Below are 115,343 nucleotides of genomic sequence, written 5' to 3'. Positions count from 1 at the left end.
GCCTTCTTCAATTCGGTTCCTTTCATATCGAGCATTCCCAAAAGTTCAACGGCCCGATGTTCAATTTCTTCCTTGCTTTTTAGTTTCAATTTCAATGCAGGAAGCATAATGTTTTCTACTAACGAAAATTCTGGCAATAAGTAGTGGAACTGGAATACAAAGCCGATATGGGCGTTCCGAAAAGCAGCAAGTTCATTTTGAGATTTTCCGGTCACGGTAGTTCCATTGATGCTAATGGCACCTTCATAATCGGTATCCATTGTCGATAACAAATATAACAGCGTCGATTTTCCAGATCCTGATTTTCCGATAATCGATACAAACTCTCCTTGATTAATGTCAAAATTCACTTCTTTCAGCACTTGGAATTTTTGCGCCACATAAAAATATTTATTGATTTTATTTACTGATAATGCTTTCATTTTAATTTATTTAATATCCATAATAATAGTATTCGTAATAGTCGTAACAGTAATTATAGGCATAAGAAAACAGTATTAACATTGCAATTAATATTACTACTAACAGCTCATTAATAATGATCTTTTTAAATTTTCTCATATAAATGACAATTAACCTCTGATAATAGTCACAGGATCGACCTTAGAGGCCTTGGATGCCGGAAAGTAGCCCGCCAAAAAAGTAATAACTATACCAAATACAAATCCTAGCACGTAATCACTTGTGTTGAAATTAATGGGCAGCGTAGTGCTGGTTGCTATACGAAAAGGGATGTAACCGGTGCACACAGAGATTATGTAACCCAATACCAAGCCCAATATTCCGCCAACCAAACCGATCACAATAGATTGAGTAAGAAAAATAATAACAATATCCCTTCCGCTGTACCCCATTGCTTTTAAAATGGCAATCTCTTTGATTTTTTCGTTTACCGTCATATTCATAATGTTGTAAATACCAAATCCTGCCACAATAAGTATGGTAACGGAGATGACGAAAGACATAATGTAACGAAGTTTGTTCGCGGAATCGAGCTGGCTGTTTCCCAGTTGCCAGGGCTCAATTTTGTACGAAGTAATGCCCGCCATACTAGCCGCTACTTTTTGGGCTTTGTTGTAATCGGAAACGGCTATTTGGATATCTGTGACATAGGATTTATTTTTAGAGTTGAGCTGTCTCGCCGCCAGCAAAGAAACAATAGCTTTGCTGCGGTCCACACCTGTAGCTCCGGTTTCCAATAATCCAATTATGGTGAAATTTTTGCTTCCCCCGCTGGCGGAGGTTAGACTAATATTATCACCTACCTTTACACCCAATATTTGAGCCAGGCCTTTGCCCAGAATAATCCCATTCGGATGTTTTTGCAAATCGAAAAAATCTCCTTCTACTACATAATCTGCCGTATGAAAAACTTTATTTTCTTTCTGTACATCCACACCTGAAAGTGCTGCGCTAATCTGTGTGACGCCATTTTGAATGAACACATTAGTATTTATCTGGGGTGAAATACCTGTTATGGCTTTTTGCTTTTTTAAGGCCTTTAGAATAGGACCAGCGTCTTTTATTCCTTCCGTATAGCGAATATTTCGGGCATTGTTAACAACAGATAACGCATTGCCTGCTACCGTATCTGGAATCAACTTTGCTGGTTCTCTGGCCGACAAATCGTTGTAAATACGGATATGCGCCAGGGAGGTAAATGTGATGACTGTCTGTGCTTCATTGACTCCAGATATAAAACTATTCATAAAGATGAACATTGATATCCCAAAGGTGACACTGAGCGTTGCCACCGCTAATTGCCGAAATCTTGACGTGAGATGTACCCAGGCTATTCTATAGTTGGTTTTCATCTATTGATTATTATTTTTAATGATCACATCCTGCTCCGAAATACCTCCCAGAACTTGAACCCATTGGCTATCCTTTGTACCGACTTTGATTGTTTTAGTAGTCCCGTCTTCTAGTCTAACAGTATTGTTTGGCAATAGATAAGCAGTGGGAATCATCAAGGCTTCTTTTGCATCTGAAAGTTCTACGTTGGCTTGTAATTGTGTGCCCGAAAATAGTTTTTCAGGCATTTCTAAAAAGGCGGCTTCCACCGTGTAGGATTGCTGGTCTGTATTGAAACCGGGATAAATTTTGGTTACTCTGGCTTTAAATGTTCGGTCGGTATAGGTATTTAGGTGAATGTAAATCGTTTGTCCTTTGTCTACTTTTACAATATCTTCTTCAGCAACGAACAATTTGATATGAATGGTTCCGTTTCCAATCTCCGCAAGTGGCTCTCCCACCTTCAGGACTTCTCCGTTTTTGTGAAATAATTCGATGACCAATCCGGGTTTATCGCTCCAGATTTTATAATTTTTTACCACAGATTGCTGCGCTTGCCAGGCTTCTTTACTGGTGGTGAATTGCAGCACTAAATCTTTTCTAAGATTCTCATAGTCCTTCTGCTCTGCCACAAGTCGATGCTGTGCATTTTTATAGCGCATCTGCATTTCATCGAAATCAATTTTCGCCACGGAGTTTGTCTTCATCAAAGCAGCGTAACGTTCGTAATTGGTTTTCGCCTGTGCCAAATCTAATTTTGCCTGATCTACCTGCTGTTGGGCTTTGATAAGCTGCGGGGAGGAAGCGGAACTGTTCTGCAAAGCATTTTGATAAACGGAATAGGATTGTGACAAGGCTTCATCCTGCCCCACGTTTTGGATATATGCCAACAACTGCTTTGCCTGAACGCTATCTCCTTCTTTTATGGTGATCCCCTTTACAATCCCTGCTGCATTGGCGGCTACCGTATATTGGTTTTCGTATTCCAGGTAACCGTTGGCAAAAACGGCTTCCACCATTTTACGGCGAACAGGCGATGTTGTTTCCTGATGGCTACAACTGCCCAGAGCGGCGATGAGAATTAATAGTACCACAAAATGAATTAAACTTTGGTGGTAGCGATATAAAATGGTTTTCATTGATTAAAAATTTAAATTTCGGATGTAAATCTTGTAGGAAGTTAATTTGTAGTCTGCAAGGCTTTGCAGGTACTCATTTTGTGCTTGCAGTAACTGGTCATATTCGTTCAGCCTGGTATCCAGGCTAATAATGCCGGCCTCATATTGATGGGCATAGTGCACATCAGTTTGGATATTCAATTGGAGGATTTGCTGATTTTTTCGCAAAATGGAAGCATTCTGCCGGATCTGCCGAATCAAAATTTCATCCTGTATTTTTTCACTTTTTCTAAGGTCTTCTAAAGTATTTTGGGCTATTTGCCATTCTATCTTAGATTGCTTTACTTTTTCGCGGGAAGCAAAACCTGAAAAAACGGGCACGCTTAGTCTCATCGAAACATATTGTTGGGGCAGATGATTGAGATTATTGAAATTCAAAAAATCATCGCCTGTCCAACTATAATTATATTGATATGCGAAACTTAACTTAGGAAGGAATACCGCTTTCAGCTCCTCAATTCTTTTTTCTGCTATTTTCGTCTGATCTTCCTGATAAACTACACTGGGGTGCACCCCCCAAGTAGCAGATTCCCCAAGTTCCTTTTGTGCAATCGTGTTAGTACTGTCCGAAACCGTAATGGCCTCTTCCATCCCTAAATCCTGTTGCAATTGTCGAAGCAGGATTTCTTTGCTTTGAAGCGTTTTTTCCAAATCGCGTACGTTTTTGAGGTGCCTAGCCTCCATACGGTCTTTGTCAGCCTCACTGATCAATCCTTGCTCATATTTATTTTTGGCATTTGCTTCGATAATTTCCGTATTCTCAACATTTTTGAGGTTGATCTTTTCCGCTTCCTGAAGCAGGATAATGGAGTAATAGAGGGAAGCCAAATCATTATAGGTATTGAATTTGACAAGATTTTCTTGCGATTTCTGTGCTTTCACTTGCTCTTTTTGCACATTTGTAGCAAATTTCCGCTGAAAATCAAGTACATCCCATTGCGCCTGAATTCCCGCTGTGTACACGTATTGTCTACCGAACCGCATTTCGGTAAAAGCCTCTTCAGAAGCATCTGGATCGATCAACCGTTCCGGAACGAGTGTTTTTTGAATAGTGAGGTTATCATTGATATTGGAATAAGCATTTATTGTAGGATATAAATAGGCTTTCGATTCTGTCAGTCTTGATTGTGCTACTTCATTCTGCAAAGACGCATTCCTCAGGTTCACTTGGTGATTATCAGCTAAGGCAATCAATTCTTCCAAACTGCTAATAGAAACTTGAGATGAAGCACTGAATCCGACAAATAATGAACAGATTAACAAAATTTTTCTCATTTCTAGACTTTTGTTTTCAAACATCTTAAGGCAACTTTTTCCATATAGCAGATTTAGAGAAAAAACCAACCTTACCTACAATTTCTAAGGTCTTCAAATCTTTCAGTTCTGCAGAACATTTGCCGGTTTTGTTCCTTGAAAAAAGATGGATGGTGCCGCCGTCATATTTTTTGTTTCCGACTGCTTTCAGGTTTGTAATTTGTTTTTTGCCAATAACATCCTTATTTTCTGCTTTGTGAATAATGGCATCATAGGAACCAGCACTATTTTGAACCACCTCGAAAGTGCGATCGCTACTTCCATCTTTCCACAAGCCTATCATTGGATCTTGTACTTCCTGTGCAGAAGCGCTCAATCCTATCGCGAAAAGCATTGTCATAAGCAGGTTTTTCAGTTTCATCATTTTATAATTTTTAAATACCGTACAAAAGTGGGCAGATTAGATGCGTTGTACATTTAATCAATTGCTGAACTGAACATAATCGGTCTTGTATTGAACACTAGCCCAAAAATTTAATCCGTAAATTGCTCTTTGAAATGGAAAAAGATTGAAATGCTTAGTTTTAAAAGGAATAAGGAATTGATTATAGTTCTATGTTTGCTATTATTCACTCAATGCGGCACTGTAAAAAACATCGAACTATCCCCACCAAAAGCAACTATAGATGTTGCAGCTGTAGAGGAGGTTGTTTACAAAACCACTCTTGCGAAAGAGTCTCTAAAAATGGATATTTTTGCACCTAAAGAAACAGATCCTCTGCCAAGACCTGCCGTCCTTTTTATACACGGAGGGGGTTGGACGGCTGGAAGTAAAGAGGTCATCAAAACATTTTACCGCCAATACGTGCTTAAAGCATTATTGGAAAAAGGCTATGTGGTAGCCAGTGTGGACTACCGTGTCATTTCCGATTCTATACATTTTCCAGACCCGATTATTGACTGTAAGGATGCTGTTCGCTGGCTGCATAAGTATGGTGCAAAATATAATATAGATGAAAATGATATAGGCCTCTGGGGGGCATCGGCGGGTGGACATCTTGCCTTGATGACTGCCTATACGGATGATGAGGAATTTATTGGAGAACCTAATTTGGAGGGTGTACGTTCAGATGTAAAATACGTGATTGATAATTTCGGGCCAACAGATCTTTATAGGCTGTTTCGACCGGAGATAAATCCGATATTATCAAAGTCTTTGAAATGGTTTGCCAATGAAAAATACCAAAGCAGGAAAAAAAAGATAGAGCAGATAACCGGAGTAAGTTTAGGAGATAAGGATAAAACCACAGCTATACTGAAATATTATTCGCCAGAACAATTGGTAAATAAATATACAGTACCTACACTAGTGATGCACGGAAATAATGATAAGCGGGTACCTATAAAACAATCTATAATTTTATCCGATGCTCTAAAGAAAAATCAAGTATCTCATAGGTTATATACCTATAAAAAGGCGATACACGGTTTTAAAAATATGAATATGGAAGAGATTGAAAAAGTAACGGCTGATATGTTAATTTTTATAGAGGAACAGACGGAAAAAAGTAAGCGATAGATCTGCTCCACTTTCTTTATGCTTGTCTGAGTCTATAGCAGGTCTTATAAAGTTTTGCAGCAATAACTTCTGATTAATGACACTATTAGTATGATGAGGTTAAAAATATATCGTTTTCCAAGTAAGCCCAATCATACCTCTATTTTTTCCTGTTAACGATGTTTTCAATAAAAAAGGTAACTTTTAAGTAGCTACCTTTCTTAGTATCTTAAAATTTGAAAATAATCTTGTTTTTTATTTTCCGATTTTCAACCAGAGCCAAAGCTTCTTTAGCTTGATGAAGTTCAAAGATATCTGGGGATTTAAGTTGAATTTCATCCTTATCAAGCCATATGAATAGTTGATCAAATGCAGTTTTATCCATAGTTGTAAAGGTCATTTTCCCGTGTATAGAATACTTTGACAACATTTCGGTATCTGGAAATTGGGTAGTAGAAATAATAGATCCTCCTTTTTTTACCAGTGCGTATGCTTTCTTCAAGAATTCACCTCCTACAAGATCCAGCACGACATCAAATTTTTTTTTCAATGAGGCAATGTCCGTAGATTTATAGTCGATCACTTCATCGATTCTAAAGGTTTCTAATGTTATTATATCTTCACCTGTCGCTGTTCCTGTGACATTCAAGCCGTATTTTTTGGCAATTTGTACAGCCATCTTACCTACAGCTCCGCCAGCTCCTAATATAAGAATATTTTGTTGAGGTCGTATATTGATATCCTTTACCAAAGCCGTCCACGCCGTACTCCAGGCTACGGGAAGTGTAGCGGCATTTTCAAACTCAAGGTCTGCAGGTTTGCGGATAATTTCATCAGCATTCACCGCAACATATTCTGCATACGTGCCGCCTTGCAAAAAATTGGGCATCAAAATCACTTCATCTCCAATTTTATAATTTTTGATTTCAGTCCCTAAAGATGTAATAACTCCGGCGCCTTCCCAACCTAGAGTAAATGGAAAGTTTTTGGGAAGCTGGGCTTGCATAAACCCAGAACGTATTTTGTAATCTACTGGGTTCACTGCCGAAGCTTTTAGTTTTACCAAAACCTGATTGGGTTCAATGAATGGTATTTCAATTTCTGCTTCGTGTAACACAGAATTGTCTCCATATTGATTGATCTGTATTGCTTTCATTCTATAAATATTATTTAATTATTATAGCAAATTTAAAACTAAGAGTCTTAAATTTGGACTATGTAATATAGTTAGCTATACGTAAATATTTTAGACTAATGGAAAGAAAGCTTAAAGACTATAATCCCGAGTATTGTCCTGTGATTTATAGTCTAAATAAAATTGGTGATCGTTGGAAGTTGTTAGTGATTCACTACATCCGCAAGGGAAATTTACGCTTTGGCGCTTTGCAGAATGTAATACCTAATGTAAGTAGGCAGACTTTGACCAACAAATTACGAGAATTGGAGGCAGATGGCATTATAAACCGTACGGTTTATGCTGAAGTTCCCCCAAGAGTAGAATACAATCTTACTGAATTAGGCGTGAGTTTGCTACCGATCATCAATGAAATGAGTAAATGGGGATTGAAATATATGCGCCCATAGAGGTAAACTTTTAGTCACTTCACTTAAAAGGAACCAACAGGATAACTTAGAAGGACACAGGAGATGCTCTGTTTCTATTTAGTTCTTCTTTTCTACCTGGAATTGCTACTTTACTGGGAAAGAAAATTTAAGACTGTTTGTTGCAAAGCAAATATCTTAGAAAGATGAAAAAATGATATTAAAGTCCCGAATTAAAAGAGCAGGCAGTTGGGTTAAGCTATCAGCGAGAGAAGATAAAAGAATTAGCAGACGAACTGGGCATAGAAGTGCAATGGATCTGCAAATGACGCAAGGCAACCAATACCCGATGATACTTTTAGAGCTTAAAAGTTACGCAAAGCCCTTAAAGAAAAGAAACTTGAACTCGAAATATTAAAAAAGGCCGGGCACATCTTCTCCAAGAGCGATGGCAAATCTATGGATTGATAGCCAGTTACAAACATTTATACCCTATCGAGAGGATGGTTTTTAAAGTAAGTAGCAACAATTTTTATAGGTGTCACCCGACTGGCCCTTCAAATCAAGTAATGGAACATAGCCTGTTTAAAGATTTAATACAAAAGAAATTTGAGCTGAATAAACAGCGTTATGGCTCTACACGAATAGCGGAACAATTAAAGCGCAAAGGATACTGTATATCCAGATGCAGAGTAGCTAAAATTATGAAAGTGAACCATTGGGTAAGCAAACATAAAAGGAAGTTTAAGGCTACCACAGATTCCCATCACAACTATCCTGTTTGTAGAAATCTATTGAACAGAAACTTTACCCCAGGCAGATTAAATGCAGCTTGGATTAGCGATATTACCTGAAATACATTTTCTTCCACCCATTTAGTAAGATTTTATAAAACGGCTTTTTCCATTTCTTTTTTTCCTCTTGGAAAAAGATGGTACAATCTGGCTTTTTTTAGTCCAGTAGCATTTGCCAGATCCTGCAAAATCAAGGCCTTATATCCTTTAGACTGAAAAACCTCGGTTAATCCTGAAAATACATCTTTGTTCAGTGTTTTTTGTAGTCTCATACTATAAAGTTATAAAGAACAGTTATTTACCACAATTTCGGAAACTTTAAGTTTAAATTGCGTTCACCGATATATTCCTAATTTCAAAATACATTACACCTAACAAAAGGAAGCTTGAATAAACTTTAAAGATATTCTTAGTACAGTTTCTAAATACTGATACAATTATAGTGAATACTATTTGTTGCATTTAGTTTCCCTTCCTGAAGGTTACTGATTCTTCATTTCAGGTTTTTGATTCCCAACCACGCCGTACAGTTATTCTTTTTTTGGTCGCAAAACACCAACATTTTGGAGTTGAACCGGACTGCATAAGCCGCTCCCCTACTCGCTTTTATAAGTCCTTATCAATCCAAAATATTGAAATCGTGTAAGCATCAAAAAAAGATAACAGCTATACGGCTCTATGGGAAGTAAATCAAAACAACTCAATATGAAATCAACAGCGACATATCGATCCGGAAGGGAAACTAAAAAAATCAAAAAAAGAAAAACGCTACCGGATATAATAAGTAAATCAATTTTTTTAATCAATGTGTAACCGTCTGCTTAGAAGGCAGACCTCTAAAACTTTTAATTATGAGTAATCTAAGAAACAAAGTGCAGTTAATCGGAAATGTAGGGCAAGAACCTAGCACAACCAAGCTTGACAATGGCAAAAAAGTAGCCCGCTTATCATTGGCGACCAATGAAAACTACAAAAACAGTAAAGGCGAAAAGGTACAGGCTACCGACTGGCATACGGTCGTGGCTTGGGGCAAGACCGCTGAAATCATTGAAAATTATGTAAGCAAGGGCAAAGAGATTGCCGTGGAAGGAAAATTAACTTCCCGTTCCTATGAGGATAAGGAAGGGGTAAAACGATATGTTACCGAAGTGCTAGCTTCTGAAATCCTATTATTGGGTGGTAACGCCTAATTCTTAAAAACAAAGAGGGCGTCACCGTCGAAAATTGCGCCCTCTTTTAATTATTAACCCATTAAATAAGCTAATAATGAAAGACAAAGTTAATGAAATACAGATAAGCTACCGTGAAAAAATCGGAACATTAAAATCTGACCCGATCAAAGGTTCTAAGCACGCAGCGAAATTACTTTATAATAACTGGGATAAGGGAACCATAGGTTTACAGGAAAGCTTTAAAATCCTTTTATTGAATAATTCCAATAAAGTGAAAGGGGTTTATCCTTTATCCATTGGAGGTATTACAGGTACTTTGGTAGATATTCGCATCCTTTTTGCAATTGTATTAAAGACCTTATCCGTGGGAATCCTGCTTGCTCATAACCATCCAAGCTATAAACTTGTACCCAGTGAAGCAGACAAGCGATTGACCCGTAAAATTAAAGATGCGGCACAGCTTTTTGATGTGAAAGTCTTGGATCATATCATTATCGCTCCCAATGGGGACTATTATAGTTTCGCGGATAATGGATTGTTATAATTTGAAATTTCGATGATGGTCTATTTGAATTATACCAACCTCGATAGTGAAACACAGGAAGGTTTGCTTTCGATGTCTAAAAAAGAAGTAGAAAATCGTTTCGGAAAGCAGTTAAAGAGCTATGCCCAACATCACTACATCAATTACGATACCCTGTTGGAAGAGGAAGCGATACGAAATCTATACAATTATGATTTTGTATTCAATATGTAACTACTAAAAAACACCAAACAAGCCCTTATTAAATGAGGGCTTTTTCTATGGGGTATTTCTTTTAAATCGTATCTTTAGAAGGTTGACAAATAACACTTTTGGTCATTATTTAATCCCAATTATTGGGTGATTTGACTTTCCTTAAATGACCAATCCATAAAATAATAAAGGCGTTCCGCTTTAGTGGAATGTCTGGAAATTTGGGTCCCTGCGGGACGGAAATTGGAAGAGCAAGAGGGTGACACGCATAGCGGTGTCTCGGCTGCCAATTTCTATGTAAATCACTCATAATCAGTTGTTTAAATGTGTTTAAATTATACTGATTTTCAGGACTTTGCAGCAAAACCCCTGGAACCCATTGTAAACAGCCACTTTTTTGCAGCAAAAATGAAGAAATTTTCAACATACGGCTTTTCAGGGATCAATATCAAAAAAGATATTGCCGAGCGTTTTCGGGCATTTTCCAAAGACATTTCCAAGTCGCATTCGGAAACCCTGGAGGCAATGTTGAACTTCTTCAAATGGAACAATCTTGACCCTAATGACAATCTTGGCGTAAAAACGGATGCGACCAAAAAAAGGATTAATGCCCTAATTGCTATTGTACGGAATATTGAAAAGCAACAGACACTGCCGACCAAGGCAATGCTGGATACCTTATTTCAGGAAATGAACAAGGTAGACGAAGAAGAAAAGGAAGCGGAACAGTTTGATTTTGGGACACCGGAACCTTTCTCGCGCGATAGCGAACTGGAGCATTACAAAAACCGCTATGAACAGATGCAACAAAAGCTCAACACCTACCGAAATAACACAAAAAACCTACTGGAACATTTATCCTATGTGAAAGGAACTTTTGGGAAGGGATATTACAAACTGAATATGAATACAGAGGAATTGGAACACCTCAAAGAAGAACTCAATAAAAAAATTAATAATGTACATCACCATCACCGCTCAGAAAGTGCAGGGTAATTATGCGCAAAGTGCTGCCGATTTTGTGGATTACCTGGAAAAGGAAAATGAAGGGAAACCGCTTCCCGAACTGGAACATTTTTTTGATCAGCAGCACGATGAAATAACTGCCGAAGAAGTCATCCGGGAAATCGATGGCAATACGGCCAAACTTAAAAATAAAGAGCCCAAGTTCTATTCCATTACCCTAAATCCAAGCGGTCGGGAACTTAAAGCTATTCAGGATTCCCCGGAAGCCCTCAAGCGCTATACCCGGGAAGCAATGAAGGAATATGCCAGGGCTTTTCACCGGGAAATTGATGGTCGCCCAGTGGCTATTACGGATATTAAATATTACGCCAAAGTAGAACGTCAGCGTACCTTTAAAGGGACCGATAAGCAGGTTCGGGAAAATCAACCTTATGCAACGAAGATTTTAGAATTGAAAAATGATATCCGAAGTATCAACCGGGGGGAGCTCGTTGGGAATACTAAGACACTTCAAAAGGAAATTCAGCGTCTGGAAGCAGCAGCACCCTATCAATTGGACGGAAAACGCATAGTGCGGGGAATGGCCAAACCAGGATCGCAAAGCCATATCCATATCATTGTAAGCCGAAAGGATGCCTCCAACCGCTACAGCCTCTCCCCGGGAAGCAAGCACAAAGCCTCGGAAGTAGAAATGCACGGCAAGACCGTAAAAAGGGGTTTTGATCGTAATGCTTTTATCAAAAATTCAGAGAAAACCTTTGATCAACTATTCCGTTATAAGCGTAATTATGTGGAAAGCTATACCGCTCGAAAAACGTTTCTTAAAGATCCGAAACTGTATTTCTCTACGATTACCAAGCTCCCGGCCAATGAAAAGGCAATGGCGTTTAAATTATTACAGCAATCAGGAGTGAACACGGCGGTACTAAGCATTCCTACAAATAAGTTTCAGCTGGCGATAAAAGCCCTAAATCAATTGAAAAAAGGGGTTGGCAAAGCTATTGAATCAGGATCGATCGGGATATGAACTGGCAATGGGAACATATTGCCCTCTATATCATCGCCCCGGCTTTGTTCGTGGGTGCGGTGGTATACGGACTGTTTTTCGCGGAGCGCAAAGCACCAGGGGATAAAAAATACCAGGTGCGTTTTCAGTTGAGTAACGGAAATTTTAAAGCGGACAACATCCGCAGGGGTGCCTCCATCATTGGCTCGGCAGGAAGTGGAAAAACTGAAAGCGTAATCTATAACTTCTTGCAGCATTTTAGTGAATATGGTTTTTGTGGGGTGATCCACGATTACAAGGATTTCGAACTGACGGAAATGGCCTATCCCCTATTCAAAAATAAAAACTTGAACTTCTATACCATCGCTTTTGATCAGGTGCATTATCGGGTCAATCCTATTGCCCCAAAATACCTGCCCAATGAGGAAAGTGTGAATGAGGTATCCCGGGTCCTGATGGAAAACTTGTTGGAACAAAACCTATCGGCTAGCACTGGCGGTAATAAGTTTTTCTCCGATGCCGTCGAAGGCTTATTAAGCGGGATGATCTGGAAGATGAAAACCGCTTATCCTGATTGCTGCACCCTGCCACACATTATTGCCTTGTTTCAATTGGTCAGTACTAAAAAATTGGTCGCCTTTTTAAAATCAGATCTTACGGCGCGCAGTATGGCCAGCGCCTTTATCAATGGGATAGCATCGGAAAAACAGACCGCCGGAGTGAAAAGTACCCTGGCCAATGCCTTTAAAAAAATTAGCTCACAAAAACTGTTCTATGTGCTATCCAAAGATGAAGTGCCTTTGGATATCAACCACCCGGAACATCCGGCGGTAATTGCCTTAGTCAACCATCCAAAATACGATGGAGCTTACTCTCCCGTCATTGCAATGATAATGCATACCATTATCAAACAGATGAGTATCCGTCATAGGGAAACCTCTTTTTTGTTGATGGAGGAAGCACCGACCCTTAAACTGTCCAATATGCACCGCATTCCGGCTACGTTGCGGAGTTATGATATTTCTACCGTCTATGTGATGCAGGACAAGGTACAGAACGATATGCTATATGGGGATAAAGCCAGCAAAGCGATCCTAAGCAACCTCTCCTACCAGTTTTTTGGAAAAGTGAATGACCCCGATACGGCTAAATACTACGAACGCTTTTTTGAGATCATCAAAACACCAACAAAAAGTGTGAGTAAAAGTAGTGGTTTTAGTTACGAAAGCCGGATTACGAAAGGAGAAAAAGAAATCTCCAAACGAAGGGCTGATGCTTTTTTTCGGCTGCAACAAGGGGAATTCGTCGCTTTTGCTGATGGGAAGGATAAAAAAGTACGGTTTAAACTTCAAGATATTCAAAGAGAAATTCCTATTGCTAATACGAACATCACCCAAGAAGATTTGCAGTTCCATCAACAACAGATTTATAATGATATTAGAAGAATTTTGTAACTAAATTACTACAAAGTAGATTTATAATTTTCAGCAGTAGAATATGCTGTATAAACAACTTTATAAAGCATTAAATCAAAAGGAATTAAAGCTCAAGATAGATTTTAGTTTATAATACCACGATTAGCTTAGTCAAAATATTATAGCAAAAAAATGCCTCTTATAAATGTATAAAGAAGCATTCTCTGATATTATTGAAAAACAGTTTTTATGTTAAATCTTCTGTAGGCGCATCTGGAGCGTCACGTTTAACTGCTTCAATACCATTATCACGAGCCGAGGCTGTGGTATAGGTTTCACTTACACCAATGGTTTCCCCATTGGTAGCCTTCAGTACAAAATAGTATTGATTATTAGTGGCCAGCTTTCGCTCATAACGGGAATCATAAGGTGCGTTAGCTTTAACGGAAGCTATACCATTTTGACACCCTTGTTTACTTGTGTAGCCTTCACCGTGAAGGATAATTTCACCGTTTCTGGCACGTAAACGATAACGATATTCATTACCTGATTTATACAATTGGAATTTCGGATTTGTCATAGTCATTTGATTTTAAAGTTTACTCTTATTTTTTTGGTTAAAATTTAAGTTCAAATTTCAATCATCATACGCAGATACCCTTACGGTTTTCCGCAATCCTACTCTATTTTAGAAAATTTGTCATAATTATATCTATAACTTATCCCTCTGCTATTTTAATAACTACCAAAATGCTTAAATCTAAATCACAGTCTCTTTTAACATACTTCTGTGAAACCCTCTTGTAGTCCAATGCTACATAATATCAAATAAAAAACCGCTCATAGCGGCTTATTGAAATCAGGATTTTTTTGAGATTATGGGGTTGAGTTGGTAAGTATCTTAATTTGTATTCTATTAATATGTGACAAGTGTATAGTCATTGATTTTTCCATTCACCATTTTCGTTCATACAATGGTTGTTTTGTTTAGGAAATAAAATCCAAGTTTCAATTAGAGACCTTTCTTGGAACCTCTCGTTTCCCTTCTCTTTGAACTTGGCGGAATTCCCGCCAAGTTGATTCCCTATCAAACTCCCCTTCTTCGTAAATGTTCTGAATATGCTCCCCCGATTGTTCTTCTCGCTTTGCCAAACAACTCCATTATTTGTTGTTCGGTAGCCCAGACAGTATCGTGCTCAACAGCTAGCAATACTTCAAATTCAGTTTGCCCACCTTGAGTTCTAAAGACAATAACTTCACTATTTTTAATTTTAGGGTGGTTCATTTCTCAATTATTAGATTTTCTCAAATGTGCTATATATTCATATAGAAGGTACTTAAAAAATTAAAAATAAAATCTGGGTTGGGACAACTTTACATTGTTCAGAAGGGTTGTAGTAGGCTTCGCTTAAAACCGAACTGTTTAAAAATATAATATTATACTTTTTTTGACAGTAATGATGAAATAGCGTAAAATATTCATCGAAGCAAATCTCAATTTCGAAACAGCTACAATTATTCTTGTTAGTCTTTTTTTAAATTGCTTTTGTAAGCTTCTTTAGGTTCCTCCAGGTAATCAAATACGGTGAGAATATTAATTCGCTTAGGGATTATAGCGATAGTACAATTTGCTCTGTTTTTGAAATGACAACTTTCCTGTTCCATATTATCTATGATTTTGCATAAAAGTATAGTAATCTATTACTTCCCTATTTTTAATTTCTAGGGAAGCTTTTTCAATTTCTTTACGTTGCTCCACAGATAAGCTATCCCAAAAGTCTGGAGTTTGTTCTTTTTTAAAGATTTCTTTTATAGATTCAATTATTTTTGGATTTTCAGTTTCCAAAAGCATTTTTGTCAGGACTATTTTTTCAGCCTGAATATTCATCGCAATCTATTTATAACAAAAAATTTAAACTCGTATTGAAGCTTTAATAAATTACAAAAGTCAATTGCTATTTATTAGCTTTGGTACAAACCACATTTAGGATATATACAATCTCCTTTTGGTACTTATAAAGTAGTTTGTAATCCCTTACTATGATTCTGCGATAGTTTGGGAAAATTTCATCTTGCTGGTACTGCTCTGCAAATACAATTTTTTTGGAAGCCTCAATGATATCTTTTCTAACGATTTTTCTGGCATCGGGAAGATCTTTATATCTGTAATCTAAAATGCTTGTAAGCGATTCTCTAGCTTGTCTTGTCCAAACTACTTGAGTAATTTTGCCCAACACTAATTCTCTTCTTTTTCAAATTCTTCAGCGGTCATAAAATCTCCCTTTTCTATTTGACTTTCAGCAACATCTAAAGCCATTTTATAGTCTTGACGGGTCATAGGTGTGCCATCTGGATGGTAGGCAACCACTTCATTTTTAAAATAACCTTCATATAAGGCATCTACCATTTGTAGAAAACGTACATCTACCGTCTTAATAGATTTCTTCCATTTTTTCCTTAATTCTGCGGCTCCCATAATCTCAGCTTTTATTACAAATATAACAAATCTCTTGAATTTTGTATTCGACGTTTAGATACGCTTCGCTTTTATCTCTCACTAAAATTGGTTAATAATACCCATTCCATTACGGTTTTCCTTAAAATATATATGAAAATATTATTTATCAAATAGCTAAATACGCCAGTTTAAAAAAACGCTGCAAGCAGCTTAGTTATTTTATATATGAAATTTTTAGCTTTTAAAATGGTTTCTATTATTAGTCCAAGTTTTTCGATTTAATTCTACTATGTTGGTGCAATAAATATTTATCAGTCGAAAAAATATTCAGCCCCTTTTTATTCCAGTTTATTGCTTCCTTAAAGTTACCCTTCTCTAAATAAGCTTCTGCAATCCAAAAATACAAATAAGGTAAATCATATTCATACCGCTGAGTTTTCTTAGATGCTTTAAGCATTAATTCTAGCCCTTTATCAACCTTTCCAAAATATCTAAAAAGTGAAGAACCTTTACTAAAAAGAGTCTCCGGTTGATTTGGATTTAATAAAAGAGCTTTATCATAACATAACATTTCGAAACTATGAATTCCCAAATTCATATAAGCATTTCCTAAATTATTCCAAATTTGTGGTTTGTTCGGATTTAAAGAAAGGGCTTTTTCAAATTCAGGTATTGAATTTGAGTAATCTCCAATTTTGGTCAATGCCGAAGCATAATTATAAAAAAGCGTGGATGAATAGTGTTTGTTTTTAATTAGCTTTCTATAAATAATTAAAGCATTTTCAATTTTGCCTTTGTCGTTTTCAACCCCACCTTGTTCAGTCAATATTGATGCTTTAGTCAAATTGATGTCTTTATTATCTTCTTCTATCTCTAAAGCTCTATTAATACTTAAAAGTGCTTTTTGGTAATCAAATAATTCATATTGACAGATAGCTAAAGCATTCCAAATTAATGCGTTTTCACTATCCTTTCTTAGGATTTTTTTAAATATTGGCAGAGCTTGCTCTATTTCACCATCAAAATATAAATCCCAAGCCTTTTGATTTGCTTTTTCATTGGTTGGAAAATCGTAAATACGATATCGTTTGTTAAAAATTTTAGTTACATAGCTTTCTATTAAACTCCAATCAATAGTACTTAATTTGTTTTCTCTTGAGAGCTGAATTGTATATGTCTTATTATTAGAAGTGAGATCAACAGTATTATTTTCAAACCATTTCCAATATGATTCATTCTCATCAACAATATATACAATTAATAAAGTAGGTTCGAGTTTATTTAGCCAACGATTTATTGTTGATCGTTTAATATTAGAAACAGAAATATGATTTTTATTTTTTTCTGTTTCTTTTCCTTTTAATTGAACAGAGAATGTAATTCCAGTTACTGCTCTTTCTTTTACAATTTCGCAATTGAAATCTGTCCCATAGTCAACTTTAAACGAATTAGAAATCCATTCGATGGGAAACAGAGAAGTAAAATTCCTTTCTGATAGTTTTTCAATTTCGTGATTTCTATGTTTGTTTGGTAAGTCTTCGTTCAATTTTTAAATTCTTTTATCTTTTACAAGTCTCCAATAATGAAAACCTAATGCTGTCAATCTACAAGACTTAGAATTCATAGCTGCAAAATACATATGCTGTTCATCTACGGGTACAATTAATCCTACGCTCGCAAGTTTTTGAAGTTCTTTAAAAATTGCAACTTTTTCTTCTGAAGCATATGGCTCAATATAATTATGATCTATTTGTGGATCATTAGTAAACTCAAACGAAGGGTCAAGTTCATATTTACTTTCAGCAGTTTCAAAATACTTTGTAAGTTTTCTTAAAACATCGGAAGGAACTTGCGGATTCACAGTTCTTAATGATGTGAACCTTGTAATGTTTGTTTTAAATACTGGTCTTTGGTCCCAAGGACCTAAAGCTTGATCGATATATGAATATATGCTTCCAGGGGTAATATGACCCCGTAAGTCAGATGCCCCACCTTGTAATGCATCAAGTAGTAAATTAGTAAATACTCCGTGACCATTTATTTCTAAAGAAACTTCATCAGATTTGCTTGCGGTTAGAATTGAAACTCCCTCTCCAATTTGTGCATTTTTACCACCAGATATTTTAGGTGAACCAAATGAACCAGAGTGACAACAATCTAAGATTATTACGCGATTTTTTGATTTAGATTCATTTGCTATATTCAAAATTTCGTCCATAGAAACTCCTTCATCATTCAGCTTATAATCCGGTGTAACAATGAAACCACCACCTAAGTCATCAAAAAAACCGTGTCCTGAAAAATAAAATAAAGAGGTTTCTGAATCACCCGCAAACAATTCTCTAATTTTACCTTTTAATTCAGATTTAGTTTCAACATCTTTTATTAATCTTACGTCAAAATTTGGTGATCCATCCCCATTAACTTCAATTGTGTTTGCAAAAACCGAAGCATCGTTAATACATCCCCTCAAAGGTGCATTTGGATAATCATTTATTCCTACGACTAAAGCTTTTCTCATATTAAATTTTTCTAATGACTTCTTCTAAATTTTTCCAAGTCCAAGTTATTATTTCTTCTTCAATTAGCTCTGGAGGAATGGCGCCTTGATCCTTTTTTTTAATATGCATACCTATTATTGGAATATTTTCTTGTTTTGCACATTTAATTTCCCATCTTGTTCCACTTGAATGATACGTATTCTTACTTAATAGAACAATTACTCCATCACAAGATTTTATTTTACTTCTACATTTCTGTTTCCAAATTTGCTTATCCCAAGGTGTTTTAACTGACATATCATAAAATGAAAAGGGCGAATTATCTTTTTTTGCCTGTGATACAAAATGATCTCGATATTCAATATCCTCAATAGCAAAACTTATAAAAATCCTTTTGTTTGATTTAGGCTTATCCTCAAATAATTCATTAAAGAGCAATGCTGCTCCTGATAACAAAATTAACGGCCACATAAATATTAAAGTTTTATAAACTGTCAATAAAAACTCTAATGTTCTCCCAAGTCCAAACTTTAGTGTTTACACCAACAATATTAGTTCTATCATCTTTATAAGCATATATCCCTAATATCCGTTTCCCTTCTTCTCTAGCACATTGAATTTCCCATTTCTGACCGCTTGAGTTCAATGAATTTTTACTTACTAAAACAATAACACCATCTGATCTACGAATTCTGGTTCTCACTTTTGTTTGCCAGTCTGAACTATACGCCTCTTTTACAGACATATCAATATATTCGAATGGTGAATTTGTATTTAAAGATTGTCCTCTTAAAAAATCTCTTGAACGTTCATCTTCTATGGCAAATGCTATAAAAATTACTTTTTTATTCCTCATATCTTAAATTTTTCTTTTAGGTCTAATTTCTAATAAATTATGTAAAAACTTAATAATTGTTGTTTATACTAATTATAAAACTAACCAAAAATCTCTTAAACCAATTACGGTTTCCCCTAAAATCGCTTCAATAAGAAATTATATTCTAAACCTATTCGCTTTTTAAAAGAAAAGCTTGGTCAATTCGGGACTCACCTTTATAAAAGACACTTCTATATTTTTATAATTATTCGCATATTTTTTACTTTTTTCTTAGTGCCCTAATACTTAAAATTAAGGATATCATTATAAAGAGATACATCAGGAAAATATTCCAACTACTTAGACTAACAGCATTAAACAATTTTAATATGTTTTCAATATGTAAAGCATAACTTAACCTTGTTTTTGAAGCAAAATATATCAATATTATTAATGAATATATTGATACAACAATGATTGCCCTTTTAAAATATTCTTGAGCCATAGTCATATTATCCACTTTTTCATTAATAACTATTGAATTCTGATTGATTTTATTAGATATTTCGACTATTAATCTTTTAAAATAATCATCTTCTTTTTCACTAATTAAAAAATCATTTATAGATATAGAAAAATATGCTTTTCTCTCTAATGTTTTTAAAGCGAACCAAATTGTTCTCGACATATAGACAGATAGGAGAAATAGAATGAAAATCAATATAAGTAAGATAAAATTGAAATCGTTCACCTTTATTAAAACGGTTGTTACACCCAAAATAATAGCCGTTACAACACTAATAATACTAATGAATAATGAAGATTTACTCTCTATATTCTTCCTGCGTTCTTCTTCAGATTTATAATTTTCTATAGCATACTTAAGTGTCTCCTCAAGATGCCTATTATCAACATTAATATCATTTTTTTCTAATCTTGATCTTGGTTTGATTTCTTCTTTTTCCAGAAGAGGCCAGAAAAATTCACGAACTTGATTAAAAATTTTCATTCTTTAAAAGTTTTACTATTTCTGTAGATATTGGATAACCAGTTTGATTTTCTATCCAAGCCCATTGACCATTAGGATTAATTTCTAAAAAAATAAATTGATCTGATTTATCTAATATAAAATCTATTGCTCCATATCTTAAATTTAATTTTCTAAGCAGATTTATACATTTCTCTTCCAAACTTTTGGGTAATTCAATTCTATGATGGTTTAATGGCATCTCTCCTTTTCTCCAATCTGTTTTAGTTGAATTACCTGACTGAGAATCGATGAAGGTTGAGAAAATTTTACTTCCAACTGCAATTACTCTTATATCACCTTTTTTCTTTATTTCAGATTGTAGAAAATTTGGACTTATTTTTAATTTCTTATCAGAGCTCGGTAAGCTTTTAAGCTTATTAGTAAAAACAACTTTTGATTGTTTTCCATCGTCAATCAATCCTGATTTTATAGGTTTAATAATGCATTCTTGATTATTTTTCTTATAGAATGATCTTATATCGCTTGAAGAATTTGAAATAATACTTTTTGGAATATTGAAACCTAAAGATTCTGCTAAATGTAATTGATAAATTTTATTCTCAGCTTCTCTAATTGAATATAAAGGACTAACCCAATATGCATTTCTTAATAATTTATATGTACCCTCCAAACTGAAAATCAATTCATTTTGTATAAATTTCAATTCTCCATCAGATAAACCTACATTAGAAATTTTTGGTAATTCTGGTCTTCTATAATAAACCGACGAAAACGATGTTAAGTCGATAAGATCATTCTTGTTAGAATCAAAGATTGTATATTTATCTGAAGTGAAGTCTATTGTTAATTCTAAAGAGTGCGTTAATTCCTCCGTATTGAATCTATAAAATTTTAGATTTTCTTTTTTTAGATTTCGAATTATGAAATCTGAGGTTATATCTGATTTATTAGTTATAACTAAAACTTTCGTCATCCCTTTCCTGCTTAACCAAAGTCTTCGTTTGGAGTTCTAGAATTGTATTTGTCTCATCATCTCGCTCTTGTTTTACTTCAGTTTTGGTTTGAAGTTCCAAAATACTGTAGTTATTGTCATCACTCTCTTGTTTCACTTTTGTTTTCGTAAGCAAGGAAATATCACCCTTATTGGTTTCAATTAAAATTTTTTGTTTTCCATCTACTTTCACAATATTCAATGATTGGTTATAGTCATATTCGAAATATTTCGTGGTTTCACCTTTTCTGATTTCAGAATAATCTAATAGTAATGACTTCATAAAAGTTTGTTTAAAATATTTTTGTACTAAATATAATTCTATCCATCTAATATATACATTTTAAAAATAACTAAAAATGCCAACTGCCATCACTGTATGTCCCCTTAAAACAACACGAATATTAAAGAATGGTTAGATCAAAATTGCCTGGTTATTGGCTCATACAAAACTTACTTATTCTACCTATCTTTTTTTCGAATTTCATATTGTCTCCGAGCCATCTTTATAATATCAAAAAATTCCCATTCTTTAGTATCTGGATTTATTATTCCGTAGATATTAGATTTACCATTTTCAAGATCATTAAGCTTGGAGCTTAATATGTCATTTGGAAAATTAGTATAATTTTCTCGAATCAAATCCATAAATTTTTCTATAGAATTTTCCCAAACTTCATCTTCCAAAGTTAAGTCAAATAACAATTTTATATTCTTTCCATCAACAGTATTAAAATGTAAAGAAAATGCTTTTGACTGAGTATTTGATTTATCTATTTTTTCTACTGACCGGCTAGCAGTTAAAGTCTTTACTTTAATAGTTCTACTACGAATAGCATTTTCTTTAATCCATTTTTTTAAAACATCATAATGATCTTTTCCTAATTCGCTTAAAAAACCTCCAAAATAACTTTGAGCGATGAATATAGCAATAAGCCCAGGTATAGCCCACTCTATTGAGGCTAATGGTTGAGTTGGAACTTTATTAACTTTTAATAATAATTTCTCATCTGTAATATCCTCGGTAATTTTTTCAATAGCAATTTCCGGGAATCCTTCAGGGATATTTAAAATGATATGAGGCTTATCCATATTTTATATAAATGAGAGATGCTTTGTACATAAAAATAACGACTTATTTTATTTACTCATTAAAACTAACCAAAAATCCCCGGTCTCAATTACGGTTTTCATTAAAATATTGAACAATTGTTTTTAGGTTACTAACTCGTATATCGTTTACCGTTTCTGGAAATAGTTTAAATTTTCTTTAGCTGTTTTATTGTTACTTCTAATCTTCTCAATAAATCGTCATAGGTGAAAATATCTATTACGTTTTTATATTTTCTTTTTATTATTTCAAAATCTCCTAATTCGGAAGGTTCCATTGTTTTGTCCCTTCCCATTATTATCATTCCGATAGGATTGACTATTTTTATAGTTAATCCTTCTGGCAAATCCTTTTTATATTTCTTAGTTAGTTTTTTTTCACCCTTCTTACCCAGCTTATTTAAATAGTAAATATATTTTTCAATTTGCATTATTGCGCCAGACAAATCTTTATTAGGTACGTGATTATCTCTATATTTAATCTTCGAAACAATATTTTTATCAAATGGCTTTTTTATTTCTATTAAATCTAGATTGCCATTAAAATCAATTAATCCGTAATCTAATCTTCGAAATTTGGAGCTATAGATATCTTTGAAACGGACTTCGGTAAATACTGCAATATATTTTGGGAAGAGGAGAAGTATTATTTGAAGTATGTCTTCCTGCCACTGATTTTCTGAATAATTATTATCATTATTCAGCATATAATTCAATTTTTCTAATAAAGTTCGATATTTCGCAATTTCAGATTGTTTAAAGGTCTTTCTAAGGATATTTTTTCGAACAGCAGTCTTCTTATTAATATAATTATTAAACTTCTCTTCATAATCCGGAACTTCTGCAAAATAATCTCCCAAAATCGCAGTGATTTTAGCTTCTCTGTATAAATTTATTTCGTAAGAATTCGGGAAATTCTTTAATAGTTTTTCAAACACTTCTGAAGGTAGAATATCCTCTTTATCCCCTCCGATATAAATTGCCTGCTTTATCTTATTATCAATTTTCTTTAAAATCGATATTGGTCCCGGAAAAAGAAAATAATCTAAAGTTATATCTAAATCTTTAAAGAAGTAGAAGTCATTCTCTAAGCCCAAAACATCTTTATCTATTTTGTAATAGCCATCTTCAAGCTTGCCAATAACAAATTGAAATTCATCTTCATCTATATCTTCTTCGGAAATATGTTTTTCAAGTATTTCTTTATGAAGGTTGAAAACAGATTTAAAAGTAAATTCTTCTTCGTTTTCTAAATTGTCTTTCATCCAATCAGCAGGAGCATAGTCGGATACATATTTCAAAATTAATTTCTTTTCATTTTTTTGAATTGTAGTCAAATTCTCATTTTTAGATTATACCAACAGTTCCAGTTATTGCCAGTTGGCGGAGTAAGGGACACAGATTTGTCGGCTTAGTATATGTTCGTTAATCAAGTTAATTATTTTCTTACTAAAGTTGCCGCCTATTGGCGATGAACAGTTGTTGTGGTTAGTATTTATTTGAAAAGTTTGTTTAGATCATCTTTACCCTTGTATTCAAAAATTTGTTTGACCCAAGAATATTTTTGCCAATGTTCGAACATAGAATATTCTCGATCTCCTTTCAATAAAATTGGTTGAATCGTTATGGAAGGATTATGTGGAATTAGCTCACTGAGTTCTTGAGGAATACTTTTAGCATCAGTTAGATCTGCTATTATGAACTTGGACATTCTGCCAATCAACCCAATTGTTTCAGTCAAGTCTCTACTTTTTGGTTTCGAAAAATCAAAAAGTACGGGAACCAAATTTCTTGTCTTTAGAATATTTTTTATGTGATTCAAAATTTCCAATCTTTCTGGTGTAAATCGTCCTAAAATTAAAATTACTTTACTGGAAATTTTATCAATTGCACTGGAGATTTTATCGTTATTACTTATTAAATAAATAAAATTTGCAATTTCTAAATCGTCTAAGGTTATTACAGAATCATCCTGATCATTAGTAATCGTAAGATTTTCTTGAATACTTTCGTCTGTGGTTACATTCCAAACGGAAGTACCAAAGATTACAGTATTTCTAATTACCGATTTATTAAGGTTTGAGCTTGTTAAATTTGAGCCAGAAAGATAACAATTTTCAAACCTTGCTTTTTCAAGGTTACATTTAACCAAATTTGACATTATGATTTTCGCTCCGGTAAAATCTGTATTTCTCAAATCTGAACCAGACAAAAGAGTATGAGTGAAACTAGCATTCTTAAAGCTTGCTCTTATGCAAACAGTTTCAATTAAATTTGCTAATGCCATTTGAGAAGACTCTAAATTACAATCAATAAATGTTGCTTTTGTGAAGTTGGAAAATGCACAATTTGTATTAACTAATTTTGTCTGATTAAGATTTGTATCTATTAGATCACAATTGATCAAATTTGCGTTACTTAAATCTGACCCTTTTAGATTGGCACCATCTAAATTATATCTAAGTAATGATATATTTGAAAGATTAGAGTTTTGTAATTCTGGCATTGTAATGTTATTGTTTTTACGCCATTTATTCCATTTTACAAAACCATATTCTGCATCTTCATTGCATTTTAGAAGAAAGTCAAAATGTTCACTCATAATTTTCTTAAAAATTAACCACAACGCATTATATCCACTTAAATATAAGTTTGTATCGTTATTGATTCCCGGTTATCAACACTTTAAATATATCTAAATAATTTAAGGTAGAATTACGGTTTCCCTTAAAATACTTCCAGGAAGCTCTTCAACCTATCAAAAAATATACAAATATGAATAGCTACAACCACTTAATGTGGTTGTAGCTATTCATATTGTTTATAGGATGGAAATTATTAAAGTAAGGCTTAACAAAAATTAAATCTTAGAAGATAAATAGACTTACTTTATTAGATCCAATTTCAGTCTGTTATGTTCTTTAGGCTTTTCCATTTTCCATACAGAAACGTGTTTATTCTGTTTATTAGATTCCAGTATACTATCAATATATTCGTCACAACAATTATAACCACATATAATATTCCTCAAAGCATTTCTATTTACAGAATATTTCCCAAAGTTCTCTTTTACTAATCTCAATTCCTTTTCATAAGCCCAATTTTCTTGCTTCAGATAAAAAATTTCAAAGATATCGTTTTCATTCTCTAGCAGCTCAATTGGAATTTTCTTTAATTCCTCCTGATAGTTCATAAGTCTAATACCCTTAAAAAAATTTGGATCTAAATCCATATTATATTGCAGGTATAATCCTTTATGATTATTAGCATAATTCGCCAATAAAGGCATATTTATACCAGGAAGCATTGAAAAACAAGCTATTCCGTGTTTATTAATGAAATTAGGAATTGATTCTTTAATGGTTTCTTCTAACTGTGTTGAGCTTAATCTTTTTTGGATGTAGTTTATTTTTTGCTTTCCTACTTTTACTTCAATAGCATTGAATAATTTCTTTATATCAATATTTTTAAGATCTATTAAATCTGGTATAGAATCAAAGGGATCGTTTAACAGTTCACGTTTTTGAAAATAAATATATGATTCTTTTATTTCGTCTAAGGTAAAATCATTGTCAGGTCTATATCTAAAGACATAAGGTTTTCCTGACTTCTTAATTTCTTCAAGCATCTTATTATTTTTATAGAACCGGACTAGTGCTTTTCATAGGATACGCTGTTACCCACTGGCTTTATTCCCAATTTATTTCGTCATTTTCTAGGTTATATCCTATACTTTCTTTTATTTGCTCCTCGACAAATGTCTTATGTTTAACCTTTTTAAAGACCGATTTTCGAGCACCAACAAATTCTAATTTTTCATCAACGACTTCTGGCCAAAGTACAATATTAACTCCTTGATACTCTGATTTTACACTTGCGTACATAATCCCGTCAAGTTCTGGAAAACGTTCCTTTATGTACATTGAATACGCACAAGAAATCTTATAATTTGAATTATGCTTCTCAATATCGAGAGTATATTCGTTAGCCAAATATTCGAGTAAATTTTTCAAATCTTCAAATTCCGGACTTTTATCAAATTGATTGAAATGTTCTTTCATTTCATCAAATTCTTTGTTTATACCAATTGTTTCATTGCTCGGAAGAATAATTGCTAATCTTAAATTCTCTTTTACGTCCCAAGTGCCAATTGTTAAAACTTCATCTTCGCTTTCTTTATTTCCTCGAAATACGGATACAATTTCGGTAATACCTGTATTTTGATTTTTATTATCATTACAATAGAAAAGTCCTTGACCAGATTCGTTTGCACGTCCAAGCTTATTGATATTTAAAATATCAGTCCGATAGGATAATTCTTCTGAACTTTTGAAAAATTCATTTTTGTTAGTTTCGTTATGACTTCTATATCTTATAATTTTGAACGGCCTTATTTCATTGAAAACAACAGGAATCCTCTGATTTTTAATAATGTTCTTGATGTGAGGATAACTTGAGATAGAGTTATCAATTTTCAATTTTGAGAGTTTTGCTATAATTTCATCTGAAACTTTCATTTTTTCAGCTTGTAGGTAACGGTCTTATACAACAATCAGTTGCGGATTGGTTGAAAGCTAAGATAGCTAAAATTGCTAACTTTTATGCTAGCATTGATATTAGCAAACGTTTTTATCTTCAATTTTGTCTATAAGTTCATTCCAATTCAATAATTCATTTGATTGGAAGTATTTCGGATCAAATTGCCTTACGTTTGAATCATTTCTAATTTTACCGTTTTTTCCAGGTTTTGACAGCCAGCTTCTATGACCATTAAAAATGTGTTTAGCTAAGACTTTTGAATGTACGATAAAATATTCAGGTGAATCTTTTACGTCAATGGGAATATTTACAAATATATAATACTTTTTTTCTGAATATTGTTTTTCAACTTTTTTAGTTAAAATCCATTTTCGTTTATTTTGAGTACTTTTAACTTGAATTGAGAATAACTTATCACCATAAGTATTACTTACTAAAATATCCACTCCATCTGAATTTCTTAAAGTGATTGCCGCTAAGTATCCCCTTCTTGATAATTCAGCCGCAACATAATACTCTCCTGCTATTCCTGATAATTGTCTGGATATTTTCAAATCAATACTTTTTTAAATTTATTTACACTTTATTTCAAAGATACCTTCCGTGTTGATTTGTGTCCTTTAGGTGTCGGACTTGAAGGTAATGCTACAGGAATATCAAACTTTATTGTACTTACAGTTTGATTCGAATTATCAGATGTTGCTTGTGCGCCACCAGATAAAATTCCAGTAACAATTCCAATCCCGGCTTTTTCACCTTCTTTTTCTATTGCAGTTACTCCAACATTAATTTCAATGTTTTGTACATATCTCCAACCATCTGTCCGTAAATACTTATCTCCATTAGAATTTGTAGCTAAACCAGCTGGATTTACAATCATATCAGTTCCATCTATTTCCTCCTGGGCTTCAATTATTCCTTGTGAGATTTGAGTAATTGTAGTCTTAATAAATTCTTTTAATTCCATTTAAAATTGATTTTTGTCAATGAATGCTAACATATGGATAAAAGTACCGGTACGTTTATTTTTCTTCTAGAAATGACTAACGATTTTTAATTATTTTAAAAGTATTTGTTGTAACTAAATACTCTTAAAAAATTGCAATTTCAACATACCCCAAAATTACCCAAAAACCTCCATCACGCTTTACGGTTTCCCGTAAAATAAGAAATTAACTACTCTCTAAATAAGTCGTCATCAAAGAACTCTGTAAGAGTTATTCCTACTAGTTTACAGAAATCCTTTATTGAATAAATAGTTATTCCCCTACCCCTTTTTTCTCCTGTCTTTTCATTTAGCTTTATATGACTTTCCCACCGATTAATTGTTTGTTTTTCTACATTATATTTTCTTACAAAATCCATTTTTTTGGGACCAGTTTTCTGCTCGCGAAGATTTTTCATTCTAGTCGCTATCTTATTTGCAAGGATTATATTTTCTTGTGAAAGTTCTGCCATACCACAATTTCCAAAAAGGTCACAAAAAATAAGTAAGCCACTTGGTCTACTTTATAAAATTTTATTATATTTGGTTCGTATTGTTATATTTGCGATTACTTCTTAATATAAAATATTAGAAGCATCGCTTTGAATCTCGTATAGGAAAACTGGCGTTTTTAAATTACCACGAGATGATAAGTGCAGATGCTCACGCCTTTAAAAGGGTGTGGGCTCACTTATTTGTGGTAAGGGTACACGCCAGTGCCTCCTATACAAAAAGTTGAGTTCCACACCTATTTTTATACAAAAAATAAGTTGATACTCTTTCCTTAAATTCTTAGCAAGCTTCCTATTTAAAACTAGAATCGCAATTTTTCACAGTTATAATACCGTGAAAAGTTTTAATTAAAAATTATTAGGATACGCCATTCGGCTAGTCCGGGAAACCACGGCCAACCCTACGTTTTGCTGTGGTGAGGGGTGGGAATTTCCCCCTAACCCCAAAAGGGGGAATTCTATGGGGTGCGATTTAAGTGAGTAGAATATTAATTAAAATAAAATGCCAATGAAGGGAAGTTAGAAATTAGAAAATAGATGCTAGCCTGCTGCGCTGTTCGAAGCGAGAAAAGCTAACGGCTATAATACCGGGCACTTCGATACGATTTCTACGAAATCACTCAGTGACCTCAACTATCACGGCGGCTGAGTGATTTTTCAAAAGAAAAATGAATCGAAGCCAGAGTGGGGAATGAGAAGAAAATGCTGAAAAGATGCCCATCAGGATGAGATTCCGGGTCAGGCCCGGAATGACGAAATATTAACCTTAAAAATAAACGCTATAAGATTGGATAAACAAAACCACACACATTTGGATTAGTCTTAAACTAGGCTACAAGCTAAGAAGCCTTCCCGCTAGAGTAGGATCGGCAGGGAAGGCTATGGCTTGCTAAACTATTAAGTAACCACAAACCACAGTAAAATTATGAAAAATAATAACAAGCGCTGCCCTTGGGTAGTGCCCCTATTCCTATTGTCCTGTTTTTTAGGGCTCATACAGGTACAAGCCCGTACCGAAACAAAAGAAAATAAAGTTCAGCAGCTCATCACCGGGACGGTAAGCGATCACCAAGGCCTCCCCTTGCCCGGTGTAAATATTCTTATTAAAGGCAGCCACCAGGGAGCGATGACCAATTTAGAAGGAGAATACGGTATTAACGCCAGTATAGGCGATACCCTCTCCTACTCTTTTATCGGCTATACCACCAAAATACTGGTCGTGACCCAAAATTTTAAAGGCGATGTACAATTGCAACAAAACGCCGATGCGCTTTCTGAAGTCGTGATCAATGCCGGCTATTATAATACCACCGAGCGAGAACGTACCGGGAATATTGCCAAAGTTACTGCCGAGGAGATCGAACTACAACCTTTGGTAAGCCCGTTGCAAACATTGCAAGGACGTATGGCCGGAGTAGAAATTAGTCCGGGTAATGATCTGCCGGGTTCCGCCCCTACCATTCGTATTCGCGGACAAAACAGTTTACGGGCAGAAGGGAATTACCCCTTGTATATTATTGACGGAATGCCCCTTAATTCTTCGCCCCTAGAGAGCAATAGTAACCTCAGCTTTACAGGCATAGACCCCTTAAGCACCTTAAATGTTTCTAATATAGAAAGTATAGAAGTCTTAAAAGATGCCGATGCCACGGCTATCTACGGTTCTAGAGGAGCCAACGGCGTCATTCTTATAACCACCAAACAAGGACAATCTGAAAAGACAGAAGTTCAGGTACAAGTTTATTCTGGATTTTCTGAAGTACCTAACCGAATTGATTTATTACATACCGAACAATACCTTCAAATTAGGAGACGGGCTTTTGAAAATGATGGTACAGAACCTACCCAGTTTAACGCTTACGATCTTTTAGTATGGGATCAGGAGCGGGATACCGATTGGCAGGAAGAAATTTTAGGAGGTAATGCAGCAGTTACCAATCTTAATCTTACCGTCACCGGAGGAAACCAAACTACGCGCTATCGCTTAAATGGAGGGTTTCAAGAACAGGGAACCGTATATCCGGGAGATGCTAACTACCAAAAAGCTACCGGAGGGCTTAGTGTAAGCCATCATTCAAAAGATCAAAAATTCAAGTTACAAACTGCGATTAATTCCGGTTTGGATAACAATAAAATTGTTGGTAACCGAAGCCTTGTTTCCAGCATCTTCAGTTTAGCGCCCAATGCCCCGGCTATTTTTAACGAAGACGGAAGCCTTCATTGGGAAGAGTGGATAGAAACAGGAATAGATAATCCCTTCAACGGCTACTTTAATACCAGTAAGATTGAGGCTTCCAATTTAATTAGCAACTTATCCCTATCCTATGAATTATTGAAAGGGCTTCGCCTAAAAACCAATTTAGGGTATACTAATTATAACAGCGAAGAAATATTTAAAATTCCCAAACGCTCTTACAATCCGCTGTACTCGGAATTTTTGGAAGCACAATCTATCCATCTTTTGCAAAAACGCAATTCTTGGATTGTAGAACCACAACTTGAATATACGACACAACTAAATAAGCTTCAAATAGAAAGCCTTATTGGTAGCACCTTTCAGAAAAACCAAAGCCGCATTACTGAGTTTACCGCAACAGGTTACGTATCAGAATCCTTAATTGGTAATATTGCAGCCGCAGAAAGTCTGAGCGATGGTAGAAGACAGTCTACTACCTATAAATACAATGCCCTATTTGCGCGTATAGGCCTTAACTGGGATCATAAATACCTGCTTAACCTTACCGGCAGAAGAGATGGTTCTTCACGCTTTGGGCCGGGAAAACGCTTTGCCAATTTTGGAGCAATAGGTGCAGCCTGGATATTTACTGAAGAAGGGTTTATGGATCATCTTGATTTTCTATCCTTTGGGAAACTCAGGGCCAGTTATGGAAGTACAGGAAACGATCAAATTGGTGACTATGGTTATCTGGATGCTTACGAAGCTACTCCGGGAGCGGGAGGACTCTATCCTGTAGCCTTGGCCAATCCTGATTATTCGTGGGAAATTAATAAGAAATTGGAAGCCGCGCTTCAATTAGGTTTTTTAAAAGAAAGATTAAATTTAAATATCAGTTGGTACCGTAACCGTTCTTCCAACCAACTGGTGGGTTTGCCCTTGCCAGGGGTAACCGGTTTTAACAGCGTACAGGCCAACCTTCCGGCCACGGTAGAAAACCGCGGATGGGAACTGGAATTTACCAGCCTTAATTTTCAGAAAAAAGATTTCAGCTGGCGAACTTCGGTTAATCTAACTTTCCCCGAAAATGAATTGGTCAGTTATCCCAATCTGGAAGAATCGCCCTACGCCAATACGTATCGTATTGGAGAACCTCTCAATATTGCCCTACTCTATCAATATGAAGGTATTAATCCCGAAACGGGTTTCTATGAGGTTGCCGATATAAACGGCGATGGTCGATTTGACTATGAAGATCAGGTAGTGGTACAAAACCAAAACCGTCAATATTATGGGGGCATTCAAAACCAATTTACCTATAAAAATTTCTCCCTTCAGTTCTTATGGCAATTCGTTAAACAAGAAGGCAGGTTAACCTTATTTAATACAGGATCTTTGGGGAACTCGCGTGCGGTAGTGGCAGAAGCCTTAACCGATAATAGTACCTATCAAAGCATTTCTAATTCCTCTGAATCCAGAAGAGCTTATAATTATGCCAGTGCTTCGTCTTTGGGCTATACCGATGCTTCTTTTTTACGTTTAAAGACACTTGCTCTAAACTATAATCTTCCCAGCGCTCCATTACAAAAAATAGGAATGCGCGGTGCCAAACTATTTCTCACCGGCCAAAACCTCTTCACTTTTACCGATTACCAAGGGATGGATCCTGAAGTAACCAACGGCACGGGTGCCAGTTTTTCCGATCTAAGAACATACAGCCTTGGTATTCAACTTAACTTTTAAAATTAACATTATGAACCTCAATAAAATTTTTGCTCGTCCAATGATTTTTAGTCTTTGCATTCTGCTCTATGCCTGTGAAGACTTTGTAGAAGTCGATCCTCCTGCTCATAAACTGGTTAACCAACAGGTTTTTAATAATGATGAAATGGCAGAAAGCGCCTTGCAGGGAATTTATAACGAACTCTTTAGAATTGGTAATTTCAGTAACGGCGGGGCTAGCAGTGTAACTGCATTAGCGGGATTAAGTGCTCACCAAATTACAGCGTATGATCAAAGCGATCTGGAATATTTAGAATTTGAAGAAAATGAAATCCTTCCCAATAATCCTCCCAACCTAAGCCTTTGGAACAGTGCCTATAAAATTATTTACCAAGTAAATGCTTTACTGGAAGGAATGGAAAGTTCAACCCAAATCACAGCAAGCCTTCAAGAGAGGATTGAAGGGGAAGCAAGGTTTATTCGTGCTTTTACATATTTCTATTTGGTGAACCTATATGGGGAAGTTCCTTTGGCACTCACTACTGATTATCGTAAAAATGCCAGATTAACACGCGAGCCGATAGCTGATATTTATGATCAGGTATTACTTGATTTACAGTTGGCTGTGGAAGTTTTACCGGAAGAATACCGGGATGGCGAGCGCATTTATGTGAATAAATATGTAGCAATGGCATTCCTGGCAAGAGTACACATCTATTTAGAAAATTGGGAACAAGCTGAGTATTACAGTACTCAGGTGATTAACCAATCGGAAATTTACTCCCTACTTTCAGATTTAGATGCAGTATTTCTTAAAAATAGTACAGAAGCAATTTGGCAACTATCCCCTGCCGGACGAGGTTCTGCAACATCAAACACCAATGAAGGCTACCTGTTTATTTCCAGTTTTCCGGTATTTACTCTTACCGATAATGTTCCTGAAAACTTTACAACAAATGACCTTCGCTATATTCACTGGATAGGATATGATGAGGAACGGGAAGCTTACTATCCTTTTAAATATAAAGATTCCAATAGTTCAAATAACATCACCGAATATTCGATGGTACTACGATTGGCTGAACAATATTTTATCCGTGCAGAAGCCCACGTTAAAAGTCAAAACATTTCCGGGGCGATTGCTGATATCAACCATATCCGCTCAAGAGCCAGTATCGATTTAATAAATAGTAACTCCAATATTACAGAAGAAGAGCTTATCGATCTTTTAATGGAAGAGCGACAGCGTGAACTTTTTACGGAATGGGGACATCGTTGGTTTGATCTTATCCGCTTCAACAAAGCTTCTACGATACTGGGAGCTAATAATGCTAATTGGGAATCTACCGATATACGATTTCCCATTCCTGAACAAGAACGAATCAAAAATCCTAATCTGGGGCAAAACCCGGGATATTAAAACTCACAAATGATGAACTATTTATATTACCTACTAGTTTATATCTTACTGGCAGGGGCAAACAACCTTAATGCACGGGAGCCGGAAAATTTAAAAAAAGAAGATTCTACGCTTACGTCTGCGGTTTACAGCAATCAATTGACTAATGGCTTAAACTATTACCTAAAACCCATTAGAGGAACGAGTACTATTTCTTTAAACCTATGGCTACGTGTCGGCTTTAATGAAGAAGCTTCTGACCAACAGGATATTTCACACGCGGTTGAACATTTGGCTTTCAGGTCTAGTGTTCATTTTCCTGAAGGCCTCAGGGATAATAAAAAACTAGCAGGCTTAGGCATCAAGAAAAACGATGCTATGGCGGGGACCGCTTACCATTTTACACATTATACCATAAGTATCCCAAGTGAGAGCCAACGAGCATTGCATAATGGCCTACTTTGGTTTAAAGATATTCTAAATGGATTATTGTTAACTACGGAAGATATAAACATAGAACGAACAACATTACGGCAGGAATTTTTACATCGTGCCGGGAATGACCTTAGCAATCGCATCGTAAAGAGCCAAATCGATGCAAAACGTAATTCCTGTAAAAAATCACAAGAATTTTTTTTGGAAGATAACGCAAATTTTCCACCACAAGTAGTTAGGCAATTTTATAAAAAATGGTATCGTCCGGATTTAGCAGCGGTAAGCGTGATTGGAGATATCCCGAATTTAGAATTAATAAAAAAAGAAATCCATCAGCTCTTTTCAGACCTTCCTAAGCCTTCAACACCAATTCGTAAAATAAATTGTGATGTCCTTTATTACGAACAGGAACCACAATTCTATAAAGTGGAAAGACCATCCAGTCAACCGGAAGAAGAATTATCTCAGGAAGTCGAAATTCATCTTGATTATCGGGATTCCCTTATGTATAAAGAAATCCAGAATTTAAAAGGGCTGAAGAGGAGAATACTTTTCGAAACCATAAGCGCTATCCTCAATAAGCGATTTAAAGAAGAGCAATCCATCTATTGCCCCAAGTTTAATTTTTGGATGAAGTATAAAGAAAACCCGTTTTTTCTAACGAGTCAGATATCCGTAACACCAGGCTATGAACAATTAGCCCTGCAACGTTTTTTTGAATTGGTACATCAATTAAAAAAATATGGTGTTACGGAAAAAGAATGGAAAACTGAAAAAAATGATATACACAAGAATAAAGCTAAGCATACGAGGTATTGGGTGGAAGAAATTATAAAGTATGATGTTTATGGAGAAGTATTGCCTGATGATAAAATAGAGAAGCTCAATGAATGGTGGCAGCATTTATCGCGATCAGAATTCAATAGCTACTTGGAAGAGTTGATTCGGGAAATGCCGGAAGATATTGGAATTATTGCTCGTACAAATCAAAAGGCATTTAAGCTTAAAGAAAAAGAAGTACGCTCGTGGATTAAACAATTCTGGACAAGCGAGATTGCCCCCTATAACCCCCCAAAAATCCCTGAACATTTGATGGATGGTAGTCATCTTGATAAAAATATCTCCAATAAAAAGTTGGTGTATTCTTCTACTAAAATGGGAACAAAAGAGTTAACGCTGGAAAATGGTGTGAAAATTATCTTTTTACAGGACAGTAGTATTGCTCCGGTACAAAATCCCAATATTACGCTACACGGATTTGTACCTTACGGAGCGGCCAATTTTCCAAAGGAAGATTATCATTCGGTCATTAACGCTCCGTTTATTATTGAAAATTCGGGAGTGGGCAGCTTTGATAAGTTTCAGGTAAACCGATATCTTTCCCAGTCGGAAGATGCCATCAATCTTCATTCCTACATTAACTATGGGGAGTCAGGCTTTACGGGATATGCTAAGCTTCATTCCTTTAATAATCTTTTACAGATGGTTTACCTCTATACCACCCAACCGAGAAAAAATAAGTTGGCATTTGAAGATTGGAAAGAATGGAAACGAAAAGAATACAGTAATCCTCCTTATGGATTAGGTAATATAGATATGAAGAATAAAATTAAAACCATTTTAAAGGATAGTAGTTTTATAAATATGGGAACTTTTCAATACCAAGGATTATCCACCATAGATTTGAAGAAAACCTATACTTCCTATCAAAAAATCTTTGGCAATACCGAAGATTTTACTTTTATCCTATACGGAAATTATTCTATAGAGAAGCTATTGCCCGATATACAGAAATACTTAGGAAACCTTCCGAATAATAAGGAGGAGATATTGAAAAAGAGAAAAATTAGTGCACCTTCATTATTAATTGGTGGCCCTCTTTACAAAAAACTAAACCTAGGTTATCCAATGCAAAGTGATAATTATGAATTATATTTTCTAAGTCCCAAGCCCGAAGTTTTTACTTGGAAAAAGAAGTTACAGCTGGAAGTATTGGGCAAGATTTTGGATCAGATGTTATTTCTAGATCTTAGGTATAAAAAAGGATATGGCATATATTCCCCACACGCCAATACAGATTACAACATTAGTTTATCCCGTTTTATGACTTATTTGCGAATAGAATGTGAACCATTTGAAAGTACCGCTATTCAAGATGATATCGATAAAATTATAAAAGACATACAAACAGGGAAGATTAGTAGTAATCACTTTGAAAATGCCAAAGCCAATGTTAAGAACATTAATTCTTCAAGCCTATATAGACAGGAACAACGATTATTTGAATATTATAGATACCAGATCCCCTGGATATCTAAAACAGATATTGATAGGGTAATCGCTGAAACAACTTTAAAAGACATCGTGGCACTTGCAAAAGAAGTTTTTAAGCCTAAAAATCAATATGAATTTTTGATCCCTTCTAAAAACTCAGTTGTGAAGTAATAAAAATGATTTTTTGATTAAAATAAAGCCTCGGAATAGAAGCCCGAGGCTATTTTCAGGATGAAGTGATTGATTACAATTCAACCTCTCCTTCAGAATCACCGGTACCCGGTTTAGCATCTCCTAAACTTTGAGAATCATACACTGTATAATCCGTACCATCAGGATTAACCGTGATTTTACATTCGCTTGCTCCTGTAGTACACGTAATTTCAGGTATCATCTGCCAGTTTCCATTCCTAAATACATAGTCATTATTTGGATCTACAGCCGTTCTTGCTGTAGTAAAGGACATCGCGGTAGTAAAAATTACCGCTAACAACGGAATTAAAAATTTACTTTTCATAATTTAAAAATTTAAGATGAATAAATATGCCTACTATTTTTTACAGGTGTTCAGCTTTCTCCTGGTTTTGTCGCGCAACAAAACGATTTATCAATATTTTTAAATCTTTCGTAATCTTAGTAATAGTAAGAGTAGTGTTAGTACCAAACAGGATAAGGTAAAATATAGGTGACCATACCATCCTAAAAATGGTAAGACCGTTCTACAGGTACAGGGAATACCATCTCCAAAAAAAAGTAGAATAACTAAATAAGCGGTATAAAGTAGCATAAGTCCAAAGCTGATTAACACACCTATCAATCTTCGTGGAAATAGCAGTAAAAATACCCCTGTAAGGATTTCGACTACTGGAAAACCAATACTCCCCCACTCTGCAAAAACCTGACTTTCCAAATAAGGTGTACTTAGCAAAGTATGATAAAATAAGTCACCTTCCCATACCTTTTTTAATCCAGCATAGAGAAATATAATTCCAAGTATTACTTGTAAAATTTTTATAATATAATTCCTTGTCCCCATAACTCTTAATTTTTCATTGACCTGAAATGAAAAGAGCGAAATGGTAATTAGGATGTAAATGTAATTCTGAAGTTATTAGAATTATAAGAACGTTAGCGTTTCTATTTTTAGGCTTATCATCTCCCCTTCATCATTTACATTTTTCGAAGCTACATTCCACCTCTTCCAAATTCAAGCCATCGTTGTAAGCCATATATTAAATGACCTATAAAATTTGATTAAAGTTAAATGAACTATCTTAAAAATAAGAGGGTAAAAAGCACGTTTGTTGCGTGGGAAAACCACGTTTATAATTGAAGGTCGGTATTAGGAAAAGGTAGTTTATTTAAGTTATTTTAGATTCTCTAAGCTTAGCCTTTAGGAGATTTTCCAAGATTATAACTCACTCCTAAGTAAACCATTCGGGGAACGATTCCGTAGATATTTCTATCTATCTGAGTACTCGAAAATGTATCAAAAGAAAGTTGTTTAGTATTCAATAGGTTTCTTCCGGTAAGCTGAAAAGAAAAATTACTCTCTTCGGGTTCATAATTGATCTTAAAATCTATAAAATGAGAATTTAAGTTAGGCCAGAAAACCTGCTCATAAATTATTTCTGAGGAAAGCGTTTCTAAAGGATCCAATAATAAATTGAATTTGTTATTGTACACGGTGGTCTCAAAAGCAGTGTTGGTTAATTTATCTTTTAAGGTGGTAGTTCTAAAATTAGCTTCACATTTTAAATTCACAATTCCAGAGAAAGCTGTATAAATAAATAATCCTGCGCCGTGATTTACCACCGGATTTACCGCTATTACATTATTATCTTGAAATCTATTTATCTGTGTAGTTGATAAAGATCCTTTTATACCTATTCGGCTTCTTAAGGGATAGAAAAATTTATTAACCTCGGCATTTGAATTGAAAAAATTGTTCGATAAGGGAGAAGGAAGATAATTTATATAATTAAGTAATTCATCCACATTCAAATCAACAATATAAGGTGACTTTTGGTTTCTATAGGATACATATAGAACTGCTCTTAAATAATTAGATGATGTAAAATAGGAGTACCTTAAGTTGTATTGAAAACTTTTTATGGTGTTGAGTAAATTCGTTTTATTCACTACCGAGCGATAATCAGAAAAAATAGGATTTTGGTACAAATCAGTAGGTGATGGGTTTGTATGCGTAAGGGCGGCACCTACTCTTATGTGATTGGCTTTTTTGATTTTAAATGACGTGGATACCGATGGATTGACGAAAAAGGTATTTTTTGAATTATCAGAATTCAATAACAAGCTTTCATAAATCACAGGAACACTTAATTTAATATCAAATTTTTCGGCCAGTGAAAAATTATCCTGTAAATGCAGTGCTAGTAAGTTTTGGCGGTAGCTAATATCGTTATTGAAATTTTCACTATCATAATCATTCAAACTTGAGTTTAAATTTGAATTTAGAATTCTATAAGTACCAGATACTTCAAATCGATGTACTTTTTTAGCACCCAGTAATTTTATAGCTAAAGAGGTATTCTTTTGAGAAAGATCGAATCTTTGAAATAATTCATCTGAATTAAAATTTTCCATTCTTTCATATCTGGGCGAGGATAATAAAAGATGCTGTGCATTATTATTAGACGTATAATTTAAATTTGTTTGGAGTGCATAAGAAGAAGAAAACCGTTGAATGTGTGATAGGTTTAAATAACTTAAATCGCTTGTTTGGTTATCCTTGGATAAAACAGAGTCAGAAGCCATCGTATTAGTCCTTATCGTTTGATTTAGACTTCCCGACGGAGAATCCCTAAAAAGAATACCGGTAAAGGAAATCGCAGAAAGGCTGTCCAGATCATAATCGAGCTTTATCCTAGCCATTTTCTCCCGCTTTCTTTTTAATACTTTACCATCCTCGGTAATAGTCAGCTGTTGCTCTTCATTTAAAAATGTTCTTTCCGATAAAAAGGGCATTGAATTTCTGTCGGCAAAATAGTAGCCATACATATTCAACTTTAATTTATCTGAAACGGATGTATTTAATTGTAAAGCCTGAAGTTTAGCTTCATTTTGTAAATAACGCCGCTTATCTATGTTTGGAATATAAATCTCTCCATTGGTAATGGGAAGGCTTATATCCCGTGAACTATTAGTTGAAGTGGATTGATTATCCAACAAACCTATATTAGACTGAAAATCTGTATCATTAATTACATCATTACCAATATTGTTTAGATTAGTTATCGATCCTATTTTTAAACCATTTATAAAAGAAAAAAGAGTCGCGTTTGTCGTATAGCGTTCCTTCACTCCTGCCCCAGCTTCTATGTTCCCAAACAATGATGCCCGAAAATTCTTTTTAAAGTTAAGGTTAAGAACAACATCATCGGATTTTTCAATACCACGTAATAATTTTTCATCGTTATGATGTTCAATGGCTTCTACACTTTTAATAAGTTCAGGGGTAATATTTTTAGAAAGTAATTGGTAATTTTCAGAAAAAAAATCGTCCCCTTCCACCATTATTTTTTTTATTCCTTTACCATTGAATGAAATAGTCCCTTTATCAGATACTGTAATGCCTGGTAGTTTTTTTAAGACATCTTCAAGATTTCTTTCGTTTCCTTCTGCAAAACTTTCAATAGCATACGCGGTAGTATCTTTTTTTATTCTAATAGGGGGAGTATTTTTAATAACAACTTCCTGAAGCTCTAGGGCTTTATCATATAATTTCACAATTATTCCCGATTGAACGGAATCAGCACTAATAAACCGCTTTTTAAACCCCAACTGGTTGATTTCTAAAATCAATCCCCGATTCTTAAGGATTAATTCAAATTCACCTAATTCGTTGGTTTGTGCAAATGCAGAAATAAGAGAATCATTCTTTACGTCAATTGCAAGAATATTTGCATAAGGAATAGGATCATTTGACTTTGCTGAAATAACGCTACCGTTTACTGGAAATTCTTGCGACCAACACCCTATTGGAAAAGCACAAAAAAGTAATAAACAAAAAAGTAGATTTTGCTTGATGATCATTTACTTTCGTGCTACTTTTCTATTTCTGGATAAAATTTAATATTTACGCTACCATCATTTTCCCTAGCAACGGTTTCCATATATTTTAAGTATTTATCCTTTTTTTGCTGATTGGTTTTTAAATATTCCTCTAAGCTTAGCATATTCTCCTCTTCCACAGGAAATTCAAATTTCTCTGATGGAATTTCTGCTGGAATTTTAAGTTCTTTTAATTTGAACATAAAATCGAGGTTTTCGCTATAAGCTTCTAATATTGCTCCTGGCAAGCCATAAAGTTTCCAAGGGCCTACCTGAAAAGGAATTTTAGGGGTAAACCATACAACCCAATTCCTACCCTTGTATGTAGCAGTTGCTTTTGTGCAATTATAATCACCTATATTTTTTTTCTCATTGGTTATATTCCAAGAAATCTTTTCTAAATCTTCTTTTACATTAACGTAACTTGATCTATTAAAATAAGTAACCCTGCTTAAAATATAGTTATTTGATTTATCTTTAAGATAAACCCATCCAATGGGATCCCAGTTATCTCTTGGGACTTCTGTCTTTTCGTAATTACCATCAGAATCGGTTTGTACACGGGTAACGTATTTATTTTGTAATTGTTGATAAACAGAACTTTTTGGATTAAAATAGAGGGTTCCTTCTTGGATAATATACTCATAAGGATAGCCATTCTCATTAGGTGGTGAAGCTACAGAAGACTTCCCTGAATAGGCAGTATATTTTATATAACCTTCATTGTTTTGCGAAAACAATGAAAAATTCAAGCAAAATACAAGTAACGTGAGTACAAATCTAATATTCATTAGCTTTTGGATTTGATTTTATAAAAATAGTAAGGCATTTTTAAAATAAAAGGGCATCTTAAGAGAATGCCCTCTTATCGCTATTAAACTGATGGAGTTAGCTGGTAGCTGCATCACAACCAGCACCAGCTATTTCTGCTGCTTTCTGGAAAGTGTCGGCGGTTCCCGATGCCGATGTACCATTACCACAATCTAAGGTAACTGTCTTTTTTTGTAGAACTGTTACATCAACTTCTGGATTTTCGGCTTCAATACTTGAGAATCCAGCTGTACTAAATAACAATGCAAACGCTGATAGGTAAACTAATTTTTTCATAATTAAAATTTTAAAGATTAATAATTAGCGGATATTTTCTCCGCGATACTCAAATTCTTGGCCAAGAACTTAACTAAAACTATTAATATTAATCCATAATCACCTTGCAAAAGACCACGTTTAGTGCGTGGTAAAACCACGTTCTTCTTAAAAATGCCACCTAAGCATTGTATTACTATGTATATTGTTTTACATTTGTAAAATGAATAAAAGTTTTGTTCTTCGTTGGCAATCTCAAGTTAAGAAAGGGACGCTTACATTTATCGTTCTTAATATCCTTGATAAGAAAGGAGAGCTTTATGGATATGAATTAATTGAAAATGTAAAGGATAAGACTTCTATTATTATTGCAGAAGGGACATTATACCCACTAATGAACAGACTTAAAAAAGAAAAGCTGGTCACTTCAAAATGGGTAGAACAAGAATCAGGAATTCCTAGAAAATATTACTCACTTACAGCGACAGGACAAAATACCTTACTTGAAATGAAGGACTTTTGGAAGATGTTGGAGAAATCAATTAATACGATATCTAAATGAAAGAGATCACATTTAAAAATAAAAGTTCGACATTAATTTATCGAGATTATTTAAATCGTCTCAAGAAAAATTTAAAGCACTCTTCTGCTAAGGATCGTAAGAATATATTGATGGAATTTAATAGTCATATTTTTGAGGGAATTCAAAGATATGAGAACATTGAAGTTAATGAGACTGAAAATTTAATGGAGGTGTTGAATAAATTGGGGGATCCCCAAGATGTTTTAAAACCAATGATCGCTGAGAAAAAATTAGAAGAGGCTACAAGGACTTTCAATCCTATTCACGTTTTTAAAGCATTGGTCTTAAATATTACTAATGGGGTTAAGTATATTTTCTTTGCGTTTCTTTATTTAGTGCTCATTGGCTTCTTATTCGTCATTGGTGCCAAAATCAGCAATCCAAAAGAGGTTGGCTTATATTTTAAGGACGGAGGATTTTATTTATTAGGAAAAATGAAGCCTCAATTAATGGAATCGATAAACGCAAAAGAAGTCCTGGGAAATTGGTTTATTCCATTTTTTCTTTTGCTAACAATACTTTTATACATCATCGTAACTTTTTTAATGCGAATTACTGCTAGGAGAAAGTAGAATCAAATAATATAGTAATCGTATGATATTTTTTGCTCATATACATAGTAATACAATGTACTATTTTATAAAATGCTTTAAACTGAGTTTATCAATAACATTCCTTATGGTTTCTACTACAATATTTGCTCAATCCAATCAAATTGAAGGGACTGTAAAAAGCGAAAACAATCAGATTATAAACGGAGCTTCTATCGTACTATATGATGGAAATAAAAATATTGTTGATTACTCTATTACTGATCAAGATGGAAAATATTCTATCAGTGCAAAGATTCAAGCTGATAACTTTTTAGAAGTTTCTTACCTAGGCTATAAAAAGAAAATAGTTAAGCTTCTTTCAATTAATACTGATAAAGGTATCATCTCTATGGATATCACCTTAACCGAAGAAACAAATCACTTAGATGAAGTTGTATTACTTGTAAAAAAAGAAGAAAAGGATACTGTAAATTTTGATCTAGAAAAATTGAATCTTCAGGATAATGATAAGCTAAAGGAAATACTAGAGAAACTACCAAATTTACAGGTAGGAGAAGGTGGTGTTTTAATATATAAAGGAAATAATATCAATAAAATTCTGGTAAACAAAAAAGAGACTTTTGAAAATCAAAATAGTCTAGCCTTAGAAAATATTGAAAATAGATTTATTGAGGGCTTAAGTATAATTAATAATTACCAAGATCAATTTTCTGTTGATTTCGATTTACAAGAAGAAACCGTTTTGAATATCGAAACTAAAGAAGAATTTAAAAATGTTATTACAGGGGATTTACAGACAAAATATGGGCATAAAGATAAGTATGAATTCAAGGGTTCTGGTTTTCTATTTTCTGAATCGCTCAATGCTTTTTCTACAGCAAATTTCAATAACATAGGCAAGACAGTGGTGAACTATAGGGAATTAGGAGCCGTATTCAACGAAAAGCAAAATTTTTCAATCTATTCACAAAGATCATTGCAAGCCTTATTTTCTACTAACGAAAATCTTAGGAAAGATGAATACAATAGTATCAACCTCACCCTTAAAAAAAATTCATCCAAATTCAAATCAAGCTTGCTCCTCTACTATATATCTCCTAATAGGATAAACAGCACAACACAACAACTTTCATCTTTAGATGATACACCTCTATTGGAAGGAAATAGTGCTTTACAGGCAAAATCAAATTCCTACTTGGGCTATTTTAAAAGTCAATACAAAAAATCCAAAAATACCGTATTTACTATACAAGGTAATCTCAATTTCATTAACGCAGACGATAAAAATACAGAAAGAAATATTCTATATAACAATAATCAAACTACCGAAAATAACCTCTTTTCAACTTACAATTCGCAAATTTTTTCAGGATTTGCTCGGCTTGCAGTAACCAGTAAATTATCAGATAAGATCATATGGAATTCAGAAGGAAGTCTATTTATTGAAAAAAATAAGCTAGATGATGACATCTTCCTTAACGCTAATTTATATCAAACACAATATTTTGATTTTTCAAAATACAACCATAATATCCAATCCTCTTTATCATACAATCATAGTGATCAATTTACTCCATCCATAATAATTGAATATAATGGTCAAAAAAGCCAACTCGACAATGATGATTTACCATCAATATCACGGAATGTTCATACTACGGATATTATTACAAAAATAACAGGAAGAAATGTATTCGGTAAAATAAACTATTCTCTATCAACCGGAATCAGACTAAATCAGTTTGAATTAAACAACTCAAAATCAATTGAGAAGTTTTTAATCCCATTAAATATGGTTTCCGAATATGAAAGAGATGTATGGAGAATCGCTGCAAGTATAAAAAGAAGTTTTGAATTCAATGATCTTTATTATGGTCTAACAACCCTCCAACCCTTTAATCGGATCGTTCAGGGTGATATAGGCTTACTTGAAAATCTTCGTATTAAAAATAATTATCATTTAGGATACTATTATAACAACATATTTGACGCTGAATCCTATTCAATTTCAACGAATTATAGTGATATAAAAAACCCTATTGAACTTCAATTTATTAATCAGGAGAATGGTATTTCAACTCTTAGGGCTTATAAAACTGATTACTCTAAAAAATTTAGTATTAATGGTAAATATGCTAAGACCTTATTCCCTATCAATTTTCCTCTAAATACTAGTGTTGGTTTAAGTTATTTAAAAGAAAAATTTCCAGCTTTAATAGCGGATGGACAAGAAGTACTTAGTAAACAAAACGCTATTTCACCAAAATTTGAAATAGAAAGTCTAAATGATTTCCTCTTGAATGTACGGCTTTCATCTAGCCTAAAATACTCTAATAACAGAGTAGGCAATAATAATTATTATTCGAGATATAGCAGATCTACTGCATCGCTACTTCTTAAGAATAATAAATGGGATGGAAAGCTAAGTTTCATTTACGACGATAACCTGGTAGATAATCAAAAATTTCAAAGAAAGAATATAAATCTTGATCTTTCTTATACCTGGCAGAAGTTGACGTTTAGTTTGGAATCTAGACATCTATTTGAACTACTTAACATATTCCAGAATGAAGCTTACAATTTTGAAATTTATTCTAATGAAGGCGTTGTCACTACACTGATTAATAATGCCTCTCTCAACTATTTAATATTAGGACTTAAGTATAACTTTTAAAAAATGATCAAAATGAAAACAACAAAAATCTATCTATTTTTATTGACATTCACTATAAGTTTAGTGATGAAAGCTCAGGAGAGCAATGAAATTCTACAGGTAAAATATACTACGAATAGTGTATCCGAATTTTTAGTGAATATGCTTAAAAAGCAGATTCAAGATCCTGACGAATATAATAAAGTAATGCAACTAATGTCAGAGTATAAAAACTATAATACTTTATATTATGACAAAAAGAGTAAAGAATCATTATATGTTTTAGATTCTATCCATAAAATCCCTGGGGTAAGTGTATCCGGGTATACTGAGTTCATTAAAAAAGACGCTGATGGATCTTTAAAAGGCAAAGAGGTTTTTATGGAATCTGAATTTTCATTTACAGGAAATTCAAAAGACCTTAAATGGACGATAACGTCTGAAAAGAAGGACATTGAAGGATATAGTTGCACTAAAGCAATTTTAGAAAATATGCCCGGATTATACGTTTGGTTCACGACTGAAATTGCAATAGATGCTGGCCCCTATATTTTTTATGGTTTACCGGGCTTAGTGTTAGAGGCAAACAGTTTTTTTCAAAATGTTTCAGTTACTTCGGTTTCTTATACCCAAAAATCTGAGTTTAATTCAATGTTTGAAAAAGATAAATTCAATTTAAATGAAAAAGCTTATTCCCTCGAAGAGATTTTTGTTAGAAAAAAGAACTTTAAGAATAAAGTGGAAAAAGGAAAATAAACAATTCGTCAAAAGAAATATGATTAATATAAATTCCCTGGAAGAATTAATCTCTAGGGAATTTATTTTATTACCCCAATAAGGACTCTGATTTAAAACAGGTTTAGAACGAATAACCGTTGGGAGGCAAAAGCTATATCCTTATCAATTAATAAAGAATAAGCGGCTATTAAAACCTATATTTTACACTGAAAAAAATATAACGAGGAAGTAATCTGATATTTGATTCATACGTGGTGAATTCGTCAATTACTACCGTGCTAAAATTCTTTTCATTTCCCAAATTATTGAAAAATAATTTATACGAAAAATTAGAATCTGGCTGGAATTTTAAAGTACTGTTTAAAAAATAATAGGAACTATTTGGCATCTTATAATAATCATTCTTGATGTTCAAATTCCATTTTTCAGACAGTTTATAATTCAAAGCTAAAGAGTAATTGCTCCATTGAGTTTTTGATATTACATTGTTATAATCTGATTCGCTTAAATTTAAGTTGAATCGAAATCTAAAATTTAAGGGAATTTTAAAATAGGTTGTACCGGAAATCAAATAATTCGACGAATAGGTTTTTAAGTCATTAAAATCCTGTGAATTGGCCTGAATAGGTTGTATCCCCCAGTTTTGAGATGTTCTTAGATTTGTAGATAGGTTTAAATCATCAAAGAAAGAGGTAAAATCTAAATTAGCAGATATACGGTTAGAACCTTCAATAACTTGATAAGAGAAGAACCTAAGATTCTCTCCTATTTGATTTGTAGTCGAATAATTACCCTTAAAATCGTCGTATTTTATTCTAAAGGTAAGTGCTTGGGACTCTAACTCGTTAGCCCATTTATAATAGAATTTGTATACATCTTTTTCCACTAAATATATAGTATTAGTACCACGCACCAAAGAATTATAAGTATTTAATTGATAATTCTGAAACAATAAGTGAGAATCTGGAACAGCGTAAGTATTTTCATAACCAAAAACAAAACGTCCTATTTTTAATTTTCGGAGATCTAAGTCTATTTGTGGATTAAAAATCCATTTCTCCTTTTCGTTAGAATCAGTGGTAAGGTCTAATCTTTCCATTGAAATCCCTAGTGTAAGTTTCGCTTTTTCTGAAAATTTATAACCGATACTTTCTTTTAAATTAAACGTTCTACGTTTATAATTTAAATCATTTTTTAGGCTATCTACTTCAAAATTTTCCGAGGGTGAACTTAACTTAGTTTGCCTATCTTCCTCAAAGATCTCATACCCTAAGGATAATCGATTAGTGAAATTTCCAAATTCTGAAAATAGATTGGTGTTAATTCCAAAAACATTTAGTTCATCTTTATTATTTTGATAAATTTTTGACTTTTTGGTAAAATCAAAAAAATTGTTTAAGCCAAGAGAATTAATTGTTGCATCTTGGGAGAGTTGGGTTTGACCAACGTAGGTATAATTATGTAAAACTGTATTTTTCCCTAATGCATAGCTGTAGTTTAAGTGATTGTATAATGCGTATTCTTTCTTATTTAAATCTTGATTTACGCTATTATTATTGAAAATAAGTTGATTATCAAATTTTTCAGGTTGATTTTTATAAGAGAATAAATTTCTAAGGTACGAGCGCTCTCCTCCTGTATATTTTATTTCCAATTCTCCTGAACCAATACTATTTTTATGGTCAGTATCACTATCTTCAATATATTCCACAGGATTTTCTTCTACATTAAAAATAGATCGTGAATAAAAAAGTTGTCTTTGATTATCTTGAGCGAATGAGCCGGTAGCACGTATTTCAATATCCTTTTCAATTTTTGTTACTAATCCTATCGAATTCAAGAAAGCTTTATTAAAAATACTTTGATCGTCTTTTAATATTTGGCTTTCGTTCTTGTTGATCGAAAATACAGATTCTATTTCTGGTTCTATCTCTACTTCACGATATGCCGAAGTTAAATTTAGGGAAGATGGAGTGCCTTTTAATTGATCTACTGCCTTGTTTCCTAAATTATTGTAATCCCCCAGATAAAAGAATTTTATTTTTTTTCTCAACAAACCAATATTGGCAGTACCTCTAATCCTTTCTTCTAAACCAGCTCCCAAAGAAGCGTTTCCAAACCAGACGTTTTTAAATTCGTCCTTTAGTTCTAGGTTTAATGCTACATCATCAGAATCCAATACTCTTGCCAAAACAGGATTATCCTGAAAATTATCTATAATTTGTACTGCATCTAAGGTTTTCGCATCCAAATTCTTAGAAAGGACCTGATAATCATTAGCAAACATATCATCTCCATCGATCATAAGTTTCTTTATAAATTTACCGTGAGCTTTAATAGTTCCATCTTCGAGTACTTCTATCCCAGGTAGTTTTTTTAGAACATCTTCAACATTTTCTTCAGATTGATCTATAAATGGAGCGGTTTTTAATGTGGTAACATTACCATTTGTTGAGATTTTTTCATCCGGCTTTAGAACTACCTCATTTAAGTGTTCTATTTTATCCTGTAGAATAAAAGAAAGAGTATATCGCTTTTTATCAGTATTAAGAGCTACTTTTTGAATATGTTCTTCGAATCCGAGCAAATTAACAGCTATGTCATAGCTATCAGAAATTAAATTTGTTGGAGAGATATTGAATTTAAATTCCCCTGTATTATCCGTATATAAATAATCTATGATTTCATTCTCAGAATTTGAAAGTACTATACTGGCATTTTCCAAAGGTTTATTACTCGAATCAGTAACTTTACCTTCAATAATAACTTGTGAGTTTACACTCCATAAAAGAAATAAAAAAAAAATAAAAAACAGAAGAAGTGTTCGGTACCCTTTTGCCATTATTCAAAAGACTCTATATAAATATCACTAAAAACTGGTTTTTTAGGCTTCTCAGATTCTTTTCTTTCAGCTCTTAAAACCATTCTATTATAGGCTCTTTCTATACTGTTACGCAGCATATTTTCAAAATCTTCAATGGTTTGCCATCCCTCGTCTTCTCCTTTTGGTCTTTGTACTTGAGAAATATGAGCTTCGTTTTCCGTGGGATATTCTAAGCTTTTAAAATAAATTAACATTTCGTCTCGTTCATCACTAGCTTCTAGTATTAATCCTGGCAATCCTTGTAATTTCCAGGGGCCATACGGTAAAGGAACCTCTAAAGTATACCAAGCAGTATAAGTACGCCCTCTAAATTCGCCTATGGCTTTATGCGCCTTGAAATCACCTATTTTCTTGGTCTCAGATTTTAACTTCCAATTTATAACCGGTTTTTTTTCTGCTATATAGATATTACCACCAAAACGTTGGCTCCACCATAAACTATCTTTTTTTCGGTTAAAGAAAACCTGTTCTCCATATCTAAATGTTTTATTACCGTTATAAGCCACCACTTGCTCCCCTTCTCCTCGATATATTGATTTATTTTGAGAAGTTGCTTCTTCCAGAGAATCTTTTGCAGTTACGTAATAAGATTTTTCCTTATTAAATACCAAATAAGCGTTTAAATCGGGACCGGCAGCACTTTTCATTCCTGGACTTTTTATTTGCCCATAATAAACAATACCTTTTTGACTTTGCATTTGTTGGGAAATGCAAAACAAAAAAATTGATAACATAAAATATTTCATAAATAAGATTCTTTATTTAAAAAAAGTGTACAATCTGAAAAATTTCAAATTGTACACCATTTAACTATAAGTTTTTATCACTTATAGTTAGTCACACATATCCCAGGCCTCTTGAATGGAATCTGCCTCCCCTGCATATACTCCATCACAATAGACAGGGAAAGAAGCAGCCTCTTGACGAACTTCTTTTTTGACTTCTGTTGGAGTAGATGCATACATTGATGAGAAAAATACACCCATTATTCCTAAAAATACTAACTTCTTCATTTTAATAAAATTTTCATTAACTCTACTCTCTTTATAGGATTTTCGAGATTCTCCCCTACACGCGTGCTAGTTATTTATACAAAACTATAAGAAGGTAGATATAGTACCCTGATTTAAACCACATTTAGTATGTGGTAAAACCACGTTTAATAAAAATGAAAAAGCTGTTTGATTTATATATATCCACTTTCTCTCGCTTTTTCTAATAGCGCCTTATTTCCCTGCCCGCTAACTCCAAAAATTTCTTTTAGTTTTCGCTTTCTGTCTTCGACTGCCCTTAAAGAAAGATGTACATATTTCGTTAGGTCTTTAGTCTTTGTTCCCAAAGAAAGCTGATAAAGCATAATTCTATCTACTTCATCTATTAAGGAGGTATTCAGACTAATCTCTGAATGGAGTAATTTTGAAATTTTTGATCCATAATATGGTGGGGCAATAATAACTTTCGACAAACATCTTTTGAGCTCTTCTGAAGTGGTTTCCCCTTTCATAAGGAAACCGGCAGGATTAATATTCAGCAGTAAATTGTGAAGCCGAAACGGATCTGCCAAAACGGTTAGGATTATTATTTTTACTTCAGGAAGTTCTTTTTTTATTTTAATTCCCAAATCTTCACCTGATAGTATTTTATTATTCCCCTCAATAGGAAAGTTGATATCCAAAAAAACGATATCAAATTTCTTTCCCTTTAAAATTTCCCAAGCCGTATCACAATTATCAGCAGTTTCGACAGAAATATCATAATCTTCAGATTTTATTTTAGAAAGTACATTTTTATATCCTTCTAGGATCATATGATGGTCGTCAACGAGTAAAATATTTATCTCTTCCTTCTTCATAACAACACTGTGTTTCTATATTTTTACTACAAGCTTTATTAAAGTACCTTCAGAACTGGTGGTAATCGATAATTTACCTTTCATAGTTCGGCTTCGATTTTTCATATTTTTAAGGCCTATACCCGCTGTGGAATTATTAGGATCAAAACCTTTTCCATTATCTTTAATTTCAATAATCAATCGGTTTTTGAGTTTATGAATCAATATTTCTACCGAAGTAGCCTGCGAATGCTTATAAATATTAGCAATAGCTTCCTGTATGATTCGATAGATATTTATTTTTATATTATTCTCAATATACTCCCAATCAATTGGATGCGGAATTTTTAACTGAATACTAATCCCTTCAGGCTTTTTACTTAAAAAATGCTCTAGTAATAGTGTAAAATCTACATCAACCTGCGAATCTTTATTAAGTTGATGGGAAATCAACCTGATTTCCTCTGCAATTTTTTGTATTTCTCGAATATATTCCGCTCTTTTTTGCTTACTCTCATTGTCATCATCATCGTTTAAAGAATCAAGACTTATTCTTAATCCGAATAAGCTTCCCAAAATTCCGTCGTGCAATTCACGTGATATCCGCCGCTTTTCTTTTTCCCGCTCTTCTTCAATTACTTGTTGCTGAGATAATACTAAATCGTATATCTCCTGACTCGCTTTTTGTTTTTGCGAAATCAATTTATTTTTTGATCGCTGATCTTTAATGATATATAACAATACAAAAATAAAGAAAACAGTTAAGGAAATTAATGATATTCTAATCATTTGTTTATTTAGCCTTTCTGTTTCCGAAATATATTCATTGGTCTCGAAACGTATTCTTGCAAATTTATTTCTTACTGCCCTTTCCCTTTTTTGGAGGCTATCGTTAATCACTATATAGCGTTTAGTATAAACTAATGCACTATCTTTTACGACCAAGGAAAGAAAGCTCAATGAAGCGAGTAAATCCCTGGTATTTTGACTATTCCTCGCAACTTTTTTTGCTGCTAGGGCATAATTAATGGCTTTGGCCGTATCTCCCCTTTGTAAAAAATAATCAGCTAAATGTAACTGGTTGATACTAATTCCGGCCTGTAAATCAATATCTTTCCTTATCTGTAAAGCCTTTACAAATTGTTTATAAATTCCCAGCGTATCCCCTAAATGAAGTTTTGCATTAGCTTCATTATCAATGAGCATTGCATACAATTTAGGATCTGAGTTTTCTATATTTTCATCAAAGCTCAACGCCTTTCTAAAATATTCAATTGCTTCGGAATAATTACCTTGGTTATGGTATACCACTCCTATGTTATTGTAACTGGTAGGGAAATCTCTTTTACTTTTTAATTTTTCTAAATTACTTATCGCTTTGTGGTGATAATAAAGAGACCTTTCGTACTCCTCTAATTCATTGAAAACAATACCAAGGTTATTATAAGCTATATATAGACTATAAAATTCGTCTAAAGGTTCAAGTAAATTAATCGCATTAGTTGTAGTAACCTCACTACCGGTATAATCCCTAATATTCTTCTGAATAATTGCCATATTTAATAACAGGCTTCCAGAATTAAGTTGATCTCCTAACTCTTGATATATTTTCTGGGCTTTATCATAGTAATAATAAGCACTGTCTTCTTTATTACGGTTATGATAAAATTGAGCCAAATCCCAATAGGTAGCTGCGGTACCCTCAGAATTTTCTATGGTTATAGATAATTCTCTGGCCTGTTTATTAGACCTTAGAAACATAGTTGAATCTTTTGTTTTCAAGTAGCGATAAGATATATCGAGAAGCATTTTATTCTTAAGAGTATCGTTACCTTCCTTGAGAGCGGCGTTGTAATCTTTATTTAAGTCTATTTCTTGATCAGATTCATTTTTCCTTATTGATTGAATATCCTGCTTTTCCGTAATAACCTCATCTCCATCATCCTTTTGGGTACAAGAAAAGAGAAAAACTATTAAAGATATAAATATTGTAATATGACGTGATTTGAAAAACAAAACGTTTCAGAATAAAAATTAAACAAATTTATAAAATATAAAAAGACCTTGTTGTTAACAAGGCCTTCTTAAAGAAAAAGAATTTAATTAAAAATTAATCTGGATTATTATCTTTTCTATCTATGACTTCATCATCTTGATCTCCTGTACTAGCAGTAATATTTTGGTTGTCACTTACCGAACTGTCAGGTAATTCTTCTGGCTCACACGAATAAGCTATCAGGATTAAAAACGTTATACTTAATAAGTTTTTGAAAGTTTTCATAGTTTGATGGTTTTATAATTAAACAATAGTATTGCGACCCTAAAGACCGCGGAATGGCTTAGTGTTTAATCACGCGTGATCGAAACCGGATAATCTGGCCGATTTCTTTAGAAGCTTCTTTCTTAAACCAAGTGAAAGCTACGCCAAAGAGCCGAGGAAAATGATTTTAGACCTCACCGTTTAGTAGAATAGTCGTTTCTATGAGGGATTGATAGGTATGTTTGAGCAATTGAAGATTTATAAAATCCCAGCGCATTCAATTGAAAGAAATAGCCTTTTGTTCCAACAATTCTTCAATAATTTGAAGGTTATGCCGATAGGATCTGGAAAAAGGTAGACTTATTTTATTATGATCTAAAAAACATTTCAACTTTCCGAAATTGATTCTGGAGATATGCTTTTTGTTGATGATGTAGCTATGATGAATTCTAATAAAACTGTTGGGTAAAATTTTTTCAAACGATTTTAAAGTTTTAAAAGCGCTGATTGTTTTTCCCTCTATCATTACAAAATCTGTAGCGTTATTATCGGCTTTTAAGAAAAGTATTTCTTCTACTTTTAAAAGCGTATAATCTTTATAGGATTTTAGGCATAAGGTATCGTTTAAAGCATATTGTTCACTCTTTAGCAACTGAAGGATAATTTTACGAATTTCAAGTTCTTTCCCTGGCTTAAGAATATAATCATAGAATTTACCTTTTAAAGCTTGATATGCCTTGGATACATCCTTTGATAAAGCGATATATTTAGGTCTGCTAAAAATATATTCATTGATTTCTTTGCAATAAGAAAACACGTCTCCAATCTCATTCTTAGGATAAGAATCTAAGTCAATAAATACAACTTCAGGGGCAAACTTCAATATAAAATTCATCCCCTTTTCGTAGTCATTAGTTATCCCTAAGCATATAAATTCAGGAAATTCTTTAAATCTCTCACAAAGGTTTTGTGATGTTATATCATCGCTATTTATTATATAATAGGAACCTCCCAACTTTTTTAGTTCAAAATTAGAAACACCTTGCTCGAAATGATTTGGATTTGCCACATATTTTACGTGGTATTCCCACGTAATTAAAAAACAAAAACGTGGAAAAACCACAGTAAGCCCGTGGCTATTAAGTTTTATATGGATAGGTGATGTAATAAATTGCTTACAAATATAAACTTCCCCTATTAGGGACATTAAAAGTGTTATCTAAAATGAATAAAAATTTCACCAATAAGTATAGCCATCAATTCATAATAATCTTGATATGTTGTCTTACTTCCTGCAAAGCCTTGGAATACGGACATAACTATCCTGCTACCAGTAAATTTAATGATATTGAAACCTTAACGTATAGCAAAGAGGATTTTATTACTACTTATGGTGAGCCTACCTGTAAGACCATAGAAACTTTAGATAATATTCCCAATGAAAAACTTTTCTATGTAGAAAAGCTCAAAAATGTCGTGGTCACTACTCAATTTATTTTTATTAATGATACAATTAAAAAAATGGAAATATTCAAAATTGAAGAAAATATTCAGCCCTATATGGATTCCCTAAGACGCGAAATCCGAATTAACAGACTCAAAGAATAAATAAAAACCAATATTATGAAAAACAAATTACAATTAGTTTTTTTATGCTTATTTTTAATAAGCATTTCGTGTACTACCGAAGACCCAATTGAAGACATTGAATCAAATGAAAAAATGTCTACTGAAATCAATACTCAACAAGAATTAAATTCTCAAATTCAAGTAGTTGATAGTATCATCCCGCTTAATGAAGAAGACTTCCCGAAAATTGCTGAAAATTCTCAGGCAATGGTTGCCAGTAGCACTTGGGATGAGTTATATCAATTAGATGGAGTGAAGTTTTTTCTTAGAACACAAGATAGTTATCTTGGAAAAAATTCGTTACAAACTCACGGTCCCGGTGCTGAAATAACTTTTGAACCTAACTCTGATTCATCTCCTGCACAGTTATTTTATCTTGAATTTCTGCCTGCATCTAGTGGGATCCAGTACCTATTGTATTCTTATCAAGAGAATAAACCAATTGGCATTGGTGCCTACGCAAGCGATCCTGACACTAAGGTACTCTATACTTCTTCTAGCGCTAATCCTAGCAGTTACTTTGGGTTTTCGTGGGATTTTATCAGTAGCAACGGAAAAGGTTACAAAATTGAAAATCGAGACATTATTTTCCAAGGATCTTCAGGAAGCTTTTGGGATATTTATTATGGGGTAATCACAAATAGTCAGGGAAATGTCACGCTTTCTAAAGATAATAATACGTTCTATCAAAAATTTAATATCATACCAGACGATGAATTCACTATACTTGATATGGATATGGATATTGACAATGCACAAATTGTTTCATCTGAACCAACTGTACTTTCTCAAAAATCAATTGAAAACCCAAGTGATAATACAGGCTCAAGAACCATTACTTTTACGGAAACGCAACAGGATCAATATAATTTTAAAGAATCTTCTAGTGTATCTTATCAATACACAGCAAATGTTAGTGCAGGGTTTAGCTTATTCAAAGTTATTGAAGCAAATACCTCATTCACGGTTACCACAGGTAATTCAACTACCTTGGAATATGGAAATAGTTCTACCAAAACAATCACTTTATCAGACAGCTATACGATCGCAGTTCCACCACACACTAGATCCCTATGTTCTTTTAGAGCAATGAAACACTCGGTGAGAGTTCCATATACAGCTACTTTAAAAGGCTTAGAACACCAAAGTTTGGTCACAATCACGGGATTCTTTGAGGCTGTTGATTATACAACTTCTACTTTAAGAGTTGACAATTACCCTCTAAACTCCATATCCCAACAAAGCCAATCATCCACTCCCACTAATACAATATATATAGAGGCTGATAATTAAAATTTATAAATAATTATTATAAAATTTTTAGGGTAGGGCTTATGCTCTACCCTTTTTATTTAACCATATTTAATCCAAAGTAAATGAATAATTTTTGCAAAAAGAAGCTTAATAATCTAGAAGAGCATCTTCACTTTCTGGAAATCGAAAACAATAATTGGCTGAATATTTCCCAAGAGGCATTAGAAGTGATCCTCGGGGTTTTAGAAAAAATTAAAAGGAAAGCCGTTCATCATCAATTTAAAAGTCAAAATGAAGAAATAGATTTCTTCAAAAAAACCAAGCCCAAATTTGTTTCCAAACTCATTTATTATAATGAGATTTATAAAATTGAAACCCGAAAACCATACGGAGGTGAACGTGTTCTTAGAAAATATTTGCAAAAGCAATTAAATAAACTAAAGCGCTTTTTCGACGATCAACTGGAATTTTATAAATATTATAGAACCGGAAGTACGTACTTAGACCACAAGTATTTTTTAAGAAAAAAACACGATATTAAACTTAATCTGAGTCCTCGATATTTTGAAACCGATCATCGATTTTCTACTTCCCACGATTATATTGTTGCAAAAATTCTCGCTAATGATCTAATCGAAGTTTTTCTGGAAGATCAATTAAATAGTATTGACCGTGATGAAATTAAAACAGTCAAAATACCGAAATCAAAATTGAATTGGACCGGAAGTAAAACTTCATTAATAGAGCTTGTTTACGCACTCTATGCTTCTGGATACATAAATAATCATAATGCAGATATTAAACTCATTGCTGCTACTTTCGAAAAAATGTTCAATATAGATTTGGGTGACTATTATCGTAATTTTTTAGCGATAAGAATCCGTAAAAAAGGAAGAACTCAGTTTTTAGAAGAACTTCAACAAGAGCTTATAAAATATATGGACGCTCAAGATGAATAGAGAAAAATCACCAAGTTGGTGATTTTGTAATCATAAGTATTTGAAAAAGTAAAACAGTCTAGAATTTATGTCGTGTCCACTAAATTCAATTATTTCCCTCCTTTTTTTATGCTATAAAAAAATTGACCAACTTGGTACAATCTTGTAAAATAATTCCTTTCCCCTACTTCAACTTTGCAAAAGGAATGTCAAACCTAAAACTCACGTTCTATCGCTAGTTATGTGAGTTAAATCAAAAGGGGCTATTATATTGATGTCAACCAACTTGATAGCCCCTTTTTAAAAACAGTAAGTTATGCCAACATCTATTATTACCACCGACGATCTTCGAGAATTCAAATTGGAATTGCTCGAAGACATTAAAGAATTACTAGAAAGCCAAAATGGTCAGCCTAACAAGAAATGGCTGAAATCCACTGATGTTCTCGAACTACTCAAAATCTCTCCGGGAACACTCCAAAACCTTCGTATTAATGGTACTATTCCATATACAAAAATGGGAGGAGTACTCTATTATGATTACGGAGACATAATGGAAGTACTGGAAAACAATCGCGTACATAATAAGTTCTGATGTCAGTAGAAATTAATTACATCAAGCATCTAAACGGAGTGTTTGAACATTTTTCTAAAGACAACCGATTGAACCCCACCCACATCAGCCTTTACGTTGCTTTATTTCAACTGTGGAACAGTAATTTTTTTCGACAGGAATTCTATATTAATCGGGAAGAAGTAATGGAGTATGCAAAGATTGGTTCTAAATCCACTTACCATAAATGCCTTAAAGAGTTGAGCTATTGGAGCTATATTGTGTATATCCCATCACATAACCCTTTTAAAGGAAGTAAAATCAAGATGTTCGATTTTGGGACAAGCTCTGGACAAGTAGTGAACCAAAGCTGTACCAATATCGGGACAAGTAATGGACAAGCAGTGGTACCTATAAATAAACATATACAAACTATAAAAAACGTTAAAAACAAGAACAAACAGCGAGATTTTAAAAATTTAAATTTTCAAGATTCAAATGGGAACAAACAAATCACAAGTGTCCCATATCAGGACAACCTTAAGACGAGTAAAGATAAAAATTATGATGATCCGCTATGAATTATAAAGCTCCGCATATCATTACCGAAGGTGGCGTCGCCTACCAACTTGGGAAACTTCGTAACCAGGAGATTCAGTATGATTTTAAAAAGATGCTGATCTATTTGGATGCTAAAGGGAAGTTACTGTGCGGAAAGAAATTTAAAATTCACCCAGAAGATCGAAGCATTTTATATAAGCTTTGCTCCTATTTTATCAAAGACCGTGATAGTTGCGAGAAATTTGGTTTAGATATTGAAAAAGGTCTCCTGATTTCGGGTCCGATAGGCTGCGGAAAAACAACCCTAATGAAGCTGCTTAAATATATGGTTCCACATCAACGCCCTTACGAAATGATCCCCAGCAGAAATGTAGTATTCGGTTTTAATCATTTAGGATATAAAACCATTGAGGATTATGGCAATTCCAGTTTTTTCTGTTTTGATGATCTGGGCGTGGAACCTCCTGGCCGCTTTTATGGAAAAGATTGCAATGTAATGGGCGAAGTCCTGATATCGCGCTACGAACTTTATTTAAATACCCAACGTAAAATAAAAACCCACGCCACCACCAATCTTAATGCACAGGAACTGGAAGAACGGTATGGTAATCGCGTTCGCAGCCGTATGCGGGAGCTTTTTAATTTAGTGGCTTTTGATAAAGGGGCTGTGGATAAGAGAAAGTAAAATAAATAATTAAACTTTGGCAAAAAATATGTACTTTGCCAAAGTTTAAAATTTAGGAGAATTGAATAACGAGTTTATAATTAAAATAAAATCATTTTTGGATAAAGACCAGGCTACATCCAAAAAAAAACTCTTGAATTATATTCAGAAAGAATTCCCTGAATTAAAAAAAAGTTCCATCAATGTATATTTATCACAGCTTAAAAAAGACGGTATTATAAAAAATCCTTCCAGAGGATCATACAAATTAAGGAGTAAGGAACAGTATTGTCCCAATATAGATCTGAAGCTGACGCGAATTTTTAATAAAGTAATGAAGAAGTTTCCTTATGCTGAAGTATGTATTTGGAATACCAAGTGGCTAAATGAATTTATGCGCCACCAACCTTTTAAGTTTTATATTGTTATAGAAGTTGAAAAAGATGTTGCAGAATCTATATTCCACACCTTAAATACAAATGGAAAAAAAGTATTCTTTGAACCAGATTCAGAGACTTTTGACAGATACATCTCCAACAATTCTGAGGTCTTGATAGTCAAAAATCTTATTTCAGAATCACCATTAAAAAAGGTCAACCAAATTGTGACACCCACTCTCGAAAAACTTCTAGTCGATATGACTATAGATACAAATTTATATGCAGCACAACAGAGTGAAATCCGTTTTATTTACGATAGTATCTTTAATAAATATGAGATTAACAAAAACAAAATGAAAAGGTACGCGTACCGCAGGAATAGAGAATTAGAAGTAGAGAAATTGATAAATATAACTTTGGCAAATTTATAAACATTTTGCCAATATTTAATTTATGATTAAATCATCAACATACCACCCCGATTGGATTTTTGAAGTCAAGAAAAAGCTTGGGAACCGATATGACCCAAAACTTATCGAGAAAGTTATCTACGCCTTGATTTTTCTTGAACAACTTAAAATAAATAAGCTTAATTTCATCTTTAAAGGGGGCACTGCCCTATTATTGGCAACAGAGAAACCCAAAAGGTTTTCTATTGACATTGATATTATAACCGAACAGAGACAAAGCGATATAGAAAAAATTCTTGAAATCATAAGCAAGGGCACTGTCTTTACACATTGGGAAGATGATAATGACAGAAAACACACACCTGATGCACCAATTGGTCATTTTAAGATTTATTATAAAAGCAATGTAGATGGAAATGTCGAGCCCATATTGTTAGATGTGTTATATACACCAAACCCATACCCTGAACTGACAGAGATTCCAATTGCCCACGACTGGATTCAAACTGAGAGTAAAACTACAATGGTAAATATGCCAACCTTTGATGCAATTCTAGGTGATAAGCTAACTGCCTTTGCTCCAAAAACTACAGGGATATTATATAGCAAATTACGACCTGTGGAAATAATCAAACAACTGTTTGATGTAGCTTTCTTAATGGATAATATTTCTGATTTGGATGTTGTCCGGGATAGCTATGCAAAAGTTGTTGCAGAAGAAATATCATTTAGAAAACTGGAAATAACCGTAGAAAAAGTTCTGGTCGATACCCAACAAGCTTGTTTTGTTCTTTCAACCAGAAATATTAAATCTGATGAGTTTAAACATCTACAAACTGGTATTAGTAATTTTACAAATTTTACCATAGCAAGATTCAATATTGAAGAAGCTATCATAGCTGCTGCAAAAGTCACCTACTTAGCTGAAGTACTTAAATATTCAAAGCCTGATACTATTGAAAAGTTTAGCAAAGCTAAAGAAGTAAAAGATTGGTATATAGAACCTATACCCTATAACAGACTAAACAAGTTAAAAAAGAGTAATCCCGAGGCGTTTTTCTATTGGTATAAAGCTGTTGAGGCATTCAGCAAAAAGCAGCCTATTTTTTCAAATCTCGATAAGAAAGCATTACAAGAAGCCATAAAATATTATCGAGCTCGGGAAGGTAGTTATTCTTCCAATGATCCATTATTGGAAATTAAAACTAAAATTGAAAATGAATCCTTATTTGTTAGTTATCTGTTAGATGAGATGTCACTCTTACTTAAGGTTATTAATGAAAATATAACTTTTCTTGATAATTATAAATATGAGGGGTTAGATAGGGAAACCGCTATTACCAATAAGCAAAATATTTTAGAGCCGCTTTTTCAGGTCAGAAAACTAATCAAAGAAAAACTAAGCGTTTAATTCCTCAGAAAATTTATTATGGAAGAAAAACAAAAAATACAAGAGCTGCTCAAAAAAGTTATAGCTGAAGAACCTAATAACTTGGATAAAATATTATCACTGACGCGGAAATTAGCTTTGGCAGATACTAATAAAGTTCGTTTTTCTGTAGATGCTGGGGTAATTGACCGATTAGGTCGGGAATTAGTCGCACGTCACGAAACAGCTGTTTCTGAATTGGTAAAGAATGCTTATGACGCTGATGCCGGCTATGCTAAACTATTTTTCAACAACGTAGATAATGTAGGTGGTCAATTAATTATAGAGGATGACGGAAATGGTATGACTCGCTCCCAATTGGTTAATGGCTTTATGCGCATATCATCCTCGGATAAGATTCATAATCCTCTATCTCCATTTTATGGAAGGAAAAGAGCAGGAAAAAAAGGAATCGGTCGGTTTGCTACGCAAAGATTAGGTAATATTTTGACCATAATTACACAAACTGCTAATGATGATGAAGCCTTAAAAATTACCATCAATTGGAATGACTATGAGATGGACAAAGATTTGTTTGCTGTTGCAAACAATATTGAGGTTATTCCAAAAGAGCGAGAAAAAGGAACCACTCTCATCATCAATAATCTAAGAGAGTGGTGGACTGATGCAATGATAAAAAGAGTTTATAGGTATGCTATTGATGTAATTCAGCCATTTCCTTTGTCAGAAAAAGAAATAGAAGAGAGTCAAGATAATGATGAGGAAGAATTAGTAGATATAGGATTTGATATAAAATGTTATAGAGACAATATAGCTGTAGCTGATGCCCAAACGATGTTCTTCGAACACGCTTTGGCAGAAATACAGGGAGAAGTAGACGAGTCTGGTAATGGGTACTGGGAAATCAAAAATAGCAAAGTAGATGCTATTACTGAAAACCCCCAAAAACTGGAAAATCAGTATGAAAGTCTAAAAGGAGTGAAATTTAGAGCCTACTACTTTATATATAATATCAATATGATACCAAAACAAGCAGAAAGCTACATTTCAAGTATCTCAAATGAAAGAGGAGGTATCAGACTTTACAGGAATGGATTTAGGGTACTACCTTTTGGAGAAAAAAATAACGATTGGTTAGGTCTTGATGCTTCTGTTAGAAAACGTCAAATTCTCCCTGTACATAGTAATACCAATTTTTTTGGGTTTGTAGAAATATCAGATGACAATGAAGAATTTCAAGAATTATCCAATAGAGAAGGTCTTTTCTATAATTCTGCATATCAGGATTTGGTGGATTACATATACAAGGCTCTTACATCCGCAGTAATAAGAGTAGCGGCAGCCAGAGGAATTAAAGTTAAAACGAATCAAGAAGGCTGGGAGGTTAAAAGTAGAAGAACGCCAAAAGAAACTATGGAAGATGCCGTAGACACTCTTGAGAAAATTGCAGAAGAATATGAAAGTAAAAGTGAAGCTGATGACGGAAATGCAGGAACTTCAGAAGAGGATAAATCCAAAAAACAATCTGAAAATCGAGAAAAAGCTAAGAAAGCACGCGAACAAGCTGAACGGCTAAAAGAAACCATTCAAGAGATTGAAGAGATGAATATGTTGCGTGTCTTGGCTGGACTTGGTATTGTTATTGGCGAATTTACTCACGAAATTTCACAATATCTGAGTCCTTTTGAAATAGACACCAATTATTTGGTTGACAATTTAAAAGAAAACACCAAAGAATACAATATAGCTCTTGACTTAAAAGAACGTTTCACTTCCTTTAGGGTTTATTCTTCTTATTTTGATGAAACTATCTCGGAAAATGTAAATAGAGAACTCAAACCAATAGACCTTCGGAGTGCTATTAATCCATTTTTTGAGACTATGGAGAAGGATTTAGAAAGAAATAATATAAAGCTGAAAATTGAGTATTCTGACATCGAACTATTCACCTGTAAAATGCATATGTCTGAATGGGCTTCTATACTATTCAACTTATATAGTAACTCTAAAAAAGCTTTAAAGAGGGAGAATCCAGAGAAAAAGCAACTACTCATTAAGGCAGGAAAAAATGATGAAAAAGTATTCGTTGAGTTTATAGATAATGGAGATGGTATTCCTATCGAAAACAGGGATAAAATCTTCAATGCATTTTTTACAACGTCGAGTCCAAAGTCCCACAAGCAAAATACGCTTGATGAATTGACTGGAACTGGCCTTGGTCTTAAAATTATAAGAGATATAGTAGAAAGCTATCAAGGAGAGGTACAAATAGACAATCCACCTGATAATTATTCAACTAGCATAAGAATAGAACTTCCTATAACTAAACCTGAAGAAACAGAAGATGAAAACTTTTAATGTACTATATATAGATGACGACAAAGACGAAGATTTAAAAATCACTCCTCTTGTACGTGAATTATCAGCTCAAGGTAAAATCAAAATTGAACTTGAGTATCCCAGGAAATTGGAACCATTCGTCGACCACCTTGCCGAAAAATATAAAAAAACTGATGGTGTCATTATTGATTTAAGGCTGAACGAGAACCATAAAGGTAAAGACGATTTTGCAACATATCCTGCTCAGATTTTGGCAACGGCCATAAGAACTTATCAAAATGGGGAAAACAAGAAATTTGAAGAGTTTCCCATTTTTCTAATATCATCTTTAGAAAAGAAAGCTGCCTATTTTGATACCGATGTTCAATCACACGATTTATTTGACTTGTTCATTTCCAAAAATGATATTCCACGAATCGGCAGTATTTATGAAGACCAGATTCACGCAATTATTTCTGCTTACGACGATATTAAGATGAAGAAAAAAATCTGGGAGCTTTTGGATATAGATGAAAAGAGCTATAAGAGTCTTAGTCTTTCTTTTGACCTTGATGATAAACTGGCATCTTCAACATCACAATTTTTATTGAATCAGGTCATTTTGAGAAACGGAATTTTGATAAACGAGGATGTTCTTGCTGCAAGATTAGGTGTAGATATCGATTCATCAAAAGATTGGGAAGCTTTGAAAAAAGAATTAAATGAGTCCATAAAATATACCGGTATTTATGGAAATGTATGGCATAGATGGTGGTCAAATAGGTTGATAGACTGGTGGGAAGATGAAATATCACCAGATATAAGTTTGATAAACAGTGATTCGCATCAAAGAATATCACTTTTAAAGCAAAAACTAGAGTTTAAAAATTTAGAGGAAGCCAAACCTATTGAATCCTATATGAGTACTTCATTCTGGACTGTTTGCAAAGCTTTAAATAAACCTCTTGACTCCTACGATGGATTGTTACTAAACACAGGAAACAAAAATTGGCAGGATAAGGAATATGTCTCGCCTACCGCAGTAATAGAAGGAGATTCCAAAAGAAAAGGCTACAAACTACATCCAGATGAAAAAGATCGATATGAGGAAATAAAAATAATCTATAAAAAACGTAAATATGGAGATAAGTGATAAGATACTTGCGAAAAGAAACGAATTAGCAAAGGACCTTATTCAGTTACAAGACATTATTACGGAATATTTTCCCTTGGCTGATATTGGCTCAATGCATTCTGCAATTACCACCTTAAAAAATGGCAAACCTATTCTATGCCCTTACTCTGAATTAAAGTCTGAGTATTGGGGGTATAAAGTTTCTAAATTAATATTTAAGCTGGATGCCAATAGTAAGCCGAAAAAAATCAAACCTAATGATGTTGGTGATTTAAAGCTAGTGATAAACATACACGTTGTGGGGAATTGTGAAAAATTTGGCAGTTTTGATGATCCTCTGCTCTGGCTAGCATTAGATTTCAGAATTGAAGGAGAAGTTATAAAAGAAGATAGTATTGCCAAAGTGCTAACCTGTTACCATTTAGATCGTCATATAAAAAATGAAAATGATGGAGAAAACGAACCCCATCCATTTTATCACTTACAATTTGGTGGAAGACATCTTGTTAATATGGATGGCAACTTGGATACTGGTGACCTCATTGTAATGGATACACCTAGGGTTTCGCATCATCCTATGGATTTGGTGTTATCCATCGATTATCTTATATCCTACTTTTTCCCAAAAAAAAGGAAAACTATGATAAATAGAAGTAGAGAGTATCTACTTCTTATAAAAAAATATCAAAATGCTATGCTAAAGCCTTATTATCATAGACTATCAAGTCACTGGAAATCTGAGCCTGAAAGCGTGACACCATCAGAAACAACTTGGAGCCCCATTTCTATTTATCCGCAAATCGCATAATATTCAATGAGTATAGATAAAACCATACTTTCATTCCTAAAAAAATATTCTTATGATGTCAAGGTAATAGACCGCCTTATCACATCGGCATTTATCAAAAAGAATTTTTTAGCTAAAATTGAAAATGTACTAATCTCTGAATTATTAATAAAAGAAACTGACGGAACTGAACATAAAGCATTGGAAGACTTTTGTAATCTTTTTGAAGAGACAAAACAAACTTTTGACTTTGAATGTTTGATAGAGTTATTTGAATTTGTTATATCCCCCAATGATAAAGTAGTCAATGGAGCCGTATACACACCAAAATATATTAGAGAATACATTGTCTCTAACGCTGTTGGTATGAGCACTCAAATTCAAGACCGAACCGCCTGTGATGTGGCTTGTGGTTGTGGTGGTTTTTTATATGAATATACGTTACTGCTTCACCAACTTACTAATAAACCAATAACTGATATTATTGAGAATAACCTGTATGGTATTGATATTACAGAATACAGTATTAACAGAACAAAGATATTACTAACCCTGCTTGCAATTTCAAATGGCGAAGACAAGGCAGAAATTCGGTATAATTTTTTTAAAGGTGATTCTTTACAATTTGATTGGTTTTCAAATTCATCTAAAATAAAGGACAATTTAGGCTTCGATTACATATTTAGTAATCCACCATATGTAGGTTCTTCCAACCTAGATAATGAAACAAAAAAACTAATGGCCAATTGGACGGTCTCCTCCACTGGAAAATTAGACCTATATATTCCATTTTTTGAGTTAGGGCTAAAATGGTTACGTGAGGACGGAGTTCTAGGCTACATAACTGTGAGTAATTTTTATAGAAGTTTAAATGGCAGAGCCTTACGCAAATATTTTTCTGATAACACTTTTCTTTTTAAGCTTATCGATTTTGGTGGCTCACAAGTATTTAATTCGAGATTAACATACACGTGTATTTGCCTGATAGAAAAAACTAAAGGTAATATACGATATACCAGTTCAGCTCCATCAAAAATCAACAAATTGAATGAATCAGATTTTATTCCACTTGAATACGAAAAATTAAATGATTTTGATGGGTGGCATTTAGACGATGTAAAAACACAACTCAATATTTCACGAATGGAAAACATAGGTGAAAAATTGGGCGATTTGTTTAATATTAGAAACGGTTTTGCTACATTACGTAATAAAATTTATTTGTTTACACCAGATAAAGAAGATGACCGTTATTATTACTTTGAAAGAAATGGAAATCTTTTTAAAATTGAAAAAGATGTTTGTAAGGATGCTATAAAGCCAAATATTCTAAAGACCGAAAGCGATATCAACAAATTTCGAGAAAAACTTATTTTCCCCTACAGATATTCAAATCAGGATAATGCCACTTTATTTGAACAAAAAACAAATAAATTTATTGAAGTTATTCAAGAAAATTTATTTAAAGAGCAATATCCATTTACTTACCTTTATTTAAAGGAAGAAAAAAACGAACTAGCAAAGAGGGATAGAGGTAACCGAGAATATGAAACTTGGTTCGCCTTTGGAAGAAGCCAAGCTCTATTCATTCCAGGAAAAAAATTGTTATTCCCATATATTTCTGATAAGCCATATTTTGTTTTTACTGATGAGGAAGATTTGCTCTTTTATAATGGGTATGCTTTAGTTTCCGAATCAGAGTCAGATCTACTATTCATTCAAAAAATATTGAAGTCAAGATTATTCTGGTATTACATAAAACATACTAGCAAACCTTATGCAAATAACTATTTTGCATTGGCAAAGAACTACGTCAAAAATTTTAGTATACCAAATTTTACCTTAGCGGAGAAGAGAAAAGTTATATCTTATAAGAATTTAAAATCACTTGAAAGCTTCTTGCTTAAAAAGTATAATATTACTGATATTGAGCTTGAAGACTATTAGCTCTTCTTTTTCCTAAAAAAGAATTTCAGCAGAATCATTATAATCTATTAGTCAACTAGATCTTTCGTAATTGGCTAAATCCCTACTCTCTTTTTTAACTGGTTCTGCAATTGACAGGCAAACCAAGTAAATTTTTTTTATACTTTGATATAGTGATGCCCAAATATATTTAAACTCCTCTTGTATTCGATTATTGTAATCATTGTAGGGTAACGAAATAAACAAATCGGCATCTAAATACTTTGCTAGCTTTGCTCAATCGGATAAAGAAATAAGCGGGGCTCTATAACTGTTAATTAAGTATCCTATGAAATTTTCTGACTTTTCATTAAGCCTTAAAATTCCAAGGCAATATCCAATATCACATACTTTTCCTGAATGCGTTTTATTCAGATAGTACCGGAATCTTTTCCGCAGTGACCAAAATCAATCACGACTCCTTTTTGAACTTCAATTTCCTGTCCAAAAAAGACAGGCTTTTCGCTTCCTAAACGACAAATCTGACGTTCTTAGATACTCCTTTCACTTACGCTTTTCAAGTTATTAACAGCGTCCCTTCCAAATTTCATAAAATTTGATGGCAAATAACACCATTGAAAATCAATACCACATAAATAATATTTTATTCACAATAAATTGATTTTCAATTATTTAAAGCCTTAAATTATTACTTTTCTCATAACGAAAACGAATCTAAAATTTAAAACGTTACGTTATGAAAAAATCTATTTACCTGGCGAGTTTGCTTTCGCTCCTATCTACTTCCCTATTTGCGCAAATTGGCGGTATTGAAGATTCCGTTAATGATATTTCCAACACCATCCGGTCCATATTCCCCATTATCCTGGGGGTCATCTTTTTGGTGGGTTTTCTATTCAATGCCGGACATTTCTTCGGGGAAAATGCCGATCTGAAAAAAGGGATTACCCGTGTGCTGGTCTTTGTACTCATCGCCGGTGCCGTAGTGGGCATTTTTACTTACCTCATCGGAATAGTAGTGTAATGAAAGTATTCATACCTTATAAGAACATTCGAAAACGGGCAATGATTTTAGGGCTTCCCCTCTCCTTTTTTGCCCTGCAAATGATCTCGGTAATCGCCTCCCTACTCCTCATCATTTTTTCTTTTAGCCTTTGGATGATCACAATGATACTATTATGGAATATAGCCTTGTATGTTTTGCTGAACAAATTTGTTCAGCATCCGGGACTTTTTCACTTCGAGCACGTATTTCCAAAAAATATCAGCAACAAGAAATTAAGCCTGTTCTATGATGAAAAAAATTAACCTTTCGGCTTACCATCCCATCCTGGATATTCAGGATAATGTGGTTTTTGCATCCAATGGCAATGTGGTACTGGGATATCGGGTATCGCTGCCTGAAATCTATTCCCTCTCGGAAAAGGATTTTGAAGACCTGCACGCTAGTTGGTTTCAGGCCTTCAAATCACTGCCGGCTGGAACCGTTATCCAGAAACAGGATAGTTACCGGAAATCAACTTATACTGCCGAAGAACTTCCAAAAGATACCTTCCTGCAAAAAGCAACCCATCATTATTTTAAAAATCGGGAGTACTTACAGCACCAAAGCTATTTGTTTTTTGTGCTTCCCTTGGACAAGCATCTTAAAGCTTCCAAATATGTCAACCCTTTTCGGAAGACCGAAAAAGGCATTCATAAAAAGTTGGATCATCAGGTCAGGGAATTTATTGGGGCGGTGAACGATGCTGTATCCTTTATCAATAACAGTAGAAAAATAAATACTTTCCCCTTAGGTCAGGAGGCTATTTTGGAATACACCCACTCTTATTTCAATGGGTTCCACCAGGACGTAGATACGGATATCAGGCTGGATCAAAAAGGAATTGCCATTGGTGATCACCATTTTGATGTACTCGCAATCAATAGTGAACAGTGCTTTGGGGAAAGCCTACAAAGCAGCAAAGTCAATGAAAAATTCACTTCTGATCAATTCACTTTTCACCAGGGCTTTATCGACGGGTTGGGATTGGATCTGGAGGAAGACCATATCATTAACCACATCCTTTATCTGGATGATAAGCACAAATGGCGAAAAGTATTGGAAAAGAAAATCGAGGAGCTTTCCAAGAGCTCCAACTTCGGAACCCAGAACAAAGTCGTATTAAAGAAAATCCGTGAGATCGTTAATCGCATCAATGAAGATGATAGCTCTCGGATTATTCGTGGCCATCTCAACATCATTTTTTGGTCTCAGCAGGCGGAACAACTTGGTCGCATAGCTTCTAAAATCAAAACCGAATTCAAGGAGCTGGATATGCTGCCATACTATCCCAAAGGAGAAGAGCGTAAGCATTATTTTTTGAATTCTTATCCTTGTTTTGCCTCCAATTTCTCTAATGAGGATCTTTATGTAACCGATCTTAAGCACGCCCTATGCCTAAATATCAATAACACCAATTATCGCTCAGATCATACCGGGATTATTTTTAATGACCGCCAACATAATATACCGGTTTTAAAGGATGTATGGGATGAAAAAAAGAAACGTATTAAGGCACGCAACTTTGCCATCTTCGCCCCCACGGGCGAAGGGAAATCCTTTTTGGCCAATAACATCCTTCGTCAATATTTTGAGAGCGGTGTACGACTAGTCATCATCGACCTGGGCGGTTCCTATTCCAAATTCGCCAAACTCTATCCTGACGATCATATCATTTTACGCTATGAGCAGGGAAAAAACTTAGGAATTAATCCATTTTATATTTCTAATGACGCCGATATAACTCCCGAACGTCTGGAAGATCTTTCGGTATTCCTTCTGGAACTATTGGCCGAAGGTCAAAAAGTATCCAAAGGCAAGGAAGTAGCAATGAAAAAGGTACTCCTACAGTATTATCAGCAAATCCGTAAAAACCATTCATTAGCTTCTTTATACCACTTTGTAGATGACAATAAAGACACGCTCATTGAGGGATTGGGAATCCGGGAGGCGCATTTCAGTACCTATGATTTTCTGCATATCCTTTCGGAATATGTGGAAGGAGGCCTTTATAGCTTTTTATTTAACGTGGGGGCCGATCAAACCTATAAGATTGAAGACAAACGGATGATCGTTTTTGAACTGGATGAAGTCCGCGATAATAAGGAAATCCTCTCAGTAATGCTCAAACTGATTAAATCGGCCATCCAGCGAACCATCTGGCAAAACAGGTCGGAAAAAGGCATTATTCTTTTTGATGAATTTGCCAAGCAACTGAAATTTGCCAATGTATTGGAAAGTGTGGAATTCTATTACCAGGCCATCCGAAAACAAAACGGGGCTATTGGGATTATCCTGCAATCCATCAACCAGTTGCCCAACAATTCAACTTCGGCCAGTATTCTGGAAAACACCCAGGTGATCTACAGCCTTCGTAATGAAAAAGGTTATGGCGAATTGCAGAAACGCCTCAACCTCTCTGCACACGATCTGAACCAGTTATATTCCATTCGGAATAACCTTACCGGTAATCGGAAATACACCGAAATGTTTATCAAAATAGGGAAAGAAAGCAACGTGTTCCGTTTGGAAGTCCCCCCAGAGGTCTATGCAGCCTATCTGACCGATGGTAGTGAGAACGAGACCATAATGGCTATTTATAATCAAACCAATGATATGGAGAAAGCCATTGAATTCTTCCTAAAAGAAAAAGTATAACCCTAAATCAACATTCTATGAAATATCCTCTAAATCGAAACATCAAAAGATTCTTGGTAACCTTATCCATTACCCTCTTTTCAACAGGCCACATTGTGGCCCAGGGGATGCCGGTGTATGATAATACGAATTTTATCAGCCTGGCCAAACAGCTGATCGAATCGGCCAAGCAAACTTCCAATTTACTCAAGACCGTCGAGTTTCTAAAGCAACAAAAAGAGCGGATCGAACAGGTAAGCAATGTGATTCAACAATTGGATGCCGTGGGAAAACTGATTCAGAATAACCAGTACCTCTTTAATATGGTGCAGGGTGATCTGCAAGAAATCCTCAACTCCCCGTATATAAAACCCGATGAAATCAACCGGGTGACAGCATCCTTTGAAGAAATTATTGACCGTTCGATGGAGAGCGTGGATTATGTCAATAAAATCCTGACCAGTGATTATCTAAAAATGAGCGATGCGGAAAGAGCTACCGTATTAAAAGATTACGAAACTAAATCCAATGAGATGGTCGCCGAGGTGCAGAACAAAACACGCCGGTATAAGGAAATCATTTCCTTTCGGAAAATGCAGGATCATATCAATAATCGCGAAACGGAATTCTGATGGGAATGGGACTCGAATACGTAGACACGGTCTTTCAAACGATCAAAGACAGTGATTTTTCTCAGTATACCATTACCGGGATGAAGACACTGGCTGTATTGTTTTTCCTGATCAATATCCTTAAAAAATATAATGAAGGTGTGGCTGCAACCGATGGACATACCTGGGGACTAAACCCGACCGAACTTTTTAAAAACTTTGCCATTGTCCTGCTTGTTATTTTCTCTACACAGGTATTGGACGTATTTGATAATATACTGGTGGCTATAGAAGCCCAATACAGGGACACGGCCCCGGCACTCCTCCCCTTGCAGCTCAGTGATGTTGATATTGAACGGGATGTGGGTGCCCTGGAGGCCGCCAAAAAAGCAATGGCAATGCTATACGAAGCCTTGGTAACTCCGTTATACGGACTTAAAATTTTGGCCTTTATTATTGGGGTGATCCTATGGCTTTTAGATCTATTTATCTATCCGCTCTTTTTGGCGGAGCGCTATTTTTTATTGGGAATAATGCAGACATTTTTTCCGCTGGTCATTAGCCTGGCGGTATTTGAAAAATTCCGCTCCCTGGCCTATACCTTTTTTAAGCTTTATGCCGGGGTATATATGCTTGTGCCGGCCTTCTTTCTGGTCAATATTTTTATCAATAACCTCTATACCGAAATCAACAGCCATTTTTGGAGCGACCTATTCGGAACGGACTGGGGAAGCGAATTTTTTGCACCGGTAATCGAATGTGCCTCCATCGGTTTTATCGTCCTGCTGAAATTTAAGCTTTACCGCAAGGCCAGCACCTTTACCCTAAGACTCTTTACCGGAGGTTAATTTTTTTTAAGAACAGTATTAATCAAACATAAAATGAAAATACCCTATCAAAATATTTACAAGGTTTTACGGACCAATCGTTTTATCGTCCTCTCCTCGGTAATTTGCTCGGCAGTGGTCTGTATCATTTCCGTACTAATGGTTATCAAACTCCATCGGGAATCCCAGAACAATGCTTTCGTGATTAATGGGGACGGTAGCGTTATTCCCCTGAAAGTGGTGAAGCAACGGGAAAACCTGAAGGTCGAAGCCCTGGCCCATCTGGAACTGTTCCATCGCTATTTTTATGGGCTTAATGCCAACAATTACAAAAGTAATATTGAAAAAAGCTTATGGCTGGGAAACAGTTCCGTATCCGACCTCTATCAGCAAAAACAGGCCGATGGGGTCTATAACCGGCTTTTGCAGTATTCCCTGGTACAAAAGGTCATAAGTATTGATTCGCAGGTTGACCTTCAAAATCAACCCTACCAATTTAGTACCACCACCATCTTTGAGATTAACCGTGGATCGGTAACTGACCGCTATGAATTGAAAACCGCTGGACAACTGTTGCAGGTCGACCGCAATTTTCCGCACAATCCGCACGGACTGCTTATCACCGACTTTTTTGAAAATAGCCTTCGAAAAATTAATCCTGAATAATACTTATTACTAAATCCATACTTATGAAACTTCAAAAGAACAAAATCGTAATGATACTGATTGTGGCCAGTGTCGTCCTGTTTATTGTTGCCTATTCCATCATCACTTTTGGCAAAGAAGAAGAAACCACTATCGATAACCATCAGGTACCGATTCCGAAATTAGGGGGCGACCAAGAACAATATGAAACAAAAATGGAAGCCCTGGAAAGCATCAAAGAGGAACGCGAGATCAATGCACCAAGCGTCTATGATGAAGCGTTACTGGATGCTACCGGAAATTATGATCCTGACTTAAGGGATAAAGAAAAAAGAAGGATGATCGATAGTATTTATTCACAAGGGAATATTGATTATGCCAGCAGCACCTACCGGCAAGACCAATCAGTTCCCCTACCCTCTGCTCCACCCCAAAAGGATACGTTGCCCAGGAAAATCGATAAAAAAGAACGGGAAGCAGCCGCCAAAGAAATGGGCTTGGAACATCAGCTCTTTTTTGCCTCGGAACCAAAGGAAAACTCAAATACCCTATCGCAAAACACAGACGGACAATTGTATGTCCAAGTTGATGGTACCCAGACCATCAAACAACATTACCGGCTTCGAATGCGGCTTTCGCGAGCTGCACTGATCGATGGAAAATTATTCACCAAAAATACGCTTCTCTATGGCTTTGTCAGTTTTAAGCCCAATCGCACCCTACTTACTATCGAGCATATTAAAAGCAGACCGGTTTCCTTTGAGGCCTATGATCTGGCCGATGGCAGTGAAGGTATTTATATCGAGAACAGTTTCCGGGAGGAGGTGCGTCGTCAGGTAGTAAGTGATGTTGTGGATGAAATCGAAGTGCCGGGAGTACCACAGGTTAGCGGTATAAAACAGCTTTTTAGAAGGAGTAACCGTCAGGTTAAAGTCACCGTACTAGACGGCTATCAATTACTATTAAACACACCAGGAACACAATCTTAAAATCAAATCTTATGAGAACATTTACCATTATATTATTACTGGCTGTAATAAGTCCAGTCAATGCCCAAAAAGCTTTAGATACTTTATATGCGAACGATAAAAAGAACGTAGCCTTGTTTTTTCCAAGTGCTATCCGACAGGGTATAACCGGAGCATCCCATTTCGTGTTTACCTATAACCGCGAAAAACGGCAATATTTTGGATTATTACAGGCTCAACCCGGAGAAGAAAGTAATCTTTTGGTGGTCACCGATGATGGAAAGGTCTTTTCCTATATGCTGAAATATACCAAAGAACTTTCCAAACTGAATTATTTTATTTCCACAGACGAAAGTATTGGAACGGAGATCCCGACCAAAGTAATTCCTAAGCCCTCAAAAGAAAAAAAGGATAGTCTGGAAAAGCGACAGGAATATTTTCAGCGGTTTTCAGAGTATCTGATGAAATCAGAAAAAAAACATTCCAAGACCAAACGTAAGAGAGGTATCAAGCTTCAGTTACAACGAATAGCCTACAATGCATCAGAAACCTATTTAGTAATGGAACTTACCAATACTTCGGGAATTACTTTTGAAATAGATTTTCTGAAGGTATACCGCTTTAGTGGCAACAAAAAAAGAAAATCTTCCTTTCAAAAACTGGAAATGAAACCGATCTATACCTACAAAATGCCTTCGAAGATCTATAACAGCCAATCGGTACGCTTGATATATGTGCTGCCCAAATTTGTATTAGGTAGTAAGGAGAAATTGCAATTGGAATTACGAGAGTTAAATGGAAGTAGAAAGGTATTACTGAAAAAATAATGCGTCACCAATCCATTTTAATTAAACCTTAGAAAAATTTATACTTAAGAGATGCTAAGAATTAGATAATAATATAAACTCTTTATTTCCTATAGAAATCAAACAATCGGTTACAATCCTCTAAATAATATTTCGAAAAACATCAAACAATTTGGATTTAAATCTAATATTTTTAGGTAACTAAGAGGTAGGCCCATTCTATATTTTTGATTACCACGTTTGATATTTTCGAAATGAATTCTATGCAATAAGCTTCCTTTTTAAGGATCCAGATGTTTACAACACAGTTAAAATATTCAAATTAAAGATTTTAATAGTTTAATATTTTCATTTTTTTGAGTGGTAAAATGTTTTCTCGCAAACGCTGTATAAAAATTATGTCTTTCCAAAAAATCGATATTCAGAAAAATCCATTCCCTATCCGAGAATTTTTGATTATTAAAAGCAGCCCACTCCTTACGAAGCTTCAAATTTTTAATTAAAAAATTCTTCTTACCTAAATGTGTTAAATCTGCATCGCAAATAACTTTTTGTGTAATGGTTTTAGGATTTTGTGGCATTTGAGTCGCTTCAATAATTTGGGTAATATGAATTATTCGATGGATAGAAAATCCTTGTTTAGAAAGAAAGTTCTGAGCAAATTTACAACTCACTCTTTCGTGATTGCTAAATTCTCTACTATTTCCTAGATCGTGGAAATATGAAGCAATAATCAATTCTTCAATAGTTTCGTTAGGAAGATGCTCACCTTTAGCGATAGTTTTTGAATTCTCAACAACTTCTTTAGTATGCTTCCAGTTATGAAAAGGTAAATATTGACACCTACTGGCTTCCATCATTTCTTTGCAATAAATCTTAGTTTTTTCTATTAATCCTAAATTTTCCATAATTGCATTATAGCATATGCTTAACCATTGATTTCCCTTAACATATTTCTTTTTTTCATCACTTTAATTGTAAGATAGATGATAGAGCTAGCGAGTGCTGCATAAAACCAAAAATTCAATTGAAAATTTAAAGCTTTAGCTTCTACCTGTGAACCAGACCAGTCAAATAACCAAAACAGTAGAAAGATGGCAGAAAAACCATTCTTCTCTTTTTTTAAGACTTTTATAATACAGAAACGATATTTGGGACGTATGTATTTTTTAAGATTTGGCAGGAATGCAGGAGTATGAGAAGCCCATTTTAAGTAGTCATCACCGAATTTATTTATTAAAAAGCTTTCTTCAGCAAACATAATCCTTTCATAATACAACCAATACACGAAAATGAAAGCTACGGTAAACCAACTATTTTCAGTGAGCATTGCCACTCCTAACCACATCAAAAAATTACCTAAGTATAGAGGATGTCGAACCAAAGAATACATCCCGGTAGTATTTAATTCATTAGCAAGCTGTCCTTCAGTTGTATTCCTTCCAGAGGTGTTTTTAGGAGTATAACCTACTGTAAAAATTCTTATGAAAAGACCTAAAAGGCTAAACGACAGACATACTAGTTCATAGTAATCTGTTTCTATTTTTTGATCGTGAAAAGGCTCAATATATTCTCCATACAAAAAAACAATTAGCCCTATACCTAAAAATAAAATCGGAAAATAACTTCGATTTCTAAAAAGAAAATCGCCTTGAGTTTTAAATTCTTTTTGTAGTGCCATAAATTAAAATTTATACCTGAAGCCTATTAGGTGATTCCCGTCAAAATTGTCATATGTAAGTTCCATATGTTCTTGGCTATATTCTGTAGTAAAAATCAAATTAGCCCCTAAGCCTATTGCTGCACCCGCAATAACATCTAATATATCGTGCTTTTTAGAGTCTATCCGACTGGCAGCGGTAAAACCTGCCAACGCATAGGCTGGAATACTATACTTAAATCCATAGCGGCGATGAATATACCCAGCACTATGAAAAACCGTAGAAGTATGACCCGAAGGAAATGAGTTATCGTTACTCCTATCTGGACGTTGTTTATTAATACCAAGCTTCAGACCATAGGTTACAGCTTCGGTCAACACTAATCCTTTAGTAAACTCCCAGGCTCCTTCATTATCTCCAATAATAAAGCTAGTACCTAAAGTTACAGCAGGTAGTGCTATTAATACAACATCCCCTATTTTCTGAACTGTACCTACTTGCGGTGTTGTTTCACTAGTATCTTGCGCAAACGTATATTGTGAAAACAAAAGCAGGCATACAATAATAACTGCTACAATTGATGATTTTGATTTTATAGGTCGCAAATAATTGTACATTCAGTGTTATTAAAAATTAATTCTCATCCCATCGGCTCCGAGCCATAGTGACAAAGGTGATGTACTATTCTTTTTGAATGTTTAAGGAAATCTAAAGGGAATCTAAAGACACCTATTTTAGTTATAGTATAGTGTCCATTTTTCAAAATGTTTTTGATGATCAAAACTATCCTTAACGGCTTTAAATTTTTTATCTAAATCACGTTTATTTCTAACTAGAAGATAAGTTGATTGCTTTTTAGAAGTTTCCAACAGCTTATATAGCTCCGTTTTCTCATTTAAATCCCAAAGTCGTTCTTGATAAGCATTATTTTCTTCAAATTGAGTTTCCCTTTGGGTGGTGTTGCTTGAATATTTAAGGGTAATATGTTTATCATCTGTATAAAAAGGTATAGAACTAAGTAAATAATCATAGACGATAATAGTTTTGTCCTTTTCTTTAGAAACGTGGTCTATGAATTTCACCATATCCCTGGTGGAATTTATTATAGGAGTGTGATTTGTCATAAAAGAGGTCGAAATACTAATAATAACGCACCCAAAAACCGCAGCTAATACGGCCGGTTTATAATCCTTGGTAGTATCAATAGCGTAATAAATTACCCCAAAAACAATAAGAGAAATAAATGCAATTATTAGAGTTTTTACAGATATATATTCCATTTCCGATATATACACCCTACTAAAAAACAAACCTATTACTAGAGCTAAGATTAATCCGGCGTAGGTAATGTTGACTATATTTTTAGAAGCCTTGGAAATCTTGGGCAACATTGCTGCAATACTTATCGCTATCATCCAAAACATTGGTAAGATATACAGTATCAATTTGGTACTAAATGCAGAAAATAAAAAAACTAAAATGGTACTTGCATATATTAGTACTTTGGTTTCCTTCTGCTTTGGAAAAAGAGATTTTAAATTTTTTAAATGAGGAAGTAGTGACAAACACCAAGGTAATAGTAGACCAAGCAAAATTGGCAAGTAATACCAGAATGGTTTCGACCTTTCACTATACGCATTTCCTGTGATTCTTCCCAGAATTTGTTTGTGAATAAAATAATCCCAAATTTTAGGATGCTCTACAATTATTGCTATATACCAACTTACACTTACCGAAAAACATAATAAAAAACCAATAATATGATGAAGAGTCATCTTTATGCTGCCTTTGTAGAGCAATTTTCTGATGATAATGTAGGTCAGAATAAACAATAAGGCTACAGGTCCCTTGGTCAATAATGCAATACCTATAAGTGTATAAAACAGATAAAGAAATCCTATTTTGGTTTTATCTTCATACACCTGCCAACAATATACAGAACCTATAACTAACGTAGTCAGAAACGCATCAGTAGTTAGGTTTCGACTTGAAATTAAAACTATTGGAAATGAAAAATAAATCAATCCGGCCATAAAGGCAATACGCTTATCCTTATAGAGTAAATTTGCTAGACGATAAACTAATACTAACTGAATAACTATAGCTATCTGGAGAAAAAAACGAGCACCAAACTCATTAACCCCAAAAATACGATAGCCCAACGTAGTAATGTAATAGGTTATAGGCGGTTTATGAAAATGGAATATACCGAGGAGTTTAGGATTTAAATAGTCTCCGCTTAAAAACATCTCACGACTTATTTCTGCATATCGTGCTTCACTGGTTTCAGCAAGGCCGTAATTTCCTAAGCCAACTATTAGAACAATCCAAACTATACATAGAAATAATAAATAATAGCGATCTATGATATTTTTTGACTTCACATTTTTATTTTATAAAAACAAATGTGAGAAGGAATTCTAATGAAATTTTTAATTGATTCTTAAGAAATTCTAAAGAAGCTTTTTTTCCTTTTTCAATAGCATAATATTTCTGGTGTAAAGAAAAATTCCCAAAAGGTGACCTGCCATTAATACCGGATCTTGACGAATCAATGCATATAGAAAGATAAGCATCGACCCCATCCAACTGAGTACCCAAAACCCTAAAGGTAAGACAGATTCTTTTCTTTTTTCACTATAAAACCACTGATATACAAAACGTAATGTAAATATAATCTGGGCGGTAATCCCAAGTACTAATAACCACAAGGGAATATTTTCATTATTAAATAACAAAAAGCGATCATAAATTTTGTTATTATAACCGATGTAAAGAATAATGAAAGGAAATACATATAAGAACCAACGTAAAATTTTAGGGAATTTAAACCACTGCTTTTGGAAATGCATATTACGTATGTAAATAAAATAGGTCAAAATTTGACCTAACATTATCGCAAAATCATTTCTTAAATAGCCATAAACAAATAATAGAAACGAGGCAATTAAACTTAATTGCCAAAAAAGTATTGGGGTTATTACGCGTTGATTCTTTTCAGATAGTGCCCATTGCAATATAGAACGTCCCGAAAATAAGATTTGAGCCGTAAATCCAATACCGTAGATCATCCAAACATTCACCCTTTATCCTCAGTTTTATATGAAATATAGTTAGATTTCATCCATAGATAAGCAAAGCAATCTATTAGAGGTCCGAACAATCGATTTCTTAAACCAAATTTTGCTTTTCCTGCAATACGTGGAAAATGTTGCACAGGTACTTGTTTGACTTTTCCATTAAGTAAAAGAACCATTGCAGGGAGAAAACGATGCAGTCCCTTAAACATTGGAATGCTTTTAGCATAATCCGCTTTAATGATTTTAAGCGGGCAGCCAGTATCATCCATACCATCTTGTGTAAAACTACGACGTATACTATTAGCGACTAAAGAGGAAACTTTTTTAAGGAAAGCATCTTTTCTGTCAGAACGCACGCCTGTTACTAAATCATATGTATCAATGTAATCCAGCAATAAATTAAAGTCCATCGGACTTGTTTGTAGGTCGGAATCAATATAGCCGATTAATGTGCTTCCCACAGCATCAAACCCAGCTTTCAAAGCGGTGCTTAGACCATAATTTCGATCTAAACTAATATAGTGAAATGCGGGATTTCTTGAACATATCTTCTTAATGATACTTAAGCTTAAATCTTGGGAACCATCATCTACAAACAATACGGCTGTAGGTACTTTTGCACAGTTAAGATATTCCTGAAGTTCCTTTTCAACCCGTCCTAGATTTTCTTGTTCATTATACACGGGAACTACAATGCTAAGTGTATTATTCATTATTCAACTTAAAAAATAGACTTTAATAATTTGCAATAATAGACAAGGATTCTAAAGCAATTTTTAAGATTAGCCTGTTTTAAAAATATAGTCTCAAAGCCTTTTAAATCGAGGTTTTTATATGTTTTTTTGGAAATAAAATTAAATAAATGAAAATATTAATAACTGGTATTGCCGGTTTTATTGGTTCACATCTTGCAGATAGATTACATCTATTAGGACACGAAATTTTAGGTATCGATAATTTTTCTGCTTACTATAATATTGGCTTCAAAAAAGAAAATGCTCAACACTTAAAAAGTTTTGGTATCCAAATTATAGAAGATGATTTACGCTCTGAGGATTTTAAAAGTAAACTGCCTTTAAACCTGGACTATATCTTTCATTGTGCTGCTCAACCAGGTATTGCAAAAACTTCTACTTTTGAAGACTATCTATCAAACAATATCGTCGCTACGAATAATCTTATAAGTTTTGCGGAGCAATGCCCGAACCTAAAGTTTTTTATTAATATTGGTACGTCTTCAATTTATGGAGCTGAAGTAAGCTGTAGTGAAAATGAAGTGACTAAGCCAATCTCCAACTATGGAATAACCAAATTAGCCGCAGAACAATTGGTTTTACTACAATCACGACGAGGATATTTTCAAGCCTGCTCGTTCCGCTTATATTCTGTATATGGTTCAAGAGAACGACCGGATAAAATGTTCAGCCAATTAATTGATTGTGCTATCAACAAAAAAGCCTTTCCATTATTTAAAGGAAGCCTTGAACATCAAAGAAGTTTTACTCATATTAAGGATATTATTGATGGTATCATTTCCGTCATTGGAAACGAAGAAAAATGTGATGGCCAGATTATTAACCTTGGAACTACTCAGGAATATTCAACGAAACAAGCAATAAAAATTGTTGAAGACTTATTATCAACCAAGATCCATATACAAGAGGAACCACCAAGACTTGGTGATCAGATAAGAACAAAAGCAGTTATTGACAAAGCTCAATATTTATTGAATTATCATCCATCAATAGGACTTAGGGAAGGGGTTTTAGAACAAATTAATTGGATGAAAAATAAAAACAACGAAAAAAAAATGTCCAAATAGTTTATTTGGACATTTCATTTCAATTTTCATAAAGATTAATCCCTCTCATCATCATCTTCTGATTCTTTATGGATGATCTTCCCATTAGAATCTATAGTTATCGCCATTTCACTCTTGCCTTTTTCTATTTCAAATTCGTAATTGATTCCGTGAACGGTCACAGAAACTTCAGACTCCTCGATTTTGTACCCAGAAAAACTAGCCTTAACTGAAGATATAATATGTTCCGGTATTTCATTCTCATCAACTTCATATTCAGTTTCCTGCCAGGTACCATCATCCAAAAAATTTGCTGAATATTCCTTCTTTTTGAGTTTAAATTCGGCTTCCCATTCATTTACTTCCTCCTTTTGCCAATTCACACGTTTCACCGTAGGAAATTTTTTCGAAAATGCATCTTTAACTACCGTTGGTACCTTATCTTTTTGAGTAAATGCAATACTGATTATACTTGTAAAGATCAATGCTATTCCTACAATTGCTTTTTTCATAATGATATCGTTTTTAAGTTATACTATAAATGTATAGTAGGATTCTAAAGGTAGCTTTAAGGAATTCTAAGTATATTTATTTAAAAGCTTCTATGGTTTTTAATTTCATTATTTGTGAAAATATCCCTAGGTATAATTTTTTAAAAAATGAAAGACATAAATTAAATTTTCCAAATCATTCGATTATTTATAGTACTAAAATTTATAATTCAATTTTATCCTCACAATCTGTGTTTCATAATAGTTTTGATATAAGGCAGTAAAATCTTGTCCAATTACTTTTTGCCGTATCCCAAAACGGTTGAATAAATCTGTTGCGGATAAACTAAGCTCTCCTCTTTTACCCCATAATGATTTTTTAATTCCTAAATCAATTGAAGATCTTGAAAGTTCAGTTCCTTGGGGTATATTTTTATCAGAATACCAAAGACCGGTAACTTGTGCTTCCATTTTCCAAGGCAAAATGAAAGTATTGGTAATCTTAAAATCACCGGCAATATCGGAAGACTCCTCAATAAAAAATGGACGTTTAAATGGAAAGAGCAGTGTACCTTGAAATGCATCTATTTGATTTCTATAGATATTGAAACTTGAAGTCAACTTCCAATAATTGGTAATATCCTGACTGAACAAAACCTCAACACCAGTATTGGTACTTTGACCTGTGTTTTGATAAATTCTATTGACAATATTATAATCCGGATTGCTATCGTCAATACTGTAAATACGTTGGTAGGCACCATTGATCTCTCGATGATATATCGCCGAAAATAATGAACCAGCACCCCAAGAATATCTATGAGCAACTTCAAAACTATGGGTAAACTGTGGGCGAAGATAAGGATTCCCCACTTTCAGTAGTTCAGGGTCATCATATTTAGGGAAAATTCTTAACTCTGGTTCGCCAGGCCTATCCACACGACGATTATAAAAAGTCGAAATTTTATTTTTATCATTTAATTTATAGGTGAATCGAATACTTGGATACAATTCAAAATAATCATAATTATCATTTGAATTATAATAAACATTTACCGGATCAAGTTTATAGGAAACTTCAGTTTCTTCCAATCGTAAACCTGCTTCAAGGTCATAAAATTCTTTTTCAAGTAGGTAATTTCCATAAGCTGCATATAAGTTCTCACTCCATTTTGAAAAATCACCTAGATTTGGATATATAATCGATTGTTCTCCGCGCATAATCGTATAATCTACCGGTAATCGCCTAAATCTCCCTTTTACTCCTAATTCTATTCGCCCATTACTCAATGCTTGGGTATAATCTGTTGCTATACTGGTTGTATGTTCAATAGCCTTAATATTTGTCATATCCCGCCCCACTCTAACTATAGAACTGTCATTTAAGAAATAACTTTCATCTTCCAGCCCACGAGTATATTGCAGATTCGCCGATAAAGAATGACCTGCCCTGGAAAAATTATGTTTATAGACAACAGCAGTATTAATAGCGCTGGTCACTTCCTCTTCTTGCCAAGTGTACGACCTATTACGAAAATTGTCATTTAAATTAATAAAAGCCACTTGTGAGGTATCGATATGTTTCTCACGGTCTATCATCCCGGAAAAGGTAATGTGGTCGTTATCACTCATCTCATAATCTACTCCACCAGTAATAATACTTCTAAACTGTCTACGGTTTTCAGGGACTTGTGAAAGGATGGTACGACCATCATCATAAAATCGAGTTGTAAATTCGTTATTAGGCAACGCCTCTTGAATAATAAACTCTGTTTGAAGAAAATAATTAAGTTTTTCGGTTCTATAGTTGAAATTGAGACTTGGGATTAGTTTTGGATTTACGGAATAACTTCCAAAATCGGTAGGAGTGTCTTTCCTACGTTTAGAAAATGCCCCCAAACCAAATGATAATCCGGCATCACCATTAAAGCCTATCTCCTTTTCTTTTTTGTAAATGATATTTACAATCCCCGCAAATCCATTTGCATCATATTTAGCTGATGGATTGTTGATAATTTCAATGCGTTCGATGTTTGCCGCTGGAATGTTGGCTAAACCTTTTTGGTTACCAAAACCTGTAAGACTGGATTGCTTTCCATCAATAAGTACTACCACTTTGTCACTCCCACGGAGTACTACTTTTCCATCTTGGTCAAAAGCTACACCAGGCATCGTTTTCATCGCATCGAGTACAGAGCCGCCCGACTGAGCAATAGTATTATTTAGGCTAAAAGATTTTTTATCAAGTCCAGAATTTACCGTAGCTCGCTCTGCGGTAATCATCACTTCCTGTAGGGATTCTGTTGTTTCTGACAATTGAATCTTTCCTAAATCAAAAATAGGATTTAGTCCACCGGCGATTATTTGCTTGGAATAGGTTTGAAAGCCCATAAATGATACTTCAACCTCATAATTTCCTATGGGTAATTCAGAAATAGTAAAAAATCCGGCTTCATCTGTAATGGTTCCCGTAATAGTTTTATGACTTTCTGAATCATTTACAGTAATCGATACAAATGCTAAGGGTTGCTGTGCTTCTCTGTTTACAACTTGTCCGGTAATAGTTATTTTCTCCTGAGCATCTGCAAATGAGCTGATAAAGACAAGAAATAAAAAATGTATAAGCTTGTTTTTAGATAGGTTCATTATTAAGTTTTTATAAAACTAATGAAGCTTTCTAAAGAAACTTTAAAGTAATTTCGTAGTGATTTTAATCTTTATAATCGGAAAAGTCTATCTGGAAGATATGTCTACCCCTGGTTTTTTTTGAATGATGTACGGTTTCAAAAGAATAGGTAGGTACAAAATGATAATAGTCGCAAATTTTCTTTACTATTGAAAGCCCTAACCCTGTTGATTCTTTTTGTCTGCTTTCTTTATAAAATCGCTCAAAAACCTGGTCTGGTCGAGACAACATTTCCTCTCCAGCATTGATTACCTGAAGCTTTCTATCAAAGATTTTTATATCTATACTTTGGTTATTGAAATTATGCTTTACTGCATTTGATAATAAATTATTGCAAAGTACCGTAGCCAATGAAAGATCCATTTTTACATTTATCGTAGCATTTTCTTCAATCAGGAAATCAATAGAGAAAAGTTCTTTGAAGTTTAAGACAGTATCATTAATCAGCTTATTGATGGATATCACTTCATTGGTCGTAAACTGATCATTTTCAATCTTAGCTAAGAGAATAAGTTTTTTATTAAGTTGTTTTAAACGTGAAATATCAGACTGTAAAGAAGAAAATTGTTGGAATTGTGTTTCATTAATTTCTCCATCATTGATAACAGTATCTATCTTAGCCTGCATAATAGCTAATGGAGTCTGCATTTCGTGAGAAACGTCTTCAGTAAATTGCTTTAAATTTTTATAATCTGTTTGAATTTTAGAGGTTAAAATCTTCAATTCTTTATGAAGTTCGTGAAATTCCAAGACTTCAGAATCTACCAATTGAAGTGGTTTGTCAGATCGAACGGAAAAATTTTTAAGTTTTGTGAGATTGGTAAAGAAAGGTTTCCAAAGTTTTTCATTACGAGATTTATTTAAATAGAAAAGGAAAATAAATGCTAGAAATATGATAGTGAAAAATGTAAATACAATAGCATATAAAATATCTTCTGATTCAATAATCATTGCACGAACAATAATTTTGTAATTCGTACCATTAATTATTTTAGTCCCTGATAGTTGACGAAAAAGTTCAATTTCATTCTGGGATGGATCGTAAATTAAGGTATCTTGAAGTTGTTCTGCTTCTTGATGTTGGACTTTCTTTACCTGTAATATAGATTCAAAATCAATAAATTCTCCCTCTTTAGCAAGAATACGTTCAATTCGAGCCTTATTGGAATAAAGCTCCTCCTCTATTTCTTTTTCCAACAATATTTTTGTGTAGAAATAGAGTGCTGCCCCAGAAATCATCATTATGATCGTACTAGAGATTAGAAAAGTTTTCGACGCTTTTCTTAAAAGTGGGATTTTATTTTCTACTGGTGAATTAATCTGCTATAAATTTATAACCGCTACCATAAGCAGTTTGGATATACTTGGCACCTTCCTTTGTTAATTTCTTTCGTAAATTATTGATATGAACATAAATGAAATCAAAATTATCAAGTAAGTCACTATCATCACCCCATAGATGTTCTGCTATAATAGCCTTAGAGAGAACGCGCCCCTGATTAGTAATAAAAAATAATAAGAGATCATATTCTTTGCGCGTGAGCGAAATAGGCTTATCGTTGACATAAGCACTACGAGCTAGTGTATCTAAACGAATCTCTTGAAAAGTGATTGAATCATCTCCCCCAAATTGCCCTCGACGCAATACCGCCTTAATCCGAGAATTGAGTTCCGCCAAATGAAAAGGTTTTGTAATATAATCATCCGCCCCTAAATCCAGTCCTTCCAGTTTATTATCTAATGAATTATTTGCTGATATAATAATTACCCCGCATTTTCGCTTCTGCTTTTTTAATCTTTTAAGTAAATCAAGGCCACTTCCAGTAACTAAATTAATATCAAGTACCACTAAATCATACTCATAGAGCTCCAACTTTTCAGAAGCTTCCAAATAATCGGAAGCAGTTTCACAAATATTGGCATCACTGTTTAAATATTTAGCAATGGAAAATTGTAGATCTTTTTCGTCCTCTGCAATTAGATACTTCATATTTTAAAATTATAAATAAAAATAAAGTAAAATTCTAAAGAGATTTTAAAGTGTTTAAAAAATTAATAACTTCATCAAGTGCATCATCCGCATCTCGGTGAATAAAATTAGCTTAATAATTCAAAGTATTCCAAATATTTGTCATTTTATGCTTTCATCCTGAATTTTTTATATACAAAAATTATCTATTTTAATGATTTTAAATTTTTCATCTTAGTGTTGAATTTGCTTTGATCTAAATTTTAAATCAATTTACTGCAATGATTTTTTCTAATCATTGCAATATAATTCTCAACATTAGATTTAAAACACAAAAGCTTTTGCTATAAATCTTTAATTTAAATAAGAAATATTAATTACAAAATTCTTCGTGATAAGGGTATCACCTGCAAATTCAATAATCCTTCGTCGAGACGGTTACCATTAATTATTTTTTTGGTTTTTCATAATACAATCCCTAAATTGTATCGCCTGATATTAGAATGTGTTTGATTTTATAAACTTTTTTAATTTGAAACCCTTGGTTTGCTCAATGCTTTTGAATATTCCCTTTCAGCACAAAAAAATAGAGCAGAAAGGCAGCAATAACTAAGAGAACAAGGGCAATAATGCCTTTTGTTTTATCTTTTTTTGAGATTTTGTTCTTAGCTGGTTTTTGAACTTTTTTCTTCCTTCTATTTCTTCTACTTTGAGACATCCTGCTATACTATTTCCAATTCATTTTCTGTAAACGTATCGCATTTAGAATGGCCAAAAAGGCCACACCGACATCTGCAAATACGGCCTCCCACATAGTCGCCATTCCGAAAGCACCTAAGACCATAACGGCAATTTTAACACCAAATGCCAAAACGATATTCTGCCAGACGATTTTTCTTGTGGATCGGCCAATCTTAATGGCCCGGGCAATTTTAGAAGGCTGGTCAGTCTGGATAATCACATCTGCGGTCTCAATGGCCACATCACTTCCTAAGCCCCCCATCGCCATACCTACATCGCTGGTCGCCAGTACAGGGGCATCGTTGATACCATCGCCGATAAAAGCCACCGTAGTGCCGGTTTCTTTTTGAAGCCGTTCCACTTCGTTGAGCTTATCTTCGGGCAACAATCCACCCATAGCAGTATCCACGCCCATTTCCCTACCAACCTCTTTGGTAATGGAATCCTTGTCCCCAGAAAGCATTATGATTCTTGATATCCCTGCTTTACGGATTTGTTCGATTGCTTCGTGGGCATCTTCCTTCAATTCATCTGCAATGGTTACGTAGCCTGCAAATTGACCATCTATGGCAACTATTACAATAGATTCTACAATGCTTTCAGTTTCTTTGGGAACACTGATATTGTTTGATGTCATTAGTACCTCATTACCCACTAAAACAGTTTTACCGTTTACGGTGCCTTTCAAGCCTTTTCCGGCAACCTCGGATACTTCGGAAGCTTCAAAATCCGCACCTTCGACCTTATATTCCAATATCGCCTGGGCAATGGGATGGGTGGACTGTTCTTCCATCGCCATCAGATATTTCATAAATTCCGCTTCCGGGAAAGCATCATTATTGACAACATCCTTGATTTTAAACACGCCCTTAGTAACCGTTCCGGTCTTATCCATTACCACCGTGTTTACTTTAGTCATCGCATCAAGGAAAGATGCTCCCTTGAACAATATTCCATTTCGGGATGCGGCACCAAGGCCACCGAAATAGCCCAATGGAATTGAAACGACCAGGGCGCAGGGACAAGAAATAACAAGGAAAATCAAGGCACGGTACAACCAATCTTCAAAGATGTAATTACCGACAAATAGATAGGGTAAAAATGTCAGTCCAATTGCAAGGAATACCACGATGGGGGTGTACACCCTCGCAAACTTTCTGATGAACAGTTCCGTTTTTGATTTACGGGCAGTAGCGTTCTGTACCAGATCAAGGATACGGGCAATGGAACTGTCCTTGAATTCCTTGGTGGTCTCGATTTCAATAACGCCATCGAGGTTGATGCTTCCGGCAAAAACCTTATCTCCTTTTGTAATGGTATCGGGTTTGCTTTCGCCGGTTATGGCAGCAGTATTGAGCGAAGCTTCTTCGGACAACAATTTACCATCCAAAGGGATTTTCTCGCCCACACGTACCTGAATTTTTTCGCCGACCTTGACCGTTTCGGGGTTGACGGAACCAAAATCGTTTTTTCGATATACCAAAGCTTCATTGGGACGCACATCCAAAAGAGCCTTTATATTACCCTTCGCTTTTTTAACCGCAGCACTTTGGAAAAGTTCGCCGACAGCGTAAAAAAGCATCACGGCCACGCCCTCGGGATATTCGCCTATGGCAAATGCCCCTAATGTGGCGATGGACATTAATAGGAATTCGGTAAAATAATCGCCGTTTTTTATACTTTTCCAGCCTTCAATAATAACGGGAAACCCAACAGGAATATAGGCTAAAACGTACCAAATTATTCGAACCCAACCCTTGAAAAATGGGAAGGCATCGAAAAAATCAACGGCAATACCTGCAATCAGCATTACAAAGCTGAAAATAGCGGGGAGGTAAGTTCTAAATTTTGATACCTTTTCCGTACTACTGTGGTTATGGCCATCATCGTGGCTGTGTTCGCCAGAATGTTTCCGAGTATCGATATCCCTAAGATTTTGTTTTTTCTTCATCTTGATTTTATTATTCCAGACCTTGATAGGGTTTATATTCTTTGTCCCCAAATTCTTTTTCGATTTGCAGGGTGGTATGTGTTATTTCATATTTTTCGTGCAATTGTTCCCGGATATCATAGATAAACTGATCCTCGTGCCCATCGGGAACGACCAGATGGGTAGAAAGTGCCGTTTCCCTGGTACTCATAGCCCAGATATGCAGATCGTGTACTTCTTCGACCCCTTCTATATCCATTAAGAACTTTTCCACTTCATCAATGTCGATGTTTTTGGGAACTGCATCGATGGCTATTTTTATGGAATCCCTAAGAAGTCCCCAGGCACTGTATAAAATAACCAGAACAATGACCAAACTAAGCGCAGGGTCTATCCACGTTAAGCCCGTGTATTTAATGGCCAGACCGCCAAGCAGCACTCCTAAGGTTACCCCGGCATCGGCAGCCATATGTAAAAATGCCCCGCGTATGTTCAGATCGCCTTTTGAACCTTTCCAAAATAGGAAAGCGGTACCGGTGTTTACTACTAGGCCAATGGCCGCAACAATCATTACGAGATTGCCTGAAATCTCTGCCGGATCCTGAAATTTTTGGATGGCGTCCCACGCAATCAATCCGGCCGCGGCAATAATGATGACGCCATTGATCATCGAGGCTAGAATGGTCGTTTTTCGTAAGCCATAAGTATATCGTTTTGAAGGCCTTTTTGTGGCTATTTTAATGGCCGCCCACGCCAGTATAAGGCTGAAAACATCGCTCGCGTTGTGGCCCGCATCCGCCAAGAGCGCGGAAGAATTTGCCACAAATCCGTAGTAGAGTTCGACTGCTACATAAATAGTGTTTAAGGCTATGCCTATCCCAAAGGCTTTTCCGTAGTTCTGTGAACCGTGTGAATGATGGTGTGCCATAATTAAATAAATCGAGTTATATGATTATAGTATTCAATATATTCTACTCCATATCTTTCTTTTAGCCAATCTTCTTCTGGAAAAGGCATAAGTCGGAAACCTATACAAGCCAAAATTGAAGGAACAAAAAGCATTGAGGAATTAATAAATAGTGCAGATCCCATAAGAATGAGAATATCACCGATATATTGGGGATTTCGACTATACCTGTAAGGACCTATGGTTATAAATTTATTTTCTATTCCTAATGTATTACGTGCTCCCATTAAAGCAATGGCCCAACAGGTTATGCTAGTTCCTAAAATAAAAAGTGGCAATCCCAAATAATAGCGTACTTTATTATTCAATATCCAAGAGTTAAAATCTTCAATTGCAATTAAGAATAGACCTATAAAAATTGTTATTATTACTAACCACGTGATCCAAAATTAAAAGTTTTCCAGGATTTAGGAGGCCAGATCTTTTTTTTTGGAAAACCTATTGACCAGCTTAAAAGAACTAATACTCCCATCTCACAAAAGAGTGTTGTTTTTGAAATAATTTCTAAGTCCATAATGATATTTTTTAAATTTTTCATTTACTTTTTAGCCTCATCTTATTTTTAATTTTTCCTTAGATTTAAGTTTTTATTTTTTTTTTGTTATTAAAAAAATCAGCTTTGGCAATGTGACTAAATTTATTCTCCACTACATTTTTCACATATACCTTTAACGACCAAGTTGACATTTTCGGCCATATACCCTTCCGGCAAGTTGATATGTGGTATCTTATGATCGGTCAAGCAAACCGTCTCATCACAGTTGGTACAATGGAAATGAATATGCAGATCCTGATCTACCTCACAATTGCATCCGGTTTCACAAAGAGCATATTTGGGTATGCCGGTACCATCATCTATTTGATGAACAATTCCATTGGTCTCGAACGTTTTTATGGTTCGGGATAGCGTAGCTCTATCCGATTTCACAAAGGCTTGCTCTATTTCGGTCAAGGCAATGGCCCTTTCTTTTTTGGCCATAAACTTATAAATCAGGATGCGCATCGCCGTAGGCCGCACATTATGCTTGATCAAAAGCGTTTCGATTTCACTCATATTTCAGTATTTTACTTCCAGGCTTGCTTTATAGATTTTCCGGTCTTGATCTGGAAAGCATCTTCTACATTGGAAATGTAGATGATTCCATCATCGGGGGTAGGTGTTTTTCCATTTTCAATAATAATATCAATGGTATTTTTCGCTTCTTCGTTTTGACACACCAGTTCCAGTTTGATCACCGGACTATCTGTAACGTAAAAATTGAGAGACGGGGAGGTCCCTTTTGCCTTAAAAGCCCCTGTACCCTCACCTTGTGAGACCGTCATACTTTTAAATCCGGCATCGCTCAGTGCCTCAATGGTTTTCTGTACCCTATTGGGTTTTATAAATGCTGTTATCTCTTTCATTTTTTCTAAATTTATTTTCTTTTAAGAAAACAGGGTTTGCTAAAATATTAACTAACTAATTAATAAACAGTATTTTACAAGTCAGGCTCATAAAATTTTAGTGTCCGTGTTCTGTTTCTCCTTTTTTCATTTCTGAGATCAGGTAATAGGCCTTGTTCCACACTACCATTTGCCCTTTTCCCAGTGGCTGTAGCAACTTTATTTCTATCCAGCCGTCATCTGCCTGACCAGTTACGACTTTTAAGGGGCTCAACGCCCATTCTTCTTCGTCATTTTCGGTTACATTTTTAGCTGTAAAAATATAAGGCTCGCCATCCTCGGTAATCACAGCCTCTTCGGGGAGCGCGGTTACCTTGTTTTTAGAAGTGGCTATTTTTGCCGTAAGGTACATCCCTGGAAAGAGGTTGCCCTCTCTGTTCTCGATCTCTGCGTGTACGTGTACCGCTTTGGGGTTCTGTTCAAATGTTTTTCCTACCGAATAGATTTTTGCGCTCAGATCGGATTCCGGAAGGGATTCTATATTGAATTCCACCGTTTGTCCTTCCTTTACTTTGCTCACATCCTTTTCATAAACCATTAGGTCGGCGTGTATATGTTCGGTATTTACGATCTCGAACATCTCAGTCTGTTGCTGCACAAACTGCCCGACTTTGATATTCACTTTTTCTACATAGCCGTTGATGGGACTAACTACGGGGACTTGATTATAGACCTTTCCGTTTCGCAACTGATCCAGATTTAAACGAAGTAATTGAAGTTGTGATTCCAGCCCGTTGACCATCCCCTTCATACTATTGTAATCCGATTCGGTTTCCTGGAATTTCCTGCCGGAAGCCACTTCTGCTTCATATAGGCGTTTTTGACGATTATATTCCTTTTCCAAAAAGTTCATCCTGTTGTAGGCGCTCGTGTAATCGGTCTGTAACTTGACCAGATCCGGGTGGCTCAAATATCCCACCACACTTCCTCTGCTTACCTTATCTCCCTCAATGACCTTTATGCTGGTTACATTTGCGCCAATGATCGCGGTAATTGCCGCCTCGTTTTGAGGCGGTACTTCCAACTGACCGTTGGCTTCCACCAGTCCGGTTAAGCTTTTGGTGGGCAGACTATCTACTTTCAATTCCATCGCCTCAAACTTTTGTTGCGATAGGTGCAGTTTTTTGCTCTCTAGGCCCGCGTTTCCTTCTTGGTGCTCGCCACCATTTTCGGCAGAAGCTGTTTCATTATGCTCTTCGTGCCCGCTTTCAGCAGTTTTTTCCTCTTTACAGGAACTTAAACTGAATATGACCAAGGCTGCGTAAAAAGTCGGTTTTATATAGAAATTCATAGCTTTAATATTTATTGTTTTGCGGAATTGAGGAAAAATTCCAGTTCGTATTTTGATCTCAGATAATTGTTAAGTGCATCCCAGGACTTGCTTTGGATGCCTATGGCGTCGCGTACTGTTTGCAGGAAAGTGGTATAATCGATACCGCCTTCTTTATAGGCGAAAACTGCCCCGTCCCGTTGCTCTTTGGCAAGCGGAAGGGCTTCCTGTTCATAGTATTGCCACGATTCAAGCCATTTTAGATAATCCTGTTGCAGGTCCTGGTATTCTGAATTGACCTGAAGCTGTTTTTTCTCGAAATTCTGCTCCGCGATCTGGGTCTGTATCTTCGCCGATTGCGCCTGCCCCAATTCAGGACCGAAAAAGAGCGGAATGGAAATCCCAACTTGAAAGTTGAAAAATCCGTTCTGTCCTGCAATTTTTTGTCGGCCGTATTGTGCGTTGAACTTTGGGAAAAACGCTTTGGTGCTGAGATTACGCTCCGCATCGGCAACCTCGATCTGCCGCTCATAGTATTGCAGCATTGGATGGCTCGTAATCGAATCTTTGCGCTGCAATATAGGCGTGTCCATTTCATCTACACCTGCATCCGCAACGGTGTAAGGCGTATCGCTTACTAACCAAAGGTTCAGTTTTTGCAGATTGCCCAAGTAATCCCGATAGACTTGCATTTTCTGAAGGCTTACCTGCCGGGCCTGATTCGTGGCCGCCAAATATCCCAGCTTCGACGAGGCCTCTGTCTCATAACGCAACCGTGCCGCCCGTTCAAAATCGCTAAAAATGGAATCGAGTTCCACATACAATTGATACTTGCGTTTAGAGGTGTAGGCATCGCCCCAGGCCTTGCTCACTTCCCGTTCCACTTGAAGAGAGGTAAGATCGAGTGCCGTTTCGCTTAACGCAATTTTCTCATTTTGTACCCTATTTTTGGCTCCGATGCTGAAAATATCTATATTTTGCTGCCGCACCCCAATGGTGGTGTAAATACCTTCATTGCCATTGGGACTATCTGGCAACTCTTCGCCACCGGTAAAAACTTGGGTCGTTCCAAAATCCCAAGCGGTTTTTTTCAGAGCCTTCTGATTTTCGATTTCCAGTTGTGCCACTTTCAATTTGGGATAGTTGGCTTGCGCTTTTTTTACTGCATCCTTTAAAGAAATTGGGGTAAACTCTTGTTCGACTTTCAGGATGTTCTGGCGGGACGCATTTTGCTGGGGACTATCCTGGGTTTGCGCACTTGCATTTGCCGGGATGGCTATTGACCCAAGACCCAATAAAACGGTAATCAATGCAGGGTTTATGGCAACTTTGCCCGATTTCCCGTTGTTGTTTTTCCCGGTTTTCTCCACAAAACTGTACAAAATGGGAACAACGATCAGCGTAAGCAAGGTTGCGGTTATCAATCCACCAATAACCACCGTGGCCAAAGGTCGCTGTACCGAAGCACCCGCTCCGTGGGAAAGTGCCATCGGAAAAAAGCCCATTATCGCGGCCAAAGCCGTCAATAAAATGGGACGGATCCGTTCCTGTGTCCCTATTAAAATACGTTCCTGTATATCCATAACCCCTTCTTCTTTTAATGAATTCAACCTACTGATAAGTACCAGTCCGTTTAATACCGCAACGCCGAAAAGGACAATAAATCCAACTCCTGCCGAGATACTAAAGGGCATCCCACGGACAGCCAAGGCGAAAATGCCACCTATCGCCGCTAAGGGTACAGCCATATAAATCATTATAGATTGGGAGAAAGAGCCCAAAGCGAAGTACAGTAACATAAATATGAGGGCCAGCGCAATGGGAACTACAATTGTTAAACGATCTTTAGCGCGTTGCAGGTTTTCAAAAGCACCTCCATATTCAATGTGGTAGCCTGGTGGCAAGTCTAATTGTGCGTCCATTTTGGTCTGGATATCATTTACCATTGATTCCACATCGCGACCCCGCACGTTTACCCCTACATAAATTCTACGTGAAGTATTGTCTCGGGAAATTTGCATCGGTCCCGGCTGATAACTGATATCAGCCACTTCCTTAATGGGAATCTGGTTTCCACTGGGTAAATCGATCAACAGGTTTTTTAGGTTTTCAATATCCTGACGGTGTTTTTCATCCAATCGCACCACCATATCAAAGCGTTTTTCGCCCTCAAAAATTACTCCTGCAGTACCTCCCGCAAAAGCGGTACTTACATACCGATTGAGTTTTTGAATGTTCAGGCCATATTGAGCGACCTTTCTTCGGTTAAAGCGAACAGTCATTTGTGGTAATCCCGAGGTGGCCTCTAAATTAACATCACCCGCACCAGGAACGGTTTTGATGATAGCGGCCATTTTTGCGGCCTTTTCGGAAAGCACATCCAGATCTTCACCATACAGTTTGATGGCCACGTCTTCTCGAACGCCGGTAAGCAGTTCGTTAAATCGCAGTTCTACGGGCTGACTAAAAACGAAGTTGACACCAGGTACGACCGATAATTTTTCTTTAATTTTTTCAATTAATTCCTCCTTTGTATCTGCGGAAGTCCAATTATCCTTGTTCTTGTCCAGGATAATATAGGCGTCGGCAATATCCATCGGCATCGGGTCGGTCGGGATATCGGCTACACCAATTCGCGCAACCATTGTTTCCACTTCTGGAAAATTATCAAGGACGATATTCTCTATTTTTTTGGAGGTTTCAATGGATTCGCTTAGGGAACTTCCCGGCCTTAACAACGCTTGCATCGCAATATCGCCTTCATCAATACTAGGGATAAATTCTCCTCCCATTTTACTGAAAGTAAATCCGGCACCCACAAGTAATAATACCGCTATCACCAATACGATAATACGATGGTTCAAAGATTTTAAGATCACCGGCTGATAGCCATTATTGATTCGGTTCATCATTCCGTTGCTGAAACCAGAAATTTTGTTCTCCACTTTGTGAAACCAGTTCTTTTTCTTAAAAGCCGGTTTCATCGTAAGCGACGTAATCATCGGCACGTAGGTTAGACAGAGAATAATGGCACCTAAAACCGCAAATCCAAAGGTAAAAGCCATCGGACGGAACATTTTTCCTTCAATCCCTGTCAAGAATAAAATAGGGGTAAATACGATCAGGATGATGATCTGTCCAAAGAAGGCCGAATTCATTACCGTACTACTCGCATCATAGACTACTTCGTCCATTTGTGGCTGGTCAAATTTCTGTCTACCGGCCTTGATTCGCTTTTCAATCTCGTGAACCGTTCCTTCTACAATGATAACGGCCCCGTCAACAATAATCCCAAAGTCAATTGCTCCCAAGGACATCAGGTTTGCCCAAACACCAAAAGCTTTCATCAAAATAAAGGCAAATAGCAAGGAAAGTGGAATTAATGAAGCAGTGACCAAACCTCCACGAAAACTACCGAGTAGCAGTACTAGTACAAAAATCACAATGAGTGCCCCTTCAATCAGGTTTTTCTCGATAGTGGCCGTAGTCCTTCCTATAAGCTCACTTCGATCTAAAAAAGGAACGATCTTAAGTCCTTCCGGTAGCGATTTCTGCACTTCTTGTATTCGGTCTCTTACCGTATTGACTACCGAATTAGGGTTGTCGCCCCGTAGCATCAGCACCATACCTCCCACAGCTTCGTGACCATCTTGGGTAAAGGCTCCGTAGCGCACCTGATTTCCAAAATGCACATTTTCGGCCACGTCTTTTACCAAAATGGGCAGGCCATTTTCGTTTCTGATTACAATCTGCCTAATATCGTCCAACGAACGAGCCAGGCCTTCACCACGGATAAAATTGGCCATCTTGTTTTTTTCAATATAGGCACCACCTGTATTTACATTGTTTTCTTGTAGGGCATCGAAGACTTCCGTCATTGTCACATCCATTGCGTTCAGCTTGGCGGGATCGATAGCGATCTCATATTGCTTGATCTTTCCTCCAAAGGCATTGACTTCTACAACACCTTCGGTTAGGGCCAATTGGCGTTTTACGATCCAGTCCTGTATGGTTCGCAGTTCGGTAGGGGAATATTTGTCCTCGTAGCCTTCTTCAGCTTTCAAGGTGTATTGATAGATTTCCCCCAATCCGGTAGTAATAGGTCCCATTCCTGGACTGCCGAACTGTTCGGGGATCTCGGACTTGACCTCGTTGAGTTTTTCCGCAACCAATTGACGGGGCAGGTACGTGCCCATATCTTCTTTGAAAACAATGGTCACCACCGAAAGCCCAAAACGAGAAACGGATCGAATTTCGCTAACGCCCGGCAGATTGGCCATCGCCAATTCTACGGGATAGGTTACAAATTGCTCGATGTCTTCAGTGGCCAGGTTGGGCGACTGGGTGATAACCTGTACCTGATTATTGGTAATATCGGGCTGTGCACCCAAATTAATGGTGGACATTGAATACAGACCTACTCCTATTAGGGTAAGTACCAATAGTCCAACGATAAGCTTGTTCCGAATGGAAAAAGCGATGATTTTATTAATCATAAAAGTTGAAGATTTAATTCAGTTTTTGAAATGTAAAAAAAGTGGCCAGAGGAATCTTGACCTGTCAAAAAGGATATAGCTATCCTATAAAAAAGCTGAATTAAACCCTGGGAGGATCTAAAAGGGATGAAATAGGCTCTTCGCCCAAACTTTCAAAATGAAGAAAAACCTTAGAAGATATTTCTGTATTAATAGGCTTAAAATTCACTGAAGCAAATTCCACCGTATGTACGTGACAGCAATGGCAGGTACAGAAGGGGGGGCAAAGCTCAGAGGCACTATGGTTATGATCTAAATTATAAGTAGCCATTACCTCTGTTTGTGAATTATCGCAAAAAGCATCTGTATCAGAACAGGGAAACGCATTAAGCGTCAATACATAGAGAGCAAATATGAATGTTAATAATTTCACATTACAAAGATAACCAAATTGTGATGCACAGGGTGTGCAAAAGTCAATGATCAGCTTTGTAACTTTATTAGGTCTCAAAAATTAATAACACTATCCAAGGCATCATCCGCATCTCGGTGAATAAAATTGGCTTGATAATTCAAAGTGGTTTTTAAATCACTATGACGATAGAGCTTTTGTAACATTAATGGATGAATACGATCACCCGCTATATTACCAAAGCTATGCCTAGCGATGTGGTTAGATAAGTTCTTATCAATCTCACATTCTTTTGCAATTTGTTTTAGGCATTTATTAAAGACTTTAGTGACACTTTTCGTTCGTATATAGATTTGTTCAGCATCATTAGTATCCGTATTTCTAAGGAATGGAAAAACATAACCTTTATTAAGTTTTTTCTCTTTTTTATAATGTTCCAAAATCTTTTTTGCCTTCGCAGGAATTTTAAGGCTGAGTGCTTTTTCATTTTTATTCATTATATAATAAATTCGATTATCTTTAAAATCCGACCATTTTATTTTCACAACATCAGAAATACGAATTCCGGCAAAATAAAAAGAAAATAACCATACATTATGAGTGTGCCAAATAGAACTATTTTTCTCCAACTTTAGTTTTTCTATTTTCTCGATCTCTTCCGTGCTTAGCCCTATTTTATTACCAGAACCAATTCTAATTTTTTCCTTATCACCAGCAAAAGGGTAAAATTTTCGCTCAATAATTCCTTCTTTAATAGCTAAATTGAAAAGAGTTCTAATTAAAATAAGTTGATTAGTAATAGTTCTGGTTTTTTGTCCTAAATAAGAATGACAAAATGTTTTATATTTATTAATGAAAACTTCATCAATATCCCGGAACGCTAAAGCCTTACTATTTTTAAAATAAGCTACACCATCTAACCAGCTATATTTGTTAAGCCTGGCCTCACTAATTCGGTGCAAGCGGCGCTCATTTATTGACTTAATAACGGCTGATTTATTTTTATTCCTTTTTAGATTTAAAAATTCCTCGAGGTTATAAAGAATAGATAATTCAGCCTTAGCGACGGAAAATGTTCCTCTTTCATATTTTTCCATTATACGCTCTGCGGCTAGTTCAAAAAAAGATTTCTGACCATAGGTTCCTTTTAATTTTTGCTTTACCTGTTTCGGACTAACCTGATCTTTAGATTCAAAAAATATGTCATTCACTTCACTCAATTTCTTCATTAAAAAATTGTTCAACTTTTGTGAATTTGGATGGCTTCTTTTCGCTTTTCCTGCTTTCTCATCCCAATCCTTTTCGAAAACATATTGACCAATCCACTTATAACTAGTTTTGTAATTTTCAGTAATTCTCAATGCAAGAGGAATTCTGCCATCTTTTCTTATCTTATTTTTCCGTAAAACAATTTTTATATTAGACATACTCAATTAATTAGAATCACATAAATATAATTAATTAGTTTAAAAATGGGTACAGAATGGGTACAGAATAGGTACAGAATAATTTGATTTTAACACTATTTGAATAAAACCATAAAATATGTAATTAACTGATAATCATATTATTTAATATATTTTAGTTTGTTTTATATAGCTATTTGAGTAGGTTCATAACCCGGAGGTCCCGAGTTCAAATCTCGGTCTCGCTACAACAAAACCACTCTAAATTCTTAGGGTGGTTTTTTCTTTTTATACCTTGTAAAAAAATACCAATTTTTCAAATCAATTCAAATGAGGGACTTGGAATAATCTCTTACGATTATTTTTAAGGGCTCCCACCTATTTTAACCAAAAAACCGCTTATGCCGATGTGTATCGAAGCGGTTTTTATGTTTATATGTTGAGCTAATGCCGTTACCAAGCAAAGCGCTATTGGGGGCAGTAAGTTTACCGCTCTCCCACCCAATGTGGATAAATGGGGGTTTGTTCTGAAATTTGCTGAAGTTGGCTTAAATGTTCTGCAGATAGGTTCCAACCTACGGCATCGATGTTAGCACGCAACTGCTTTTCATTTCGTGCCCCAATGATAATGTTAGAAACGCTTTTGTTTTGTAGCAACCAGTTGATGGCAATCTGGGGGATAGATTTGCCGATTTCGGCACTTATCTTTTCCAATACCTCAACGACCTGAAAAAGAAATTCGTCTTTCACAGGCGGTGCTCCTACTGCTCCACCCGACTTAATCCGGCCTTCCTGGGTTTCCATTCCTCTTTTTATTTTTCCGGTTAACCTTCCCCAGCCTAGCGGACTCCAAACCATTAATCCCATATGTTGGTCTTCTAAAAGCGGCATTAATTCCTGCTCATAATACCGACCAATTAAGGAATAGTAGCCTTGATAAACCACATATTTTTCCACGTTTAATTTTTCAGCTAAAGAAAGTGATTTCATTAATTGCCAGGCGGCGAAATTAGAACAACCTAGGTATCGTACTTTTCCGCTTTTCACCATATTTTCAAGCGTTCTTAAGGTCTCTTCAATAGGCGTGTTTTGGTCGAAACCGTGCATGAGGTAAAGGTCGATATAATCGGTATTCAATCGTTTTAAACTATCTTCCAGTGCATTCATCAAGTGATATCTTGACGAGCCTTTTCCGTTGGGGTGTTCGCCCATTTGGAAGCTAGCTTTGGTAGATATAATGCTTTTGCTTCGTTTTCCTTTTAAGGCCTTTCCTAAAACAATTTCAGCATCACCAAGCGAGTACACATTAGCGGTGTCAAAAAAATTGATGCCACTTTCCAGGCAAATATCAATAAGCCAGGTCGCTTCGCTTCGTCTACATCGGTTTGTCCCCAACGCTGAAAAAATTCGTTGGTTCCTCCAAAAGTTCCGGTTCCTAAACTTAATACCGGCACTTTTAAGCCTGAATTTCCTAAATTTCTGTATTCCATGTTAGTTGTTTTTAGATTAAATTATTTTTCTAGTTGTATACTGAGGATGGCCATTAGGATAGCGATTAGCGAGAATACGGCACTCATTAGGCTAATGGAGAGTAATCCTAAGGTACTGGAAATAAGTATTCCGCCAAGCGAGGAGCCTAAGGCGATTCCTATATTGAAAGCTGAAATATTGAGTACAGAAGCGACATCTTCTGTACCGGCCAAGTATTTTTCTGAAAGTTGAATAACATACAATTGCATTCCTGGGACGCAGGCAAAACCTGCTACGCCAATGACGGCAACTAAAACAAGTGCAGGAATTTTATAGGGCAAGCCTAGGAACATCAAGCCAAAGGTAAGTAGTAAAATACTGAACAATACGGCAAGGGTTTTGGCGGGATTGGTATTGGAAAATTTTCCTCCTAACAAGTTACCGAAGGCGACGGCGACTCCATACAGGAGTAAGATGAGTGTAATCTGGTTTTCTGTAAACCCTGAAATATCGGCTAATATTGGGGATAAGTAGGTAAATGTGCCAAATAATGCCGCGAATGAAAAAAGGGTTAAAGAAAAGCCTATAAGTATTGATTTTTTACGCAATAGGTTCAACTGGTCTTTGAGTGCAATGGGCTTTCCTTGTTGGATGTTGTTGGGCAGCCAAAATCGGTTGGCCAATAGGCAGAAAAAACCCACCGCAGCAACGCCTGCAAAGGTAAATCGCCAGCCTAAATGCTGACCAATATAGGTTCCTAAAGGAACGCCGGTTACCATCGCCACGGTTAATCCGGTAAACATTATGGAAATGGCGGTTGCTCTTTTTTCTTTGGCAACAAGACTGCTGGCAATATTGGCACCAATGCCTACAAAAACGCCGTGGGCAACGCCTGATAAGACCCTGGCAAAAATTAAGAGTGCAAAACCGGATGAAATGGCGGCTATGCTATTGCTGGTTACAAAAAGTAACATGAGGATAAGTAGTAATTTCTTACGTTGTAGATGATGGGTAAAGGCGGTAAGTACCGGACCTCCAATGGCTACGCCGATAGCGTAAGCGGTGACCAACCAACCTGCGGAAGCGGTACTGATTGAAAATTCTTTGGCAATGGTGGGCAATAAACCAATCATTACCACTTCTGTGGTGCCGATGGCAAAAACGCTTAGGGTTAATGCCCATATGGCAATGGGTATACGCACTTGTTCTGGAAGGGAGATCCTGTAATTTTTCATACGACAAAGTTCTGCAAGGCCTCTCTGCCTTCACAGGACATTTGTCAATGATTTGATGTGATAAATGTCACCTTTTAAGATTCTACTTTGGTGAGCCGGCTTAAGGTTTCTCGAGTAACGCCTAGGTAAGAGGCGATCATCGCTTTGGGTACGCGTTGCATTAAGCCGGGATATAAACTGAGTAAATTGTGGTAGCGGTCGTTGGCATTACTGCTTAAAAAGCAAAGGATCCTTTTTTGCAAAGCAATATAGCCGTTGGTAGTTTTTTTAAGGAAAAAAGTTTGCATTTTGGGCATTTCCTTGCTTAGTTTTTCTTTGTTTTCTAAGGTGAGGGAAAGGGTTTTGGTGTCTTCTAAACAGTCTACGGTGAGGGTCGATTTGGTTTGACGATGAAAGGCTTCGGCATCGGTAATCCACCAATTTTCCATTCCGAATTGTAGAATATGTTCTTTGCCATCGGGATCTACTCTTGATACCCGCATTAAGCCTTTAACCACAAAGAAATCGAAAGAGGCATAATCGCCCTGGTGCAAAACGATCTGATGTTTTTTAAAGGTCTTTTCTTGAAAATGGGCCAAGACACGATCAAACTCAGCATCGCTTAGTGTTACAATTTCTTCGATTTGTATTCTTAAGGGGTGTTGGCTCATTTGTTTTGGGTTTTGGAGTAACACGCAACGGTTTTTGGCAAAAATAGGCTACGGATTGGTTAGAAACCATAGACAAAATTAAGGAATTTTATGTTTGTGCGGTTTTTTGAGTAGAATATAAAGCTGCGGTTATTGGTCTATGGTGTTATGTATCGCTTTTTTTATTTTTCCACAAAATCTACTTCAAAATCAGTAACTCCTTCGAAATTTTTCGGTTCAGTAAAATAGTCAAAACTTGCAGCTCTTCCTGGGCCAAAAGAATCTCCATCATTAACTCTTGCTTTTGTGGTGTAAACAATATCTCCGGTTGAATTCAAGAATTTAATTTTCACGTAACCTTTTATGTCCGATGAACTTTTATTTCTAATCATTCCTACAACGGCCCAAGCAAATTTACTATCCTCTTTAATTTTCACATTTTCAACTTTTATTTTAGAAGAATTTATTGATTCAGTCGCTTTCTTTGAAGAATCAAATCCGCAAAAGCTATCGAGCAATGCTTGATAAAAGTAGGCAAAGGAAGATTGGAAGAGGCTTGTAAAATGAAAAACCTTGATTTCCCAAAAAAGAAACCTTTGTTTAAAATAAACTGGAATGGCGGTCATAGTGTTCTAAACTATGCTTATAATATTCATTTCGGTAAAAAGCAATTTACTCAACTATTAATATTACATAATGAAAAATTGCCGGAGTATGGTTGAACTATTGAATGGCAACGTTATTAGCTTATATAAGAAAATACCATTAATGATAAGAAAATCAAAGACAATGAGAGCACAAGCAATTGTCCTTTAAAAAAAATCTTATTTCCTCTTTCTAACTTTGTGCATTTATCTTCATCTTCCATATATTCTCCACCTTTGATTATCTGGCGAGAAATACGTCCTTTTAATCTAAAATTTTCAGATTCGTGATAAGCAATATAAAATCCAAAAATAATGGAAGTCACCCCGAAAGTTAGAGAAATTAGACCAAAATTAATTTCTATATCTGTAAGACACTTGTTCATTAAAATATTAACTAAAAAACCTATTTCTGCAGTAGATATTATTATAATTAAATTTCTTACATAGGTCAGTTGGCTAATATGAATCTGAAGCCAAGTTTTTACATCATAAATTTCTTTTATTGCCTCTTTATTTTTCCCCATAAAAATTTAAATTAAAACCCCGAAAAATGATTAAACTTTCGGGGATGATTAATAGATTAAAGCCTAATTTGCATTTTAAAATAAGTGTTTTGATTTAAATCACAAAAATTGATCTATAATTTCAATTCTTATAATCAATCCCCCAACAAGTTATGTATCTCTCCTTTAGTGACAGTTCTAATCTAACTAGGTTTTTATCATTTAAAAGTAGTTGTAGCTAGGTGCTTGGCAACACTTCCCGTTTATCTTTCTATAAAATTAACTAAAAATCTCTAAAACGCCTTACGGTTTCCCTTAAAATGTTTTTAGGAAGCGGGTTGTTGTGTTTAAAAGGGTGATTTTTGTAAGCTAAACGTGTTAGTTAGCCATTACAAGTAGAGTCAGTTTATACTGAGGGGAGTCAAAGTGTAGTCGAAAACGCCATAATTGCGGTTATAGATTGCTGTGCGTTGGTTTTTCTTTTCGGTTAAGTTTATCTAAGGTGTTTAAAAGCCAATTTTGGTTCACTCTTTTTGATTGTTTATTTTCTTGTATTTTTTTCTCTAAAATTGGGACGAAACTTTTGTCATTTAAATATTCGATAGATTCCAAAATGAGCGAACCATATTCATCAAGTTTTTCAAGTTCTGTTTTTAAAATTTCTTTTATTCGATGGTCTTTTCTCCGGGCTAAACCAGAAATAGCTTCAAATCTTGTTCCTTGATCGTTGTCTGAAATTCTATCCCATAAAGCGCTTCTTATTTTCTTATGATCTATCTTTACTTGACTTCCAATTCCAAAAGTGGCCCCATCCCTGATATCAGGGTCCCTGTCGTTTGATAATTTTATTAATGTATCTATTGCTTTATCCTTTTCTATGCTACTAAGCGCTGATACTAAACTGTGTTTTACATATACACTTTTGTGAGTACAAAATGAACAAAGAAATTCAACTTGTCTATTTGTTAGTTTTTCATTGTTATGTCCAATTCCATAAAATATTGAACTTATAACTTTTTTATAAGATTCTGATTTTAATAACTGAAAGAACAAATTAATAATTTCTTTTTTGTGGCGCCTTGGAAAACCAAATTGTGCTAATACATCTGTTCCTATCATCCTTTCTTTAGCAGATTCTGATTTAGTCAATAAAATACTCTTTTTAAAAATTTCGTCAGTTTTTCGTTTTCTTAATTCACTAATATATTTCCAATAGTTTTCCTTTGACTTATTAGTCAAAAGTCTTTCAAAAATCTTTTCAGTTTTGTAGTTAGTTAATTTGTTCACTGGTTTTTTTCAAATGGCACACAAAGAGTTTGTATATGGAAATTAGCGATCAATTATGAGTTAATTTATGATTCGTCACAAGCCCAAACTTTTGCACCCGCCTGCTGGACCAAGTTTGTAAAGTGATGATTCTTCAAACCTAAGGGCCGGCAGGCAGGGATAGAAAATTTGCGAGGGCTTTCCGAGAGGAAATTCAGTCACAATGGGCTATAGCCGGTATCGTGTGTAGTTTTTTTAAATTCAGTCATATTCCCTTTTATGGAATTCCAAAATTTTGTCAGTCAAACGATTTATTTCCTTTCTTTCTTTTAGTTTAAAATTCGCAAAGAATATCAGTCAGAAAATAACTAACGTAATTGGTAAAATCCAATTCCCATTTATCAGAGAAACTATTATGGTCAGAATAACAAATCTGATTAATACTTTTCCAGCAATATTCATTGGCCACTTAAAATCAAATTTCAAGTCATAATTCCCATTTTCATTAATAAGTCCGATTAACCTGTGATTGTTCGGAAAACGCTTTGGCATTAATTCAAACTTTTCGGGTCCGATATAACCAGTATAAAATCCATTCATAATTAGCTTGTTCAGAATTTTTAAATTTTTGTCAGATTTGGTTATTGTTTGTCTCATTGTTCAAATAACACGTAACGGTTTTATATAACAATCAGTTACGGGTTGATTAGAAACTAAGATAGCTAAAATTACCGAATTTTATGTTTGCGCGGTTGTGTCCGCAAGACAAAGCCGGAATTGTTGTTATACGGTGTTACCTATAGTTATTTTTCCATAAACTCTTTGTTTATCGACTTTTTAAATAACTGTTCTATTTCACTTTTAGTCAGCTTTTTCATAAACTCAACATCATCTTCGTCAATTCCACTATAAAATATAACTCCAGTTCCTTGCACTTTAAAATCAAGAATGCTGTCAAGAGAAACCTGTGTTTTAGTACTGTCAGTTTTTCTCAAAGATATTTTAGTCCAAATCTCAGCATTTTTATTTTCCAAATCAATTTTATACAAACCAATTAGAACAATACTATCGTGATATATTCTTAATTCCTTTTTTACAGTTTCCAAATCGTAATTTATTGTTGTTTGAAAATCTGATTTTAAATTCAGTTCTTCAATATGTGCAGCTAAAGTTGTTGCAATAAAACTGAAACTGCAAATTACTATAATTATCGGTTTGAATATTCTTTTCGGTTTTTTTGTGATTATTTGTCTTTTGTTCCAATAAGAGTATGAAAATGGTAAAATCATCAAAGCCATTAGATCAGAGTAATCTACTGTTCGATTAATTCCGATTCCGTATGAGTTAGCAAAGTCAAAAATTGGCTGTGAAAGTTCCAATTTCCAAAACACGAATAAAATTCCGCTTAGAATATAAATCAACTTTATTTTTTTAGAAAAGAAACAGCTGAAGAAATAGGGGAAAGCAAATAATCCAACAAAGTCAGATAGTTTACCCGTCAGATAATTGTGATATTCAAATTTCAAGTATAAATCGTTAATTAACAATAGAAAAATTGATACAAGAAATAAGATTCGGTATAGGTGTTTTTCTTTATTCACGATTTTTTTATAATTATGGGTAACGGTATCAGCTATGAGTAGTTGCGTGGTTTATCACTTAACTTTGCAAGTACACACCAAACTGAAAATCCACGAGGATTTTCAGAAGTAGGCGAGAACAAGCAATTACTTATAGCCATTGTTGCAATAGTACTTTATTCATTAGTTGAAATTTCAATTCCACTTTCTTTTAAAAACAAATCCAATTTAAATAACAAAGTATGATTATTCGTAATTTGTGAATTTACCTCATTTAGTAAGTATTTCATTGTTGTGTCACTTGAGTCTGACATTTCTGAAAACTCTTCATCTATATCTATGTCAATTCGTAAATAATTCTTATCCAAACCAGAAGATTTATAAATTGTTTCAATTTGCTGGTGAGCAATTTTTACTGGTCCTCCAGTAGAAATATCAATAATTGGTTTTATCCAATTTAATCTACCCCAATTTTTAGAGTCGTTACTATTGAGCATTTTATTTGCTCTACCAGTACCAAGTGATAAAATAGAAATATCCTTTAATTGAAGATTTTTCCCATTAACTTTATAATGTTTGTAATCAGAGTTTCCTAAAACTTCAATCAAAGCGCCTATTGAAGGATTATTCATAATTACTCCACCATCCACGCAAATAATATTTTCACTATTGTATTTAAAATTGTGAGAAGCAAAATATGTTGGTGCTGCTGATGTAGCTCTACATATTTCTATAAGTTTAGAATTTTTATCAGGAAAAATACTTGCCTCACGTGTTGTAAAAAATACAGGTAAATTTCGATGAATATTATAAGAACTAATAAAAATTGGTCTTAAGCAACTTGTTATTCTATTGTCTCCAAAATAATCCAATAGAACTTTTTCTAAATTCGTAACATCAAATTGTGGATTAAATAATTTACGCAAATCATCCACCTTTCTTTTAAAGTATCCTGTTGTTTTAGGAAAAATTTCTTTTCCTCTTTCCTTGTAAATGGACTCAATTTGTTCAAGAGTGTATTTTCTAGTATCAGTTTCCAATGATTCGTAGTCCTGTAAAGTTAGCGCACAAGCAAGTAAACCACCAGTTGAAGTACCTGCAATTAAATCAAAAGATTTGTGAATTGGTTCTCCTGTTAGCTGTTCTATTTGCTTGATAACTTGTAATGGAATAATGCCCCTTAAACCGCCACCATCAATACTTAAAATCCTGAATTTTGTATTTTCTGGCACAGTTTAGATTTTGTAAACGTTATCTAAAAATCTTAGTATTAAATCGAAAATTTTATCCTCATCTAAAGCTCCTATTTCCAATTCCGAACCAGAAGAAGCATTGGCTTTAATTTTAGTTGTAATTTTCACTGTTCCACTAATTTCATCTCCTTCAAATGTTAGAGAAGGAAAGTGTCTCGTATTATCAAGATAAAAATGACTTCTTCGATTATGTTCTGAAATTAATTGAATCATCACAAAATGTCTTGTTTTCACAACGTCGTATGGGTCTTCAAAAAACAACCTCAAACTTTCATTTGTATAATCATAAAGTTTGTTATTAACTTCATTTAGAATGTTTTTTAATTGGAAATGAGCAAACCGTTCAAAATATTCATCAAAGTGTCTTATACTCTCAATCTTTTTACTTCTTTCTTGAAGTAACTTTTCAAGTTTTTGTATTTTATTAATATCCATTTTTTATGTCTTTTGTATTATTGCCAACATGCGAATAAACGCAATTGCGTTTATCTGCACTATATCACTTCTCCAAATATAAATAAATTATCTATTTTCTAAAACAGCGCCAAAGCAAAGGTATACAGCCACGCTTAGCACCCAAACAGCCTTTAAGGGAAGCTTAAAAGAGAGCTATGAGCAAGTGATATAGGTATGGAAGATGGATAATTTGGAATTATCAACATTTCAACACCCCAAAAACAACATTATGAGATAATTAAAAATTAAATAGTAACTTTAAAGAACTGGACTAAGGCTTTTCATAGGATACGTTGGCAACTGGCTTTATTTCTTAATAATTCTATTAATTTCATTCTGTATTGTTTTTTCTGTACTAATAATATCTTGCATCATTAGTTTTAGAAGTTGCTTTTTATCAATTCCAGTTTCTTTTGTATTTGAGTAAATGAAATTCATTAAATTTTCAATCTTCGTATTCAAAATTTTTTTTTGTTCTTCAATATTGGCTAAAGCTGATACTTTTTCGTAAGACATCAATTCAATTTTCGTATTCGAAATAGCTTTCCAAGAATTTATTCTGATTTTAGGCATATGAATTCCCCTAGCTTTTTTTACTGCAATCAATATTGATATTTTGGTGTTTTTTTCATAAAAATCAAGAGTGTCAATGAGTGATTTTTGAATCTCTATATGATCAATTATATCTTCATTTGTTTCATTCAATTCTTTATCAATTGAAGAAGAAATCTGGTTTATATAATTTGTATTTTTTTGGTTTTCATTCCAATTATTTATATAAAGAGCTATTAAAATTCCAATTGTTACTGGAATTATTTCTTTAATTAAATATTTGGCATAATTTGAAAATTTATGTTTGATTGATTTTTTTTGGTCAGTCATATTTTCTTTTGAATAATAAACGCAATTATAATTCTTAAATTTCTATTCTTATTAAGATATATCTGATTTTTCAGCTTGTTTCAAATGGTTTGGGTATGGTGCGTGTCCCGCAGGGCATACACTATACCTTTTGTTGTAGGACGTTTTTCTTTTTTGTTTTACACTATAAATTATTCCTGCAATTAGTCCAAATAGTCCACCCAAATAACTGAAATTGTGCATTGAACCAACTGAAATGAAATTCTTTGTGTCAATCAGGTTTTCAGGCAACCACCAGGCAATGCCTTTGTTGGCTAAATACAATTTCCCGTAAACCAGTCCAATTAATCCAGTTACGAATGCGATAATGACCGTAATCAATATAGCTTTCATTGTCACTTTAAACATTTGCTTGTAGTTTTGATGGATTAAACCAACAAGTCCAAGGATAAGTCCGATTGGTAACCCCATCCACCAAGTTGCCATAAATCCAACTGCTGAAACTTCAATTCTTGGATTTGGAAAGATTGATTCATTTCCCATGTCCATTAGTCCGAATTGGTAGAATTTGAATTTAGTGTAATATTCTGGTGAAATGCTGTAAGTCAGTTGGTCGTGAAGAATTCCATAGAGTCCACCAATAATAGGTGCAATTAGTACTATTAATATCAGCATTAAGAATTTCTTCATTGTCGTTTTTTCAATGTCTTAAAACGTGTTTATGTATGGCTCGTTGCGGAAAATCAGCTATGATTTTCCGCCGTAAACCGAACCTGCCTGCCGGCGGCCAGGGATAACAAATTAGCGAGGACTTTCCGCGAGGAAAGTCAGAAGCAATGAACTATAGCCGGTGTGGCTGTTGCACAAGTTCTTTTTGAATCAAACTTCGAATTAAAAGCAATTTTAAAGAATACTACAAACCTAAAAAATAACAACTTACCTATTGCAAAAAATCAGGATAACGCTCTTTTTTAGAAATATAGGCTTGTGCAACGACTACCGGTGTTGGCAAACGTTTTTTAATTTTTTCGTTTCCTCCCAAAGTATCTTGTCAAGAATAAAAATAGGGCAAGCATTCCCAAAGACATAATTGTCAGATAAGTTCTTTGTGGTGCGATGTCAGGTGCAGAAGAAGTCATAATTCTATATGATTCTGAAATTCCACCTATTGCCATAAATCCAAAAATGAAAGCAAGAATTTTATAAAAGGTTTTGTTCATAATGTTATAATTCCAAGTTTTTTAATTGCACTAGCTTTTCATCCATAGACATTTTTTTTCCAAAACCCACATCTGCTTTTCCATTCAGCCATTTCTCTCTATAATTTTCCCAACTTTTTTCATAAGGTGGCTCTCCGCTGTCATCAAATCCATATTCAAATCCACAATTACAAATGTCATAAGATGGATGTCCGTTTTCATCATAAGGTCGCCATTGTTCATTAATCGCTTTTTCTCCGCAAACTGGACAATAACAAAATCCGTCAGAACTAATTTTAAGTTCGACTTTTTCACCATTCCAAGTATTTATCATTTCTGTTTTCAAATGTTTGCCAACGAGTTTGTGTATGATTAGTGGTGTGTTTAAGCACCTAATTTAGCAAATAAAAACCGACTAAAAATCCGCGAGGATTTTCGTAAGTAGGCGAGAACTAGCCATTAATTATACACGTTGTTCTACACCGTTTTTTTTCGCTTTGTTTATAATAATAGCCTTTACAATTTGGATAATTCCGTAAATACATAAATGTACGATAGGGAATAAAATACCATAAAATAATACAACTAACGAGCCGCCACCTTTAAAATTTTCTTCATCACTCAAGATGTAAATCATAAATGAGGTGTAAAGTAAAAACACGAAAAGATGAATGTAAAACACTCTTTTTTGCCTGAACCATAAACCTAATAGAATTAGAATAAATACAATTCCGTAAATCAAATACATCATCGAAAATTCACTATCCGTTGGAATCATTTTAGTTTCGTTTTTCAAGTTCAGCTATCAATTCGATTCGCTTTTGCTTAAAACTCCTACGAGCTTTATTATATTTCGAATTCTTTTCATCCACAATCAATTCCGTAATCAGATACTCAATTTCACTATTGCTTAATTGATTGGGTTCTTTAAAATGTAAGTCAGTACCAAACTCGGGAGTTTCAGTTTTTTCATTTTCCAGTTCATTAATTCGTTCGATTGGTTTTTCGGTTTCAACTTCGGTCAGTTCGTAATGAGATTTTGGTAATTCGGTTTTTCCAATAATTTGCAAATACTCACTTAAAATCCGTTTTTCCACAAATATTTTTCCTCCGCCAAATTTGTGTCGGTCAGTCATATCCTTTTTAACACCTGAAATCCAATATTCATCTCCACTTTCCAAGTCAAAATAGTTTCCGCTAATTCCCATTCCGTTCAGACTTTGAAAAGCTTTTCCGTTAAAATAAATTGTCTTTCCGCTTTTTGAGAAAGACACAAGTCCAATGCACGCAGTTCCATTATCAGAAAATCCGCTCTTCAATTCGATGTATTTTAATTCTGTTCTCAATTTTTTTTCAAATGGTGTAGAACATGCGAATAAACGCAATTGCGTTTATCTACCCTATATCACTTCTCCAAATATAAATAAATTATCTATTTTCTAAAACAGCGCCAAAGCAAAGGTATACAGCCACGCTTAGCACCTCAACAGCCTTTAAGGGAAGCTTAAAAGAGGAATTATGAGCAAGTGATATAGGTATGGAAGATGGATAATTTGGAATTATCAACAATTCAACACCCCAAAAAAACATTAGGGGATAATTAAAAATTAAATAGTCACTTTAAAGAACTCGACTAAGGCTCTTTATAGGATACGTTGTTCTACACCGTTTTTTCTTTCCGATATACATTTATTTCACTACTTGTTGCTGTAATAAAGTATTCTCCATTGGTTGAAAATCCGAAAGCTCTTAATTCATAATCGTGAAAGATTCGGAAACAATGTTTTCCATCATCTTCTTTATATATACTTTTAAAATTCGGTTCAAATATTAAATCAATTATTGGCCATTCAGTTGCCATATATTGAATTCTGTCTCCAGATTTATTTAAAAGTGGTAATCCGCCTCCACATAAACCACTCACAGTTATTTTTTCATTCGCAAGTTTTCCAATTCCCAAAGACCAAAGTTCGTAAGAATTAAACCAATCGTAATCTGTATCATTATCTCTTTCGGTTAATTCAAATTTCGAACAGTCTATAACTCCTCGACCTTGACTTGAAACAATTAGTAGCAATTCAGGATGATTTTTTGAAAATCCAACTTCGCTTAATCCTCCAACAGCAAATGTTTCTTTTTTCCATCCAATTGGAATATCAGATTTCTTTGCATTATCGACTAATTTTTGAAGTCTTAATCGATTTTCATGTTCTGTATTATTGTTTTTACTAAAAATTTTCATTGCGTTGTCAAATGTGCAAGAACGGTTCGTATATGGCTTGTTGCGGGTAAAAAGGTACGGACTTTTCGGTTTAGCACGAGCCGAATTTTTGAATTTACTTTTTACCTTATTAACACAAAAAGGCAAATTCAAAAATTTGGCGACCTAGCAAATACAAATAAATTTTATCTTAAAAAGCTAATTACCAATGATATATAAATTATTATGTACTGGCTTTTATTCCTCAAAGTTGTCGAAATACGAAAAGTCTTTTGTTATTTTTCCATTTTCGATTGTGAAGATTGTGCAAATCGGTAATTCAAATTTAGAGTGGTCTGGTGCAGTTCCGCTCGAAACAAATTCCACGATTATATTTTTCTCTCCAGAAGGATATGTTTGTATTAACTTGTCGTGAATGTCGGGAAATATTCCGTTTAGTTCTGAATACTTGGCAATGGTTTCGGCTCTTGTCATTTTCACAATTCCCCCGCTAAGTGATGGGTCTTTAAATTCCGCTGTTTCAACGTACATTTCTGCCATTTTTTGCCACTCGTGATTGTTGAAATATTCAAAATATTGTTTGACTATTTTGATGTTTTTGTCAGCTGTTTCGGAATAATTATTTTTTTCTACACACGAAGTTGCAAGAGATAATATCAGAATTATAACTAGTGTTCGCATAATTTTTAAAGGTTTATTTATAAGTCTGTTGACATATTTTCTAATATGTATTCCCGTCTGATTTTTTGGTTAATGTTTTTTAGCACTTGGTCTATGATTTTTTCAGATTCCAAGGTTTTCTTGGTGGCGAAAATGTTGACTTTTACCAATGAAAGATAGATATGTTCTTTTGGCAATTCGTTTTCAACTATTTGTAATAATTCTTTTGCCTCATCCATTCTTTGTGCTTTGCTTAAGCAATAGCAAAGGTTCAGTTTTATAATAGGCGAATTTGAAAGGGAAAGCATTATTTTATAGAGTTTAATAACCTCGTTCCAATGTTCAATGTCATTTTTTGTCGCTGTCATATGTTTGCTTGCAATTAATGCCTCAACATAATACGTATTCAGCTTTTTAGGTTTTTCCAAATAGTGGAAAGCCAGTTTTATAAAGTCATTATTCCAATTCTTTTTGTCTTGCTCAAAGAATGAAATGATTTTGTCGTTTTTAACCTTTGCCGGAATTCTTGCAAGATGAAAACAAAATAAGGCGAGAAGGTTTTTGGTGGTAGTTCGCTCGAATTTATCTGACAAGATTTTTGCAAGTGCCAACGCCTCTAAACACAAATCTTCGTTGATAATAGACTTGATTTTTTCGCTGAAAGAATCAAAACCAATATTGAAGACTGCGTATAAAATTTCTTCAATAACTACAATTTCATTTTCGGTTACTTGCTGAAAAGTCAAATCGAAATCTGCGTCTTTTGTAGTTTGCTGAAAGTCCTTTTTTGCTCTATTTATGCTTTTATAGATTGCATCTTGAGACAATAAAGTACACTCGCTTACTTCTTTAATATGCAGACCAAAAATGTTTTTTAGGATAAAAATCACTTTTACTTTAGAAGAAACGTTTTTTGCTTTTGATAAAAACAAAATGGTTTTGAGTCTTAAATCCTCGTTTGGGCTTTCTGTTTCTTCGTTGGCTTTAAAATAAGAAGGGGAATGTAATTGGTTTTCCTTTTTTATTTGGTTTAAAACATCGTTTCTTGCAACAATAAATAGCCAGTTTTCTTTGTTGTTGGGAACTTGGTTTGGTTTCCAGCTTTTTAAGGATTTGTAAAAGGAATTTTGAATTGCATCTTCTATTTCGCTTATATAATTTGGACCGAATTGATTGAAAAGAGCTGAAAACAATTTTCCATAAAAAGTTCTGTAACTGGATTCAACAACCAAAGACGTTTTATTCTTCATATTCCATAATCGGTCTTATTTCAGTAGTTCCGCCCCATAAATGGCAAGGACAACCTTTTGCCAATTCTATGACCGTTTTTAAATCTTTGGCTTGTAGTAAGTAATAGCCACCTATCATTTCTTTAGATTCCAAGAAAGTTCCGTCTTTTACGATACAGTCTTTTCCAGAAATTTGTACGCTATTTTCTTCAAGTCCTTCACCAGAAATCAGATGTCCAGATCTGCCCAATTTTTCAGCCCAAGCCATATGGGATTTTCCTAATTCCTCCATTTCTTTTGGGGAAAGTTGTTGCATTTGCTCCATGTCTTCGTGAAGTAATAATAAGTATTTTTTCATTTTTAAAAGTTTTAGTTCACTATAAAGACAGTTCGCCCGTTCTTTTTTGGACATTTTTTTGCTAAAATTTTGAAATTAGTTCAAATGTTGAATTTTAGCATGATTTTTAGCTTGCACATAATGGTTTTGTGTATATAAACAGTTGAGATTTTACACCCTAACTTTTCAATTTAGCAATGAGCTTTATTTTATGTTTATACTTTCGTTTATCACTTTAGACCCAATTGTTTATAGCCGGTGTGCCTGTTGCACAAGTTCTTTTTGAATCAAACTTCGAATTAAAAGCAGTTTTAAAGAATACTAAACACCTAAAAAATAACAACTTCCCTATTTCAAAAAATCAGGATGACGCTCTTTTTTAGAAATATAGGCTTGTGCAACGACTACCGGTGTTGGCAAACGTTTTTTAATTTTTTCGTTTCCTCCAAAAGTATCTTGTCAAGAATAAAAATAGGGCAAGGATTCCCAAAGACATAATTGTCAGATAAGTTCTTTGTGGTGCGATGTCAGGTGCAGAAGAAGTCATAATTCTATATGATTCTGAAATTCCACCTATTGCCATAAATCCAAAAATGAAAGCAAGAATTTTATAAAAGGTTTTGTTCATAATGTTATAATTCCAAGTTTTTTAATTGCACTAGCTTTTCTTCCATAGACATTTTTTTTCCAAAACCCACATCTGCTTTTCCATTCAGCCATTTATCTCTATAATTTTCCCAACTTTTTTCATAAGATGGATGTCCGTTTTCATCATAAGGTCGCCATTGTTCATTAATCGCTTTTTCTCCGCAAACTGGACAATAACAAAATTCGTCAGAACTAATTTTAAGTTCGACTTTTTCTCCATTCCAAGTATTTATCATTTCTGTTTTCAAATGTCTCGTCCTAAAATATGGCTACAGGTTAAAAATTGATTTACGCTGCATTTAGGTATACCGTTTCAGGTGTTTTAAAGTTTAAAGATAAGTGTAATC

General features: G+C 34.7%; 117 protein-coding genes (1 of these 117 running past the window's edge). 37 read left to right on the top strand and 80 right to left on the bottom strand.

All coding sequences use genetic code 11. The features are described from left to right. The 5 genes from FVB9532_RS11030 to FVB9532_RS11010 form a co-directional block, all read right to left on the bottom strand. Positions 1-422 carry the 5' portion of an ABC transporter ATP-binding protein gene (locus FVB9532_RS11030; RefSeq protein WP_150545231.1) on the bottom strand. The gene continues 253 nt to the left of window position 1, outside the view, so the window shows 422 of its 675 coding nt (coding positions 1-422); it begins with the start codon at positions 420-422; its stop codon lies off the left edge, out of view. A gap of 150 nt (positions 423-572) precedes the next feature. Then, complete coding sequence (locus tag FVB9532_RS11025; protein ID WP_150545230.1) at positions 573-1,814, bottom strand: ABC transporter permease; 1,242 nt, start codon at positions 1,812-1,814, stop codon at positions 573-575. Beyond that, complete coding sequence (locus FVB9532_RS11020; protein WP_150545229.1) at positions 1,815-2,933, bottom strand: efflux RND transporter periplasmic adaptor subunit; 1,119 nt, start codon at positions 2,931-2,933, stop codon at positions 1,815-1,817. A gap of 3 nt (positions 2,934-2,936) precedes the next feature. Continuing rightward, the gene (locus FVB9532_RS11015; protein ID WP_150545228.1) at positions 2,937-4,271 is read right to left on the bottom strand and encodes a TolC family protein; all 1,335 of its coding nucleotides are present in this window, start codon (positions 4,269-4,271) and stop codon (positions 2,937-2,939) included. A gap of 1 nt (position 4,272) precedes the next feature. Beyond that, positions 4,273-4,650, bottom strand: a complete 378-nt coding sequence (locus tag FVB9532_RS11010) for a DUF2147 domain-containing protein (RefSeq protein WP_150545227.1) — start codon at positions 4,648-4,650, stop codon at positions 4,273-4,275. Between the two features lie 129 nt (positions 4,651-4,779). Here FVB9532_RS11010 and FVB9532_RS11005 point away from each other — a divergent pair, with 129 nt between their 5' ends. Then, on the top strand, positions 4,780-5,805 hold the full coding sequence (locus FVB9532_RS11005; RefSeq protein WP_150545226.1) for an alpha/beta hydrolase: 1,026 nt from the start codon (positions 4,780-4,782) through the stop codon (positions 5,803-5,805). A 208-nt stretch (positions 5,806-6,013) separates the two neighbouring features. Here the strand turns inward: FVB9532_RS11005 and FVB9532_RS11000 are convergent, their stop codons facing one another. Beyond that, a complete protein-coding gene (locus FVB9532_RS11000) occupies positions 6,014-6,940 on the bottom strand; it encodes an NADP-dependent oxidoreductase (RefSeq protein ID WP_150545225.1) in 927 nt (308 codons plus the stop codon). A 98-nt stretch (positions 6,941-7,038) separates the two neighbouring features. Between FVB9532_RS11000 and FVB9532_RS10995 the strand changes: the two genes are divergently transcribed. Next, entirely contained in the window at positions 7,039-7,368 is a 330-nt protein-coding gene (locus tag FVB9532_RS10995) for a winged helix-turn-helix transcriptional regulator (RefSeq protein WP_150545224.1), read from the top strand. A 461-nt stretch (positions 7,369-7,829) separates the two neighbouring features. Continuing rightward, on the top strand, positions 7,830-8,180 hold the full coding sequence (locus tag FVB9532_RS10990) for an IS3 family transposase (RefSeq protein ID WP_317132291.1): 351 nt from the start codon (positions 7,830-7,832) through the stop codon (positions 8,178-8,180). 32 nt (positions 8,181-8,212) lie between these two features. On the opposite strand, the gene FVB9532_RS10985 is transcribed toward FVB9532_RS10990, so the two are convergent. Beyond that, complete coding sequence (locus tag FVB9532_RS10985; RefSeq protein ID WP_150545222.1) at positions 8,213-8,392, bottom strand: TetR family transcriptional regulator; 180 nt, start codon at positions 8,390-8,392, stop codon at positions 8,213-8,215. Positions 8,393-8,971: 579 nt separating this feature from the next. On the opposite strand from FVB9532_RS10985, the gene FVB9532_RS10980 reads away from it, so the two are divergent. From FVB9532_RS10980 to FVB9532_RS10955, 6 genes are all read left to right on the top strand, one after another. Further along, a complete protein-coding gene (locus FVB9532_RS10980; RefSeq protein ID WP_150545221.1) occupies positions 8,972-9,310 on the top strand; it encodes a single-stranded DNA-binding protein in 339 nt (112 codons plus the stop codon). Between the two features lie 76 nt (positions 9,311-9,386). Further along, positions 9,387-9,836 (top strand): JAB domain-containing protein, encoded by a 450-nt coding sequence (locus FVB9532_RS10975; RefSeq protein WP_150545220.1) that lies wholly within the window; start codon positions 9,387-9,389, stop codon positions 9,834-9,836. A gap of 15 nt (positions 9,837-9,851) precedes the next feature. Then, positions 9,852-10,049, top strand: coding sequence for a hypothetical protein (locus tag FVB9532_RS10970; RefSeq protein WP_150545219.1), 198 nt, complete (start codon positions 9,852-9,854; stop codon positions 10,047-10,049). A 303-nt stretch (positions 10,050-10,352) separates the two neighbouring features. Next, on the top strand, positions 10,353-11,024 hold the full coding sequence (locus FVB9532_RS10965; RefSeq protein WP_228482299.1) for a BfmA/BtgA family mobilization protein: 672 nt from the start codon (positions 10,353-10,355) through the stop codon (positions 11,022-11,024). Beyond that, positions 10,987-12,021 carry a MobB family relaxase gene (gene mobB, locus FVB9532_RS10960; RefSeq protein ID WP_150545218.1) on the top strand — a complete coding sequence of 345 codons (1,035 nt, stop codon included), beginning with the start codon at positions 10,987-10,989 and terminating at the stop codon, positions 12,019-12,021. Before FVB9532_RS10965 ends, mobB begins: the two co-directional genes overlap by 38 nt. Then, on the top strand, positions 12,018-13,454 hold the full coding sequence (locus FVB9532_RS10955) for a type IV secretory system conjugative DNA transfer family protein (protein WP_150545217.1): 1,437 nt from the start codon (positions 12,018-12,020) through the stop codon (positions 13,452-13,454). The genes mobB and FVB9532_RS10955 overlap by 4 nt, the downstream gene beginning before the upstream one ends. Before the next feature lie 208 nt (positions 13,455-13,662). On the opposite strand, the gene FVB9532_RS10950 is transcribed toward FVB9532_RS10955, so the two are convergent. From FVB9532_RS10950 to FVB9532_RS10855, 20 genes are all read right to left on the bottom strand, one after another. Then, positions 13,663-13,995: a YegP family protein gene (locus FVB9532_RS10950; RefSeq protein WP_150545216.1), complete on the bottom strand. Its 333-nt coding sequence runs from the start codon at positions 13,993-13,995 to the stop codon at positions 13,663-13,665. Positions 13,996-14,502: 507 nt separating this feature from the next. Next, positions 14,503-14,700 (bottom strand): virulence RhuM family protein, encoded by a 198-nt coding sequence (locus tag FVB9532_RS10945; protein ID WP_150545215.1) that lies wholly within the window; start codon positions 14,698-14,700, stop codon positions 14,503-14,505. 381 nt (positions 14,701-15,081) lie between these two features. Further along, positions 15,082-15,303, bottom strand: a complete 222-nt coding sequence (locus FVB9532_RS10940) for a hypothetical protein (RefSeq protein WP_150545214.1) — start codon at positions 15,301-15,303, stop codon at positions 15,082-15,084. A 67-nt stretch (positions 15,304-15,370) separates the two neighbouring features. Further along, the gene (locus FVB9532_RS10935; protein WP_194716537.1) at positions 15,371-15,649 is read right to left on the bottom strand and encodes a type II toxin-antitoxin system RelE/ParE family toxin; all 279 of its coding nucleotides are present in this window, start codon (positions 15,647-15,649) and stop codon (positions 15,371-15,373) included. A gap of 2 nt (positions 15,650-15,651) precedes the next feature. Further along, positions 15,652-15,891 (bottom strand): hypothetical protein, encoded by a 240-nt coding sequence (locus FVB9532_RS10930; protein WP_150545212.1) that lies wholly within the window; start codon positions 15,889-15,891, stop codon positions 15,652-15,654. Between the two features lie 241 nt (positions 15,892-16,132). Then, positions 16,133-17,419 (bottom strand): tetratricopeptide repeat protein, encoded by a 1,287-nt coding sequence (locus FVB9532_RS10925; RefSeq protein ID WP_150545211.1) that lies wholly within the window; start codon positions 17,417-17,419, stop codon positions 16,133-16,135. 3 nt (positions 17,420-17,422) lie between these two features. Beyond that, complete coding sequence (locus FVB9532_RS10920; RefSeq protein ID WP_150545210.1) at positions 17,423-18,394, bottom strand: caspase family protein; 972 nt, start codon at positions 18,392-18,394, stop codon at positions 17,423-17,425. A gap of 1 nt (position 18,395) precedes the next feature. Then, complete coding sequence (locus FVB9532_RS10915) at positions 18,396-18,845, bottom strand: TIR domain-containing protein (protein WP_150545209.1); 450 nt, start codon at positions 18,843-18,845, stop codon at positions 18,396-18,398. 13 nt (positions 18,846-18,858) lie between these two features. Next, positions 18,859-19,230, bottom strand: coding sequence for a TIR domain-containing protein (locus tag FVB9532_RS10910; RefSeq protein ID WP_150545208.1), 372 nt, complete (start codon positions 19,228-19,230; stop codon positions 18,859-18,861). Positions 19,231-19,471: 241 nt separating this feature from the next. Beyond that, the gene (locus FVB9532_RS10905; RefSeq protein WP_150545207.1) at positions 19,472-20,200 is read right to left on the bottom strand and encodes a hypothetical protein; all 729 of its coding nucleotides are present in this window, start codon (positions 20,198-20,200) and stop codon (positions 19,472-19,474) included. Continuing rightward, complete coding sequence (locus FVB9532_RS10900; protein ID WP_150545206.1) at positions 20,187-21,155, bottom strand: MvdC/MvdD family ATP grasp protein; 969 nt, start codon at positions 21,153-21,155, stop codon at positions 20,187-20,189. Before FVB9532_RS10900 ends, FVB9532_RS10905 begins: the two co-directional genes overlap by 14 nt. Continuing rightward, positions 21,130-21,456, bottom strand: coding sequence for a hypothetical protein (locus tag FVB9532_RS10895; protein WP_194716536.1), 327 nt, complete (start codon positions 21,454-21,456; stop codon positions 21,130-21,132). The genes FVB9532_RS10900 and FVB9532_RS10895 overlap by 26 nt, the downstream gene beginning before the upstream one ends. Before the next feature lie 179 nt (positions 21,457-21,635). Then, entirely contained in the window at positions 21,636-22,265 is a 630-nt protein-coding gene (locus FVB9532_RS10890; RefSeq protein WP_150545205.1) for a hypothetical protein, read from the bottom strand. 167 nt (positions 22,266-22,432) lie between these two features. Continuing rightward, on the bottom strand, positions 22,433-23,620 hold the full coding sequence (locus tag FVB9532_RS10885; RefSeq protein WP_150545204.1) for a Shedu immune nuclease family protein: 1,188 nt from the start codon (positions 23,618-23,620) through the stop codon (positions 22,433-22,435). 158 nt (positions 23,621-23,778) lie between these two features. Continuing rightward, positions 23,779-24,885 (bottom strand): pentapeptide repeat-containing protein, encoded by a 1,107-nt coding sequence (locus tag FVB9532_RS10880; RefSeq protein WP_150545203.1) that lies wholly within the window; start codon positions 24,883-24,885, stop codon positions 23,779-23,781. A 282-nt stretch (positions 24,886-25,167) separates the two neighbouring features. After that, on the bottom strand, positions 25,168-25,911 hold the full coding sequence (locus FVB9532_RS10875) for a hypothetical protein (protein ID WP_150545202.1): 744 nt from the start codon (positions 25,909-25,911) through the stop codon (positions 25,168-25,170). A 61-nt stretch (positions 25,912-25,972) separates the two neighbouring features. Beyond that, a complete protein-coding gene (locus tag FVB9532_RS10870) occupies positions 25,973-26,800 on the bottom strand; it encodes a hypothetical protein (protein ID WP_150545201.1) in 828 nt (275 codons plus the stop codon). Positions 26,801-26,899: 99 nt separating this feature from the next. Further along, complete coding sequence (locus tag FVB9532_RS10865; protein ID WP_228482298.1) at positions 26,900-27,376, bottom strand: hypothetical protein; 477 nt, start codon at positions 27,374-27,376, stop codon at positions 26,900-26,902. A gap of 29 nt (positions 27,377-27,405) precedes the next feature. After that, a complete protein-coding gene (locus tag FVB9532_RS10860; RefSeq protein ID WP_150545199.1) occupies positions 27,406-27,789 on the bottom strand; it encodes a hypothetical protein in 384 nt (127 codons plus the stop codon). 209 nt (positions 27,790-27,998) lie between these two features. Next, entirely contained in the window at positions 27,999-28,280 is a 282-nt protein-coding gene (locus tag FVB9532_RS10855) for an XRE family transcriptional regulator (RefSeq protein ID WP_150545198.1), read from the bottom strand. 964 nt (positions 28,281-29,244) lie between these two features. Here FVB9532_RS10855 and FVB9532_RS10850 point away from each other — a divergent pair. Genes FVB9532_RS10850 through FVB9532_RS10840 form a run of 3 tightly spaced genes read left to right on the top strand, consistent with a single transcriptional unit; the run spans position 29,245 to position 36,496 of the window. After that, entirely contained in the window at positions 29,245-32,238 is a 2,994-nt protein-coding gene (locus tag FVB9532_RS10850; protein WP_150545197.1) for a SusC/RagA family TonB-linked outer membrane protein, read from the top strand. 10 nt (positions 32,239-32,248) lie between these two features. Further along, positions 32,249-33,637 carry a RagB/SusD family nutrient uptake outer membrane protein gene (locus FVB9532_RS10845; protein ID WP_150545196.1) on the top strand — a complete coding sequence of 463 codons (1,389 nt, stop codon included), beginning with the start codon at positions 32,249-32,251 and terminating at the stop codon, positions 33,635-33,637. A 9-nt stretch (positions 33,638-33,646) separates the two neighbouring features. Further along, positions 33,647-36,496, top strand: a complete 2,850-nt coding sequence (locus FVB9532_RS10840) for a M16 family metallopeptidase (protein ID WP_150545195.1) — start codon at positions 33,647-33,649, stop codon at positions 36,494-36,496. A gap of 73 nt (positions 36,497-36,569) precedes the next feature. Here the strand turns inward: FVB9532_RS10840 and FVB9532_RS10835 are convergent, their stop codons facing one another. The 5 genes from FVB9532_RS10835 to FVB9532_RS10815 form a co-directional block, all read right to left on the bottom strand. Further along, entirely contained in the window at positions 36,570-36,842 is a 273-nt protein-coding gene (locus FVB9532_RS10835; RefSeq protein ID WP_150545194.1) for a DUF6520 family protein, read from the bottom strand. Positions 36,843-36,941: 99 nt separating this feature from the next. Further along, positions 36,942-37,361 (bottom strand): MauE/DoxX family redox-associated membrane protein, encoded by a 420-nt coding sequence (locus FVB9532_RS10830; RefSeq protein WP_150545193.1) that lies wholly within the window; start codon positions 37,359-37,361, stop codon positions 36,942-36,944. A 350-nt stretch (positions 37,362-37,711) separates the two neighbouring features. After that, positions 37,712-40,381: a TonB-dependent receptor gene (locus FVB9532_RS10825; protein ID WP_150545192.1), complete on the bottom strand. Its 2,670-nt coding sequence runs from the start codon at positions 40,379-40,381 to the stop codon at positions 37,712-37,714. An 11-nt stretch (positions 40,382-40,392) separates the two neighbouring features. Further along, positions 40,393-41,190 (bottom strand): GLPGLI family protein, encoded by a 798-nt coding sequence (locus tag FVB9532_RS10820; RefSeq protein WP_008615771.1) that lies wholly within the window; start codon positions 41,188-41,190, stop codon positions 40,393-40,395. Between the two features lie 97 nt (positions 41,191-41,287). Beyond that, positions 41,288-41,506 (bottom strand): hypothetical protein, encoded by a 219-nt coding sequence (locus FVB9532_RS10815; RefSeq protein ID WP_008615770.1) that lies wholly within the window; start codon positions 41,504-41,506, stop codon positions 41,288-41,290. Between the two features lie 202 nt (positions 41,507-41,708). Here FVB9532_RS10815 and FVB9532_RS10810 point away from each other — a divergent pair, with 202 nt between their 5' ends. The 4 genes from FVB9532_RS10810 (at position 41,709) to FVB9532_RS10795 (ending at position 46,031) form a co-directional block, all read left to right on the top strand. Next, positions 41,709-42,047 (top strand): PadR family transcriptional regulator, encoded by a 339-nt coding sequence (locus FVB9532_RS10810; RefSeq protein ID WP_150545191.1) that lies wholly within the window; start codon positions 41,709-41,711, stop codon positions 42,045-42,047. Next, the gene (locus tag FVB9532_RS10805) at positions 42,044-42,640 is read left to right on the top strand and encodes an HAAS signaling domain-containing protein (protein ID WP_150545190.1); all 597 of its coding nucleotides are present in this window, start codon (positions 42,044-42,046) and stop codon (positions 42,638-42,640) included. Before FVB9532_RS10810 ends, FVB9532_RS10805 begins: the two co-directional genes overlap by 4 nt. A 106-nt stretch (positions 42,641-42,746) precedes the next feature. Then, positions 42,747-45,296 (top strand): carboxypeptidase-like regulatory domain-containing protein, encoded by a 2,550-nt coding sequence (locus FVB9532_RS10800; protein ID WP_194716535.1) that lies wholly within the window; start codon positions 42,747-42,749, stop codon positions 45,294-45,296. Between the two features lie 12 nt (positions 45,297-45,308). Then, the gene (locus tag FVB9532_RS10795) at positions 45,309-46,031 is read left to right on the top strand and encodes a GLPGLI family protein (RefSeq protein ID WP_194716534.1); all 723 of its coding nucleotides are present in this window, start codon (positions 45,309-45,311) and stop codon (positions 46,029-46,031) included. 169 nt (positions 46,032-46,200) lie between these two features. Here the strand turns inward: FVB9532_RS10795 and FVB9532_RS10790 are convergent, their stop codons facing one another. The 7 genes from FVB9532_RS10790 to FVB9532_RS10765 all read right to left on the bottom strand — a co-directional run bounded on the left by FVB9532_RS10790 (position 46,201) and on the right by FVB9532_RS10765 (position 54,195). Next, positions 46,201-48,855 carry a TonB-dependent receptor gene (locus tag FVB9532_RS10790; protein WP_150545187.1) on the bottom strand — a complete coding sequence of 885 codons (2,655 nt, stop codon included), beginning with the start codon at positions 48,853-48,855 and terminating at the stop codon, positions 46,201-46,203. Next, the gene (locus tag FVB9532_RS10785) at positions 48,855-49,631 is read right to left on the bottom strand and encodes a GLPGLI family protein (protein ID WP_228482309.1); all 777 of its coding nucleotides are present in this window, start codon (positions 49,629-49,631) and stop codon (positions 48,855-48,857) included. Before FVB9532_RS10785 ends, FVB9532_RS10790 begins: the two co-directional genes overlap by 1 nt. Before the next feature lie 99 nt (positions 49,632-49,730). After that, positions 49,731-49,910 carry a hypothetical protein gene (locus FVB9532_RS10780; protein ID WP_008615748.1) on the bottom strand — a complete coding sequence of 60 codons (180 nt, stop codon included), beginning with the start codon at positions 49,908-49,910 and terminating at the stop codon, positions 49,731-49,733. A 173-nt stretch (positions 49,911-50,083) separates the two neighbouring features. Continuing rightward, positions 50,084-50,749, bottom strand: coding sequence for a response regulator (locus tag FVB9532_RS10775; protein WP_150545186.1), 666 nt, complete (start codon positions 50,747-50,749; stop codon positions 50,084-50,086). Positions 50,750-50,764: 15 nt separating this feature from the next. Continuing rightward, on the bottom strand, positions 50,765-52,744 hold the full coding sequence (locus FVB9532_RS10770; protein ID WP_150545185.1) for a tetratricopeptide repeat-containing sensor histidine kinase: 1,980 nt from the start codon (positions 52,742-52,744) through the stop codon (positions 50,765-50,767). Positions 52,745-52,838: 94 nt separating this feature from the next. Beyond that, positions 52,839-53,009: a hypothetical protein gene (locus tag FVB9532_RS19490; RefSeq protein WP_194716532.1), complete on the bottom strand. Its 171-nt coding sequence runs from the start codon at positions 53,007-53,009 to the stop codon at positions 52,839-52,841. A 256-nt stretch (positions 53,010-53,265) separates the two neighbouring features. After that, positions 53,266-54,195 (bottom strand): LytR/AlgR family response regulator transcription factor, encoded by a 930-nt coding sequence (locus FVB9532_RS10765; RefSeq protein WP_228482297.1) that lies wholly within the window; start codon positions 54,193-54,195, stop codon positions 53,266-53,268. A 17-nt stretch (positions 54,196-54,212) separates the two neighbouring features. Here FVB9532_RS10765 and FVB9532_RS10760 point away from each other — a divergent pair, with 17 nt between their 5' ends. From FVB9532_RS10760 to FVB9532_RS10665, 20 genes are all read left to right on the top strand, one after another. Further along, on the top strand, positions 54,213-54,596 hold the full coding sequence (locus FVB9532_RS10760; RefSeq protein ID WP_150545184.1) for a hypothetical protein: 384 nt from the start codon (positions 54,213-54,215) through the stop codon (positions 54,594-54,596). A 15-nt stretch (positions 54,597-54,611) separates the two neighbouring features. Beyond that, positions 54,612-55,910, top strand: a complete 1,299-nt coding sequence (locus FVB9532_RS10755; RefSeq protein WP_150545183.1) for a BSAP5b family pore-forming toxin — start codon at positions 54,612-54,614, stop codon at positions 55,908-55,910. 83 nt (positions 55,911-55,993) lie between these two features. Next, positions 55,994-56,830 (top strand): RteC domain-containing protein, encoded by an 837-nt coding sequence (locus tag FVB9532_RS10750; protein WP_150545182.1) that lies wholly within the window; start codon positions 55,994-55,996, stop codon positions 56,828-56,830. Positions 56,831-57,125: 295 nt separating this feature from the next. Further along, positions 57,126-57,404 carry a helix-turn-helix domain-containing protein gene (locus tag FVB9532_RS10745; protein WP_150545181.1) on the top strand — a complete coding sequence of 93 codons (279 nt, stop codon included), beginning with the start codon at positions 57,126-57,128 and terminating at the stop codon, positions 57,402-57,404. Then, entirely contained in the window at positions 57,404-57,943 is a 540-nt protein-coding gene (locus FVB9532_RS10740) for a hypothetical protein (RefSeq protein WP_150545180.1), read from the top strand. Before FVB9532_RS10745 ends, FVB9532_RS10740 begins: the two co-directional genes overlap by 1 nt. Further along, positions 57,940-58,608: an ATPase gene (locus FVB9532_RS10735; protein WP_150545179.1), complete on the top strand. Its 669-nt coding sequence runs from the start codon at positions 57,940-57,942 to the stop codon at positions 58,606-58,608. The genes FVB9532_RS10740 and FVB9532_RS10735 overlap by 4 nt, the downstream gene beginning before the upstream one ends. Before the next feature lie 133 nt (positions 58,609-58,741). After that, on the top strand, positions 58,742-59,398 hold the full coding sequence (locus FVB9532_RS10730; protein ID WP_150545178.1) for a DUF6577 family protein: 657 nt from the start codon (positions 58,742-58,744) through the stop codon (positions 59,396-59,398). 22 nt (positions 59,399-59,420) lie between these two features. Further along, positions 59,421-60,788: a nucleotidyl transferase AbiEii/AbiGii toxin family protein gene (locus FVB9532_RS10725; protein ID WP_150545177.1), complete on the top strand. Its 1,368-nt coding sequence runs from the start codon at positions 59,421-59,423 to the stop codon at positions 60,786-60,788. A gap of 18 nt (positions 60,789-60,806) precedes the next feature. Next, on the top strand, positions 60,807-63,125 hold the full coding sequence (locus tag FVB9532_RS10720; RefSeq protein ID WP_150545176.1) for a sensor histidine kinase: 2,319 nt from the start codon (positions 60,807-60,809) through the stop codon (positions 63,123-63,125). Next, a complete protein-coding gene (locus FVB9532_RS10715; RefSeq protein ID WP_150545175.1) occupies positions 63,112-64,239 on the top strand; it encodes a hypothetical protein in 1,128 nt (375 codons plus the stop codon). Before FVB9532_RS10720 ends, FVB9532_RS10715 begins: the two co-directional genes overlap by 14 nt. Next, entirely contained in the window at positions 64,226-65,029 is an 804-nt protein-coding gene (locus FVB9532_RS10710; RefSeq protein ID WP_150545174.1) for a hypothetical protein, read from the top strand. The genes FVB9532_RS10715 and FVB9532_RS10710 overlap by 14 nt, the downstream gene beginning before the upstream one ends. 6 nt (positions 65,030-65,035) lie before the next feature. Beyond that, complete coding sequence (locus FVB9532_RS10705; protein ID WP_150545173.1) at positions 65,036-66,955, top strand: Eco57I restriction-modification methylase domain-containing protein; 1,920 nt, start codon at positions 65,036-65,038, stop codon at positions 66,953-66,955. A gap of 715 nt (positions 66,956-67,670) precedes the next feature. Continuing rightward, positions 67,671-67,958: a hypothetical protein gene (locus tag FVB9532_RS10700; protein ID WP_041578720.1), complete on the top strand. Its 288-nt coding sequence runs from the start codon at positions 67,671-67,673 to the stop codon at positions 67,956-67,958. Further along, entirely contained in the window at positions 67,958-68,242 is a 285-nt protein-coding gene (locus FVB9532_RS10695; protein WP_194716531.1) for a hypothetical protein, read from the top strand. The genes FVB9532_RS10700 and FVB9532_RS10695 overlap by 1 nt, the downstream gene beginning before the upstream one ends. Beyond that, positions 68,229-70,634, top strand: coding sequence for a TraG family conjugative transposon ATPase (locus FVB9532_RS10690; protein WP_150545320.1), 2,406 nt, complete (start codon positions 68,229-68,231; stop codon positions 70,632-70,634). The genes FVB9532_RS10695 and FVB9532_RS10690 overlap by 14 nt, the downstream gene beginning before the upstream one ends. Before the next feature lie 17 nt (positions 70,635-70,651). Then, positions 70,652-71,245, top strand: a complete 594-nt coding sequence (locus FVB9532_RS10685; protein ID WP_394349654.1) for a TrbJ/VirB5 family protein — start codon at positions 70,652-70,654, stop codon at positions 71,243-71,245. Then, positions 71,245-72,072 carry a hypothetical protein gene (locus FVB9532_RS10680; protein ID WP_150545172.1) on the top strand — a complete coding sequence of 276 codons (828 nt, stop codon included), beginning with the start codon at positions 71,245-71,247 and terminating at the stop codon, positions 72,070-72,072. The genes FVB9532_RS10685 and FVB9532_RS10680 overlap by 1 nt, the downstream gene beginning before the upstream one ends. A gap of 33 nt (positions 72,073-72,105) precedes the next feature. Beyond that, positions 72,106-72,717, top strand: a complete 612-nt coding sequence (locus FVB9532_RS10675) for a conjugal transfer protein TraK (RefSeq protein ID WP_150545171.1) — start codon at positions 72,106-72,108, stop codon at positions 72,715-72,717. Between the two features lie 23 nt (positions 72,718-72,740). Further along, positions 72,741-73,685: a conjugative transposon protein TraM gene (gene traM, locus FVB9532_RS10670; protein WP_150545170.1), complete on the top strand. Its 945-nt coding sequence runs from the start codon at positions 72,741-72,743 to the stop codon at positions 73,683-73,685. An 11-nt stretch (positions 73,686-73,696) separates the two neighbouring features. Beyond that, positions 73,697-74,491: a DUF4138 domain-containing protein gene (locus tag FVB9532_RS10665; protein ID WP_150545169.1), complete on the top strand. Its 795-nt coding sequence runs from the start codon at positions 73,697-73,699 to the stop codon at positions 74,489-74,491. A 296-nt stretch (positions 74,492-74,787) separates the two neighbouring features. Here the strand turns inward: FVB9532_RS10665 and FVB9532_RS10660 are convergent, their stop codons facing one another. From FVB9532_RS10660 to FVB9532_RS10635, 6 genes are all read right to left on the bottom strand, one after another. Further along, entirely contained in the window at positions 74,788-75,378 is a 591-nt protein-coding gene (locus tag FVB9532_RS10660) for an HD domain-containing protein (RefSeq protein WP_150545168.1), read from the bottom strand. Between the two features lie 20 nt (positions 75,379-75,398). Next, positions 75,399-76,151 (bottom strand): methyltransferase family protein, encoded by a 753-nt coding sequence (locus FVB9532_RS10655; protein ID WP_150545167.1) that lies wholly within the window; start codon positions 76,149-76,151, stop codon positions 75,399-75,401. Between the two features lie 3 nt (positions 76,152-76,154). Then, positions 76,155-76,748, bottom strand: coding sequence for a phosphatase PAP2 family protein (locus tag FVB9532_RS10650; protein ID WP_150545166.1), 594 nt, complete (start codon positions 76,746-76,748; stop codon positions 76,155-76,157). Positions 76,749-76,865: 117 nt separating this feature from the next. Beyond that, positions 76,866-78,515 carry an ArnT family glycosyltransferase gene (locus FVB9532_RS10645; RefSeq protein ID WP_150545165.1) on the bottom strand — a complete coding sequence of 550 codons (1,650 nt, stop codon included), beginning with the start codon at positions 78,513-78,515 and terminating at the stop codon, positions 76,866-76,868. 69 nt (positions 78,516-78,584) lie between these two features. Further along, positions 78,585-79,214 carry a lipid-A-disaccharide synthase N-terminal domain-containing protein gene (locus FVB9532_RS10640; protein ID WP_150545164.1) on the bottom strand — a complete coding sequence of 210 codons (630 nt, stop codon included), beginning with the start codon at positions 79,212-79,214 and terminating at the stop codon, positions 78,585-78,587. After that, positions 79,211-79,924: a glycosyltransferase gene (locus FVB9532_RS10635; protein WP_150545163.1), complete on the bottom strand. Its 714-nt coding sequence runs from the start codon at positions 79,922-79,924 to the stop codon at positions 79,211-79,213. The genes FVB9532_RS10640 and FVB9532_RS10635 overlap by 4 nt, the downstream gene beginning before the upstream one ends. A 149-nt stretch (positions 79,925-80,073) precedes the next feature. On the opposite strand from FVB9532_RS10635, the gene FVB9532_RS10630 reads away from it, so the two are divergent. Then, positions 80,074-81,033, top strand: a complete 960-nt coding sequence (locus FVB9532_RS10630; protein WP_150545162.1) for an NAD-dependent epimerase/dehydratase family protein — start codon at positions 80,074-80,076, stop codon at positions 81,031-81,033. 35 nt (positions 81,034-81,068) lie between these two features. Here the strand turns inward: FVB9532_RS10630 and FVB9532_RS10625 are convergent, their stop codons facing one another. The 35 genes from FVB9532_RS10625 to FVB9532_RS10460 all read right to left on the bottom strand — a co-directional run bounded on the left by FVB9532_RS10625 (position 81,069) and on the right by FVB9532_RS10460 (position 115,244). Next, positions 81,069-81,524, bottom strand: coding sequence for a PepSY-like domain-containing protein (locus FVB9532_RS10625; protein WP_150545161.1), 456 nt, complete (start codon positions 81,522-81,524; stop codon positions 81,069-81,071). A 195-nt stretch (positions 81,525-81,719) separates the two neighbouring features. Continuing rightward, positions 81,720-84,149 (bottom strand): TonB-dependent receptor, encoded by a 2,430-nt coding sequence (locus tag FVB9532_RS10620; protein WP_150545160.1) that lies wholly within the window; start codon positions 84,147-84,149, stop codon positions 81,720-81,722. Between the two features lie 64 nt (positions 84,150-84,213). Next, positions 84,214-85,431, bottom strand: a complete 1,218-nt coding sequence (locus tag FVB9532_RS10615) for a sensor histidine kinase (protein ID WP_150545159.1) — start codon at positions 85,429-85,431, stop codon at positions 84,214-84,216. Positions 85,432-85,504: 73 nt separating this feature from the next. After that, positions 85,505-86,179, bottom strand: a complete 675-nt coding sequence (locus FVB9532_RS10610) for a response regulator transcription factor (RefSeq protein ID WP_084843090.1) — start codon at positions 86,177-86,179, stop codon at positions 85,505-85,507. A gap of 529 nt (positions 86,180-86,708) precedes the next feature. After that, entirely contained in the window at positions 86,709-86,876 is a 168-nt protein-coding gene (locus FVB9532_RS19485; protein WP_194716530.1) for a hypothetical protein, read from the bottom strand. Positions 86,877-86,885: 9 nt separating this feature from the next. Further along, positions 86,886-88,850: a heavy metal translocating P-type ATPase gene (locus tag FVB9532_RS10605; RefSeq protein WP_150545158.1), complete on the bottom strand. Its 1,965-nt coding sequence runs from the start codon at positions 88,848-88,850 to the stop codon at positions 86,886-86,888. Positions 88,851-88,860: 10 nt separating this feature from the next. Beyond that, a complete protein-coding gene (locus tag FVB9532_RS10600) occupies positions 88,861-89,757 on the bottom strand; it encodes a cation diffusion facilitator family transporter (RefSeq protein ID WP_150545157.1) in 897 nt (298 codons plus the stop codon). A gap of 2 nt (positions 89,758-89,759) precedes the next feature. Then, positions 89,760-90,104: a methyltransferase family protein gene (locus FVB9532_RS10595; protein WP_194716529.1), complete on the bottom strand. Its 345-nt coding sequence runs from the start codon at positions 90,102-90,104 to the stop codon at positions 89,760-89,762. Positions 90,105-90,166: 62 nt separating this feature from the next. After that, entirely contained in the window at positions 90,167-90,334 is a 168-nt protein-coding gene (locus FVB9532_RS19480) for a hypothetical protein (RefSeq protein WP_194716528.1), read from the bottom strand. 99 nt (positions 90,335-90,433) lie between these two features. Beyond that, positions 90,434-90,850 (bottom strand): Fur family transcriptional regulator, encoded by a 417-nt coding sequence (locus FVB9532_RS10590; RefSeq protein ID WP_150545155.1) that lies wholly within the window; start codon positions 90,848-90,850, stop codon positions 90,434-90,436. A gap of 11 nt (positions 90,851-90,861) precedes the next feature. Then, positions 90,862-91,200 carry a P-II family nitrogen regulator gene (locus FVB9532_RS10585; protein WP_150545154.1) on the bottom strand — a complete coding sequence of 113 codons (339 nt, stop codon included), beginning with the start codon at positions 91,198-91,200 and terminating at the stop codon, positions 90,862-90,864. 97 nt (positions 91,201-91,297) lie between these two features. Continuing rightward, on the bottom strand, positions 91,298-92,530 hold the full coding sequence (locus tag FVB9532_RS10580; protein ID WP_150545153.1) for an efflux RND transporter periplasmic adaptor subunit: 1,233 nt from the start codon (positions 92,528-92,530) through the stop codon (positions 91,298-91,300). A gap of 11 nt (positions 92,531-92,541) precedes the next feature. Next, positions 92,542-97,005 (bottom strand): CusA/CzcA family heavy metal efflux RND transporter, encoded by a 4,464-nt coding sequence (locus FVB9532_RS10575; protein WP_150545152.1) that lies wholly within the window; start codon positions 97,003-97,005, stop codon positions 92,542-92,544. Between the two features lie 100 nt (positions 97,006-97,105). Beyond that, positions 97,106-97,417 (bottom strand): DUF6660 family protein, encoded by a 312-nt coding sequence (locus FVB9532_RS20055; RefSeq protein ID WP_386274655.1) that lies wholly within the window; start codon positions 97,415-97,417, stop codon positions 97,106-97,108. 74 nt (positions 97,418-97,491) lie between these two features. Beyond that, positions 97,492-98,823 carry a phage integrase SAM-like domain-containing protein gene (locus FVB9532_RS10565; protein WP_150545151.1) on the bottom strand — a complete coding sequence of 444 codons (1,332 nt, stop codon included), beginning with the start codon at positions 98,821-98,823 and terminating at the stop codon, positions 97,492-97,494. Positions 98,824-99,288: 465 nt separating this feature from the next. Then, the gene (locus tag FVB9532_RS10560; protein ID WP_262714394.1) at positions 99,289-100,131 is read right to left on the bottom strand and encodes an aldo/keto reductase; all 843 of its coding nucleotides are present in this window, start codon (positions 100,129-100,131) and stop codon (positions 99,289-99,291) included. Beyond that, the gene (locus FVB9532_RS19750; protein WP_228482313.1) at positions 100,074-100,292 is read right to left on the bottom strand and encodes a hypothetical protein; all 219 of its coding nucleotides are present in this window, start codon (positions 100,290-100,292) and stop codon (positions 100,074-100,076) included. The genes FVB9532_RS10560 and FVB9532_RS19750 overlap by 58 nt, the downstream gene beginning before the upstream one ends. 21 nt (positions 100,293-100,313) lie before the next feature. Then, on the bottom strand, positions 100,314-101,507 hold the full coding sequence (locus tag FVB9532_RS10555; RefSeq protein ID WP_150545150.1) for an MFS transporter: 1,194 nt from the start codon (positions 101,505-101,507) through the stop codon (positions 100,314-100,316). Between the two features lie 74 nt (positions 101,508-101,581). Beyond that, entirely contained in the window at positions 101,582-102,157 is a 576-nt protein-coding gene (locus FVB9532_RS10550) for a Crp/Fnr family transcriptional regulator (RefSeq protein WP_150545149.1), read from the bottom strand. Positions 102,158-102,318: 161 nt separating this feature from the next. Further along, positions 102,319-102,573 carry a hypothetical protein gene (locus FVB9532_RS10545; RefSeq protein ID WP_150545148.1) on the bottom strand — a complete coding sequence of 85 codons (255 nt, stop codon included), beginning with the start codon at positions 102,571-102,573 and terminating at the stop codon, positions 102,319-102,321. 305 nt (positions 102,574-102,878) lie between these two features. Beyond that, on the bottom strand, positions 102,879-103,307 hold the full coding sequence (locus FVB9532_RS10540; protein ID WP_150545147.1) for a hypothetical protein: 429 nt from the start codon (positions 103,305-103,307) through the stop codon (positions 102,879-102,881). A 432-nt stretch (positions 103,308-103,739) separates the two neighbouring features. After that, a complete protein-coding gene (locus FVB9532_RS10535; RefSeq protein WP_150545146.1) occupies positions 103,740-104,573 on the bottom strand; it encodes a HEAT repeat domain-containing protein in 834 nt (277 codons plus the stop codon). A gap of 782 nt (positions 104,574-105,355) precedes the next feature. Further along, positions 105,356-105,973, bottom strand: a complete 618-nt coding sequence (locus FVB9532_RS10525) for a hypothetical protein (protein ID WP_150545145.1) — start codon at positions 105,971-105,973, stop codon at positions 105,356-105,358. 335 nt (positions 105,974-106,308) lie between these two features. Continuing rightward, complete coding sequence (locus FVB9532_RS10515) at positions 106,309-107,364, bottom strand: patatin-like phospholipase family protein (protein WP_150545143.1); 1,056 nt, start codon at positions 107,362-107,364, stop codon at positions 106,309-106,311. A gap of 3 nt (positions 107,365-107,367) precedes the next feature. After that, complete coding sequence (locus tag FVB9532_RS10510; protein ID WP_150545142.1) at positions 107,368-107,820, bottom strand: hypothetical protein; 453 nt, start codon at positions 107,818-107,820, stop codon at positions 107,368-107,370. 327 nt (positions 107,821-108,147) lie between these two features. Continuing rightward, complete coding sequence (locus tag FVB9532_RS10505) at positions 108,148-108,723, bottom strand: hypothetical protein (RefSeq protein ID WP_150545141.1); 576 nt, start codon at positions 108,721-108,723, stop codon at positions 108,148-108,150. Positions 108,724-108,774: 51 nt separating this feature from the next. Beyond that, entirely contained in the window at positions 108,775-109,392 is a 618-nt protein-coding gene (locus FVB9532_RS10500; protein ID WP_228482296.1) for a hypothetical protein, read from the bottom strand. A gap of 534 nt (positions 109,393-109,926) precedes the next feature. Next, the gene (locus FVB9532_RS10495) at positions 109,927-110,247 is read right to left on the bottom strand and encodes a hypothetical protein (RefSeq protein ID WP_150545140.1); all 321 of its coding nucleotides are present in this window, start codon (positions 110,245-110,247) and stop codon (positions 109,927-109,929) included. 117 nt (positions 110,248-110,364) lie between these two features. Beyond that, positions 110,365-110,679, bottom strand: coding sequence for a hypothetical protein (locus FVB9532_RS10490; protein ID WP_150545139.1), 315 nt, complete (start codon positions 110,677-110,679; stop codon positions 110,365-110,367). 1 nt (position 110,680) lies between these two features. Continuing rightward, positions 110,681-111,247, bottom strand: coding sequence for a hypothetical protein (locus tag FVB9532_RS10485; RefSeq protein ID WP_228482294.1), 567 nt, complete (start codon positions 111,245-111,247; stop codon positions 110,681-110,683). Between the two features lie 314 nt (positions 111,248-111,561). Continuing rightward, entirely contained in the window at positions 111,562-112,143 is a 582-nt protein-coding gene (locus FVB9532_RS10480) for a hypothetical protein (RefSeq protein WP_150545138.1), read from the bottom strand. 216 nt (positions 112,144-112,359) lie between these two features. Next, the gene (locus FVB9532_RS10475; protein WP_150545137.1) at positions 112,360-112,803 is read right to left on the bottom strand and encodes a nuclear transport factor 2 family protein; all 444 of its coding nucleotides are present in this window, start codon (positions 112,801-112,803) and stop codon (positions 112,360-112,362) included. A gap of 17 nt (positions 112,804-112,820) precedes the next feature. Next, entirely contained in the window at positions 112,821-114,032 is a 1,212-nt protein-coding gene (locus tag FVB9532_RS10470; RefSeq protein WP_150545136.1) for a DUF6596 domain-containing protein, read from the bottom strand. Further along, positions 114,022-114,369 carry a YciI family protein gene (locus FVB9532_RS10465; RefSeq protein WP_150545135.1) on the bottom strand — a complete coding sequence of 116 codons (348 nt, stop codon included), beginning with the start codon at positions 114,367-114,369 and terminating at the stop codon, positions 114,022-114,024. Before FVB9532_RS10465 ends, FVB9532_RS10470 begins: the two co-directional genes overlap by 11 nt. Before the next feature lie 611 nt (positions 114,370-114,980). Next, positions 114,981-115,244, bottom strand: a complete 264-nt coding sequence (locus FVB9532_RS10460; protein WP_150545134.1) for a hypothetical protein — start codon at positions 115,242-115,244, stop codon at positions 114,981-114,983. Positions 115,245-115,343: the final 99 nt, after the last annotated feature.

This window comes from Mesonia oceanica (assembly GCF_902499555.1).
GTDB lineage: Bacteria > Bacteroidota > Bacteroidia > Flavobacteriales > Flavobacteriaceae > Mesonia > Mesonia oceanica.
This window is presented reverse-complemented; position numbering and strand designations above follow the sequence as displayed.

Bases quoted from the DNA above. Each gene is read 5' to 3' on its own strand.
- FVB9532_RS11025 (WP_150545230.1), bottom strand. From the start codon at position 1,814: ATGAAAACCAACTATAGAATAGCCTGGGTACATCTCACGTCAAGATTT.
- FVB9532_RS11020 (WP_150545229.1), bottom strand. From the start codon at position 2,933: ATGAAAACCATTTTATATCGCTACCACCAAAGTTTAATTCATTTTGTG.
- FVB9532_RS11015 (WP_150545228.1), bottom strand. From the start codon at position 4,271: ATGTTTGAAAACAAAAGTCTAGAAATGAGAAAAATTTTGTTAATCTGT.
- FVB9532_RS11010 (WP_150545227.1), bottom strand. From the start codon at position 4,650: ATGATGAAACTGAAAAACCTGCTTATGACAATGCTTTTCGCGATAGGA.
- FVB9532_RS11000 (WP_150545225.1), bottom strand. From the start codon at position 6,940: ATGAAAGCAATACAGATCAATCAATATGGAGACAATTCTGTGTTACAC.
- FVB9532_RS10995 (WP_150545224.1), top strand. From the start codon at position 7,039: ATGGAAAGAAAGCTTAAAGACTATAATCCCGAGTATTGTCCTGTGATT.
- FVB9532_RS10990 (WP_317132291.1), top strand. From the start codon at position 7,830: ATGGTTTTTAAAGTAAGTAGCAACAATTTTTATAGGTGTCACCCGACT.
- FVB9532_RS10985 (WP_150545222.1), bottom strand. From the start codon at position 8,392: ATGAGACTACAAAAAACACTGAACAAAGATGTATTTTCAGGATTAACC.
- FVB9532_RS10980 (WP_150545221.1), top strand. From the start codon at position 8,972: ATGAGTAATCTAAGAAACAAAGTGCAGTTAATCGGAAATGTAGGGCAA.
- FVB9532_RS10975 (WP_150545220.1), top strand. From the start codon at position 9,387: ATGAAAGACAAAGTTAATGAAATACAGATAAGCTACCGTGAAAAAATC.
- FVB9532_RS10970 (WP_150545219.1), top strand. From the start codon at position 9,852: ATGGTCTATTTGAATTATACCAACCTCGATAGTGAAACACAGGAAGGT.
- FVB9532_RS10965 (WP_228482299.1), top strand. From the start codon at position 10,353: ATGTGTTTAAATTATACTGATTTTCAGGACTTTGCAGCAAAACCCCTG.
- mobB (WP_150545218.1), top strand. From the start codon at position 10,987: ATGTACATCACCATCACCGCTCAGAAAGTGCAGGGTAATTATGCGCAA.
- FVB9532_RS10955 (WP_150545217.1), top strand. From the start codon at position 12,018: ATGAACTGGCAATGGGAACATATTGCCCTCTATATCATCGCCCCGGCT.
- FVB9532_RS10950 (WP_150545216.1), bottom strand. From the start codon at position 13,995: ATGACAAATCCGAAATTCCAATTGTATAAATCAGGTAATGAATATCGT.
- FVB9532_RS10945 (WP_150545215.1), bottom strand. From the start codon at position 14,700: ATGAACCACCCTAAAATTAAAAATAGTGAAGTTATTGTCTTTAGAACT.
- FVB9532_RS10940 (WP_150545214.1), bottom strand. From the start codon at position 15,303: ATGAATATTCAGGCTGAAAAAATAGTCCTGACAAAAATGCTTTTGGAA.
- FVB9532_RS10930 (WP_150545212.1), bottom strand. From the start codon at position 15,891: ATGGGAGCCGCAGAATTAAGGAAAAAATGGAAGAAATCTATTAAGACG.
- FVB9532_RS10920 (WP_150545210.1), bottom strand. From the start codon at position 18,394: ATGAGAAAAGCTTTAGTCGTAGGAATAAATGATTATCCAAATGCACCT.
- FVB9532_RS10915 (WP_150545209.1), bottom strand. From the start codon at position 18,845: ATGTGGCCGTTAATTTTGTTATCAGGAGCAGCATTGCTCTTTAATGAA.
- FVB9532_RS10910 (WP_150545208.1), bottom strand. From the start codon at position 19,230: ATGAGGAATAAAAAAGTAATTTTTATAGCATTTGCCATAGAAGATGAA.
- FVB9532_RS10905 (WP_150545207.1), bottom strand. From the start codon at position 20,200: ATGAAAATTTTTAATCAAGTTCGTGAATTTTTCTGGCCTCTTCTGGAA.
- FVB9532_RS10900 (WP_150545206.1), bottom strand. From the start codon at position 21,155: ATGACGAAAGTTTTAGTTATAACTAATAAATCAGATATAACCTCAGAT.
- FVB9532_RS10895 (WP_194716536.1), bottom strand. From the start codon at position 21,456: ATGAAGTCATTACTATTAGATTATTCTGAAATCAGAAAAGGTGAAACC.
- FVB9532_RS10890 (WP_150545205.1), bottom strand. From the start codon at position 22,265: ATGGATAAGCCTCATATCATTTTAAATATCCCTGAAGGATTCCCGGAA.
- FVB9532_RS10880 (WP_150545203.1), bottom strand. From the start codon at position 24,885: ATGAGTGAACATTTTGACTTTCTTCTAAAATGCAATGAAGATGCAGAA.
- FVB9532_RS10875 (WP_150545202.1), bottom strand. From the start codon at position 25,911: ATGCTTGAAGAAATTAAGAAGTCAGGAAAACCTTATGTCTTTAGATAT.
- FVB9532_RS10870 (WP_150545201.1), bottom strand. From the start codon at position 26,800: ATGAAAGTTTCAGATGAAATTATAGCAAAACTCTCAAAATTGAAAATT.
- FVB9532_RS10860 (WP_150545199.1), bottom strand. From the start codon at position 27,789: ATGGAATTAAAAGAATTTATTAAGACTACAATTACTCAAATCTCACAA.
- FVB9532_RS10855 (WP_150545198.1), bottom strand. From the start codon at position 28,280: ATGGCAGAACTTTCACAAGAAAATATAATCCTTGCAAATAAGATAGCG.
- FVB9532_RS10850 (WP_150545197.1), top strand. From the start codon at position 29,245: ATGAAAAATAATAACAAGCGCTGCCCTTGGGTAGTGCCCCTATTCCTA.
- FVB9532_RS10845 (WP_150545196.1), top strand. From the start codon at position 32,249: ATGAACCTCAATAAAATTTTTGCTCGTCCAATGATTTTTAGTCTTTGC.
- FVB9532_RS10840 (WP_150545195.1), top strand. From the start codon at position 33,647: ATGATGAACTATTTATATTACCTACTAGTTTATATCTTACTGGCAGGG.
- FVB9532_RS10835 (WP_150545194.1), bottom strand. From the start codon at position 36,842: ATGAAAAGTAAATTTTTAATTCCGTTGTTAGCGGTAATTTTTACTACC.
- FVB9532_RS10830 (WP_150545193.1), bottom strand. From the start codon at position 37,361: ATGGGGACAAGGAATTATATTATAAAAATTTTACAAGTAATACTTGGA.
- FVB9532_RS10825 (WP_150545192.1), bottom strand. From the start codon at position 40,381: ATGATCATCAAGCAAAATCTACTTTTTTGTTTATTACTTTTTTGTGCT.
- FVB9532_RS10820 (WP_008615771.1), bottom strand. From the start codon at position 41,190: ATGAATATTAGATTTGTACTCACGTTACTTGTATTTTGCTTGAATTTT.
- FVB9532_RS10815 (WP_008615770.1), bottom strand. From the start codon at position 41,506: ATGAAAAAATTAGTTTACCTATCAGCGTTTGCATTGTTATTTAGTACA.
- FVB9532_RS10810 (WP_150545191.1), top strand. From the start codon at position 41,709: ATGAATAAAAGTTTTGTTCTTCGTTGGCAATCTCAAGTTAAGAAAGGG.
- FVB9532_RS10805 (WP_150545190.1), top strand. From the start codon at position 42,044: ATGAAAGAGATCACATTTAAAAATAAAAGTTCGACATTAATTTATCGA.
- FVB9532_RS10800 (WP_194716535.1), top strand. From the start codon at position 42,747: ATGGTTTCTACTACAATATTTGCTCAATCCAATCAAATTGAAGGGACT.
- FVB9532_RS10795 (WP_194716534.1), top strand. From the start codon at position 45,309: ATGAAAACAACAAAAATCTATCTATTTTTATTGACATTCACTATAAGT.
- FVB9532_RS10790 (WP_150545187.1), bottom strand. From the start codon at position 48,855: ATGGCAAAAGGGTACCGAACACTTCTTCTGTTTTTTATTTTTTTTTTA.
- FVB9532_RS10785 (WP_228482309.1), bottom strand. From the start codon at position 49,631: ATGTTATCAATTTTTTTGTTTTGCATTTCCCAACAAATGCAAAGTCAA.
- FVB9532_RS10780 (WP_008615748.1), bottom strand. From the start codon at position 49,910: ATGAAGAAGTTAGTATTTTTAGGAATAATGGGTGTATTTTTCTCATCA.
- FVB9532_RS10775 (WP_150545186.1), bottom strand. From the start codon at position 50,749: ATGAAGAAGGAAGAGATAAATATTTTACTCGTTGACGACCATCATATG.
- FVB9532_RS19490 (WP_194716532.1), bottom strand. From the start codon at position 53,009: ATGAAAACTTTCAAAAACTTATTAAGTATAACGTTTTTAATCCTGATA.
- FVB9532_RS10765 (WP_228482297.1), bottom strand. From the start codon at position 54,195: ATGTCCCTAATAGGGGAAGTTTATATTTGTAAGCAATTTATTACATCA.
- FVB9532_RS10760 (WP_150545184.1), top strand. From the start codon at position 54,213: ATGAATAAAAATTTCACCAATAAGTATAGCCATCAATTCATAATAATC.
- FVB9532_RS10755 (WP_150545183.1), top strand. From the start codon at position 54,612: ATGAAAAACAAATTACAATTAGTTTTTTTATGCTTATTTTTAATAAGC.
- FVB9532_RS10750 (WP_150545182.1), top strand. From the start codon at position 55,994: ATGAATAATTTTTGCAAAAAGAAGCTTAATAATCTAGAAGAGCATCTT.
- FVB9532_RS10745 (WP_150545181.1), top strand. From the start codon at position 57,126: ATGCCAACATCTATTATTACCACCGACGATCTTCGAGAATTCAAATTG.
- FVB9532_RS10740 (WP_150545180.1), top strand. From the start codon at position 57,404: ATGTCAGTAGAAATTAATTACATCAAGCATCTAAACGGAGTGTTTGAA.
- FVB9532_RS10735 (WP_150545179.1), top strand. From the start codon at position 57,940: ATGAATTATAAAGCTCCGCATATCATTACCGAAGGTGGCGTCGCCTAC.
- FVB9532_RS10725 (WP_150545177.1), top strand. From the start codon at position 59,421: ATGATTAAATCATCAACATACCACCCCGATTGGATTTTTGAAGTCAAG.
- FVB9532_RS10720 (WP_150545176.1), top strand. From the start codon at position 60,807: ATGGAAGAAAAACAAAAAATACAAGAGCTGCTCAAAAAAGTTATAGCT.
- FVB9532_RS10715 (WP_150545175.1), top strand. From the start codon at position 63,112: ATGAAAACTTTTAATGTACTATATATAGATGACGACAAAGACGAAGAT.
- FVB9532_RS10710 (WP_150545174.1), top strand. From the start codon at position 64,226: ATGGAGATAAGTGATAAGATACTTGCGAAAAGAAACGAATTAGCAAAG.
- FVB9532_RS10705 (WP_150545173.1), top strand. From the start codon at position 65,036: ATGAGTATAGATAAAACCATACTTTCATTCCTAAAAAAATATTCTTAT.
- FVB9532_RS10700 (WP_041578720.1), top strand. From the start codon at position 67,671: ATGAAAAAATCTATTTACCTGGCGAGTTTGCTTTCGCTCCTATCTACT.
- FVB9532_RS10695 (WP_194716531.1), top strand. From the start codon at position 67,958: ATGAAAGTATTCATACCTTATAAGAACATTCGAAAACGGGCAATGATT.
- FVB9532_RS10690 (WP_150545320.1), top strand. From the start codon at position 68,229: ATGAAAAAAATTAACCTTTCGGCTTACCATCCCATCCTGGATATTCAG.
- FVB9532_RS10685 (WP_394349654.1), top strand. From the start codon at position 70,652: ATGAAATATCCTCTAAATCGAAACATCAAAAGATTCTTGGTAACCTTA.
- FVB9532_RS10680 (WP_150545172.1), top strand. From the start codon at position 71,245: ATGGGAATGGGACTCGAATACGTAGACACGGTCTTTCAAACGATCAAA.
- FVB9532_RS10675 (WP_150545171.1), top strand. From the start codon at position 72,106: ATGAAAATACCCTATCAAAATATTTACAAGGTTTTACGGACCAATCGT.
- traM (WP_150545170.1), top strand. From the start codon at position 72,741: ATGAAACTTCAAAAGAACAAAATCGTAATGATACTGATTGTGGCCAGT.
- FVB9532_RS10665 (WP_150545169.1), top strand. From the start codon at position 73,697: ATGAGAACATTTACCATTATATTATTACTGGCTGTAATAAGTCCAGTC.
- FVB9532_RS10660 (WP_150545168.1), bottom strand. From the start codon at position 75,378: ATGGAAAATTTAGGATTAATAGAAAAAACTAAGATTTATTGCAAAGAA.
- FVB9532_RS10655 (WP_150545167.1), bottom strand. From the start codon at position 76,151: ATGGCACTACAAAAAGAATTTAAAACTCAAGGCGATTTTCTTTTTAGA.
- FVB9532_RS10650 (WP_150545166.1), bottom strand. From the start codon at position 76,748: ATGTACAATTATTTGCGACCTATAAAATCAAAATCATCAATTGTAGCA.
- FVB9532_RS10635 (WP_150545163.1), bottom strand. From the start codon at position 79,924: ATGAATAATACACTTAGCATTGTAGTTCCCGTGTATAATGAACAAGAA.
- FVB9532_RS10630 (WP_150545162.1), top strand. From the start codon at position 80,074: ATGAAAATATTAATAACTGGTATTGCCGGTTTTATTGGTTCACATCTT.
- FVB9532_RS10625 (WP_150545161.1), bottom strand. From the start codon at position 81,524: ATGAAAAAAGCAATTGTAGGAATAGCATTGATCTTTACAAGTATAATC.
- FVB9532_RS10620 (WP_150545160.1), bottom strand. From the start codon at position 84,149: ATGAACCTATCTAAAAACAAGCTTATACATTTTTTATTTCTTGTCTTT.
- FVB9532_RS10615 (WP_150545159.1), bottom strand. From the start codon at position 85,431: ATGATGATTTCTGGGGCAGCACTCTATTTCTACACAAAAATATTGTTG.
- FVB9532_RS10610 (WP_084843090.1), bottom strand. From the start codon at position 86,179: ATGAAGTATCTAATTGCAGAGGACGAAAAAGATCTACAATTTTCCATT.
- FVB9532_RS19485 (WP_194716530.1), bottom strand. From the start codon at position 86,876: ATGTCTCAAAGTAGAAGAAATAGAAGGAAGAAAAAAGTTCAAAAACCA.
- FVB9532_RS10605 (WP_150545158.1), bottom strand. From the start codon at position 88,850: ATGAAGAAAAAACAAAATCTTAGGGATATCGATACTCGGAAACATTCT.
- FVB9532_RS10600 (WP_150545157.1), bottom strand. From the start codon at position 89,757: ATGGCACACCATCATTCACACGGTTCACAGAACTACGGAAAAGCCTTT.
- FVB9532_RS19480 (WP_194716528.1), bottom strand. From the start codon at position 90,334: ATGAAAAATTTAAAAAATATCATTATGGACTTAGAAATTATTTCAAAA.
- FVB9532_RS10590 (WP_150545155.1), bottom strand. From the start codon at position 90,850: ATGAGTGAAATCGAAACGCTTTTGATCAAGCATAATGTGCGGCCTACG.
- FVB9532_RS10585 (WP_150545154.1), bottom strand. From the start codon at position 91,200: ATGAAAGAGATAACAGCATTTATAAAACCCAATAGGGTACAGAAAACC.
- FVB9532_RS10580 (WP_150545153.1), bottom strand. From the start codon at position 92,530: ATGAATTTCTATATAAAACCGACTTTTTACGCAGCCTTGGTCATATTC.
- FVB9532_RS10575 (WP_150545152.1), bottom strand. From the start codon at position 97,005: ATGATTAATAAAATCATCGCTTTTTCCATTCGGAACAAGCTTATCGTT.
- FVB9532_RS10565 (WP_150545151.1), bottom strand. From the start codon at position 98,823: ATGTCTAATATAAAAATTGTTTTACGGAAAAATAAGATAAGAAAAGAT.
- FVB9532_RS19750 (WP_228482313.1), bottom strand. From the start codon at position 100,292: ATGGAATACAGAAATTTAGGAAATTCAGGCTTAAAAGTGCCGGTATTA.
- FVB9532_RS10555 (WP_150545150.1), bottom strand. From the start codon at position 101,507: ATGAAAAATTACAGGATCTCCCTTCCAGAACAAGTGCGTATACCCATT.
- FVB9532_RS10550 (WP_150545149.1), bottom strand. From the start codon at position 102,157: ATGAGCCAACACCCCTTAAGAATACAAATCGAAGAAATTGTAACACTA.
- FVB9532_RS10540 (WP_150545147.1), bottom strand. From the start codon at position 103,307: ATGGGGAAAAATAAAGAGGCAATAAAAGAAATTTATGATGTAAAAACT.
- FVB9532_RS10510 (WP_150545142.1), bottom strand. From the start codon at position 107,820: ATGGATATTAATAAAATACAAAAACTTGAAAAGTTACTTCAAGAAAGA.
- FVB9532_RS10505 (WP_150545141.1), bottom strand. From the start codon at position 108,723: ATGACTGACCAAAAAAAATCAATCAAACATAAATTTTCAAATTATGCC.
- FVB9532_RS10500 (WP_228482296.1), bottom strand. From the start codon at position 109,392: ATGAAGAAATTCTTAATGCTGATATTAATAGTACTAATTGCACCTATT.
- FVB9532_RS10490 (WP_150545139.1), bottom strand. From the start codon at position 110,679: ATGATTCCAACGGATAGTGAATTTTCGATGATGTATTTGATTTACGGA.
- FVB9532_RS10480 (WP_150545138.1), bottom strand. From the start codon at position 112,143: ATGAAAATTTTTAGTAAAAACAATAATACAGAACATGAAAATCGATTA.
- FVB9532_RS10475 (WP_150545137.1), bottom strand. From the start codon at position 112,803: ATGCGAACACTAGTTATAATTCTGATATTATCTCTTGCAACTTCGTGT.
- FVB9532_RS10470 (WP_150545136.1), bottom strand. From the start codon at position 114,032: ATGAAGAATAAAACGTCTTTGGTTGTTGAATCCAGTTACAGAACTTTT.
- FVB9532_RS10465 (WP_150545135.1), bottom strand. From the start codon at position 114,369: ATGAAAAAATACTTATTATTACTTCACGAAGACATGGAGCAAATGCAA.